We start from the raw sequence: 115,343 nt of genomic DNA on the forward strand, positions 1-115,343 counted from the left end.
CTTGATCCCGAGAGCTATAATGTTCACCCCTACTTGTCATGACCATGATTGAGGCTGGTTGGGACATAAGATCCCGTATAACAAGCGATGCTATGGAGCGACAAGAAGAACCAATAGGGGATGCCGGTGAATCTAAACTTACAGGGAGAGTTGTACTACAAGGAAGCGTTTGAACCTTTTAAGAAAAGAGGAGTGCAACTTCTCAATCTGCGCTATCTTACAAGACAATACGAGTCTCTTTCAAAGATGTGTGTACAGACTAAACTACAATTCCAAGCTGTTTTAGATCAGGTTTTCCCTGCTTACAAAGGTGTCTTTGGAGCTATGTATTCCGGTATTTCACTACGGTTTTTAAGTGAATTTCCAACCTCATATTCCGTGTTGCAGACGGATGAAAACACACTAAAAACTAAGATGAAAGAACTGCTTTCTTCGAAACGGGGGCGCTCAGAGGACTGGATTAACCAACGGATACAACGACTGCTGGATGCGGCGAAACAAAACCCATTTCAGCAAACCATGTATGCAAGCCACTTAATCAATTTGAAAGTCCTTATTACCCTCATTCTCCAGTACCAAGAGCATCTTACTGGATTGGAACAGAACATAGCTGCTCTGGCTGAAGAAATTGAAGAGTATGAATTAATTCAGTCGATTCCCGGTATTGGGCATAAAATTGCAGCAACAATTTTATCTGAAATTGGAGAAATCGACCGATTTGATCATCCTAAAAAGCTAGTCGCCTTTGCAGGCATTGACCCGAGTGTCTTTGCATCCGGTAAGTTTACAGCAACTCGAAACCGAATCACGAAACGTGGTTCCAGGCAGCTGCGTTACGCGCTGGTCATGGCTGTTCAGTGTGGACTTATTCGTTCTCGTAACACTCGAATCAAAGAATTTTACGAACGTAAAAGAACCGAGGGTAAGCCGCATAAAGTAGCATTAGTCGCATGTGCAAATAAGCTAGTTCATTGGCTCCATGCCATCTTAAAAAGTAAAAAGGCATTCCGTCTGACTTAACAATTATTATTGGTTTTACCTTCCAAAAATTTCTGCGAATTGGAGGGTTATTTGGTTTATGTTTTTTAACTATAACACAAGATTCAGGGTAATTTTACTGGTAATCTTGACATGCTATTAGCTGGTATAGTTAAGCGGATTTCCAGTAATGCAAACAAGCGATGGATCGGATCCACCGCTGTGCTATCGTTACTCGTTTATTCTTAACTTATTGCTCTTAAGCTGTGTTTAAAAATGGATAAGATATACCTATAAAAATCTAGATAATTCAATTTGCGCATAACTGTTTTCTGAATACTCTTTATCCCCGTATATTCCATTAATGTTTTCGAAACCCATCCTAATCCAGAATCTCAAGGCAGACCAATTCTTTAAAGCCACATTTATTCGAATTTGTTCAAATTCCCTTACTTCTATTATCAATTGATTAATGATCTCTTGTCCATATCCTTGTTTCTTAAATTGGTCTCCAATACAAATAGAGGAAATATATATAACGTTATCACTTGGATATCCATGGTATGTCCCTAATACCCCAATCAATTCTTGCCCACTATTCGCTTTAACGGTTTGTATTCTATAATTTTCTTTTTTGCCTCCTGGTGGCAAGTCCCCATTAGAATAGCAATGATTAATAAAATCTGTTTCAGGGTCACGCCCTTCCCAAGCGATTGAATGCAAACTGGTTTCATAAAGTTCTTGGACTACATCAATTTCTTCATACATTAAATCCTCTATGATCAATCTTGGCGATTTCCATTGCGAGTTTAAAGTTTTCAAAACCCAACACTCCTATTGCTGTTTTTGGAATCGATCTTCGTAGTAAATTCTATAAGAACACTAATTTATCCTGCCCGTCACTTCAACAAACGTTCCCCGTTAGCGCAATCTCGATTTTTAATTTAAGTTGTTTTCATCGGGAATAATTCAGAAAAAATCGTATACCAATCAGTTCGTTTGGATTTAATTAGTGCCAATGCTTCATTCAAAGCAATCTCTGTCAGGCTTCCTAACTGTATATAATCGACGATACTTCGTCTTATCCAAATATCCGCTAAAGATTCACCTGCACTGGCTCTTATCATGTCATCGAATGAAGAGTCATTTGCTACTTTCATAAGAATTTTTATCACATCGTCGTCATCAAATTTGGATAAATCCATAACGGCATCGTCAATTTCGTCATCTCTTGAAGTATCGTTATATATAACCGATATCAATTTCTGTTTATCCCTCTTCAACACAGTCACCCCTGACAAAATTATATCGCATTAAACTGCCCTTTAGCTTAACGAAAACAAGGAGTAGCTGCTGTGGCACACTACTCCTTGTTTGATTGAACTAACGTTCTCCGTTAGTTTAGTCAACTACCGTATTTCTTTTCCCAGGTTTCAGACCACTCTTGATACGACAATCCCGTTGCTTCCTCTAATGTTTTACCGTCCAGTGAATAAGGCGCTCCGTATAATATCTCTTCTCCTTGAACTGGGAATGAGGTTCCGCCAATTACCTTACCTTCGCAAACTATGACAGAGACGATGGTTTCAGTGTTATATATTTTTTCTAGCGGATGTTGTTTCACTATGAATCCGTATACGGTTATTTCTTTCCCGAAATACTTGTCGGGCTCTTCCTTTTGAACACCCCATATCTGTTGATACTGCGTAGATTCCGCGCTTCCGAAAAGTTTACTTTTATCTAGGACGTACTTTTGAACTTCGCCATTTCGAGAAGTAACTTTATAACCGTGTTGTTCAACGTATTGCTCCGCTGTTTTTTCGTCGCCTATAACATCTTTACTGCATCCAGTAAAAATTATGAGAACTAACCCAATCATTATTGCGAAATTTATATATCCCCTCATTTATACCTCCGTCGACGTTTATTTTTTAGACGTTCCATTCATTGAAAACGTTGCACTATCCTGTCCTTTAGTTTAATAAAAAGAGCAGTATACCGAAGCACCTGCTCAACAATGTGCTTGATTCAACTATCGTTCTTCGTTAGCTTAATCTGAAAATCATACATCCAATCCTAATTGTTCAATTAGAAAATCACCTTGTCCGATTTTCAACGTTTGCTTTTCTAGACTATATCTCCACCCATTTGCAATAGCATATTCAATTAAACGTTCGCAATTCTTTGGTCTATGCGGGTTGAAGTGCCAACTGGCTTTCCTTGTAAACAACACTTCATAATATGAGGTTTTGGATGAATACACCTTAAAATTGACAAATTCATTACTAGGTATTTCATTAATAACGATGTGAAATCGGTAACCATTAATCATAATCTGTTTTTCTCTTTTATTAAACGTTTTCAAAAAAATCACCTTTCACCTTATAGAAGGTATCTATTGATCAATAGTTCGGCAGATTTACTGGACTCTCCTGCCCGTTAGTTTAATCTGGAAAGTATTATTATTTCTGTCTTCCCGTTGTATTTTATCGTCAGTGTAAAAACTCCATCTTTGTTAGGCTTAATGGAAAAAATATCTGAATTATATTCAGATGAAGTTTGAAAACTTCTTACTCCTTGTAGATCTTGAGGGTACGAACTTTCAGACCTTAAACCTTCATCCCCGACTAATATATATTCAATCGGTCCTTTTTTAGATTCTCTATCTTCTCCTATATTCTGAATATAAATAGAATCAAATAATGAATTTTTCACTTTAAATATTGAATAGGTGGCGAGCCATTCTTCAGTCTTTCCAAAGTAAATAACCTCATTAGGGCTTTCCTTTTTAATTATTTGATCTTCTTTGTTTGCACACCCTGACAGAAATAATAGCGATGATAAAACAAGAAATAAAAGTATTCTTATTTTCATATTATTTGTTAGACCTCCATATTTTCAATGTATATACAATACCATGTTAAATTTATAAGTGTTAAGCTAAACTGCCCGATAGTTGAACAAAGGGCTACCACTCGGCAGCCCTTTCATTATTAACCTATTGTTCCACGTTAGTTGAACGATCCACGTACTAAACGGATCTAAGCTTTATGAAAACACCCTTATTTTTTAGTGCATTTTATAATAAATGCAGCAGGTATTAATGATGCCTTTTGATGTGTATACCACACTGCAGAATCTCCTGATTTTATTTCCTCTGTGATGACAACATCTTCAATCACTTTTTCAATTTGAAATCCAGACTGAATTAGCTCATTTATATATGTACTGAGTTTTAGTTGATTCATCATAGCTGGCAAATCCCATGGTTCACACTGTTGAGGACCTTCCTCATGATAAGATTTTTTAATTACAAACTGCTCGCCTTCCTGTTTAATTCGATTATGTAACGGGTGCTCCCAGCTAAAAATAAAGGTCCCACCAGGTTTCAGGTAGCTGAATACTTGCTGTAATGTCATTGGCAAATCAACGGTCCAACCAATGGCGTAGATGGAATAAACGATATCAAAATAATCACTCGGAATACCAGGGTTCTTTTCCATTGGTCCTTGGAAAAGATTCAATTTTGATTTATGAGCCGAAAGCAAATCCCACGCAGTCTCGATCTGAGTATCGGATAAGTCAATTCCCCAAAGCTCTGAGGCTCCACGTGAGGCCATGAAATTTAAAGAGTGGCCACTTCCGCAACCAATTTCTAAGACTATTTTATCCTCTACATCACCAAATAAGTTTAATTCGTTTTCTGTGGGCAAGAATGGGCCGTAAACTGGAAGTGCAGTCCTTCCAAAAAATCGGGGAGCTACTTCATCCCAACTTTTCTTATTCGATAAAATATAGTCTTCCTTTATGGATTCCAACATGTAAATTCATCCTCCCAAGTTTAAATCTTACAACCGTCTTTTATTCGATGTGTTTATTGGATTATCCTGCCAGTTAGCCATATATGTAGCACAAACGTCGCGCCACAGATGATAGAAGTTGATAAATTCTTACATGGGAACGGAATGTACGTTATTGGTATATGAGCACCGTACTATTCAAGTTTTTTAAATGCGACGTCGAATAAGCTACGAAGCCATTCATCGTTATCACGAGCGATAAATCAAAACCCAGCAACGTGTACGGTACGAGAACACCAGCGGGCAAATGCTCGAAACTTTCAATGAAGGTTCAAAAGCGGGTTTTCGCAAACCGAGCAGGTGAAGCGTTACTTGAGAAAGGCGGAAGCGCAAGTGTACATGATTACGAACACGCGGCCCTACAATGTTTCTGCAAGAAACATACATCGGAAGCTTATGCTATTCTTTCCAAGTTCGCTTCAGATGCGATGTCGAATAAGCTACGTCAGTCAAACTTCGTTATCAAATTCCGCTTTTTAACCCACCTCTAAAGGTCGGCAAGCACTTGGTACCATATACCACGCTTAGAGTACAACAACTCACGCACATGATCCCAGCCACCCAAATAATCAATATCAAATAGATCAGTAGGTTGCTCAAATTGATCTTCACTAGCAGCGGCGACTTGCTCATTCACCGCTCTGAAGCCATGCTTCACAAAAATCGTCTGTGCTTCTGCCGACAAAATATAATTGTAAAAGCCTTCCGCTACTTCACGATTTTGATGTTCATTAACATGTTTGTCTACGATTGCTATCGGATTCTCAATTAATAATGTATGCTCTGGAATAATAATTTCGTATGGAATCCCTTTACTTATCCGCGCACGCAACTCATTCTCATAGGTAACGATAACATCTCCGACACCGTACTCAAAGGCTGCCATAGAAGCGCGTCCGCTCTTATCTAGAGACTCGACGTTTGCATGTACTTGCTTCAAAAAGTTTTTGGCATATTGCTCATCCGCATATCCTAACTCCTGCTCAGATCGCTTCAAGCCCGCTCCAAAGATCGCATTAATATCCCATTGCGCGCCACCTGATGTTTTCGGGTTCGGATACATTACACGGACATCCGACCTAGTTAGATCGTTCCAGTCTTGAATATGAAGCGGATTACCTGCTCTTGCGCCTAACACAACAATTGAACGAGATACCATCCCTTTGCTATCATTATTGCGCCAATCATGCGTAATAAGTCCTGCCGCCTCAATCGTATCGATATCACCTTCCATCGCAAGTATCGCAATATCTGCATCGAAGCCACCGATAATAGCTCTAGCTTGCGTACCAGATGCCTCGTACGATTGTTGATAGATTACCTTTTGACCCGTTTCAGCTAGCCATTGCTGCCCAAATAACGGTAATAGCTCCTCTAGCGCATCTTTCGCTACGGAATAAGCTCCAATAACTAAAGTAACCTCGTCAGCTTTACCTTGCTCGGTGTTCACTCCACCTGCAACAGGCGTATTACTGCAACCATTTAATAATATTGTCATGACTATCATTCCAATGAATAAGAAGCTATATGACTTTATATTAGAGCGTTGAACACTGTTTTTCACGACCAAACCACGCCTTCTCTGCCGATATTGACCTTACTTAGATATAGACTGGAAGCGGATCAACCTTCAATGGATTTTCCATGATCCAGCTCTTCTCATCGTTAAACAAATATGCACGATGCACAAGAACTTTAACACGATCACCTGGCTGCAAAACTTCCTTTTCCAATGAACGATAAGTAATTAGCTTTTGATCGCCTACTTCAAGCTCTACCATCCATTCATTACCGCGGAAATGAAGATGTCTCACCAATGCATCTATTGTTGCTGAAGCAAGTATAATTTCCCCAGGTCTACCTACCTCAATATATTCTGGACGAATAAGTGTCTTAATTCCTTCATCTACAGCCACATCTTCAAAGCCACGGATAAATTGAATATTTTCAATAACCGAAGATTCTCCGATAAAGCTAGCGACGAATGGCGTTTGCGGATTTTTGTATATGTCCCACGGTGTGCCTTTCTGTTCTAACTGACCTTTGGAGATGATCATAATCTCATCTGCAACCTCAATCGCTTCTTCTTGGTCATGAGTGACGAATATAGATGTTATACCTAGCTCAGAAATCATATCTTTCAGCCACGTACGCAATTCAGTCCGAATCTTCGCATCGATCGCAGCAAACGGTTCATCTAGCAATAGCAATTGCGGCTCAGGAGCTAATGCTCTTGCAAAAGCAACTCGTTGACGCTGACCGCCAGATAATTGATGAGGATAACGATGCTCAAATCCTTTTAATCCCGTTAGCTCTACCAAATATTGAACTCTTTCCTTTATATAAGCTTTCTCTTTCTTCTTCACCTTCAGCCCAAAAGCAATATTATCAAATACCGTCATATGTTTGAATAGTGCGTAGTTTTGAAATACAAAGCCAATCCCACGCTCTTGAGGGGGGAGATCATTTACTCGTTTGCCATGGAAGTAAATATCCCCTGAAGATGGCGACTCAAGACCAGCTAGCATGCGAAGAATCGATGTTTTCCCACCACCACTTGGCCCTAGAAAGCCGATTAGCTTCCCCTTTTCAATCTCAAAGCTAACATTGTTAACCGCTTGAAAATCACCAAATGATTTATTCAAATCTTTTACTTGTATATGCATCGTCTAATACACTCCCTTACTTTTTCTTCGTCCATTCCATTAATAACAAAAGCATAATTGAAAATACAGCAAGTACAAGTGCGATTGCATTAGCAGCTACTACATTGAAATTTTCAACATCCTGATACACTAATGTCGTGGCAGTCTGTGTCTTGTTAATAATATTGCCTGATACAACTAGAACCGCACCAAATTCACCAAGTGATCTAGCTACCGTAAGCACTACACCATAAATCACGCCATACCGAATATTAGGCCAAGTTACCTTCCAAAATGTGTACCATGAGTACGCTCCAAGCGTTGATGCCGCCTGCTCCTGCTGATCGCCGATTTCTTGTAGTACCGGCATTACTTCTCGAATCATAATCGGAAATGTTACGAACAATGTTGCTAAAATCATACCTGGCAGTGCATATACAATTTGCACACCAATATTATTGAAAAAAGTACCCATAATTGTATTCGGACCTAATAGTAATACAATCATTAGACCACCAATAACAGGTGATACCGCAAAGGGCAAATCGACAATGCTATTACTTATGCGTTTCATAGTTTTGGAAAGCCAGGTTGCTCTTACTAAATATAAGGAGAACATTACACCAAAAAAAGTATTAATAGCTGTTACAGTAATAACGATAGTAGCTGTCATCTTAAGAGCATGTAATGATTGCGGCCTCGCTATCGCTGCTATAAATCCATCCAACCCTTGCGCCCATGCGCCCGTAAAAATCTTATACAAAGGAACAACTAATAATAAGGTTATAACGACATAAGTTAAACTTATCCATAGTCTTCTCATAGTGTATTCCCTCCGCGACTCAGCTTGCTAATAAACCATAGTATGATGAAGGAAAACGTCAAAAGTAAGACGGATACTGCTGCTGCACCTTGTGGATTATTACTTTCAATCTCACCGAAAATGTACACTGATGCTACTAAGGTTTTGCCTGGAATATTTCCAGCGATTAATACTACAGCACCAAATTCCGCTAGTCCCCTAGAAAATGCCAGCATCCCGCCACTTAAAATACCAGGCAGCATCGTTGGCATAATAATTTGAAAAAACGTTCTGATTTTAGAGGAGCCTAATGTATATGCCGCTTCCTCTTCCGACTTATCTAGTTCTTCCAATAGTGGTTGCAAGCCTCTGATGACGAATGGGAAGGTTACAAATACCATTGCGACGATGATCGCAGGTTCATGAAAGACAAGACTTAGGCCGAACCATTCAAACATGACACTACTTGGACCCAAAAGCAGCAATATAATAAAACCAGCAACTGCAGTAGGTAGTGCAAATGGTAGATCAATTAAGCTATTAATAATACTTTTTCCGGGAAACTCATAGCGTACGAGTACCCAACCGATCATCGTACCAATCAGTATATTTATAATCGTTGCTATTCCAGCTAGTTTTAATGTTAGAAATACAGCCTTCCACGCGAGTGGATCGGAAATATTATTCCAGAAGTTTATTAGACCAGATGAGAACGATTGTGTATAAATGCTTATGATAGGAATAATAATTAAACCAATAAAATAAATGATAACGATACTACGAAAACTGTAGCTCCATGTACGGCTACGAAAAAGTGAATTCAATGTGCACAGCCCCCATTAACTATATAAATAACAATTCCCACTTGAATACTAGGTATTAATAATGTAGCACCGCCACATTATGGAAGTCAATGTATTTTTTACGAATAACAAAAAAAGCTCATGATATGTAGGAAAATACACATCATGAGCTTTTATTATGGAACCATATTTCAAAACTTTCAGAGTTGTACATTATTCTCCATCGATGAAATAGTGATCTTCACCTGTAGTAATGATAGATTTCCCCTGCGTAAAATCAATCGCCCAAGCAATGAACGCATCTGCTTGATCACTTTCAGGAAGTGTACATACTGTCACTTTATCAGTGAATTCAACTTGACCAATACGAGTACTGCGACTGTGAAGTTCATTTTCAAGCTTACCATACCATGTATAGTCTACTTCAATAAAAACTTCGCGATGAAGAACATACTCAATCTCTTGGGCAGCCTCAATACCAGCTACAGCACCGTCTGTATAGGCTCTCACCAAACCGCCTGCACCTAACATAATACCGCCGAAGTAACGCGTAACGACGACAGCTACATTTTTGAGCCCCTTATTCTTTATGACCTCTAATATCGGCTTACCAGCAGTGCCGCTTGGTTCTCCGTCATCTGACGCCTTCTGGAACTGATCTCTTTCACCAACCATATACGCCGAGCAATTATGAGTAGCTGTGCGATGTAATCGCTTTATCTCCTCAATAAAAGCAACTGCCTCTTCTTCCGAAGAGACAGGTTGCGCATAGCCGATGAAACGTGAGCGTTTGATGACAACCTCTTGGTTCGCAGCTTCGCGAACCGTGTGATATCTTTGCAGCATCTCAAACACTCCCATTATCTTATAGGCGGGCTTCTAGCTCAGCTTTTTCTTTTTCGAAGCCAGGCTTACCCAGTAGCGCGAACATATTTGTTTTGTATGCTTCAACACCTGGTTGGTCAAATGGATTGACACCTAGTAGGTATCCACTGATCGCACAAGCTTTTTCGAAGAAGTACACCATATAACCGAATGTGTAAGGTGTCATATCTTTAATGTTAACAATTAGGTTAGGAACTTGTCCGTCAGTATGTGCAAGCAATGTTCCTTGAGCCGCTTTTTTATTAACGAAGTCCATAGTTTTACCTGCAAGGAAGTTCAAACCATCAAGATCATTTTCATCATGCTCAATTGTAATATGTTCTGCAACTTCGCCAACTTGAATAACCGTTTCAAAAATATTACGGCTACCTTCTTGGACAAATTGACCCATAGAATGTAGATCCGTTGTGAAGTCAACAGATGCTGGATAAATACCTTTGAAATCTTTACCTTCAGACTCTCCGAATAGTTGTTTCCACCATTCAGACACGAAGTGAAGATTAGGCTCGTAGTTAACAAGAATTTCAATTGCTTTACCTTTACGGTATAGAGAGTTACGAACAGCTGCATATTGATATGCTTCGTTATCTGCTAGTTCTGGCTTACTATACTCAGTGACAGCAGCAGCAGCACCTTGCATCATTGCATCGATATCAATTCCAGCAACTGCGATTGGCAATAGACCTACAGCAGTTAGCACAGAATAACGACCACCGATATCATCAGCAATAACGAAAGATTCATATCCTTCTGCAGTAGCTAGTGATTTCAATGCACCTTTTTCTTTATCTGTTGTTGCATAAATACGTTTGCGGGCTTCTTCTTTACCATATTTCTTCTCAAGCTCAGCACGGAAAATACGGAATGCGATAGCTGGCTCAGTAGTTGTTCCTGATTTGGAAATAACGTTAATAGACCAATCGCGACCTTCAATCAATTGTAGTAGGTGAGTCACGTATGTAGAGCTCACATTGTTACCTGCAAATAATACTTGAGGTGTTTTGCGTTGCTCTTTGGATTGAATATTATAGAAAGAGTTAGATAGCATTTCAATTGCTGCACGAGCTCCTAGATAAGAGCCACCGATTCCAATAACGATCAATACTTCAGAATCATTTTGAATTTTTGCAGCAGCTTGCTTAATGCGGGCAAACTCTTCTTTATCGTATTCATTGGGTAGGTCAATCCATCCTAGATAGTCAGATCCTGCACCAGTAGCATTGTGCAACTGGTCATGTGCAAGACGTACCTGAGCTGTCAAATAATCTACCTCATGCTGACCTACAAATGATAATGCTTTGCTATAATCAAACTTTAATGTATTTCCCATGATTTCAATAACCTCCTGATTTGTACGAAGCTAAGCTTCTTCTCTAAAAATTATAAGACATTTGTTTAAGAATATCTAATTTGCATCATAAACACAAGTCCATTAGCTATAATAATGAACTACTTATTCCAATGAAAGTTCAAAAAGCAGGCTTTCGAAAGCCGAGAAGATGGAGCGCTACTTGAGAAAGGCGGAAGCGCAAGTGTACGTTATTGGTACACGCGGCCCTACAATGTTTCTGCAAGAAACATACATCGGAAGCTTATGCTATACTTTCCAAGTTCGCTTCATATTCGACGTCGAGTAATCCACGTAAGCATAATCATCGTTATCAAAGTCTGCTTTTTGAACTACTTATATTCTTAATAATAAGGTGAAATCATAAGATACACAATTACACCTGTCAAACTAACATATAGCCAGATAGGCATTGTCCATTTTGCAATTTTGCGATGCTTCTCAATTTTATTCGTTAGTCCAAATACTACCGAGAACAACGCTAACGGCACGACAACAATCGCTAATAAAATATGAGTAATTAAGATGAAGAAGTAGATCGGTCGTAATATCCCTTCGCCACCATAAGATGTTGACTCCGTCAAATAGTGATATGACACATACGAGACTAAAAATAACGTCGTCGAAACGAATGCTACCCCGATAAATGTTCTATGCATCTTAATATTTTTCTTCTTAATTGCAGTCATTGCAACAATTAATGCTAGAAATGTAAAGCTGTTAAAAATCGCATTTAACATAGGTAAAATCGTTACATCAAATCCAAGCTCACCATCATAAGCTGGTAAGAAAAATAGTACGGCAACAAGTGCTACAATCACAACTGTCAAAGACAATACGAGCGGTGTGTAATTTTTATCCTTCATCCGATTGAAACCTCCAAATCTTATTCTTATCTATACTTTAGCTTATAATGAGCTCCTCATACCACCTCATTCTTGACCGTTTTGTCACAATAATACGATATTAAGTGAAACACGATATAAATAGCAGTGATCGGTACATATAAAGAAGAGACTAATCCCAAAGTCATTTATTTCTCAGACTTCGGGACAGCCCCTTGTTTCAATTTCAGTTAAATCTATTACAAATATGAACAGCAGTAATCTGTTACTTCAGTAACTTGCAGCTTGAATTTCTCGTTAGCTCCAACTTTGAATTCACCTTCGCCTTGAATGTGAATCCATTCCGTTTGACCTGGAAGCTGAACTTTCAAATCACCAGCCAAAATTTCCATAATCTCAATAGTATCTGTTCCAAATTCGTATTCACCTGGAAGCATAATACCTAATGTTTTTTTGGTCCCGTCTGGAAATACTATCGCGCGACTTGTAACTTTACCTTCAAAATAAACATTTGCTTTTTTCACTACTGAGACATTGTCGAATTGCGACATTGGAAACTTCCCCTTTGCTGTATAGATCTATTTGAGTGACTGTTTTGATTTTGAACTTCCTCTTCCAATAAAAGTTCAAAAAGTGGGCTTTCGAAAGCCGAGAAGATGGAGTGCTACTTGAGAAAGGCGGAAGCGCAAGTGTACGTTATTGGTACACGCGAACCGTACTTTCCAAGTTCACTTCATATTCGATGTCGTGTAAACTTCCTGCATCACTTCGTTATCAAAGTCTGCTTTTTGAACTTCCTCTTCCAATAAAAGTTCAAAAAGTGGGCTTTCAGAACCGAGAAGATGGAGTGCTACTTGAGAAAGGCGGAAGCGCAAGTGTACGTTATTGGTACACGCGAACCGCACTTTCCAAGTTCACTTCATATTCGATGTCGTATAAACTTCCTGCATCACTTCGTTATCAAAGTCTGTTTTTTGAACTACCTTCTAAAGTAATGCTTTAACTTTGCTTACTACATTCTCCACTGTAAACCCATACTCTTTAATAACGCGGTCGCCAGGAGCAGAAGCACCGAATGTATCGATAGCAAGGATATCACCTTGATCGCCTACATATTTATGCCAGCCCATTGGATGCGCCATTTCAACTGCAAGACGAGCTTTAACCTCTGGAAGAATAACAGAATCTTTGTATTCTTTAGATTGTTTTTCGAATAGATCCCAGCTCGGCATAGAGATAACACGAACTTGAATACCTTCCTCAGCTAATGCTTTTTGCGCTGCAACTGCAAGTTGTACTTCAGAACCTGTTGCAATAATTTGCGCAACTGGAGTTCCGTTAGCTGCATCAGATACAACATAAGCACCTTTTTTCACGTTTTCACGAACGCCTTCAACAGTACCAGGAAGAATCGGTAAGTTTTGACGAGTAAGAACTAGAGCTACTGGCGCAGATGTGTTCTCAACAGCATAAGCCCATGCAGCAGATGTTTCGTTTGCATCAGCTGGACGAAGTACCGTTAGACCAGGGATGATACGAATGGAAGCAAGTTGCTCGATTGGTTCATGTGTAGGACCATCTTCACCAACTGCGATAGAATCATGCGTAAGTACAAATGTAACCGGTAGTTTCATTAGAGCTGATAGACGTACTGCAGGACGTAGGTAATCAGTGAATACGAAGAATGTACCACCATATACTTTAAGACCAGTATGAAGTGCAATACCATTCATAGCTGCAGCCATACCGAATTCACGAACACCGAAATAGATGTTGCGACCAGAATAGTCAGCAGGTCCATATTGAGCTTCGTTATTAATATGAGTCATAGTAGAGCTTTCAAGGTCAGCAGAACCACCAACTAGGTTAGGTACATTTTTCGCAAGACCATTAATTGCTTTACCAGATGCAATACGAGTTGAAACTGCAGCATCTTCAACTTTGTATGCAGGAAGATCAGCATCCCAACCTTCTGGAAGAGCGCCAGAAATAGCTGTTTCAAATTGTTGAGCTAGTTCAGGATTTGCTGCTTTATAAGCGGCAAACATTTCATTCCAAGCTGCGTTAGCTTTTTCACCAGCAGCTTTTACTTCTGCAAAGTGAGTAGTAACATCTGTTGGAATATAGAATGCTTCTTCAACTTCCCAGCCATAAGCTTCTTTAGTAAGTTTTGCTTCGTCAGCACCAAGTGGAGAACCATGAGTACCGCCACTTCCGCCTTTTCCTGCTTTGTTAGGAGAACCGAAGCCAATTACTGTTTTCACTTCGATTAGCGTTGGCTTAGCAGTATCCGCTTGAGCAGCAGCAATAGCTTGCTCAATAGCAGCTAGATCGTTACCATCTTCAACGCGAAGTACTTGCCAGCCATAGCCTTCAAATCGGCTTTGGACTGTTTCTGAATAAGAAAGACCAAGTACTCCATCAAGTGTAATGTCATTTGAATCGTAAAGTACAACTAATTTACCAAGTTGCAAGTGACCTGCAAGAGAAGCTGCTTCATGGGAGATACCTTCCATCAAGTCGCCATCGCCACAGATTCCAAATGTGAAATGATCTACCACTTTGAAGTTTTCTTTGTTGTAAGTCGCACCAAGCTGAGCTTCAGCCATAGCCATACCAACAGCCATTGCGATACCTTGTCCAAGTGGACCTGTCGTTGCATCAACACCAGCAGTATGTCCGAACTCAGGATGACCTGGAGTTAGCGATCCCCATTGACGGAATTGTTTCAGTTCTTCCAAAGGAAGATCATAACCAGAAAGATGTAACAAGCTATATAAAAGCATTGAACCATGACCTGCTGAAAGTACGAAACGATCACGGTTAATCCATGTTGGATTGGATGGATTGTGGTTCATTGTTTTTGCAAACAATTGATACCCCATTGGTGCTGCACCCATTGGCATACCTGGATGTCCAGATTTTGCTTTTTCGATTGCATCGATTGCTAGTGTACGAACAGTATCAATGGACAACTGCTCGATAGATTTTTGTGAAATAGTCATTTCAGTATCCTCCTAAAAACTTTTTTGTAGCCTCCGCGATTAACTTTTCGTCTGACAAAAAGTTAGTTCGAAAGCATTAGCTTAATTTGTTGGTTTTTCGTGGGACAATATCGTTAATTTCTTTGCATATTGTAACATTCTATACTAATTAAATACAACCGTCTTGTTCTGATGAACGAGCACACGATCTTCCAAATGCCATTTGATTGCTCGCGCTAGTACTACCTTCTCAATCGTGCGTCCGATGCGTTTCAAATCGTCTACATTGTCGCGATGTGTGACACGTTGAACATCTTGTTCAATGATTGGACCGCCATCAAGTTCTTCGGTTACATAGTGTGCTGTCGCACCAATAATTTTCACGCCACGCTTGTACGCCTGAGCATATGGACTACCGCCAATAAATGCAGGTAAGAAGGAATGATGGATATTAATAATACGATTTGGAAATTCTTCGATAAATTTAGCTGGAATAATTTGCATATAACGGGCAAGCACAATTAGATCAGCCTTCCCCGAAACTAATTCAATATGTTTGCGTTCAACTTCAGCCTTTGTATCTGGCGTAACTGGAACATGATAGTATGGAATTCCAAACGATTCCACTTGTTCTTTCATATCAAGATGATTACTAACGACCATAGTAATATCGGCGTCCAGATCACCAGATTTCCATTGCCATAAAATTTCCATTAGACAATGATCTTCCTTAGATACGAAAATGGCAAGGCGCTTTTTACGACTAGCACGGAACGTACTCCACTTCATCTCAAAGCGATCTGCCACACGATTAAAATCTTCTACTATAATAGGTAGCTCTTGTTCAAGATTGTTGAGATCAAACTCAAAGCGAATAAAGAACATGCCACCCTCAGGGTTCATTGTAAATTGATCCGATTGTACAATGTTTGCACCATGCTCATGTAGAAACTGCGATACCGTTGCTACGATTCCGGGGCGGTCTGGACAAGCGATGAGCATTCTTGCGCGATTCTCAAAGTTGCGATTAGTGGTGTTCAATACTTGTGACATGATTACCTTCCTTTTCAACTTGTATTATAGGGTAGTTCAAAAAACGGACTTTATTTTAAGTTAGTTCAAATCTTGACATGATAGTACTGCTGTTAGACGCTGATTCACTTCTGCTTCTGAAAGTTCAGTTGATAATACATTGCCTTCCATAACTAAATCGTACAGACGTTCCTGTGGTTCGCGTGGATCAGCTTTTTTCGCTTTTGCATCGGATTTCAACAGCTCCCATGTTTGCTCAACTAACTGCTGTGGGTTAATGTCCTGCTTTGTGAAAAATTGAGTTAGCTTCTCAACATCTTCAATAAACGACGCTCCAAAACGCTCCTTCACATTACCACGCAGCAATGCAATTTCCACCTCATACATCGGAGCTGTTTTTTTCGCATCTTTTCCAATCCAAGGTGTCTCAAGAATAAATGGTCTACCAGCCAATGCTTCATGATGGACAATATTATGAATCGTCTGGAAGCCGACATAGCCTGAGCCTAATGTAGCATGTCTATCCTTATGTGCTCCAATACTATTTTTACTATCATTAATATGAACAACGGCAATGCGATTAAGCCCGACTATTTTGTCAAACTGCTGCAATACACCATCCAGATCATTCACTATATCATAGCCTGCATCGTGAATATGGCAAGTATCAAGGCATACCGTTAACCGATTGTTCATTTCTACTTTTTCAATAATCGCTGCAAGTTCTTCAAAGGTACGTCCAATTTCCGTTCCTTTGCCTGCCATCGTCTCAAGCGCAATATTGACATTCGTTTCGGCAGTTCCCGCTAACACTTGATTCAATCCCTCCGCAATACGGTTAATGCCAAATGCAGCATCTTTATCCGTGTATGCACCTGGATGCAATACGATATTTTGCACTCCGATATGATGAGTACGGCGAATTTCTTCTTGCAGGAAATTCACACCTAATTCAAATGTATCCTCTTTGTAAGAGCCCAAATTAACGATATAGGGGGCATGTACAACAATTTCGCTAATACCGGTCTGCTCCATTAATGCTCTGCCTTCTTCAATGTATAAAGATTCAATCGGCTTGCGTCGCGTATTTTGCGGTGCACCCGTGTATATCATAAATGTACTTGAATCATATGAATTTGCTTCTTTTGTTGCAGTTAATAATCCCTTATCTGAGAATGAAACATGGGAACCTATTTTCAACATAATTTTTTTCTCTCCTTCTCGAGATTAATCACAGTTTATTGTAGTTCAATTATAGCCGATTTCGCAAGGGAAAACCGTAAAGCTCCTTACTTCTAGCCTATATTTCAACATTATCATTAAAACAGTAAGAAATGTCGCTATAATACTGCTCGAAAACCTTTACAATATAGGCTATAATTTATAGAAGGCTCAAATGATTCACTTGAGCTTGCAACTTAATTTGAGGTGAACTTACAAATGAATGATTGGTTTATGTACTTCATTGTTTTTTGGGCAGTAGTTATGGTTGCCTCTATGTCGGTAGGTGGATTTTTTATGTTCCGCAAATTTCTTAAAATCATGCCTAAAGGTGACGGGAAATCTAAACTTGATTGGCAAAACTATTGGGTTGACCGAAGTCGCCCAATGTGGACAGACGATTCAAAGCTGTTTCTCGCTGAGCTTGTTTCACCAGTTCCTACGCCGTTCCGTGATATAGCATCTCATTCTATTGCAGCAAGTATCGGACAAGTAGCGATAGAAAGCGGAGCTGAGACAGTGACACGTGGACATTGCATTGAAGGTTATATAATAGCAACTCCCAAGCGAGATTATAATAGCTTGATGGCTTTCCTGAAGAAGAAAAATATCGATTATTCGCCGTATCAGCATTTGTTCAATAAATAATAAGTGCAACTTATTAACGGGTAATTGCGTATTATCTTATAGGAGGTGGCTTCAGACTATGAAATGGAAAAACAAAGCAAAGAGAACAGCCACAACTACAAGTGCTATTCTATTAGCGATTATGCTTACTGCTTGTAGTGATCAAAATAACAACATCGTTCCTCCAAATAACACACAAGAGGAACAAACAGATATAGGCTCCATCCCATCTACCACTCTACCTGACGAAACAGGTGAATTAGATCCTGGTTCTATATCTGGCGATAATAATTCTAATGAAGATAATGATACAGATAAGCCAAATGATAGTAATGACTCTAGTTCAAATGATGGACAAACTGCTACAGGTGACTTTACCGAAAGTGATGTCATTAGTGCCAAAGGTATTTATATTGGTGCTGCAGATAACCACACTATCGAAATTGAAGTAGATAGTACTTATATCTCTCTTCAAGTCGAAGAGGACCTACAATACATTATTAATGATTACCCAAGTGATCAACCTGTTACCTTCGAATATGTGGAAAAAACATCTAAGGAATTAGGTATTACACAAAATTGGTTAACAAGCATTACATTAGAATAGTCGCTAACTAGTAAACGGAGCAGTAACAATCATCGTGATGATTGTTACTGCTCCGTTTCATTTTAATCTAAAGGCCTCGTTATGTTTTTCTATCATTATATAAATTGTCTACTCTATCTCTGCTCGACATTAGTTATGCCGCTCATCTACATCGCCAATTGATACTTAGGACCTTCATTATTAACTAACTGAATAATATCCCCCTCATACAATGGGTATGTCTTATAGGCGATCATCAATTGTCCATTCAAATAACTACCATTGCGAGAGCCTACATCCTTAATATGAATCGATCCATTATCGACCTCTACTTCAAGATGAACACGTGAAACGCCTGATGCAGCATCTTGATAATGAACACCTTCCTCAGCACGCCCTATTAGAAATCTATGATCATTAACAATAATTCGTTGCTCATCATCATAAAGCTTTCTAACTAATGAAGGTGTTCCGCTATTGCCTTTTGCCCCAAGAGATGTCGTTAACTGCTGTACATCGAGCATAACTGTTGCCTGTGGCGCTGCCACGCGTGCTTGTCCATTATTATGTAATGGCTTAAAATCGGCATTAGTCTTCACCGGATGTTCCGCCAATGAAGTTTGGGATGATTGATTAGATGGATTCATATCTGAAGGGAGCGATTGATCATAATGATTCGCTTGATCATTGCGTTTTCGAAAGCTTAGTATTTTCCAATGTTGTTTCATTACAATAATAATTCCAGTCAACAATATCAGAGTAACTCCAGAGCTAAGCAGCAAATTAGTTATTGTAGTCTCTTCGATGTAAAGCATTTTCCACGATAACCCGATAACAGCAGCTATTAGCAAAATCGCTATATAATGCTTCATCCCGATCGTTCTTTTCTCTTCTTCATCTATTCCCCAATCATCATATTCCTGATCATTATCTGCTCTTGAAAATCCAATTGGAGCTTGTTCAGGTGACGATTCCAGCTCATTCTGAACGTAATATACAACAGAGGCAGGCTTTGATTGTTCGCGATCTACTGGTTGTAACTCTTCCTGTGAAGGAGACGATTGCTGATGAATAAGATCTAATAATAGCTGACGAAGTGGATTAATCGGTAAGTATTCACTTCCAATTAATTGTAGTATCTTTTGATAGTCTTCATAATGCAAACTATCTACAAGTTGCGACCATCTAACGGCTAATAATAACAATTGATGTTCTTCCTTATAGAATAGTTCCTGAACAGGTATATATACTAATCTGATATTATTAGTCATCGGGTCAATATAAATAAGCTTCTCATCTAAAAGACAACATTGCGGTCTTAGCATATAGTCATAACAAGTAGCTAGTGCATCAAGTAATGATAGCAATAAGCTATAGTAATCGATCATCTTAATACTTCGTGGTTGGTAATAATGAGTGAGTAGCTTATAATGTTGTATTCGATATACGAATACAATATCATTATCAATTTCATTCCAATCAAATGGCAGTAGCGTACGTACTGTATTGGCACTTAGCATATTCATCTCTAACGAATTCATGTCACGTGAAGTGAATGGAACTGTTCGTTCTATCGTCATCTGATGACCATTACTCATCGTATAATCGATTTTCAATTGCTTCATCTTAAACCTCCTAAAACTTTTTGTTAACTTCCTCGTACAACTTTTCCACAAACAAAAAGTAGCTTCGAATGCATTATCTCAGCATAAAGACTACTAGCATTGCTGGAGTAACTGCGAGCATAAATGGAAACTGATGAACCTTTTTAATTCCTAAAGCGATTAATGTCGGAGTGCTATCTGCCTCAATAACATAATTGCTATATTGATATCGAAATCTATGCTTCAACTTAAGTATGGTCCGATAACCGATAAATAAAATAGATATAACACCGCCAAATAAAAAGGATAACATCATTAACTCAATAATTAATCGTATGCCAATAAGAGCCGCCATTGATGCAAATAGCTTTACATCGCCAGCACCTATACCTTTGAACAGATAGATTAACCACATTGGAATAAATCCAACTATTACTGCCACTGTTGCCCACCATAATCCCATCCATCCTTCCTGAACTAGACAATAACTGTAACCACAAAGAAGCGAACCTAAGCATATCCAGTTCGGTATTTTAAATGATGTCACATCAAAATACAATGCGATGATAACGATTAATAGCGCCAGCCAGTAGTTCACCACCTTGCTCCCTCCTTCACCTATTTACTCTTTGCAACATTAAATATCTGTTCAATTTGATAGGATCGCTCAGGCAGTGAAAGATTCATATTCCACGAGCCAACCGTTGTATTACCCGATACATGCCATGTCCACTCCGCTTCACCTTTATCATTTGAAATAACCTCGCCAAGGTGCTTAGCTACACTACTCCCACTTTTGTAAACAATGCCCAAGTCAATCTTAGTATTAGGTAGCGTAATTATTTTAAGTGTTGCCTTATGGCCCGGCTTTACTGGATTAGGCGTAAGTGATACGACATAGATGTAAGCATCTTCTGCTTCATTGATCTCATAATAAGATGGCCGTACATCTGGTATCCATACGCGTTGCACAGCTTGTTCCCTAATTATAATTGCTTGATTGAATAGCGGAATTTTGATCGGCAACTCGTACTCTAGCGCTAATGTCACATTGAGATCTGTATAATTAATAAGATCGGGTAATTGGAGGTAGGCCAGTTCTACTTTATCCTTTTGCAGTACAGGTGAAGACACTTGACTTTGAATCATCGTATCCAATATGTCTTTTCCTAGTATTGTTCCTGCGAGATTAGCTGCTGGCCACCAATTTCCTTTCAAGCCTTCTTGAACTAATGAATCAATTGGCGCAGGCAACACTTCACTAATGTCGTACACCGTTTTCTTCCAGCCCTCGTCTGCATTATCATATTGAATCGTTGTATGTGAACCTGTCCGATTCTTTAGTTCATTGACCATTAGCGCAATTGGATGCATATGTGCAGATAGTTGTTGTACCGAGGAAGCAGCGGTTGCTTGTAATGCCATCTGAGCTGATATCGTCATAAGTAGCAGATAGAATACGAACAGAAAAAGTATGAAAATAGGCATTACTAGGGCAGCTTCCACAGTAATGGAGCCCGCTTCATTTTTTGTTTGAGCGGAGAGTTTATGTATTCGTTGTTGACTTATTTTAATAAGATACAGCGACAATATCTGTTTTTTCATAGATATTCCCCCGTATTCTATTACTCATTGGCAGGATTGCTCCGATCATTTCAGATATTCCCGGCAAAGACCATAGATTCATCGTCGTAGTCACTTGACCAGTAATCGCAGTCGGTACTGATAATAAAGTAATAGAAAGCTTCTGCTCTATGACAGCAATCATTCTTGATAATCGTTTATCTCTTCCTCCTACGTGCATAATTAGAAACAACCGTAAATATTGAGGGTAATCAATTTGGATAGGTACATATTGGGATAATTCCGTCGATCCTTTATTCAACAGTTGTTGCATATCAACCATTGCCGCACGAATCCCATGAACAACAGCAGCAGAAAACACAAGTAATGGATTACCTAATGCTCGATTAGCAATAAGCCCTTCTATCGTTCTAATTGCAATGCGAAATGCAAATATCTCACCATATGCTAGCAGTACATTCTCAAGCGGCTCATGTATACCGTAAATAATATACTCGACCTCCTGCTGACTATAATCGAGCAAGTCTGCGTCAATACTTTTTGTTTCACTCGTAGCATCTCCTAGTGGGAAGTGCGTGTAGCGATTCATAATATATTCATTCAAATAGACATGATCTCTCGCATTGACCGCCATGTCTCCTATTGATTGCAGCAATGATTTTAATTGCGACGTTGCTGCCTGTGCTTGTTTTCTTCCACTATCCTCATTGTCTTCACTATCGTTGTCTCGCTCTTCTTCCTGCTCCTGATTAATTCGATAATTGAAGGAATAGCGATCTTCTAACTGCTTGTATTGCTCTTTATATTGCTCAAGATTTTCCTTGTTTTTGAATAAATCCGTTATACTTGCCAGTCCTGATAATTGTTCTTCATATTCCTTTTCATTCTGTTTAAGCTGATCCTTTACCCACTTTGTCGAAGTAACCTGCTGCTGCCAAAATGACAATATTGTCGCTGGCGAATAGTAGGCCGTTTCATATTGCTGCCTTTGAGATGAACTTTCCGTCATAAGTTGCTTCAAATAGGTTTGTTTTCCTGAAGTACCTGAGGAGACATTCGGAGAATTTATCGCGGATGAAAGTTCACTAATAAGCAAATTATTGTGATTAATATAGTCGCTAAGTAGTTGTTGTTGTGTCTGGATTTCTTTTTTGTAATCTTGAAAAAATTGTTCCGGACGTACTAATCCTTCATCGTCAAATGTTAGTGAGCTTAGTTGCTGCCCTAAATCATTACTATCTGTTGAAGGAGTACCTTGTTGCTCTGAGTTCATATATAGCTCATACTGTATTTTGATTGTATTATTAAGTGATCCTGCTGTTGCTATATTAGCAATAATTTCTGTAGCCATTTGATCGTTTGTCGTTTGCAGTTCAATCGAATACATTTGCAAATATTTCGACATCTGATTATATGAATTCAAGTATGAACTAATTTGCTTATTATATTTTGCACTATCACTTTCAAGTTCTTCTCTTGCTTCTTCGGTCAATGTTTCATCTGCTAGCTGATTGGCAATATCAGCCGTATACTTAACCCAACTACTATAACTGCTATAACCATTCACTACACTACTCAATTTCGTAGTTGCATACATGTAATAGCTACTATTTGATAATTGTTTTCCTAATAGTTCTTGTAATCCTAATGCTGTTTCTAGTTTTTTTTCTCGTGCAAGAAACATATCTTCAAGACGATTCATCGTATCCATCATACTTTCAGCTTGGGTCACAGAATCGGATAATGTGAGCCATTTATCCATAAATTCCAATGTAAATTCAATCGGTGCTTTATATTTCATCTCTTCTAACACTTGTCTTCTAAATACATCATATTCCCCAAGATAATGATCTGTCGTCACACTTAGCTCACCTACCTTTAACGGAGCAAGATCAAACGTCTGTTTTAATGAAAACAAACTCATCGAGGGTTCATGATTAGCTCGGACTATTTCTTGGAATAAATCGTTATTATCTGTACCCCCTCTACCAAATAAACCATATTGCTTATAAATCTGTTCATCGTATGCAGAAAGTACGGATTGAATCGACAGCATAGCTGCCGATTCTGTCGTCCGATGAAACAGTAAAATACGTGCATAATCTAATAACACCATGAAAAATAGTATTAATACGGTCATCATTAGCGTACAAAAAATGGTTACCGAACCATCCTTACGAAACCATAATTGATTTTCCCTCATATAATCATCCCTATCTAAGAAGAGAAGGACTTGATAGCCTTCCCTCCTTTTTGCTTCCACTCTGATTGTTCGTTATTAGACATTTTTTTCAATCTTTCCGTGTAATATAGAACAAGATCGACACTTCTAATAAAACTGATCGGATTAACTAGACTGCGGTGTGTTGTGTATGCTGGAGAGGCAAATACTTGTTGTTTTTGCCATATAAGCGGAGACAGCTGTTGCTTAATATTAATTTCAATACGAGGAAGTAATGCGGAGGTTGAATACGTCACTTGACCATTCACATTGAGATTCATCTGCCCAATATGCTGCTGTGCTAAAGTTAATTTATCTGGAATAAGTGCAGTAATCGGTATGGAATTTCCATTGCCTGGAGTTGTTTCTGATTGAATATTTGAGGTAATAGCTACGCTTGTAGTGCGCTGAGAATTTTGGAGTGGAATGATCTTACTTACTAAGTGCAGCATCATTTCATTCTCATATAAACCATATTGCTTTTCACTTCTTACTTGCCCAGTCACTATTTGACGGTCTGCATCATCCCATATAAATGCCGCACGCTCCGTAGTAGACAATGAAACGTACTGCAAAAAAACAACCTGAAACACATATATAGCAGCGACCATCATAATGACGATGACTGACATAATTAATGGAAATACTAGAGCTGATTCGAGGCTCATATTTCCGCGCTCATCTCGTATAAACTGTCTCATCGCATCACTTCAATGCATCGTCCATTTTCGAGCCTGAGTTCGTAATAAGTTTGTTGACATAACTCATAATAAAGTCTTTGAATAGAAGAAAAATGACAACGACAACAGCTATAATAAGTAGAACCTCCAATGTACCAATACCATCCTCATTTCGCCAAAATGCTCGAATACGTGGCTTCATATTTCTTGTAAATCGCCTTACACTCATCATCATTCCTCCCACAACTTTTCATTAGCTTCATGACATTACATAAATTGCATAAATAAAACTGCCGGCGTCACAATGAGAATCATCAATAGTAGCAATACTCCCACTAATGGAAATATGAGCTTTGCCGAAGCTTCTTCCCCTCGCACTCTAGCCATGTTTTTTCTAGTTTCCCATAGTGACAAAGATATATCTTGCACCGCTGTAACGAATTGCTCACCTCCTCTCCGGTAATTCAATAATAGAATGGTTGTAAACACCGCTATTTGCTGAACGGCACAATTTCGATTCAATTTCTCAATACTCTGGGAAAATGAAGCTCCATTACGAAGTTCATGAACTGTATTTTTCCATTCGATATGCAGAGGGCTTGTACTATGTTCCTTGCCCACGATTGACTTCATAAATGCTTGCTGTACCGTCTCACCGGCACCAACTAATAACGTTAGCCTTGTCAGCATTAATGGCAGCTCCAACAAAATTGCTTGCTTTCTTTGCTTCACCTTGTTCTTGCTCTCTTGAAACAATCTAACGATAATAATGATTGCCGTAAGCGTACCTATTATAATAACTGCTTGCTCTTCACTTAATACAGCAATCCAGAAGCTAATCATCAGTATCAATAAAGCTTGTCCAATTACAGTAGTAAAGGCATGTACCGTTTGATCAAAGCTCCATTGCTGTCTATTAAGTTGCAATAAATGAGTATGTAGATGATGAAGTAATTGCGATGCTCGTCGTTCAAGTTGGAGTAGTTCATAGCATGCATAACCAGGTCCGAGAATAAGCTTATGATCATTCAAAGAACTGTCCTTCTTTTTCTGTTTCGTAGCCTTATAATGATTAGGTTTTACTAATAGATATAACCACAGAAGAGTATAGACAATAGTGATAACCATTAACACGAGCATCACCTACAACTTAATTTGAGTTAATTTGTTCATGAACCAAAAGCATAGTAAGAGTAAACACAATACAACCGTCAATAGCACATAGCCCAATCCACTATATAAAGCTTGCATATAATCTTGAGCAGTCGTATTTAAAAACTGTAAAAAGATAAAAGGTGCTGCCATCATCATTTTTGATTCAAGTTTCTTTTGCGCAATTAATACACTGATTTCATTATCAATCTCTATTTGATCACTAAGCATGTTCGCAGTTCTACGCATAACAGTGAGCAGATCACCACCCGATCGCTTACATGTTTGTAATGATTCGACGAATTGTGAAAACTCTGCAATATTAGCCCGTTCTGCCAAATCTATTAAGCACTTTTCTAGTATTTCTCCGTTACTTAACTTATGATTAATAATGTTTATTTCGAGCATTAGCTCATCTTGCGCATTCGGGTATAGGAGCAACATATCCGCTTGGGCAACTTGAAAACAATTTTCAAGTGAACGGCCTGCTGCTAATGAGGAGAGAAGTGAAAGAAGTAAATCTTTGAATTGTAGCTTCATACGTACTTTACGTTTGGCAATAAGTCGAACTCGTTCAAATTTCAACATATAGAGGGAACATGGCATGAGCATAATACTTAGTATAAAAGATTGATAGAAGCTGTATGTAACAAAACCTATGAGTATGCTCCACATCATAATGCATGTTATGACTTCATTTCTACTAAGCTCATACTGATCATAATGCTGTAAGTATGTCTTCTTACGAACTGCTTCCATCCTGCAACTCCTCCTCACGATAGCCCGCAAGTAGTAGCTTATCTTTGCGATACAAGTTATTCGGGCTACGCACTAATCGCTCTGAAAGATTATGTTGCGACATATCATGATGAAATAACTTCTCAATTACAATTTCACCTTCATGCATTCCGATAATTTGACTAATCTCAAGCACCCCACGCGTCCGATCATGAAATCTTGTTAGATGAATCATAATATCAATCGCTGAACATATTTGACTTCTAACGACCGTAAGTGGTAGATCATGAGCACTGAGTACCATCGTTTCAAGCCGAGACAGCATGTCCTTCACATTGTTCGCGTGGCCGGTAGACATTGACCCTTCATGCCCCGTATTCATTGCCTGTAGCATATCCAAAGCCTCTTTACCTCGAACCTCGCCTACAATAATCCGATTGGGGCGCATTCGTAATGATGCTTTGATTAGATCACGAATGGCAATTTCACCTTTGCCTTCCGTATTCGCATTTCTTGTCTCCAACGATACGAGATTAGGAATGCTAGTAATTTGCAGCTCGGCCGCATCTTCAATTGTAATAATGCGTTCATCGGATGGGATAAATTGCGTTAGTGCATTGAGAAAGGTTGTTTTCCCTGATCCTGTGCCACCGCCAATGAAAATATTATATTTGGCCTTCACAAGAAAGCGCAACCATTTTACAGCTTCTTTACTTAATGCACCCATATGCATTAATCCATCCATCGTTAACGGTTGCTCCGGAAACTTTCTAATCGTTACACAAGGACCTCGCAGGGCAATCGGTGGAAGTACGATATTAACCCGTGAGCCATTAGCTAATCTTGCATCTACAATAGGCGATGCTTCATTCACGACTCTATTAACTGAGGAAACAATTTGTTGAATGATATCTTCTAGCCGTTCGCGATTTTCAAATTGGATAGCAGCAGGCTGCACATTGCCATGACGTTCTACAAATATTTCATGCTCACTATTAATCATTATCTCAGTAATACTGCGATCATCTAATAAAGGCTGTAAAATATCTAACCCTCTAAACGAATGAAACACCGCTTTAACTAACAATAATTTATCGGTAGTCGATATAACTTGTTGATTACTATACTTTATGACTTCATCTTCAATAAGCTTATATAGCTCTTGATCTGATAACGCTTGTGAAAATGCGTAACTATCTCTTAGCTCATTGCGAATATGATAGATGGCACTATCGTCGATCATGAGGCATACGACCCTTTGTTAAGAAACTTATGAACGCAATGCTCTACTGTAGCACGATAGATCGAGGAGCTTAACAATGATGCGTATTGCTCCTCCCATTGCTCAATATGAGGGAGCTTGAAATGCACCTGTAAATCGCTCATTTGAATGGATCGCATTCCTCTGCTTTCATTCAAAATAACAATCGTATGACTTTCAAGCTTCGTCGTTAGCTCCTTCCATTTCATCTGTGCATACTGGATGGACATATGATGCTTCTTGAGCCATTCTTCACTTGCCATCATCATCATGTAATGAATATCGCATTCAGATAATAGTGTTAAATTCCACTCATCGTAATTAGCTGATAAATCAAGCACAATATAGTCGTAATGACCACTGGTGCGAATAATATCTAGCATTAATAAAGCATCTTCTTTCGTTAGCTGCTGTCGATCTTCAATATGAGCAAATGGCTTCAAACGATCACATTGTAGTCGTTGGTCATACTGTCGATGCTTAGCAAACCAGCTCTGGGCTTCATCAGCATTACTTTTTACGGCATATAGGAAATCAGAATAGGTTACTTGCGAAGCAGTCGGATCTTCTGCAGACATCCAGCCCTCTGATGTGTTCCATAGTTCTAGATTGAAATAAAATACTCGCTCATTACGTGCAGCAATGGCATGAGCTAGATGTAATGCAAATATAGTTTTGCCACACTGTGCAATACTTGATCCAATACCAATAACGATCGTCTCCGACGTTCGAGGAATGACGGGTTTAGCTATCATATGTCGTTGCCCTTCTATAATCGTATATAACATATGAAGTAATGTTGATAGCGGTTGATATTTCACTAGTTTATGATGCTCTCGAAAATCAGATGGCTGCGATACAAGCTGTACAACGATAGGCTGTGTATGGACGTTCTGAACCGCATGTAGTTCATTGTTTAACATTATTAATTGGGGAAATTTCAATGTGAATTCATCATAATTAGCTTCATCAACAAGTATAAGGTCCAGTTGACCATAAGTTTCACGCGGTTGAAATTTGGATAATGAAGTGAACAATTGCAACCGCCAACTATGATAGATTGGACTACTTTTCATATAACTAGCCATTCTTGTTGCATATTCAATATCATCAGTAATACAAGCAACGGTAATCGTCATTAATATTCCTCCCTTTAAAACGAAAAGCACCGCATATGTAATGTCCTAAGACATTACATATGCGGTGCTTCCGCTAATAGTTAAGCACAATATAGCATAACGTTCCATTTACTGTCAATAAGTTTCATACTTATTTATGAAAAATTTATTTTGCTTTGGCAGAAACTAATATACTACCCTCTTTGCTATCGAAGTTAATCTCTCCACCAAGATTTTCATTAACAAAACGAAGCGGTATAAATGTAGTTCCTTGAATATTAATCGGAGCTACGTCTAGTTTAAGCTCCTTACCATTGACCAGCGCCTTCGTGCTACCCTCAGTTAGAACAATGGTTGATGTACCTTTGATTGTAATAGACTTCGCTTTACTATTCCAAGCGACATCAGCGCCAAGTACTCCACTTATAAAACGCAGCGGTACTAGCGTACGATTATCTCGCACGAACGGGGCAACCGTCAGCTCTGTTTTACCTTTGTTTGTATACACGTATTTCTCATTCAAATACATTTTCACTTGACCGTCTGAAATATCTCCAACGGCATTTCCTACCTTAAAGCTTACCGTTTTCTTAGAAGCTTCACGACCCTTGGAATCATACACTGTTACTTGTAGCTTATGACTACCTTTCGTTAAAGTAGCTGTATCAATCGGGAAAGTATATGGATATTGCTTACGCTGGGCAACCTGCTTACCATCAATCGCAAACACGACTTTACCGATATAAGGATCGTAAGTTTTAACCCATGCAATCCCTGTTACAGAACCTCTTAGCGCTTGATCTTCTATTGCTGTTACGCTTTGCTTCAACGGAGTTGTTGTCGCAACAGCATCTAATCCAACCACTGAACTCAAATAATACGGGTCTTTAATCATTTGTTTATATGCACTTAATACAGAGCTATTTTCTGTTAAGCTGAAATTATTCAAGCTACGATCCGCACTATGAGAATCCGTTAGCGTATTAAGACTGAACCAGTTAATCCCCTTCAGACGAGGATATTTCAGCTTCGCTCCGTGATATAACATATTCATTTTCGTAATTGCGAAATTTGTTGTCGTTGTGTTTCCTGCTTTACTGAAATGCGTTGCACCGTATTCACTAATCATAATTGGTTTACGATCAGCATACTGTTGATACACATAATCTAAGGAATCTAGCGGATTCACTTGATCCGCAGGCGTACTTACATTACCGTTAAAATATTTCACACTATAAATGCTTAGTCCAACCCAATCGACATAATCATCGCCAGGATAATAATCATTAATCGTACGTTTGGGATTGGCCGCCGGGGACCATACCATCGCCACATTAGGTGCTTCTTCCTTCATCACCTTGGATACTAGGCGGAATTTCTCAATATAAAGCTCGGGATTTCCACTCCATGTTACCCAGCTTCCATTCATCTCAGAAGCGAACCGTAGAAACACTGGCACTCCTGCCGCCTCGGCAGCACGGGCGAATTTCCGTAATGATTCATCATCTTTAACCGCCGCCAAGCCTGATTCTGGTTGCACAGCTAGATGAATCGCTCCACCAGCCGCTTTCACTTGGCTAGCCCATATGTAGGGGAAATCTGCACCGTAGCGATGATAATTAAAGTATACAGCATGTTGTTTGCCAGATAATTCATTGAACTCTTGGAATTTCAAGCCCTTCTTATCTTCAACACCGCTATCCTTCTCAACAAACGCTCCAATGTACATCCCATTTTCCGGTTCAAACTTTGCAAGCTTCGTGCTCGATTGAACAGCAATATTGTCTTGAATATATATTTCAATTTCCGTATTAAGTGCATCTGCTGTTGCTAATACTGCGAAATAGGTGTTCATATCACCAGATTTTTCGCCTAATTTACGATGAATCTCAGCTTCCTCATAATATGTATTGGCAGCATTTTGAAATTGTCCATCTTTTTCGTAAGCTTCAGCTAATAGACGTAAATATCCCGCTTGCTTAGATTGCTTATTCGCAGCTACTAGATGTACGATTGCTTCCTTATATTTTCCACTTTTAACGAGTTTCTGTGCCTCTACGTAATGTTTCCAATGATGCGTTTCTGTAGCAGCCACCGCTTCACCCGAATAAGTAATTAGAGCCATAAATAAACTAATAACTAACAATACTATAATATTTCTTTTCGATGATATTAACATTGTCCATCCCCCTCTAAATGAGATTATAGTATAGATTTGGCATATATAATAGCATTTATCTTCTGAATACGTTAACCTTCATCTCAAAATTTAGTCATAAAAAAAAACGCCGCAGCTCATTTACCCTTTCGGATATGCGAGGTACGACGCTGTATTTCATAGCTACGCGCAATATATGTGAACCTTGAAAAGTGCTTAATTACCGATAACTAATTCACCCAAAAAATCGTTGGATTTCAATTTCAGCATTTTCAACAGAGTCTGAACCATGAATAACATTGCTGTCTACGATCAATGCGTAGTCACCACGAATCGTACCTGCTTGCGCCTCAACTGGATTCGTGAAACCAATTAAAGTTCTTGCATTTTGTACCGCCTCATGACCTTCCAAAATCATCGCAAACACTGGACCAGAAGTAATATAATCAACTAACTCGCCAAAGAATGGTTTAGATTTCAAATGTGCATAGTGAACTCCTGCTTGCTCTGCAGATAAGTATAGCAACTGAGCTTGTACAATAACGAAACCTTTTTCCTCGAATCTATTAACAATTCGACCAATAAGACCTCGTGCAACTCCATCAGGCTTAATCATAACAAATGTTTTTTCCATAGTAAAAACTCCCTTCTAAAATTTTTTGGCAACATCTTGAGATTCTTCTGCGTAACAAAAAATACTTCGAAAGCATACGCCTTTTTGAAGCGACATATTCTACTTATACGTTAGCACAAAATAGTGAAACTAACTACTTTAACCACATTTTTGTCATACTGTCACTTATTTTTTAACGTCGGTTAGCTGCAAAAATAAGTTAATATCTTCAGCTACAAGCTCTGCTGCCTCTTCCCAAAAATCAGTTTTCGTTAGATCAACTTGTAGATGTTTTTGTGCTAACTGTTCAACAGTTAAACGACCCGTATCTCGCAGCAATGCATCATATTGCTCTGCAAAGCCTTCTCCTTGCTCTAATGCACGCTTATATATGCCTGCACTAAACAAATATCCGAACGTATACGGGAAGTTATAGAACGGCACATCTGTCAAATAAAAGTGCAGCTTGGCTACCCAGAAATGAGGATGATACTGCTCAAGTAATCCATCGAAAGCTTGTTGCTGTGCTTCAACCATCAGCTCATTCATTCTTGTTGTTGGAACTGGTCCTTGTGCACGTTCTTCATAAAATCTCGTTTCAAAAATAAAACGTGCATGAATATTCATATAGAAGGCTATCGCTCGTTGGATCTTATCATCAACTAGCGCCAACTGCTCTTCTACTGATTCCGCTGCCTTCAATGCTCGATCAGATACGATTAGCTCTGCAAATGTAGAGGCAGTTTCTGCAACATTCATGGCATACTCTTGCGCTAATGCTGGCATATCATTCATCACATGCTGATGGTAAGCATGACCTAGCTCATGAGCTAGCGTCGATACATTAGATGCACTACAGGAATATGTCATGAAAATTCTTGTTTCGCCGCTTTTTGGAAGTGAGGTACAAAATCCTCCAGGACGTTTGCCAGGACGATCTTCAGCCTCAATCCACTGATGTTCAAATGCGTATTGTGCAAATTGAGCCATCTCGGGGCTGAACGTAGCGAACTGCTCAATAATGAATGTTGCAGCGTCGTCAAAGCTCATTGTTGCTGTAGCTGACGCTAACGGTGCTTCAACATCATGCCAATCTAGTTTTGCAAGAGACAGCAGCTGTGATTTGCGCTCAAAGTAAGGAATAAGCTGTTTCTTCCCCTTTTCCACAGCAGCCCACATCGCTTGCAGCGTCGCTTCACTCATACGATTCATCTGTAGAGGTTCTTCCAGGTAGGATTTCCAACCACGATTGTTATACATTTTCAAGCGAAAGCCTGCGAGATGATTGATCGTGTCTGCGCATAGATCAGCTTGCTCTCCCCATACCTTTTCCCATTCAGCGAATGCCGTTGTGCGGATGGTACGATCTCCTTCAGATAGACGATTCGCCATTTGCCCAGCGGATAGATAAGTTTCTTCATCAACCTTGAAATTCGTCCGTGACACAATTGTATTATAGAAATCTCCCCAAGCATGATAGCCATCAATCGCTAGATCGGCTGCTAATGCTTCTAGCTCTGGCGCCATTTGCCGCTTGGCTAGTTCCCTGCGTTCATTCAAATTATAAGCGAGTGGCTGCAAATCTGGCTGTGATAAATATCTCTCCCATTGCTCATCATTTATGCTTCGCAAATTATTATCGAATTTCGTGAGCACTGCAGTAAACGCAGCATTTAAATTTTTCACTCGATCTAATAGGATAACCGCCTGCTTATCAAACATATCCTGCGCCATTAAACAAGATACGAAGGAGTCCATCTGACGGACATTTAACAGTATTTGCTGTACAATATCGGTCTGCTTAATAATATGTTCAACTTGATCGGCTTGGCTATGTGCTAAATCTAAATGTAATTGCTTAATTAAATTGTCTGTATTCACTATTTCCTGCTTCAACTGTGCTGATTGTGATCCACCTTCATAGATGGAATCCAATTCCCATTTCAACATATATTTCATTCCGATTGCTCCTATCATTGAAAACTTGTATTTGCCATCTATACAGCTGTAAGTGTATAACATAAGTATAACGAAACTGGAGGTGCAGCACCATGCTCAAACAGCTATCTGCTGAAACGGCGATGAAGCTTGCTCAACAACTTGGTATTCCCATTTCACAACTTGTTCATACGCCGCGTCATATTGTATTACAGAAACTTGCTCAACTCGCGCAAGAAGAACAAAAAGCTGAGCAACAGCAAGAAACTACCAAGGAGTTAGATTAATGATTCCTTTCGAAAATACTTGGCCTTATGAACGTATTATGAAAGATTTCTATGTAGATCATTGTCCTTTTTGCGATGCCACTCAAGTATTGCTTCCGTTAAAGCAGAGGGAAATCGGTGAAATAAAGTCCGGTAAGAAAAAACATCTTGTTTTCCCTTGCTGCTATGCCAAGCTGCAAATCATCGATATTGATGATGATTACTTATTAGCCGACAGCAAAGTAAGAAGCTTCCTCTAGTAGAAGTAGTTTAAAAAGCGGGCTTTGATAACGATGTGTATGCTAATGGTGCATATTCGACGTCGCATCTGAAGCGAACTTGGAAAGTACGGTTCGCGTGTACGTATTAATGTACACTTGCGCTTCCGCCTTTCTCAAGTAACGCTCCACCTGCTCGGTTCTGAAAGCCCACTTTTTAAACCTGCATTTTAAGAACAGGCTTAAATATTTGTCCGCTCGTGTACTCGTACCGTACAGATTGCTGGGTTTTGTTGCATTGTCTGTGATAACGATGAGTATACTGACGTAGCATATTCGACATCGCATCTGAAGTTCAAAAAGCACAGACTAGGGGATAACAATCCTAGTCTGTGCTTTTCGTTAAGATAAATTTTTCTCTCGCTGTTCGGCTAATATTTCTCCGATTTCTTTCCACTGTTCACGACATGCTCTGATCATCCCAGCATCCATAATTGATTTATCGTTTACGACGCGTGAAAACCATTTCACTGCTTCGCTAAAGTTTCCTGTTCGTTTGTTCAACTCACCAATAATATATAATAACTTGGCATTTTTCTCACTGTTTTCTTCGTTCTCATATACAACAATATATTTGTCTAGCGCAAATTTCAGAAACCTTTGCTCTTCTGACTCTTGTTCCATATAACGATATAGCCAAGCAATATGATGCAATAAACCAGCAACTAGCCGATTCTCCGCCTTCATAAGTTGAGCAATCATTAATGCACGCTTATATGCTGTTAACGCCTGCTCAATTGTACGTTCACCGTGGAAATATTCTGAAACCCAGTGTTTACCAATTTCATCATAGTAAATTTGTTTCTCTTTATCAGATAATTTTGCAGCTCCATTTTCTGAAAATGAATATCCGCAGGCTGGGCATATGCGCACAACATAAAAATCTGGATTAATATCATTTCTGTAATATCCACAAAAATCTGAATCTGAACGATTCGGGTTTTTGAAGCTAGGTCTTACCCTAGTAATTTCAAAGTTTGTAGCGCAACATGGACAATCCGCATTAGATAGATACAATGGATCCATTCTTCTACCTCCCAAAACTTTTTGTTTATGTCTAGATGTAATTTCTAAATGCACGAGAAATCATTTCGTTAACTATTCCGGTGTGTTAATAAAATGATATGCAGGTCCAGATAATCGTTCTAATACAAATGCCTGTAATTCCTCAGATAAATCAACCTCAGTCAATGCTTCTCTCATACATTGTAACCAAGCCTGTGCCCTTGTCTCGTTAATTTCGAATGGTAAATGTCTAGCACGCATCATCGGATGCCCAACCTCTGTTGTATACAAGTCAGGTCCGCCAAAAAACTGCGTCAAAAACATATATTGCTTCTCCATTACGGGATTTATATCAGTTGGGAACAATGGACTTAGGTCCGGGTGGGCTAACACCTTTGGATAAAATGCTTGTACAATATTGCGGATGGTATCCGCGCCACCCATCAAATTGTATGTACTTTCATTGGCCATTTCCATCAACTCCATTATTGAATTACATCGATTATAGCATATTATGATAAAACTTCCCCGTGAAGATAAGGCAAAAAACCGCCAATTATATTGGCGGTACGTATATGAATCAACTACTTGTAATCATAGTCCTTCGAATTAGCTGGTGTGGATATTGCTTCTCTGATGACATACACAAAGGAACATACAAGAATTCCTGTAAGAATGCTCATAATTATCACTCCATTATCTCACTATTCTCTTACTATCATTATATCACATTGTATGCAGTATCACCCCAAAAATGTAACCGTTTTCTAAATATTTATATTTCTTTTTTGTTATGCTTGTACACGTCTAGTCATATACATCAACTAATAACAAAATATAAAGGGTTAGGATGACAACTCATGATCAAATCTATGCTTCATCCTCTATCGATTACAGCCTATTTGGCTACCATAATACTTATTTTTATGATTGTTTTTCCGGCAACAACGCTTGATTCCGCACTGAGAGGTGTATCCATTTGGTGGGAAGTACTCTTCCCTGCTTTATTCCCATTTTTTGTTTTTTCCGAATTAATGATCGGCTTTGGACTCGTCCACTTTTTCGGGAAAATTCTTGATCCATTTATGCGTCCACTATTTCGTTTGCCTGGTATCGGTGGATTTGTTATTACATTAGGCTATATCTCTGGTTATCCTGTTGGTGCTCGTATAACCGCTCAATTATGGGATCAGGGCTTATTAAACCGTCGTGAAGGGGAGCGTCTAGTCGCTTTTACAACGTCATCTGACCCGATATTTCTGATTGGTGCTGTATCCATTGGTTTTTTTCATAATAGCGAGCTTGCCCTCATTCTAGCAGCTTCTCATTATAGTGCTGCATTTCTAATAGGGTTGTTAATGAGATTTCACGATGCTAAGGCAGAAAAACAAGAGCAACAACATTTAGAGTCAAAAGCCTCACTATCTAGTATTTCCAATTATAAACAATCTAAACTCTATGCTGCGCTGCAAGCAATGCATCAAGCCCGCCTTTTGGATGGACGCTCCTTCTCAGTCATTTTGCAGCAAGCTATTCAATCTGCTATTAAGCTCATGATTGTCGTTGGAGGACTTGTCGTATTCTTTTCCGTTGTACTTGCCCTACTTACCGAAGGCCGTATTCTGCATCTCCTTATTATTACACTGCAACAATGTTTTCAATGGTTAGGTATTTCTGAAAGTGCGGCAGAAGCCATCGTTCCTGGATTATTTGAAGTTACGCTTGGTGCTCAGCAAGCAAGCCTAATCAGCTTATCGCTTCAGCATCAAGCTGCAATTGCCGTCGCTATTCTTTCATGGGGTGGATTTTCTGTTCATGCTCAAGTTGCCAGTTTACTTAGTCATACCTCTATCCGCTATGCGCCTTTTTTGTTGGCACGATTTATTCATGCTATACTTTCAGTTATAGTTCTCTATATGCTTTGGGGTTGGCTTGGTCCGGCAGTTTGATCCATGCTTGAACAAACTGCATATTTCCGCTATGCTCAATAGAGAATAAGGAACTTGCAAAGGGGTTTATCATTTTGAAATATGCTGTTATTGATCGTGGAGATACACTATCGAAACAACTAACTAATCAATTCATACAACATGCCAACAGTAAAGGCTTTCAGCAAAATCAACAAGAGCCCGATATTGTCATCTCGATCGGTGGAGATGGTACTTTATTGAAAGCCTTCCATAAATATATCTCACAAATTGATCATATTTCTTTTGTAGGTGTTCATACTGGCCATCTTGGTTTTTATGCGGATTGGAAAGCAGATGAATTAGAGCTTTTATTAGAGAAAATGTGTACGATTGAACCTACTATTGTAAAATATCCGATTGCCAATATTGAACTTGTAACAAAGTCCGGCACCTATCATTATTCCGCACTTAATGAATTCACGTTAAAAAGTGTAGATAATACGATGGTTGCACAAGTAAACATTAATGGTGAGCAATTTGAAATGTTTCGTGGTGATGGAATTGTAATTTCTACCCCTTCCGGTAGTACTGCATATAACAAAAGCTTAGGTGGTACCATTGTCCATCCTTCTATTGAAACGTTACAAATTACCGAGCTTGCGTCGATCAATAATCTCGTTTATCGAACATTAGGTTCTTCTGTATTATTACCTAAGCATCATTATTGCGATATTATTAGTATGAAGCAGCAACGCGTCCAAATAAGTGTTGATCATGTCAGTACGATGTTTGATGATGTTGTATCCATCAAATGCGGCGTATCAGATCAAAAAGTTCAATTTGCCCGTTACCGCCCCTTCCCTTTCTGGAATCGAGTTCGTAATGCTTTTATCGGAATTGACTCCATTACATGAGAAACAAATAAGAGCTGTAATAATTAGTAAGATTGACATACAATCCTGACTAATTACTACAGCTCTTTGCGTTATTCGGTTACCGTCGATAACTGCTCCGACTGCGATTTGTTTGCTCTTACTTTTTTGTCTTGAGAACGGTTACCTTTACGGTAGTAATGCTCTTTACGTTTTTGTTTACCGTCAGGACGACCTTCCTTCTTGCTTTCAGTCTTTCCACCTGTAGTATCTTCGACTTGCACTTTTGAAGTTTGTCGGTTATTATTTCGTTGCTTATTTTTGTCACTCGACTTCTCAAAATATTTTTCAACACCATTGTCATTCGATTTCTGGGTTGATTTCTTTCTGTGCTCTTGATTAGAAGGTTTCCCCTCTGTTTCTGTTGTCGATTTCTCTTCTGTACTAATAGGCTCATCTAGTACAATTTCTAATTCATCAATATAAATATCTTCGTCATTTCTTTCAGTTGATACATCTATTTTTTTCTCTAAAACAAAGTATGCACAACCAAAATTACAATATTCATTGATGTAATCTGTAGCGTAGGAGAACGTAGAATCTTTTGTTGCTTTTGGATGGCCGTCTCGGAAAAAGCCTTTAAGTCTAAGCTGATTATAGCCCCAATCTCCAACGATATAATCATATCGTTCTAATACTTCACTATATCGATTACGAAAAGCTTCGACATTCCATCCGTTACGATTTACGATAATTAATTCATATGATTTTCCTGTAATATGAATTAAAGCCATTGCAGCACCTCTCTCTAGCTTTAGATCAGCATACTAGAGCACGCACCTGATGATGGCGTTTGTACCTGATCGGCTAATTCTGTCATAGTCTTTATTTGTGTTTCTGCTTCGATTGCAGCGTGTGCAGAATCAGTTTGCTCATGTGCATGATAAGAGCTACGAACTAGTGGCCCAGACTCAACATGACGGAATCCACGACTTAGTCCTTCTTGCTTCAATTTTGCAAATTCATCGGGGTGAACGTAACGATCAATTTGTAAATGTTTTGGGGTAGGTTGTAAATATTGTCCTAGTGTCAATATATTACAATCTACTGCACGTAAATCGTCCATCGCTTCCAATATTTCATCCCACTCTTCCCCAACACCAAGCATAATGCTCGATTTAGTAGGAATTTTAGGATTCATTTCTTTGGCACGACGCAGTAGTTCAAGTGAACGCTCATATTTCGCCTTCGCGCGCACACGATCAGAAAGACGAGAAACCGTTTCAATATTGTGATTTAATATATCAGGACCTGCATCCATTACAACTTGCAGGGCATCCCAATTCCCCATGAAGTCTGGTATAAGTACCTCAACACGGCAGAATGGTAATCTCTTACGTAGAGCACGAATCGTCTCTGCAAAAATCATAGCACCACCGTCAGCAAGATCGTCACGAGCAACAGATGTAACGACACAATGGCGCAAGTCCATCTGTTCAGCCGCTTCAGCTACACGTTCTGGCTCTTCAAGATCGAGCTCAGTTGGCATCCCTGTATTAACGGCGCAAAAACGACATGCACGGGTGCAAATATCTCCCAAAATCATAAACGTTGCCGTACGATTTGTCCAACATTCATATATATTAGGGCAACGCGCTTCTTCACAAACGGTATGTAGCGTCTTAGTACGCATCATATCTTTAATCTCTGAGTAATTTCCACCCGTAGTTAATTTAATGCGAAGCCAGTCTGGCTTTTCAAGCTTTTCACGTTGTTTCATTGAAGGGTACCTGCTTTCAAATACTTTTCTGTTGACGACATTGACATTATTATATCATATTTTTTGAAATAAATAGACCCAATTCCAATACAACTACTTTGCACTCGGATATTTTTCTGCACTTTCGAGAACAATATGTAGCAACCAATCCTTGAAAGGATGATCACATTGTTCACAATTCGCAGATTAACCTTTATTGTAATCATCTTCCTGCTTAGTTATGCTTCTATTCCGGCATTTCACACTTATGCAATAGAGCCAGAAAAGAAGTCAGCAGCTGAACTATTTGATGAGCGGATGCAGCTATACGAAAGTATGTCCTTGCTCACAAATATGAGATGGCAATGGATTGCAGCCATCGATCAATATGAACGGACAATATCCAAAGCACGTCCAAAAGCCAGGCCAAAACTTGGAGAAGATGTTGGCATATATATTGAGGAACATCAATGGGTCGGTACGCTGAATCCTGATTCGAGCGATCAGCATCCCAACTCCATCCAATGGTTTGATGGGATTGGCAAAGATGGCAATGGTGATCATATCGTCTCCATAAATAATGATTCTGATCTATTGTATTCTGTCCTTTATGCAGTAAGTGCAACTGGAACTTCAGATGAAGCGTTGTCGATTGGCTTGTGGAATTATTACGAAAATAGTAGAGCTGTTCAGCGAATCCAGCAATTCGAACGAATTTACAGTCAATATAATAAGCTTGATCTATTCGAACATGCTTTTCCGTTACCACTGACTTCTGTCTATTCCTACCGCGATACTTGGGGTGCAGGGCGAGGCTGGGGAGGAAAACGTATCCATGAAGGTACTGATTTATTTGCAGGATATGGTGTAAATGTGAAAAGTACATGCTATGGCATCGTAGAGATTAAAGGTTGGAATCGCTATGGTGGATGGCGCATTGGTATTCGCGATCTTAACAATCATTATCATTACTACGCGCATTTACAAGGTTTCTCGAAAGATTTAGCGATTGGTCAAGTCGTCTCGCCAGGTGAAGTTATTGGCTGGGTTGGTAGCTCTGGCTACGGTAAACCGGGTACTTCTGGCAAATTCCCGCCACATTTACATTATGGAATTTATACTGATCGAGGTTACATTGAATGGGCATTTGATCCATACCCGAGCTTAAAGCGCTGGGAAAATGAAGAGCGTAAGAGACTTCGCCCTTAGGCACAAGTTTCTTACGCTTTTTTAGAATACCATACGAGTTGAAGTGTTACGGAACCTCTACAGTACTTTCATCTAATGTGGGCGGTGACTGTTGTTCCATGCTCCCACTTGAAATACCTTCACCTTTTTGTAACGGCACTGAAATATTTGGTGCTTCTGGCGCAGTATCGCCAACTGGCTTGCCAGTACTATCGTAATAATACATAGGTACATCGCCTACAACTAGCAAGTATGAAATAGGAATTTCAGCTTCCACTAATTCTGGATCTGTATCGAATGGAATAATGATTGAAATTTCCGTAATAACCTTTATATATACTTCAACAAGCACCATATTAATGGCGGCATTTTTCTCTCTTGTATTTAATTCCACCTTTACAGCGCCCATTGGTTCAAATGTAACAGGAATTTTAGGTCCATAATTAGAAATAATAGCACTATTTAAAGCATGACCAATAGGAATTTGCTCAGGGAAATGTTGAAGCTCTGACAAAGCATCTTGAACCGTCTCAATCGTAGCAGATGTGATTTTCATATGCTCGGAATAATTGAGCATAAATCCCGATATTTTCCCGTTGCTATCCAGCTTCCAATCAATAAGCTCCTCGGTTTGTGCTTGCTGAGTTACTTGTTCTGTTATCGCATTGTTAATCGCTTGAGTCGCGAGCTGCTTCACTCTTATTTTGGCAACTGTCATAAGTGGGCCTCTGAGATTACGTTCCACAAACACAAAAGAAGGAATCGTAATTAACATAATAATAACGAGACATACAATGGTGATTTTTTTAAATCCCCATTTTTTTCTCGGCTTCGTTGCATGTATTTTGATGGGTTGAGCTCTTAAGCCTGTCATTTTCGCAGATTGCTTTACTGGCTTAAAGCTCATCATTTTCGGTGATTGCCCGGAAGTATTCCACTCACCTATTGAGTTTTTTCTTCTCCAGCCCTTCGGCTGTGAAGTCCCACCTATTTGTAAGGAATTACTAATCGCAGCTAGAAACTCAGTGACATGCCATAGAATTCCTCTTTTCCCCCATTTCGCCACATTGGAACCTCCTTTGTACTAGCCTAATTATTCTTATGCATTAGACTAGTGAAAAAGAAGGTCCACGTTGAGTTTCCTATTCGATGAGGGGCATATTCGATGCCGACTATGCTACGTTAGCATAATCATCGTGATCACAAGCGGATGTTTTGAACTTCCTTAATTAAAGTAAAGACTTTATATATGCTATATTATGCTGCAGCAACTCCTCCGTCGATTGAGAGCCACTGAAATCTTCCATGCTCAACCAACCATCATAGCCAATAGCCTTCAATGCCTTCAGTACACGAGGCCAATGAACAGCTCCAGTATCAATCGCACTCCATTCCACTTGCCACTTGGCTGCTTCAAGGTCCTCTGACGTTAATGACTTATACGTCGCATTTTTCACATGAACATGCGTTAAGTAATCACCAATTATTTCGAGTCCCATCTGATAATTTTCATAGCCTTCATGCACCATATTACCAGGATCGTATATTATTCCGACACAGTTAGGATCAAAGCCTTCAACTAAACGTACGGCAGCAGATGCACTGCAAGCGATATTACCATGATGCGTTTCAATCGAACCCTTCACCTTATATTGTTGAGCTAATTCCTGTACTTGCGCGATATAATTTCTGCTATCAGCAAGACATTGCTTATATGAAATTGTCCCATCATATGACGGTACTCCAATACGAATTGATGGTGCACCTAATAATTGAGCAGCCTTCATTGCCTGCTCCGTAGCCGCTATATCTCCAACTTTAATATAAGAGGCAAGATTAGGCTGCTCTAGTCCATATTGCTTACTTAATTCCCCAATATGTTGCAGTTGTTCAACCGTTGCGCTAGCAGGTACAGTAGAATAGTTATTACCCCAAAATGATGGTGCTTCATCCGATTTGGATTGATCTGGATCAATCAATCTCCACTCTACTCCATCATATTGATTATCGCGAAGTAGCTGTACCGTCTTCTCTATATTACAATCGGGCATCATTACAGTGAATACTGAAAACTTCATCTAATCTCCCCCTATTTTTTTTTAGTAGCTCCTTGATACGATTACTTTGCAACTTTTATTTCACCCACTACTATAGCTCCAATAGTAATAGCATAACATCGTTAAAATACATTTACTTTTCTGTTATTGATCGCTTTCTCATTCCAATTGATTGTGATTGTCTATATAATGGAATAATCAACGAACAAGATGGAGGAAATATGTCCTTACTATACCGCTTAATGTCTGATGTTGATTTTCAAGAGGCATTAGACAAAGAAAAAAAGATTCGTGTTTTTCAAGATAATCAGATCATTGATAACAGAGCGATCATTGTACGCTTTGATGATCAGAAGATCGTAACTCAGGCATCCGTTGGTGATATTACATATCACCCTCGTCAAACATGTGAATTCTTCTTGCTGAAAGGTAACAAATAAGTAGTTAGACGCTACGTAAAATGATACGCAATGATGAAATGGAATTAAATAATGCCGAACTTATCAGGATGATACCCATCCTCTAAGTTCGGCATTTTTACGTTATAGAAAAACTAGATGCACACTAGCAAAAAAAACTCCTTTGAACTCATCTACCATTCCCACATGTCAGACAATTGAGACGGTATTAAGTCATCGCTTATCCGAAACCAATTCATCTCCCGAATCAAGTCACAATTGTTCTTGACTCGTTAATATAATCAATTATTCAGATGTTGTTTTTTGCATCCGTAAGTCAGCTGTTAATACACTTTTATGAAATAACATACTTAATATAATACTCGTTAACGCTGCGGCACCAGTATGCGTGAATAAAATCAATAACTGATACTTAACCGCTTCGATTGGACTTGCCCCCGCAATAATCATCCCGGTCATCATTCCAGGCAATTGAACCAAACCGACTGTCTTCAAACTATCTATTGTAGGAATCATACTATATTTCACAGAACGAACTAGTAAGCTTTGCAGTGCTTGTTTACTATTTGCTCCGAGTGCAAGTAAAGTTTCTATTTCTTCACGCGATGATTCTGTTTCTCGCTTCAATTGAGTAAGAAATAAGCTGGATACTACCATGGCATTACCGATCGTCATACCGCTAAGTGGAATAATATATTGGGCGGTAGGCTCTATAATTTTCATGCCAAGTAAAATGACCATAACAAAGATTTCAATTAGGAAAATACATAAAGCAATTTTCCACATCGCTCCGCGAAGGCCTTTACCTCGCTTTGCGCCATTATGTGCCGCAACTAATATCATAATCGTAATAATCGCAAAAAACAGCCAAATATTTTCGGTTGCAAACACATAGTTAAGAATGTAACCAATCGCAATAAGCTGAATACTTGCCCGGATTGTGCCGATAAATATATCTTTTTCTAGCAGCAACTTCTTTTTCATCGAAATTAATATGGTTACCGCAATAAACAATAAAGTGAAACTAAGACTCAACATGCTCATGTCAATGATTCCCCCTGACAAATCGTAACCTGATGCTGCGCAAAATGCCATTGCTCATTACTAACTCTACTCACTTGATTAGCATCATGAGAAATCCATACGTATGCTCCATTTGTCTCATCGATCCATTGAAGTAATAATGATTCAACCAAATCTCGATTATGAGCGTCTAATGAGCCCGTCACTTCATCAAGCAATAATATTTTCGGTTCCAACAATAGGCCGCGAATTAATGCAAGTCTTTGCTTTTCTCCGCCAGAAAGACTTGCTGCTACAGACTGCCAATCTATATGTTCAAGTCCACATTGATTCATCAATTGTTGCGCTTTACTTTGCTGAAAATCTCTACCATGTAATAGGCTCGGCAACTGCAAATTATCGTCCACTGTCCCTGGCAGCATAACGGCATGCTGTGCAACATAATGAATCTGTTGCCTCCATTGCATAACATCACACTTTGGAGCTTCAAGATTACCCCAGTACAGCTGACCACTACTCGGAACATCTAAGCGCGCTATAATTCGTAGCAAGCTAGTTTTCCCTTGTCCAGACTCTCCAGTGCAACAGATTCGTTGCCCATTTGAAATATTGGCACATACATTTTGAAACAATTGCTTCTCTGAGACGTCTTCTTGAAAGCTTTTACTAATATTTCTTAGTTCAAGCATTACCGTCACCTATCCACCTACTCCATCCTACTTATTCATTTACGGCTGTAATTCCAACAATCCTTGCGTAATACACATCTCAACTTGTAGTGTTTTCAATCCGTGCTCCACAAAATTGATTTTAATTTTGGTGGACTGTACGTCTTCGATAGTACCGTCACCGAATTGTTCATGGGTAATCTTAATACCAACGACTAATGCGTTCGCATCTTTAATTGCGTTCGCATTCGTAGCCTTCACTTTGCTCGCAGTACTAAATTGCGTTATCGTTGACGATTGATGATTGACGATATGATCAAGCTTTTGCTGAATTTGCGCTGACATCGTTTGCTCCAACATCATCGGCAATAAATTTTGAATACTCTTTACTGCTTGTACAAATTCTGATTCCTTCGCTCGCTCATTTTGCCACTGTTGTACCGTTATCAAATGCAAGCTATGCCTTGCCCTGGTCATCCCTACATAGAACAGTCTAGCCGCTTCTTCCATTAACTCCCTACTATCTTGATCCGTACGCGATGGAATGACTTGCTGGACTAGATCCATCATAAAGACAACATTGAATTCTAACCCCTTTGCGCTATGTAGCGTAGACAAGGTTACAACGGCTTCTCGCTTTTTGTTTTTCGCTTGTTGTTGAGCTTGCTCAAGTTGCTTCAATCTCTCTGCAAATTGTGCTAATGTTTGTTGACCTTCAGCAATTCCCTCTAAGCTATTAAGGATACTAAGTAAATATTCCTTGCGGAAACCTAACCGTTCACATAATCCAATAATTGCTTTATCATAGCCTAGATCATTGCGGATGCGCTGAATCGCCTCAACAGGACTCATATCTCGGAGTAATCGAATCGTTTGCTGAGCACGAATAATGAGTTCCGGTTGGTAGTCATTCAACGTCACTTTAGTTAGCAATAATTCGAATATCGACTCCTGTTCATGCAATTGTTTGCATTGCATTATTTGCTGTTTGGATAAATATACATTCATTTTCATCGCGAGCTTCTCAAATATATCCATTCGACGATCGGTATAGCTTAATCTCATAAAATTCAAAATATCTTCAACGACCCAATGAGAGAAAAAACGATCATCTCCATCCTTCATATAGAACGGAATTCCCCTGCGATCTAGCTCATTAACGAGCATAATAGATGAGTAATGATTACGATATAGTACAGCTACTTCTTGTAACTGATCAGATTGCTGTAAGCTACTTGCAATATAATTAATTTCTTCTTGTACAGATGGAAAATCATGAAACTGAATAAGCTCGCGAGCTGCATTTTCGGTAAACATCATCTTCGGATATCGGTTATGATTCTTCCTTATAAATTGATTAGCTATCGTTACAATTTCTTGCGATGAACGATAATTTTGCTCCATATACAAAATTTCAGCGGTCTGATAATGCTGCTTAAACGATAATAAATAAGTAGGTTCTGCACCTCTCCAGCTATATATCGATTGATCATCATCTGCAACGACACAAAGATTTTGATGATCTTCAACGAGTAGTGCAATAATATGATGCTGAATTAACGAAGTATCCTGACTTTCATCCGTTAACATAAAACGATATTTGCGCTTGTATATATTCCGAATTGCCATATCTTCTCGTAATGTTTTCTCGGCATAGACGAGCATATCATCGAAATCTAGCAATAGCTTCTCTTGTGATTGCTTAAACTGTTCATACATACGCAATAATTCGTCCGCTTGCTTCACTTTACAAGGGATCGAACTCCATTGCTCGGGCGGAATCATTTTATTTTTCACATAGCTAATATAGGTCAATAATTCATCCAGCAGTTCATCTTTCAGTTTTTCATGAAATAACTTTTCATACAGTTGTCGTAATATAATATTTTTATGAAGTCTAACTTCTTGCTCGACTACTTCTTCAGCTGGTTTTTTGTCATAACCATCGATTACTTCATACGCGATTCCTTGCTTCCGTAATCCTTGTATGACAATTTCAAATGCAAGACTGTGGATTGTGGAAAATTTCACTTTCGGAAGCTCAGGGAAAAACCGTTCATAGCGTAAACTCATATCACGAGCTGATGCTTTACTGAAACTAACCGCAATAATTTGATCAGCTTGAACTTTGTGATAGCTAACAAGATAGCCTATTCTCATAATAATGGTCGTCGTCTTACCTGACCCTGGTGATGCAAGCAATAATATTGGACCTTGAAAATGCTCCACTGCTTTTTGCTGAACATCATTCAGCTGTACCAAATCTTTATATTGTTGTAAAAATGGTTGTAACATAGGCACCTCGTATTTATACTCTGTAGCTATAATTTGTACATTCATCTAAACTGAAGAATGCCCGAGCAGATCAATGCATTGTGGAATCGCATAGTATGCTCGGGCATTATATTAGGTTTGTTGTGTAATTAGTAATGGTCCATCAGCTGTAATAGCAAGTGTATGCTCGTATTGAGCGGATAAGCTACCATCTGCCGTTCTTGCGGTCCACCCATCAGCATCTAATTGGGCATGATATTTCCCAACGTTGAGCATAGGTTCTATCGTAAGTACCATACCTTCCTTCAAGCGTGTACCTCTACCTGCTGGTCCATAATGAGGAACTTGTGGTTCTTCATGCATCTCAGAGCCGATACCATGACCAATAAAGTCACGTACGACAGAGAAACCTTCAGCCTCAGCATATACTTGAATCGCATTAGATATATCTCCAATACGGTTACCGATAACAGCCTTCTCAATCCCTTTATACATAGATTCCTTGGTGACATCTAGTAATTTTTGTGTTTGAGGAGTAACTTGACCTACACCGTACGACCATGCAGAATCTGCTAACCAACCATTAAGATTGACAACCATATCAATCGTTACAATGTCTCCATCCTTCAAGATCATTTCCTTGCTAGGAAAACCGTGGCAGATCACATCGTTAACAGATGCACATGTTGCGAATGGATAGCCATGATATCCCTTTTGTTCTGGAGTAGCTCCATGATCGAGCATAAATTTCTCAGCAAATTCATCAATTTCCATCGTATTTATACCTGGTTTAATCATTTTTGCTATTTCTTTATGACAAGCAGCTAGAATCTCTCCTGCTTGCTTCATCTTCATAATTTCTTCCGTTGTTTTAATGACAATCATCTGTATCCCACTTTTCTTTCTTATTATGTTCTCTTCCTACTATATCACATTTAGCGTAATTATCGAGCATTTGCCCCTACTTTTGTCATTACAATTACAGCAATAACTTCCGATATTACTCCTAATTATGTTGTACTATTCGGTGCATACTAAAGCTAATATGTGAATTTTATCGCTGATAGTAAAAAATTTCAAGGTGTTATAAATAGCTTTTGCAGTATAATGTATATTTGAGTGTTTTCAACAGTAACTCGAATTCATTTATTCAACAGGAGATAATAGACGTGAAACAAAACAAAATTGGATTACTTATTAGTACGATTAGTATAGTAGCATTTATATCCGCCATAATTGTAACCATAACACTTACTAACAAAGCTATACAAACCGAGCAACAAAAGGCGACTTATTATGCTAAATTGTATGGTCTGGAAGATAAGGCTGATGTGATAGATAATGAGCCTATTAAATTCCCCTCTCAAGAGTATTTAATGGATCAGAACTCTAAAGAATACAATGCTCTCGAGAAGCTAAGGTCGCTGCATGCACAATCTGAGTATTTTCTCATGGGCGGGCGAATTGAAGCTTATACACCGGAAGCAACCGACAGCTGGACAAAAGTTATTGATTCTACATTTCTTCAACAAGCGGAATACGAAACTATTCGAGATGGTTTACCCGCAGAAAAAGATCTTACCGCAGATATGAACAATTTGATTTCTTTACTTCATATCGCTTCTGAGCAACGAAATCTTGAGGCATTACGCTATATGCATCGTATTCTTCACGATCTTGACCTATATGGCTTTCCTGCTCAAGGCTCAGCAGCAACCGGATACTGGGGCGCTACTTATACCGTTCCATCTAGCAACAGCTCACAGATTAACGAGATCAATACATTTATTGAAAAGCATACCGTTTCATCATAGAAAAGAGCCTAAGTACGATTATTTTTACTAATCGGATTTAGGCTCTTTTTCGATGTGTCAGACCACAATTATAGCATTGTTATTGATAGGGTTGGTATGCACGTTTTCCATATTTACGAGCAAAATTCTCGTCGGAAGTACATAAGTAGATAATACCTTCAATAAAACCAACAATGGCTGGGATATATGTCCAGCAGAATATTAAATAGAGTATACCTTGGAATATTTTACCTAGATAAAATTTATGTATTCCTAAACCACCTAATAAAATTCCTAGTAAACCCGCTACTACTTTACTTTTCGTAGACACGATAAGTGTTTGTCCCGGTTGCTGAGGTGGAGGTGGTTGATGATAAATATTTTGAACGAAAGGTTGTTGTTGTTGATACATTGGTTGTTGTTGAGCCTGTGCGGCAGCAGTTTGAGCGGCTGCTTGAACTACAATTGCTTCACCACAATATTTACATTGTGTACTGTTTATGGCATTTGATGCGCCACATGCAGGGCATCTGTTTTCATTCATTGTAATCTCTCCTATTTAATTAATAGTTGCTCTCTATGCTTAACAAGCTTTTGGATATGATCCATAGTAGCTTGAATGGCAACAAAATTATGTACTTGCTCCGGCTTTAATCGTTGATATAACGTATGCAGCTCATCAATAATTTCGCGCTCCATCTCACTTACGATGATCTTCTGATTCACTTTTGTGAAAGGCGTTGATGCACGTAATCTTTCTTTCAAACGATTAAATTGATCATTCAAATGACTATAACTAGTAGTCTCCGCATGATCCCCGACTACATCATCAATTTGCATAAGTAACAACGACAGTCGATCACCTGCAGCTGCCACTTGCTCGGAAGCTTCTCGCTCAGCTTCTTGTTTTTTGCCAAATGGCAAAATGATTGCGACAATCATAATAAACACAAAGGCGACGATAAGTTGAGTTGTAAAATACCAGATCGTATTTACTGGAAGTAGTAATATCGAAGTGATAATCGCAACGAATGGATAAATGGCTAATAGCGATAGTACGAACACTGAATATACAATTCCTAGCTTATTCATAACTTCTCTAGGTGCCAAAATGATCAAATTCCATATTGCAAGGCCGCATAATAACACGATGAGCATCAATGTTGATTTGGCAAGGTCCAGTAACGAGTATAGCGCAAAGAAATAAGTAAAGCTTACAATAAGAGCTGCATCAAGTATGAAGCATGCACATAGCTTCAACATTTTAGATAAACTCATTAAGCATCACCCTCCGTTTTCGTACCACATTCAGCACAAAACTTAGCACCAACTGCTAATTCAGCACTACAATGACTACACTTCGGCTTAGCTAAGGAACAACCGCATTGCGCACAAAATTTCATATTACTAGTTATCGCTGCTTGGCAAGAAGGACATTGTAACTGCTCCTGTGCCATTTTGTTACCACAACCATAACAAAACTTCGAATGGGAATCATTCATCGTATGACAATTAGAACATGCTATATGAGCGGTTTGTACCGTATTCGCTACATTTTGATTCAATGTTTGACCTAGCGTAACACCAGCTCCTGTTCCAATGCCTAGACCCAACCCTGCGGCTGCTAAGCCTCCACTGCCCTCGTTACCAGCTGCCGTCTCCATCACATCAAATGTACGTTTCACGTTATAACGATTATCACCAATAATATCAAATGCCGCTTTATCTCCTAAAATACTATTAATGAGTGCAAAATCCTCGTCCGGGAAATTAATAGAAGTAATATAGAAATTCAAGACACTAATTCCGTAACGATCAAATTCCTCATGTAAATTACTCTTTGTTTCACTTGAAATTTCTTCTAATAACGGTGCGATTTCTAAAACCGAGATTTTTCGATTAATAATAATTGAGGATATTAATGTCTTTATTTTCGTAACAATTAATCCGCGATAAAATTGGATAACATTATCATATTTCACTATGTTTCCATCACCAAGTGATCCGATAAGTTCAGTTATGAAAACTCTATAATCTACAATTTTCAAACCAATTTGACCATGCGCACGAACTCGCATTCGCACGGAATATTTAGGATCTATTAAAGTAATCGGATCTGTCGTACCCCAGTATAAATCTAATTTGGCAGCTCGATTAATGAAATAGATTTCAGTAGTAAATGGCGTTCGATTACCAAACGGCAAATTAATTAGCGAACTTAAAATAGGAATATTATTTGTACTTAATGTATATGTTCCCGCTGAAAATATATCCAACACCTGGCCGCCTCTTATAAAAACTGCGATCTGGCCTTCACCTACAATAAGTTGAGATCCTGTATTGAACTCTTCACCAGGAAAACGATACACTACCCATTCACGATTTCTAAGACCGTCGAATTTAATAACACTTAATATCGCCATCTCACAACACCTTCCAACAATTATAGTAAGGACCCAATATTATGTATCTTCTATATACTAATATATACTACCATAAATTATCACAAAATTTTAGAGATATTATTATTTCGATACACTATTGAGCCTAAATATACGGTATCACGATACCCCCATAAGCAAAAGCAGCAATCATGACAATAGCGGGATGAATTTTCTTCATCTGCATCGCCCAAAATGCAACGGCCGCGATCAATATGGATTGCAGCCAACCAATACTTTCTACTGAGCTTTGTCCCATTTCCCATGTAAGTACTAACATCATAATGGCAATAACAGGCTGAACAAGTAGTCCAATTCCTTTCACGACATTAGATTGACGATGTTTTCGAAGTACTTTCAATAATAAGATAAGAGCAACTGCTGAAGGGATAATGGTAGCCATTAAAGCGACAATAGTTCCTACAACACCCCCTACATCGTACCCTACATAAGCAGCAATTTTTGTAGCAATTGGACCTGGCAGTGCATTACCAAGTGCGAGAATATTAGAAAACTCAGCAGCTGTTGACCATTCATAGTTCGTCACCACTTCACGATACATCAATGGAATCGAGGCAGGTCCACCACCATAGCCCAGTACATTTGCAACAAAGAAACCAATAAATAATTTTAACAATTCCAGCCAGTCCATATTATATATCACCCTCCTGCTGTCGTTTCACCTTCCACCTTGACATTATGCGGAAATGTACCGTTCCATATGCTAGAAATACAATAATAACAATAGCAGGATGAATATCAATTACTTGCAATAATAGAAACGCTAATATAAAACTTACTACACCTATATACTTACCAAGTCCTTTAACTGCTTTTGCCGCAAATTCATACATCATAACGCCAAGCATAACTGCTACAACAGGGATAACCGCACTAATCATTCCTTGCACAATAGGAGAGCCATTCAAGAAATATACTGCTGACATTAATGCAATCATGGCTACACTAGAAGGGATGATATGGGCAAGTACAGCAACGATCGCACCTTTCACGCCCTTTAAGCGATATCCCAAGTACGCCGCAATTTTAGTCGCAATCGGACCTGGCAATGCATTAGCTATAGCTAGTATTTCTCCAAATTCATCGTCATCCATCCATTGATATGTATGTACTGCTTCATGACGGAATAGTGGCATGACCGATGGTCCACCGCCGAAGCCTAGTAAGCCAACCTTCATCATGCTCCACATCAGTCGAACGTAAGAATGATTTTTTTTCTGCTCTTTCATTACCGATAACCTCTTTTCTAGTTGACTTATCACGATAACTTTATCAGTTATATTAAGTTTGTGCACATTCATCTTATCTTACTACCGTATGAAAAAAATGAACATAAAAAATGCCGAGCAAGGGCAGTAATTCCCCCCTAAACTCGGCATTTTTGTATGCAACGTCATCGTCTATCTTCCCTAGTAAGTAGCAACTACTACGTCTTCGGAGAATATCCACTTACCGTTATGCTTACACTTGCACTTGCAGCTTTGCTCTCGCCTCTAGCGTAGCCGTAACCATATTACGAAGCGCATCGATCGTTTCTGCTTCTTTACGTGTCTTAAGTCCACAATCGGGATTAATCCAGAAAATGTTCGGACTCAGCACTTGCAGGGCACGATCAATCATCGTTGTCATTTCTGCTACAGCTGGAACGCGTGGACTATGGATATCATATACACCAAGTCCAATCCCTTGTGGATACGTATTCTGTTCAAAGCTACCGATTAATTCACCATGGCTACGTGAAGTTTCGATCGAGATAACATCAGCATCCATCGACTCGATTGAAGCGATCATATCGTGGAAATCACAATAGCACATATGAGTATGAATTTGCGTTGTTGCCTCCACAGTACAAGTAGTCATACGGAACGCTCGAATCGACCAGTCAAGATACGCTTGTTGTTCATTCGCTTTTAATGGTAGTCCTTCTCTTACGGCAGGCTCATCGACTTGAATAATTGGTATACCTGCTGCTTCTAATGCCTCAACTTCTTGGCGCAATGCATAGGCTAGCTGATAAGCAACCTCTTCTCTAGCAATATCTTGGCGTACAAATGACCAGTTCATAATGGTAATTGGTCCTGTTAGCATTCCTTTGACTGGTTTATCCGTTTGCGCTTGCGCATACACTGTTTCCTTCACCGTCATCGGCTCGATAAAGGTTACATCCCCATAGATAACGGGAGGCTTCACACAACGAGAGCCGTATGACTGCACCCAGCCATTTTTCGTGAAGACGAATCCACCTAATTTTTCACCGAAAAACTCAACCATATCGGTACGTTCAAATTCACCATGAACGAAAACATCTAAACCAAGCTCTTCTTGATAAGCAATCCAACGATCAATTTCCGCCTCGATAAATGTGTTGTAGCGTTCCTCCGACCATTCGCCCTTGCGCCATAACTGTCTAGCTTGACGAACTTCCAATGATTGCGGGAAGCTTCCGATCGTTGTTGTTGGTAAAATTGGCAGTTCCAGCTTCTGTTGCTGCTCGTTATAACGCTGAGCAAATGGAACTGAGCGCTCGAGACCTGTTTCTTTCAATTGCTCAATCGTTGCATACACTTGCTGTTGATTGCGTTGTGCTAAATTGTTAAACGTTGCAAACGCTGCTTTGTCTTGTTCGATTTGGGTCAAGTAGCCAATATCAACACAGTTAATCGCTAACGTTAATTGAACGATTTCTACGATCTTCTCATCTGCATAGGCCATAACGTTACGAATAGCTTCTGGCAATGCAACTTCACGATTCAAGCTTACAGGAACATGCAATAGACTGCATGATGACTGAACCCATAATTGCTGCTCTCCTACTCGCTCCTTCAATGATTGAAGTAGTTGATGCTGCTCTGACAAATTAGCCTTCCAAATGTTTCGCCCATCAATGACGCCTGCACCCAATACTTTATTAGCTGGGAAGCCATACTGTGTAATATTTGCAATGTTTTGCTCTACCCCATGTACAAAATCTAAGCCTATACCCGCTACTGGTAATTGAACAATTTGCTCATAACGTTCAACACTTTCAAAATACGTTTGCAGCATAATTTGTAGCTTTGGTGCCGCTTCGGCTAACACCTGATATATACGCTGTAACGTAGTAAGCTCCTCGTCTGATAGCTGTTGCACGATAGCTGGCTCATCGACTTGAATCCATTGCACACCTGCTTGTTCGAGCTCCTGCACAATCTGTATATATAATGGAAGCAGTTTTTCAATCCAAGCTGTAAATTGATCACGCTGATAACCCTTCGATAGCTTTACAAATGTAAACAAGCCTAGCAAAACGGGTTTACCTTCAATATCTAAATGTTGTTTGGCTTCTTGATAAGCAGTAAGTGGACGGTTTACCGTTAATTGCGGCTCAATATTGCCAAGTTCAGGTACGATGTAATGATAATTCGTATTGAACCATTTCGTCATTTCACTTGCAGTTGCATCCTTCGAGCCACGGGCAATTTCATAGTAAAGCTCTGTTGATACGACTCCGCCATTATACTGAAAACGCTCTGGAATTAAGCCAAGCATTGTTGATGTATCAAGCACTTGGTCATAGAGACTAAAATCATTAACTGGAATGTAATCAATTCCCGCTTCCTTCTGCTTACTAAGATGCTGCAATCTAATTTCCTGCAATTGACTTAGTAATTGTTGCTCGTTGATTTGCTCATTCCAAAAACTTTCTAAAGCCTTTTTCCATTGACGTTGTTCTCCTATACGTGGATAACCAAGCAAACTACTTTTCACCATCATGATCGCTCCCTTAATTCATTTGACTTAAGAGTATCATGTTGTACATATTATAAATAATTCCAAAAATCTATACTTAGGTATAGGTTAAAGCTATAGCAAAGAGATCAAGTCGGGGGACGCTACGGCGTAGGTGAAGAGATTAGTTCTCTCCGCTGAGTAAGAATGAAACAAATTCACGTTAATGACGTATACAAAACTATCGATGTTAATGAGGAGGCTTATATGAAATCGAACTCAAATAAAGCAAAGCTGATACTCGATGTTAATATAACGGAAGCGGGATATGAACCAAATATTGCAACCATATCTATTATACATATCCAAATTCATCAAGGTGAACTAGTAGGGTTAATCGGCCCTAATGGCGCTGGAAAAAGCACTACAATTAAATCTATTATGGACATTACACCCTACCGCCTTGGACATGTTGACATAGGGGGTCAATCAGGTAGTTACGCATACGTCCCAGAACAACCGATCTATTATGAATACTTCACATTATGGGAGCATCTGTGGTTTGTAGCTTCTGTTAATGGAATTGAAGAAAATGACTTCGAACAACGTGCAGAAAAACTTCTTGTGCAATTTAAACTCGTAGACCAGAAGCATCATTATCCAAGTAGCTTTTCCAAAGGGATGAAGCAGAAACTTATGCTCATTCTCGCTTTCATCTTAGAACCAGACTTATTTATTGTGGATGAACCATTTGTCGGACTTGATCCCCAAGCTACAATTGATTTCTTGTCGTTACTTGACGATGCAAGAGCTCAAGGTGCTGGTGTACTGATGAGTACTCATATGCTTGACACTGCCGAACGTATATGCGATTCTTTTGTGCTTATTCATCAAGGGAAAGTTGTAGCTAGCGGAACTTTAGCTGAAATAATAATGGCTGCTGATCTAGATGACCAAGCTACTTTATTTGACTGCTTTAATACGTTAACAACGGATGTGATGTCGTGCTAACAATGGCTCAATTATTCAAAGTTCGACTGAAACAGCATTACTTACGAATTTACAAAGTAGTAGATAGTATTTTTGACTGGTCAGTTTGGCTTTATATCCTTATCCCAGCTGTTGTTATATTCATCGGATTTTATCGTGAGTGGTGGCTGGAAATACCTCAGTGGGCAATTAATATTCCATGGGATATAGTTAGTTTAATCATCATTACGATTATTGTCTCCATTGGTCAAATCACTTTATTGGTAGAAGATGCTGATCAAGTCGTATTGCTTCAGAAGCCCCGATGGCTATTGTCATTAAAGCGTTATGGTTTGATATATTCTTGGTTCATTGTTCAGCTTCTAAGTTTATGTGTACCGCTAGTACTACTTCCATTTCTAGTATTAGTTAGCGAGTGGACTGCTCTACATATATTAATGCTTGTAGCGTATGTTGCGATTAGTAGTATCATTCCGTTGATCGTAAATCATCGTTGGACGATTACAGCAGCTTGGTGGAAGAAATGGCTACTACAACTACTCATTTTCATAATCAACAGCTGTATCATATTCGTACCTATATTCCTTTATCTCGATCATGTTTTCCCATACTGGGTTGGCATTATAATTAATCTTATCGTCGCGCTCATAATGATTAAAAAATATGCAATGACCCCACTTAACTTTCAGCAGCATTTGTCTAATGCCAATGAGAATAAACTTCAATTTACAGGGATGATTCTCAGTCAGTCGATGGAGTTAACTTCAACAAGTAAACGCAAAAAACCTATACTCTTTAGTCAGTCACAACGGTTAATCAATCGAAACAATCTCGGTAGTATAATCGGAGATTTATATATTAAATCATTGCTTCGAGACTTCGGACAATTAAAAGTATGGTTAATATTCCTTTCTGTAAGTTGCTTTGCACTAACACAAGTACCGGGATATGCACCATTCGCTGTCATTATCTTGCTAACCTATATTGCAATCAATCTCTTTAACCTACAATGGGAACTATGGTCGAAACGAGATTTTGTATCCTTATATATGAAGCTTGTAGAGCAGCCATTATTAGCTAAACGTAGAGCACGAAGCATAATTATCGGTACATTCATTATCGTATTATTAATCGTTGCGATCTTTAGCCTCTAATTCAAATGAGTACTATCATATGGGACGCTAACTCTTGGTTTATTTTAGTAACTGTTCTATAATTGAACTGTTCTATAGTTGAACTGTTCTATTAATAATTACAATGTAAGCAATTCATTCATTTTAAGCATACTTTACTATATTGGAGGAGATTCAACAGTGGCTGAGTTAGAAAATCAAAATTTATTCTCTGAACTACTTTACTCAGGTGTAGCACTATTAAAATCTCATCCGAATTATAAAACGAAAAGAAAAAAAAGAGAGCTGCAGCCTAGTGGGGAACATATCTCGGAATCTTATTTAGATAAAATTGCGAGTCAACTTGGTATTTCGCCCAACACCTTGAAAAGCTGGATAGGTCAAATGGGAAAGAAATATGTACCAAGCAGAATTGAAGATGGAAAATTATTTGCGATTCTTTGGATTATATTGAAGCATAGTGACAAGCAACTACCATGGTTTATAGAGATTCTTAAGACGACCTCTATTCCTGTATTAGATCCACCTTCTCCTCCTTGGATTATTGCTTGTCTTTCGAAAGCAAAACTGAAACTTGACAATCAAACTTTCGGTTCACCAGATACCAATGAAATAGATGAACTAATCAATCGTCTATTCAATCAAGAAAGCCTAAATGAGATCCTAGAAGCTACACCTGTAACAATACTTCCCCTTACAATCAATCTACCTAAGAAATTATCAATACATAATTTACCTACTAGATGGACTAAAATATTCATTGGAAGAAAAAGGAAGTTGGAACTACTTAACAAATGGATGCAATCTCCCTCACCTCTTTGTTTAATATCAGGATGGGGTGGAATGGGAAAAAGCACATTTATTCTCGAAGCTGCATACGCTTGTCTGGGTGAAGTTCACGAGGAAGTAAAACTTACGAACGCAGATTGGCCAGGTTTTACAAGTATAATTTGGGTTAGTGCTGACCTAAAAGGTATGAGTTATAATTATTTTTTAGATACGATTGCTTATCAATTAGGTCGTGTAGAACTTCTTGAGCAAGGAATTAATGAGAAGCAGTTTATCGTTAGAAATGCTTTATCTACGTCTTCTCAACTAGGTGATATTTTAATTATTGTCGATAATATCGATGTTAGTGATGTAGATATTCTATCTTTTGTATCTAACCTACCACCTAAGGTGAAAGTTATATTAAGCTCACGTGAACATGAACAAAAATTGTTTCCCAATAGTTCCCGAGATCTCTTTGTTATCCCATTAGAAGGTTTAGAGAAAAAAGATGCATTACATTATCTTTTAGACGAAACACAATATCACTTATTGACTACATATGAGGAATCAAAAAAAGAATATCTATCTCTAATACTTAATAGTGAACCAAGCCTACTATATAAACTTGTAGAGGTAACCGCAGGGAATCCGAAAGCCATAGCATTGAGTATCGCCTATATCGCAGATAACGCCATTCCGTTAGACAGCTTTATTACAGAAATTCGTTCCGCAAGTTATTCGTTAAACTCTATTTTTGATTTTTTATTCGGACATACATGGGATCGTTGTTCAGAAGACGTCCAAAAATTGTGGATGGTACTTTATTTCTTTCAGACACCTCCAGATGAATATAGCTGGGCGGCAGCTGCAGGATTGAAGCGTCGCAATTTTCATCAGGCTCTCGACCAGATGAAAGCTTATACGTTAATTACGACCGAACGTTTTGAGAATTGGAGCTACTATTATGCCCATCAAACGATTATTGCTTATGGTAAACAAAGAATACAGGAGCACGGCGAGTTTTTAGCGCAAGCAAAACATCGCTTGGGAAGCTATTACATCCAATTTGTTGAGGATCAGCTGCATCATAAGCAGATCACTCATCTCTATTGGAAATGTCTCCCTGGAAAAGATCTAACCCTTGTCAAAAGAGAATGGCCTAATTTATTTCATATTCTACAATGGTCGGTAAATGAAGATCAACCAACCATATTAATTGCTTTAATGATTCGCTTGTCTCACTTACTTAGTCGGATCAGTCTTCCATTGCGTATTGAATATGGGATAATGGCAGCAAAAGCAGCAAACAGAGAGAAGCAATGGCTACTCGAGACCATATTCAGAATTGATACCATTGGTTGGGCTTGCTTTGAGCTTGGAGATATAGAACAGGGATTAGAGCAAATCCATCTAAGTCTACAAATTTTAGAATCAAACAAAGGAAATATTCTAGCCGAACAAGAAGATGAATATAACGATTTGCAAGCATTAGCCTACCAATCCCTTGCTCGATATAATGTAGCAAATCAAGATTTGTCGCAAGCAAATGATTATATTGAACGTACACTAGCCATACCAACATCACCGATTATTTTACATCGAACCTTACTTATTCAAGGTAACATCTCTATTCTTGAGAAGAATTATGTAGTAGCTACTCAAATATTAGAAAAAGCACATTCGGTTAGCGCCATATATGACGGTGAAAAGTCGATAGAATCTTTCTATTTTCTTGGATTAGCTCATTTGCATTGTCAGCAATACGAGCAAGCCGAGAAGGCTTTTAGTCAATTACTATTCTATGGACCGAATGCTAATCAACTCGAATTAATATATTATCAATTTGCAATCGCTCAGCTTTACTCCAAAACAGGAAAAATTACAGAAGCGATTTACCAGCTGAAAATGACGTTAGAGCAAATTGATTCATGGGAACAAGGAATTCGTATTCGTCAAGATGTGGAAAATCTTCTTACCGAATTAAGCCAAATAACATAACGAAAAAGGATGGATCACTTTAAGGGCACATAAAATGCTTCCTTGAAAGTGATCCATCCTTTAATTTTACTTAGATTCTATAAATGTTATGATTTCATGTAAAGGTTTCTCGTCCATAGAAGAAATACGAAGATCATGAGGACCAAATATAAGGTTCTCCGTAACTTTATTCGGAACAATAACGACATTCAAACCGGCAGTATAGGCTGCTTTCGCTCCGTTTGGCGAATCTTCAAAAGCTATTGTCTCCTCGGGCTTTAGATCTAGTACCTCCAAGGATTGTAAATATAACGCTGGATCAGGTTTAACTTTCTCAACATAATCAGCAGTTCGAATACTGCTAAAGTAACTATCAATATCAAATTTCTTAGCAAACGGCTCTATCCAAGACAAGTGAGAGCTAGAAGCAATACCAAGCTTCAACCCTAGCTGTTGTGCCGTTTTCAAATAGTTCTCTACACCTGGTCTTAATACTCGAGTTTCCATAATACGAGCATGTTTTTCACCAGCTAATATTTTGATTTCATCAATATTAACTGGACGACTTGCAACCGTAACCAAATACTCATATGGATCGAATACGTCATGACTTGTACCTACACATTTTACCCATGTTTCAAATGGAAGATCTGCATCGTGTTCTTCAAAAATTTCACTTAATGATTCATACCAAGCACTTTCTGTATCAATAATTAAGCCATCAAAATCAAAAATAATTCCTTTTATCAATGAAATCCCCTCGTTTTCTTATTTATTTGGATAGATCATAATTTTCATACTACTGTCTTTTTGTAATATTGCAGTATCAATCGCTTTCTGAATATCATCAAGCGTAAATTTATGAGTAATGCTATCTTCAAGACGCACTTTATTAGTTTGTAATGCCGCAATTGCTGCTGGGTACGTGTTTGCATAACGAAATACCCCAAAAATATCTAGTTCTGAATCAATGATCTCATTAATATTCATTCCTACACTGGGCACGGTAGGTAGACCTACCAATACAATTTTACCACCGCGCTTGACTTGAGAAGTTAGCTCTGAGATAGCCCTCGGATTGCCTGACGTCTCAATAATAATATCTACGCCTTGACCATTGGTCCAAGTATTCACTTTATCATCTAGCGATTCATTCATAGGATCACATATATCACTAATTCCATTAGATACTGCAAGCTCTCTACGATAATTAACAACATCGCTACCATAAACCTCTGATACACCAAACAAACGAGCAGCCATAGCAGCTAATTGTCCGATTGGACCAAGTCCAGTTATTAATACGCGGTCATATGGTTTTACTCCAGCTCGATTCAAAGCATGAAACCCAACAGATAAAGGTTCTAATAACGCCCCCTCTTCGAAGCTCATTTCATCCGGAATAGCAAAAAGAAAGTCTGAGCGAATAGCTACAAATTCTGACCATGCACCATCAACAGGCGGTGTCGCCATGAATACCACATCTGGGCATAGATTATAGCGTCCATTCTTACAATATTCACAGCGTCCACATGTGACACCAGGTTCTACCGCAACTCGTGCTCCTACAGCAATATTGGTCACATGATCACCGATCTCAACAACTACACCAGCAAGTTCATGTCCGAGTATGATTGGCTGTTTCACTTCATAACGACCTATTTTACCATGCTCATAATAATGAACATCTGATCCACAAACTCCAATACACATTACCTTCACTAAGGCCTCATCTGGTTTGATACTTGGAATTGGAACTGATTTAACATTCATTATCCCTTGACTCTCTAATACAGCTGCTTTCATCATCGACATCTTGAATTCACCCGCTTCATATAATTATCTCTTATCTGCCATTCTTCTCACAACTATAGTATAAAGTATATGCTGCTATTTTTACTAAACATTCATAACTATTAAAAGTACGGTATGACTGTACAATTATCTCCCCATTTCGATCACGATACTAATCGAAAATCAAAATAGGTTAGTCTAAAATGCTTACTTTATCAACCTTCATTCATGTAAAGTTATTGTTAACACATACCGTAATTATAAGGAGGTTATTCTGTTGAATACAATGAAAGCACTTGTTATAGATTCTCCCTTGCACGCTAGTGTCCAAGAAGTTCCCTATCCTTCACCAGGTAAAAGTGAAGTTACTATAAAAGTTGAACGTGTAGGTATTTGTGGTACAGATATCCACATCTATAAAGGGGAATTTTTAGCAAGCTACCCTCTAATTCCAGGACATGAATTTTCAGGCTTAATTCATGAAGTAGGTGAAGCAGTTACAGGATATACAATAGGGGATCGCGTAACTGCTGAGCCAAATATCAATTGCGGTCAGTGCACTTATTGCTTAACGGATCGCGGTAATCACTGTGATAACTGGAATGCTACTGGCGTTACACTTAATGGAGCTATGGCTGAATATGTTGTCGTACCTGTCCAAAATGTATTTAAAATTCCTGATACAATGAACTACGGAGTAGCAGCATTCATTGAGCCTATAGCATGTGTAGTACATAGTATGAATCGTCTGAAGCCACAGATAGGTGATCGTACAATGTTATTCGGTGCTGGGGCAATGGGTCAGCAACTCATTCAAGCACTTGCTCATACAGGTGTGTCTGAACTTGTTGTCGTTGATATCTCTCAAGATAAGCTTGATCTGGCCAAGCAATGGGGAGCAACTACGACAATCCTTAGCAAAGATATCGATTTCTATTTAACTAGTGAAAACTATGCTCGTGGATTTGATATTGTTGTTGATGCAACAGGAATTCCAGCTGTTATTGAACAAGCATTAAGTTACCTAGGGCCTACAGGAAAATATTTGCAATTCGGAGTAACTGCTCAAGACTGTAAAATTAGCATTAGCCCCTTTAATCTATATAAAATGGATTGGACATTATTCGGTTCTATGGCTACTAATCATACGTTCTATCCAGCATTGAATTGGGTGAAGGAAAATCGAATTCAATTAGAACATTTAATAACTAAAGTGGTTTCTTTAGAGGATGTACCGGCATTATTTGCAGAAGGCCTAACTTCAAATGATCTTAAAGTACAAATACAACTTGCTTAAATTTCTCACTCTAATCAATAGAGCCCTCATATCATTTAAGATAATGAAGGCTCTATTGATTATGTCTTGCTATAACTACGCAATGAGTACTTGTATGCCCATCTCTCGCAGTTTGTTTACAACATCGGTTGGTGCTTTTTCATCTGTGATCACGATATCGATTTGATCGAGTTGACTGATACGATAAAAAGCAACATTATTAAATTTACTATGATCTGCTAATAACACAACTTGCTTAGCACTTGAGATTAATTTACGAACAATGCCTGCTTCATCCATACTAGGAGTTGTTAATCCTTGCTCTATACTAAGGCCATTGGTTCCAATAAAAGCATATTCACAGTATAGACCATCCAAGGATCTCTCAGCAGCCTCACCTATAAGTGCAAACGTATTAGGTCTAATATTTCCACCTGTTAAGAAAATTTTATTCTCTGATGAGGTCATAAAACTTGTAGCAACATTTATAGCATTGGTAACAATAGTCATTCCAGTGCGATCTCTTATTTCTCGTACTAAATGACCTACTGTAGTTCCTGTTGATAAGACAATCGTCGTGTTATTTTGAATAAGTTTTGCGGCTTCTGATGCAATTCGAGATTTTTCTTCATTTAATTTATCTTCTTTCTCCATAAAAGAAGGTTCATTAAAAAGATGATCATTCAAAACAGCACCACCATGACTGCGCAATAACATACCGTCACGTTCAAGCTTTTCCAAATCTTTTCGTATAGTCACTTCAGATACAAATAATTCATCACTTAAAAAGGAGACATCTACATGTTTATGCATTTTTAAGTAATCGACGATATATTGATGTCTCTCAATATTTCTCAATCTTCTACTTCCGTCACTATTCATTTAATAACCTCACCACAGTATATTTACAATTCCATTTGTTTTGATTACTTTCATTAATTATAATTCAGAAATTATAAAAAGCAATTCAAAACATGACGAATATAGTTAAATACAGTGAATCTCTACAGAAACTTAAATATTACCTTCCCTTTTACAAATCCTGGAACTCGATACAAATCAAACGCCTCATTTATTTGCTCTATTGTATACTCTTTGAAAATCATATCTTTAAAGTTTAATAGACCTTTATTGAGAAATTGCAATGTTAATTCCCATTCATCACCAGGGAATGGAGCACTATAGGACATCCATGAACCACTAAGCATAAATTCTTTACGATTCAACAACTCAAATTGCTTATGATTAAAAGTGATATCTCTAGATGGAGTACCAATAAAGCAAACTTTCCCTTTATTAGCAACGAGTTCAAAAGACTGCTTCATGGTTACATCCGATCCCGCAGCCTCTAATACGATGCCAAAGCCTTTATCATTCGTAGCAACTTTCAATATATTCTCAAATCCTACTTTTGACGTATTAATAAGATAATCTGCTCCAAATGTTCGAGCAATCTCCAACCGCTCATCATCAATATCAAATATAGTTATATCTCTTGCTCCTAATATTTTTGCCCATTGTAAAGCTAGTAAACCTATCGTTCCAGCACCAAGAATTGCAACATGCTCTCCTCCTTGATACTGAATATGTCGAAGAGCATGTAAAGCTACAGTAGATGGCTCTACAAGAGCAGCTTCTTCAAAGCTAACCTGTTCATCAAAAATAACGGCATTTTGTTCTGGAATGACTACATATTCCGCCCAGCTACCGTTGACCCTAGAACCTACAAATGAATAATGTTTACATTGGGCAAAGTTACCTTTATTACAATCATCGCAATGATGGCATGGTTTTAACGGGGCACCGACTACCCTGTCACCTACCTTCACTCGTGAGACTTCTTCGCCGACTTGCTCAACTATTCCTGAAAATTCATGGCCAAGTACAATTGGATAATGATTGGCAGCATCGCCCATAACTCTTGGAAGGTCCGAACCACAAATACCCGTTACTTTTACCTTTACAAGTATATCTCGTCCCCCTATTAAAGGAGTCTCAATTTCCTCTACCCTAATATCGTTTGGCGCATATAATATTGCAGCTCTCACGTCACTCACCATCCAATCTCAAAAATAAATCCTTTAATCTTTCGTACAATTTGATATAAATACTATAACCATTTGAATACACGGAATAATGGTTAGCATTAGGAATATACTCTCGTTGAATTCGTACCGTTCTCTGTACAGCTTCCTCAAAACTCTTATAAATTCCGGTGCCTACACCGATTCCTTTAATAAGTGATGGATCAATGCCAGTAACGTGGAACATTTCCTGTAAATTAGCAATAACCGCCTGCCACCACTCCTCGGGATTCTGCTCTGCATACACGGATTGAGGATAATAGGTCGGATATCAATACCTATTAAATATTCATGCACCATAACTTAGCTCATTCCTCTCAACAGCAATACTTATGCTTTTCGGATACAGCCAGCCATTCTCATCTTATCTATAGCCATTTGCTTAACAGCTTGTTTGGCAGCAACCATATAAGAACGTGGATCAAGTTCTGATGGATTCGTTAGGAATGATTCTTGAAGAGTAAGAGAGAACGCATTTTTCAATTCTGTAGCAACATTCACCTTTGCCATTCCAAGCGCTACACATCTCTTCACCTGAGCTTCTGGAATACCTGATCCACCATGAAGTACTAATGGAATATCTACTAATTGGGATATCGATTCAATTCTATTAAAATCAATATTTGGCTCTCCTTTATAAATACCATGAGCCGTTCCAATAGCTGGAGCTAATGTAGACACTCCTGTTAATTCAACAAAACGTAAACATTCATTTGGATCAGCTAAAGTAGCTTGATCATCAGCAACATGGATATCGTCCTCTACTCCTCCAACCTTACCAAGCTCAGCTTCCACATTAACACCAAGGACATTGGCTATCTCAACAACCTTCTTAGTCATTGCGACATTTCTCTCAAATGGATGCATAGACTGATCAATCATGATGGAAGTATATCCTGCCTGCATACATTTCAATATAAGATCGTAATCCTGGCAATGATCCAAATGGAGCGCAATTGGAATATTAGCTTGTTTGGCCGCAGTTCTTGCAGCTCCGACAATATATTCAATTCCAAGATGCTTCACCGTACCTACTGTTGTTTGTAGAATAAGTGGTGAACGACTTTCCTCAGCTGCTTCAACGACCGCTTGCAGCATCTCTAATGTATGTATATTAAAAGCTACAATTCCATAACCTTGCTTTCTAGCTTCGACTAATAATGGTGTAGATGAAACCAATGCCATATTAAAGCGCTTCCCTTCACTTTATATTTCGTTTACTTTCGTATAAGTTGCGTTTATCCATTAATTTTATTCGTATAGCTTTGTTTTGTCAATCTTTAACTTTCTAATTATTTCCCCCCAAAAAATAATGAAACAAAAAAAGCGGGAAGGTTTCCCCTTCTCGCTTTTTAGTAAGAGCAATTTGATAGTCTTCTACGCTCGCTTAATTTCAGGATGCTCTCTATAGAAATCAGCCCAAAGCTCCAATTGATTCGTAGTAATCAAAGAGTAAGGAAACTGCTTTGCAATAAACTCCATATCTTCGATCGTATCTACTTGCCAAGGACAAACTTCGATTCCATTCTCGATCATCATATTCGCATATTCTTCAGTTAACATTTTCGTAGGCACACCTAACGCCTCGCAACGATACTCTTTGAGCCATGGGAAGATGCTCGGTAATGCATTGCTAGACGTTGTACCAATTCGAACATCGGCACTTAGATGTCTAACACGTTGTAAGCTGAAAAAGTCGAAACTGATAACAAGCGCTTGATCAAAGGTATCGGTCTTCTTTAACACATCTAGCATTTTTTGCTCTAATCCTGGATACAAGTTTCCAGCCTGCTTTAATTCCACCATCACATTTGTTTTTCCACGTAAAAGTTGCATCGTTTCTTCGAATGTAGGGATCGTTTCGATTTCTTTAATTTTGATTGCCTTCAGTTCAGCTAACGTAAAATCTTTAACTTTACCGACGCGATCACCCATTCTATCTACAGTATAATCATGAATAACAACGGGAACACCATCTTTACTTAACTGAATGTCAAGTTCGACATAGTTATAACCCAAGTTAACAGCAGCTTGAAAAGCTGACAATGTATTTTCCGGATAATTTACGGGATCCCCGCGATGTGCGATACCTCTGATCTGCATAGTGGATGTCTCCTTCATCTATTATAATCTTTATACTGCTAACACTACTCTTGCAGCAGTTTTGTAGCTTCTTTTTTGAATCCTTCAATTGTTGTAGTAACATCTTCATCATCATACATGATTGCTTCGATTGCTTTCATTAATACTTGGTCAACCGCTGCAAAAGCAGCAGAATTGTTTGTGTCAGCAGCATAATTTAATTGGTCAAACGCCACTATGCGGGCAGGAACTGCTTCCAATGCCGCTTTCATTTCTGCTGATTCTATCATTGAATGCATAAATGGAACATAACCTGAACTGATAACAAATTGCAAGCCACCTTGTGGGTCATTAAACACCCAGTTCAAGAAATCCCATGCTGCCTCTTTATTTTTAGAATCTTTGAACATTACTAAGTTTGCACCACCTGTTGGAGCAGCAAAACGTTCTTTTGCAGGTAAGAATGCAGTTACATAGTCAAAGTCAACTACTCCAGCAAATTTCCCGATAACTCCAGTAGATTCCATAATCATACCCAATTGGCCACTAGAGAACATCGATGCAATAATAGTACCCCCATCTGTATTTGGTGGGTAGTAAAGAGCTCCTGTACTTTGCATATCTTTCATAAATTCAAAAGCTACTGTTGCTTCACCATCAAATCCAAGAGCTGTACCTTCTTCATTAAATAATCCTGCGCCTTGTTGTGTGATCATAGCAGTGGGATACCAGCTTGCATATCCCATGGAATAACCATAACGTTTATATTCATTACCCTCTTTAATAACTAGTGCATTAGCAACTTTATCTAGCTCATCCCAAGTTGTTGGAACAGCAAGCCCCATTTCATCTAACATTGTTTTATTAACATGTAGAATTGGTGTAGAACGGTTAAATGGTAGTGCGTTCAGTTCACCATTAAATTTCACATTACCTAGTAATCCTTCAATAAAATTATCTTCACTCATGCCAGTGCTTTCAAGCCATGGATAGAAATCTTCAACAACTTCAGCTTCTGCTAGCAATGGAATAAAACCACGCTCAACCATAGAAATATCTGGTGCTGTACCAGCAGGTACTGCTTGTTGAACTTTAGTTAATGTATCTTGATAATTACCTTGGAACGTTGCAACAACTTCAACATTGTCTTGTGATGCATTGTACGCAGCTACCATAGTATCAATATATTCACCATTATTACCACCCATGGAATGCCAAAATTGCACAACGCTTTTACCTGTAGGTTTTTTCGTACCATCTGTAGCCGTCGATCCACCAGCATTGTTTGTTGGTTTCGATTCGTTCACATTTTTCGTATTACCAGAATTGTTAGAGCATGCCGCCAGTACAACAGTTAATAACAACATCATCAATATTAGTGATTTAGTAACTTTCTTCTTCAAATTAAACTCCTCCATTTTGTTTGTTATATTATAAAGAAATTAATCACTTAATTCCTGAATAAACGAATGCTTTAACGATTTGTTTGGAGCAGAACAGATAGACAATAAGTATAGGTAGTACAAGCACTACGTTACCTGCCATAATGATATGCCAGTTACTTATCCCTTCTGTAGAACGTAACATCGCAATACCTATCGTTAATGGTCTTACTCCAATAGAGTCAGTCATAACTAAAGGCCAGAAGTAGTCATTCCAATGGCTCACAAAGCTGAATAGAGCTATCGTGGCTAATGCTGGAACAGACATCGGCACCATAATTCTCATCATAATCTTAAATTCATTGGCATTATCTAATCTAGCTGACTCTATCGTTTCATTCGGGATTTGCATAAAATATTGACGTAATAAGAAAATACCAAATGCATTAGCTAGAAATGGAATAATTTGAGGTAATAATGTGTTAATGAGTCCCCAATCGGCCATCATCAAGTACACTGGAATAAAAGTAACTTGGCCAGGAATCATAAATGCAAGTAATACTAAGGCAAATAGAAGATTCGATCCCTTAAACCTATATTTAGCGAACGCATATGATGCAGGGATCATAACGATAAATTGCGCAAGAATAATACTTATCGTTACAATTACTGAGTTTTTTGCATAAGTAAGAAAAGGACCGGATTTCATTGCATTTGCAAAATTTCCCCATTCCAAACCAGATGGTAAAAACTTTGGAGGAAAGACCATCGTTTCATTTATCGTCTTAAATGCCGTCATAATCATCCATAAAAACGGGAAGATAAAGATAATTAATACTGCTAATTTAAGTGCGATATCTATGCCTGATTTCACATAATGCCATTTCAAATTCATTGTATTCTTCCTTTCTTCGTTTTTATTGATAATGAACTTTTTTAGATAGCATTTGGAAGTAAACAACGGTCAATAATGCAATAATAGCCATCAGTATAATCCCTGTTGCAGACGCATATCCCAAGTTATTAGATCTATACTCAAAAATATGGAATACTAATGTTGACGTAGAGCCGTTAGGTCCACCATTGGTCATAATCTTAACGGTATCAAATACTTTGAACGAACCAATGGTCATAATGATAAGAATGAAAAATAGCTGCGGAGAAATCATTGGTAACGTAATTTTGAAAAAGGTTTTAATGCGACTTGCATTATCAAGTGCTGCAGCTTCATATATGGTTGGTGAAACACTTTGTAATGCTGCAACAATAATTAATGTGTAGTAGCCCACGTTATGCCACAATGAAACTATAATAATGGACATCATCGATGTTTCAGAGCTTTGTAGCCATGTGGATGGCGGTAAGCCCAATGTTTTTAAGACAAAATTCAGTACACCATAACTTGGATCCATTAATAGCATCCACACTAACGCAATAGAAACGATTGATATAATATGCGGAGTAAATAGACCTGCTTGTAATAACGTACTAATCTTTGACCCTTTTTTGAAGTTAATCCATACCGCGAGTATTAGTGCAAGAACAATGGTTAACACTACAATCGTTACGGTATAAAAAACTGTATTAGATAGAGATTGATAGAATTCAGCCTTAGAAAATAGCTGTTCATAGTTATCTAATCCTATAAATTTACTTTTCGCTGGATTCAACAAATTATATTTGAACAAACTCAACCGAAATAAATAGATAACGGGATAAATGACAAAACATAGGATTGCAAGCATCGCCGGTAGAACCATCACATATGGACGCATGGCTACCCATATTTTTCTTTTATTCATTGCGTTCTCCTTTCAATAGATCCATGTATGATTGAAACTTCGCATCCTTTTTCAGAATACGTTGCTCTTGTTCATCGAATAAGTACATTTTTTCTTCCTGAACCCCTACGTACACCTCTTCATCTACCACATAGAGGTCTTCGTAACATTTAATCATAAAGGAATATTTATCGTTCCTCACAGTGTAGATGGTTTCAGAGCCGAGCATTTCTCTAGTTGTGATCATCCCTTTATATTGGAACCATAGATTAGTAGATTCGCGAGAAATCACTGCTGTTTCTGGTCTAAAACCAAATGAAATTGGTCCTTTTCCTATTGAAGAAGTATTCATTGGTGGAACACCGACAAACTGTGCCGTGAACATATTATTGGGCTCATTATAGATCAATTCTGGTGCAGCTTCTTGTTGGATTTCCCCTTTATTCATAAGTACAATTGTATCCGCCATAGACATCGCTTCTACTTGATCATGCGTCACATATACAAATGTAGTTCCAAGTTTCTTATGTAGTTCGATTAATTCAATACGCATTTGTACTCTAAGCTTAGCATCAAGATTAGACAATGGTTCATCCATTAGAAATACAGACGGTTGTTTCACCATCGCTCTGGCTAAAGCTACGCGCTGTCTTTGTCCACCCGAAAGCGTAGATGGTTTTCGGTCTAGGTATTCACTCAAACCTACTGTTTCACTAATACTTTCAATGAGCTCTTTCCGTTTTTCCGCAGCAACCTTATTATTTTTCAATCCAAATTCTATGTTTTCACGAACGGACATCGTAGGATAAATCGCATAGTTTTGGAATACCATTGCCACTCCACGTTGACCAGGTGAAATTTCTGTAACATCTTTGCCATTTATTAACACAGACCCTGAAGTTTGAGGATCAAGTCCAGCTATCATACGTAGTAACGTTGTTTTCCCACAACCAGATGGACCTACCAAAACTGTAAACTTTCCATCCTCTATCATTAAATCCAAATTTTTAATGACCGTGCTATCACCAAATGATTTTGTAACCTGCTTAAATTCGATAGACGCCAATTTTAGTCCCTCCTAGTATTTATTAATAAAAAGTAAATGTTTTTGACTTGTTTGATATCGCTTTCATTTTCGGACCCAATTGTTGGTTAATCATAACAAGAATATTTTGCTATTCACTGTTCCTTTACATTTCATTAACTTTCGATTAGTTTTGTTTACTTCACAATGTTATTTCACTTTCTTTCCCTTGTCAATATCAACATCTGCCTTTTTAGATGATTTCTAATGAATTTACACAATTTTATTATTCTCACTTTCTCAAACGAAACTAGCTAAATTAGCCTACTATTACTTTACATTCTTAACTAACCATTTAATATACATTGCCAATGGTTTAATATACAGTACCGATAGGTAAGATTGCTAGTTATTGGCATGAAATTAATAACACACTATGCCGCAATGTAATTATTCCTTTTCGCAACAACAAATAAGACAATATCATCAAACGTTCCTCGGGATGCGTTTAATGATATTGTCTTATTAAAGTTTTATAGCTATTGTTCTAATATTTATTGCACATCATCATCAACGATAAACTTCTCATTAAGGCTTGTATTACGTCTTAGGTTGCGAAATGTAGCTATGGCGTGGGCAATTGCATTCGATTGACCGATCACGCAGCTGAAATCTTTTGCTCTTGTGTATCCCGTATAGAAAATACTATTATCTAGCATATTGTAGTTTTCCATCATGACCACCATCAATACAGCTGGCCATTGTGAGCCCTGTGATTTGTGAATCGTCATCGCGTAGCAATGATCCAGCTCATCGAATTGGTTCATATACTTCACATAGCCATCTTCATAGCGAACGACGATAACATACTCTTCTTCATCCTGTTGTTGATTGACCTGATAAATTTCTTCGATTACGCCGCATTCACCATTTGTAATGCCAACTAACTTACTGTTCTCCTCGTAGCTATTGGAGCTCGATTTCGTATACCATTTCATCTGATAGTTGTTAGCGGTATGAATCACCTTATCTCCAGATTTAAAGTATAACGGTATTTCTTCTGCTTCGTCGCTGCCACTTATTTGCTTAACTATCTTTCTATTCTCAACCTTTATGCCTTCTTCGCTAGCATTAAATGCTTGCTGAATCATCCAGTTCATCACATACGTACCGACCTCACCTTTACGCTGAGGACATAATACTTGAATATCTTCGATAGACATATCTCGTGTTGCAAGTAGTCTATCAATCGAACGGATAACGGTATGCTGCACCTTTTCGGATTCATTCTGATAGATAACATAGGCATCTAATGTGTCTGCACTTGTATCGATCATCTCACCTTGAATGATTTTATTCGCATTTACGATAATACCTGAATCCTGCGCTTGCCGTTTCACGACATCCAATGTAATCACAGGAATCACTTCGCTGCTAATCAAGTCATGAAGTACATTGCCCGCTCCAACACTCGGTAATTGCTTCGTATCTCCCATAAATATCACTTTACAATGAGGTGGGATCGCGCTGAATAGATGCTTGGCAAGCACGATATCTAACATTGAGCTTTCATCTAAGACGAGACAGTCAATATCCAAGGGTAGCTTCTCATTATGTTCGAATCCACCATCTGGCTTGAATTTGAGCCCACGATGAATCGTCGTGCATTCCCGCCCCGTTGCTTTTGCAGCTACTTTAGATGCTTTGCCAGTAGGAGCAAACACCTTGACGCGGAATGGCATATTCCGCTGTTCATATTGCATTTCCAATAGTGCGAGAATGACTTTAAGCGTAAACGTCTTCCCGCAGCCAGCACTTCCATTCAAAATATACATTCCGCCTGTTTGTTCCGTAAAACTGTTAACAGCTTCTGCCTGCTTACTTTCCAAATGCAATTGATTAGCCTGCAAATACGACTGTATATCCCCTTCAGTATCGTCAAAGGGAATCGTAGGATGAAGCAGTATCCGTAAAATTTTAGCCGCCACGATAAGCTCAGATTGATACACCTCTGGCAAATAAATTCGTTCATCTGACTCAACAAGCTTCATTCCCTCGATTAATCGTTGAATGTGATTATTAATCGACTCTATCTCAAACGAAAGCACTGTAAAACGATGCTTTTGCTTCAGCTGGTAGTTTCCTTCTGCTCTGTATCGCGCGTACTGTACTGATACCGCATCATAATCAAGCGCATAGCTGTTACCACTTAATTGATACACAATGGTCGCTTGCCCAGCGTATTGACTAAGCAGTTGCTCCATTTCTACTACTGTTAGCTGAACATCTAACGTAGCCTTGACCCGCTGTAGAAGCTCCGCTCGCATTAGGAAACAATGTCCTTCTTGCGATGCCTCTCGTAGTACATAACGAATAGCCGCAAGCATCCGACTTCTCCCCGTAAGATCAAACCCTAACTCTTTTGCAATTTGATCGCATCGGCGAAAGCCAAAACCCTTCACCAAACGGATTAAAGTATACGGATTTTTCTCAATAACATGATCGACCTCTTGCCCTAGCTCCTTAATTAACCGCTTTGCTTGATTAAGCGTCATGCCCCAATTCATTAATCGGGCTAGCAAATCATAGTTACCGTCGAGTACTTTAATTTGCTGACTCCAGCTCTCGACCAGCTTCATGCCTATACCAGATATCTCATTAGCGATCCGCTCGGGATCATTCATTAAAATATCAACAACTTCCAATCCATACGTATCATAAAGTAGCTCTGCTCGCTTCTTTAACCCTTTCAAGCTTTGCAGAAAAACAATAACACCCTCTGGCGTCGTCGGCTTTTCAATTTTGATAAAGTCAATCTTTATTTGCTTACTATTTTTATATAAAGTCACAGCACCTTCAATAAGATAAGACTGTCCCTCTTGCAGGGCAAACGGAATATCTCCTGAAATGGTAAATGTTTTTTTCTTATCTTCGATGCATACATAAGCTCCATAGCTTGCTTCCTCATCAAAAAACACTTCTCCATATACCGTCACCTTGCGCTTAATTTTCTGGTTCACTTCCAGCTCTTCAAGCCAGTCAGGAAGTGTTTGTTTTGTAAGTCTTGATGGCCATGCCATGGGTTCACCTTCTTTAATGGATAGTTCATAGTAAATTATCGGTGAATTACTACTACATGTCTATAGGGAGTTATGTTGCAGGAGACTTTATTCAACGCCAATTCGTTTTCCATATACAATATAAGTCCAACTTATATCTGCCAGCAGTATATCTTCGCATGAAAAAACCTCCCGATTAGGGAGGCTACAGATTATTATTTCTTAATATCTCTATCTAATCAGTCATTACAAATACTTTATCGCCAATTGCAAATTGATGAAGCCAAGAGGGGATTCGAACCCCCGCCCACTGCGCTGCCAGCGAAGTAATCTCCCAGACTAAGCTAAGCTTCATGCTCAATGACTACATTGCCCTTCTTATGTCCTAGCTCCACATACCGATGAGCTTCTACCATGGCCGTCAGTGGATAGCTTCTGTCTATGACTGCCACATAATGGCCCTTCTCGATAAGCTCTTTAATATAGAGAAGATCCTCTTTCTTCTCTTGAGCCAGACCCGACAGTACCTTCACTCGCTTTGTTTTGTCGTTCCATGTTCCTCTCAACATATCTGCTAAGCCTGCCGCACCTAGAATTAATCTTCCTTCGTTCTGAACCAATCTCTTGCATTGCGAAAAAGGGAGTTTATTTACCGTCTCAAACACAACATCATATCGCTTTGTATGGCGGGTGAAATCTTCTTTTGTATAGTCTATAACATGATCCGCTCCAAGGGATTGCACTAAAGATGTATTAGCTGAACTACATACAGCAGTCACTTCAGCGCCGCTAGCCTTAGCAAATTGGACGGCAGCCGAACCTACAGCCCCTGATGCGCCGTAAATTAGAACTGTTTCTCCTTTTTGAAGTTGTGCTTTGTTCAGAAAATGTAGGGCAGTCATTGCTCCGAAAGGAACTGCAGCCGCTTGGGCAAAATCCATATTTTTCGGAATAACAGCAACACAGCCGTTCTCAGGCACGCATATATATTCGCCATATGCTCCCATTGCCATCCCTGTCATCCCAAATACTTTATCGCCAATTGCAAATTGATGAACCTGGGAATCAATCTTTTCAACTGTCCCTGCAAACACACCGCCCAATATCGGTAGTCTCGGCTTTGTCAAACCGAAAGCAAGTCTGACCGCCCAAGGTTCTGCTTTACGCAAACGCAAATCTGCTGAGTTGACTGCAGTTGCTTGAACGCGAATGAGCAGCTGCTTCTCCTTAGGTAAAGGCTGTTCAACCTCTTGGAGTTGGAGTACGTCCGGCGGTCCATACTTAGTGCAAACAATAGCTTTCATCATTTTCAATGGATTCCCTCCCAATCTATACTAGTACTATGCGAATCGTCTAATGATTCATTACTCATTTGTGCAAATGATTTATTTTTCCATTAGCTTTACATCCTACCAAATGATGCTAACGATCTTGGCACTAGATCTGTTCTAAACAATAAATAGCCGTACCAATGTAAAATACCGATAATGATTCCATTTCCCTTGTCTTATGTCATATACATTGTCTCCTTTTGTTAATTCATTTTTCTTGCTCTGATTTCATATTTTCATTAACTATAACCATAAATTGTAATGTAACGATTAAATTTTGTGGTTTTTTTGTAATGGATTTAATTTCTTTGGTCCGGAGAAAAATAAAAACACACGACCTTAGGTGTGTGTTTGAACAGGATTATTCGGATATTGCTGACCTAAAATAAGAAACACTTAGAACGCCGTTCGACATCATATAATGAAGATAACCTTCTCTTGTAGAAGATACCACTAGTCTTTATTCATGAATTTTTCTAAGGTTTCTTCATGAGGGAACTGCTCTGATTGATACACCTCTGGCAAATAAATCCGTTCATCCGACTCAACAAGCTTCATTCGCTCAATCAATCGTTGAATGTGATTATTAATCGACTCTATCTCAAACGAAAGCACTGTAAAACGATACTTTTGCTTCAGTTGGTACATAACGGATCGCATCGACGAAAGCCAAACCCCTTCACTAGTCGGATTAAAGTATACGAATTTTTCTCAATAACATGATCAACCTCTTGCCTAACTCCTTAATTAGCCGCTTTGCTTGATTAAGCGTCATGCCCCAATTCATTAATCGGGCTAGTAAATCATAATTACCGTCTAGCACTTTAATTTGCTGACTCCAGCTCTCGACCAGCTTCATGCCTATACCTGATATTTCGTTAGCGATCCGCTCTGGATCATTCATCAAAATATCAATAACTTCCAATCCATATGTATCATAAAGTAGCTCTGCTCGCTTCTTTAACCCTTTCAAGCTTTGCAGAAAAACAATAACACCCTCTGGCGTCGTCAGCTTTTCAATTTTGATAGAATCAAGCTTTATTTGCTTACTATTTTTATATAAAGTTACTGCACCTTCAATGAGATAAGACTGTCCCTCTTGCAGCGCAAACGGAATATCACCTGAAATGGTAATTGTTTTTTTCTTGTCTTCGATGCACACATAAGCTCCATAGCTTGCTTCTTCATCGAAAAAGACCTCTCCATATACCGTAACCTTACGCTTAATTTTCTGGTTCACTTCTAGCTGTTCAAGCCAGTTAGGGAGTGATTGTTTTGTAAGTCTTGTTGGCCATGGGTTCATCTTCTTTAAGTGATCGTACTGTTTAAAGTATCGGGTAATTATTACTACATGTCTATAGGGATTTGTTTTCGACTTAATTTTGTCCAATAATGTCGTTTCTATTATGCTTCCGCTCATTACCATTGTTGTTTTGTAAGAGGCTTTAATAAAAGCCATTGCATTTTCCACATACAATATAAGACCGACATATATCTGCCAGCAACCTATCATCGCATGAAAAAGCCTCCCATTTAGGGAGGCTACAGTTTATTATTTCTTAATATCTCTATCCAATTAGCCAACGAAAGAAAAAGGCAGTTGCGTACCTCAATCTTTGGATGATGGCTGGCTTTATGAATTTCTGTCAGTTTTCCTGAAAAAAAAATACTCAACATGCCGTCTACAGCATGCAAGAGATGTCGTAAAACCGGCTTTGAAAAATATAATGGTAAGTTCCATTCTTGAAAGCCTTTATGGATTCATTGGTCATGTGCTAAATTATTCATGAGACTGGTACACTCCTTTGGTGGATGGTTGTCTGAGAACTTTCATTCTAACCAAAAGAGCGGACTCTGTCTTTTTTTGTATGGAGATTATTTGAAGAGGAAATTCTCATTATGAGATTAAAGTTAAGTTATATAAACTTGACGATTTACATTTTAGGAATCATTGTAGGGAAATCTGGTGTATTAGTCATCAGATCCCATCTTGCTACCTTCATTTTTTTTATTATCTTACGTTCACCATAATCCAACAAATCTTCACGTTTCAGCACATTTAAAATTTTATTAAGAGTTCCTAAATCTGCCGAAGTAAATAAAAAGGCTTCATCCGGTCCAATTAACTTACAATAGGACCATAATTGTCCTAAATCCCTTAACGTTAAATTTGTTTTCTTCGCTTCAATAAAAAATAATTTGCTATCTTTTTTTTTCTTAGCAATACCAAGTACATCAATCTGAATATCCAAACCAATAGCTTGGTCTTTACTCACTCCATAATTGGAAAGTACTTTATCAAGTCTTTCACTATGAGCATCTACTGTGATAATTTCATATCCCTTATATTTATGTTGAAGATAACTTTCTAGCCAGTTCATCATGGGCTCATATAATTCAAATTCACTACTTACATTACTCCTCATATCCTAAATCCTTAGCAATATGTTTCCATGAATCATAATGGTTACCACGAATCTCAGCAGGAATAAATTCGTCAAATTCACCTGGATGATGAGGGTTGCATTTACTCACCTTCCTGCCTTGCCAATAAAATTTATGAGTAGTACCTTCAATACTCTTACCAGCTGCAGTAATGTATGCTTTCAACTCACTACAAAACTTAGATAATGCCTGATTCTTGTGTATAATCGCAAAGCCTACTGGCACAAATTCATTAGCAAATATTTTTATCTGGTGCTCTTTCTTCCAAAAATTAAATTTTCCTTGATTGTATTTTGTTAGCTTAGGATCTCTTGTATTAGGATGCGCCCAATCAATATTTTGTACTGGAATATTAACGGTTTTCAACAAATTACATATATCAACAACCAAATACCAATTATGTGGTACTTCCAAGTATACCCTATGCATATGTCTTTCAAAAAAATAATTGCTTTTTCGTATATATCCCGTTACATCAGCGAACCCTCTTAAAAAACTAATTCTTTCATCATAACTAAATTGAAATACATCATGATGTATACGAATATTATCATGCGAAGTGGCATCGCCTATGTATCTCATAATCTCCCTAATAAGGTAGTCATCACTGGGTTTTCTGAATGAGAGTACTGTTGCCGATCTATTTTGAATAAACTCAATCCCCGTTCCCATTAATGGTTCAAGAATACTTCTAATATCAGATATACTAGCCTTTACATATACTCTAACGTCGTCAGAAGCCTCTGTTTCTAATTTCTTATGTGGAATATCAATCGAAATTATGGTTTCTGTTGGACCTCGACTAATTTCACCATTTCCAGATATCATACCTAGTAAATATGCCATTTCAGTATTCATTGGTGTCCTCGCTATCTATTTATTATATCCATTGTCGAAATCAGCTAAATAGTTTGGGTACTGTGACTGTATAATATTACGAATAGCCACACTATTTTGTGTCCTGCCAACCTTGAATCCATAATCCCTCAATAATTTTTCGGAAAATAATCCTCTATTTATTCTATTACCATTAACAATACATACGCGAAGTTCTCTAGTTGCTTTATGAGTATTTGGTGAATCTAAGTATAATCTCAGTTGTACCCCAGTTTTCATTTTATCTCCACCACTAGTTGGTTCATCTATTGATATAACGTAACAATCTTGACCAGGCAACTCAATATTAAACCTGTTAAGCTTATCTTCTGGGACCTGAGCCTCAAATTGTAATAAATTACTATTATTCGCTAAATAACCAATGGCTTCAAAAAAACTGTTATTGGAATGAAAATGTATATCCATTGCACTTGTAGAAAAAACACTCATAAGTCTACCCCCAAAAATCACTTTTTTAGAAATATCATTAAATACTCATGAACCTTATTAATTCTAAATCGATACGGATAGCCTAATGGCCTCATATTGTTATATTCATGTTGTCTGTCCCATATAATAAGATCATCATAGATAAACCCTATTTTTTTCATTTTGTCTGCTAAATCGCTGTGTAACGGATAAAATTTATCCTTCTTACGAATATCCATAACATTAACAATACAATATTTGTCTGTTTTCAATGTTCTATGCACTTCCGTAAAAACTTCCTCTAATAAATCCAAAAATTCATAGTAGCTTGTAATATTACCCAAATCTTCATTATCATTAGAATATCCTATACTTTCCTTCTTGTCTACACTTCGTTTCATATTCAATATATCCCAATACGGCGGCGAGGTGATACACAAATCAAATTGATTCTCATCAAATCCTTTTAGTACCTTTATACTATCTCCATTAATTATATTAATCTCATCATGATCACAACGTTTTTTTGCTATTTCACAAAACTCAGCCGAAAGATCAATGCCAATACCTTTAGACTCCGCTTTAATGCAGCCTTCCATTGTAGAACCGACACCGCTAAATGGATCTAGTACTAGACTACCCGTTCTAGAGAACGTTCTAATTAATTTTTCAACTAAATCTGATGGATAGGATGCAGGATGAGCCATTTTTTTTTCATCAGCTGATTTTTTTATATCTCTCCAAATACTGAATGAATTTTGTAACCACTCTTTACCTGTTAAATCATTTCTTCGTTTATCATTATTCATTATTTGACCACCTAATCGACTGCATATTTTTCATATAATTTTCAATAAAGCTTACTTCTGATTGCGTTAAGCCATAAATTTCATTAACTAGTCTATTCATTTGTTCATATTTCCCATGCCATTCACTACTTAAATACTCAATATTCTCAATATCATTTACTAAGTCGACTACCTGATTGTATTTATCCCCTGTTGCTATTTTTATTGGAATACGATTGATATATTTTTTGTCGGTATGCGCAGTTAACTTAGTACCATTGAAACAATATTTGAATAAATAAAAATTAATCAATCTAGAATGTAATAAACTCAACAAATACTTACAGTTTTTCTCACTACTATCCGTTATGATAGTTACTGTTTCTTTTGCTTCCAAATCACCTGCAAAAGAGCCTATAATCCCTGATTCCGCACTATAAATATTTTGAATAAATATTCTATAACCACTTGTCGGAACCTTCGTATGTTTAAATCCGAATTTTTTTATATCTTTTCCACTTATAGCCTCATTACTTTTTGAACGACCTCTTCCAATATAACCTTTACAATACTCTTCTAAACTTTGAAAGGATCCCGTTAGCTTTTCATATATCTGGCTATCATCTTCCGACATATATACTCTAATGACATCAGAAAACGTATTTTGTTTTATTTTTGATTTTTCATTAAATCTAGATTCGATATATCCCTTAAATGCAATTTCTGATGTTAGATTTGGTTCCGCATTTTTTATTGTAATTACAATTTGCTCACCACGTACATTTTTAAAAAACATGCCTAAATCTACAATAGAAATGATTTGGTATTTTTGTAGTAATGTTTTTCTTAATTCGCTATATGTCGACACATGTAAAAAATTTTTAGGAATAATGTATGAAAGAATTCCATTTGTTTTCAGCATATCTAAGCTTCTAATGATTGAACCAATAAACAAGTTTCCAAACACACTACCATGTGGTACATACGGTGGGTTTCCAATAATTAAATCTGGTTTATCAACGCCTAGTTTTAAAAGTGTAGCCTCTGCAGAATGATTAATACTATCATGATGAATAACTCTATCTGAATTGTAAAAAGATGAGATACTTTTAATCGCTTCTACATCATAATCGACACCATACACATTTTTATAGCCATGTTTCAATGCACCCAATATAAAACTTCCCTTACCACAACAAGGATCAATCACTATAGCATCTAAAGGCAACTCTAACTCTAGATACATTAAATTCACCATTTCATATGGAGTATAATAAATTCCATTTGTTTTTTTGAATTCTTTATCTAAATTAAATTCATACTTTTTTTGTTCACTATTAAATACATTCACATCAATATCACAAAATTCCATTATTAATTTTCTTTGATCTATTGGTTTTTTAGCACTTTTGGGAATGAGCCACATTAATCCATTTTTACGTGCACCAATAACACGACCTTCTTTACAAAGAGTATTGACTCTCCTATTCGAAACTCCCCAAATCAATGCGATTTCTTTTGAAGTTACAGATTCCATATTCACTTCTCCTCCACTCTAATTATATTCCAAGCTAGGAACAATAACAACCAATAGCAGTATTTACTAAGGGCAATCGCTTACGGGTTTGAAGAAAGTTGAAGTGATTTCTTAAAATAGGTGGGGGCTAGTCCGCAGATTTTTTTTCGCACGCTACCACACCTAGAATTTTCTTGTTTCACTAGGTTAAGTACCTGATAGCGTAAGAAGTTTAATTTTTCAATATCTTGTCCACTTCGAGAACAGCTTATCGGCGGATCTGGTACTGGCAAGTGTGCTTTAGCAATATATATTAGTTAACAAGAAAACATAAAGTAGATTGATACCGATCAATCTTAATAGGATGATGATTTCTTTATAGAAAATAATCCGATGAATACTCCCGCTATTTATCAATGCTGTAACATCAGTTGAAGTGAGCGTTCTGATGTATTATCCATTTTTGCTTAGCATGGGGTTGACACGAACTTGCATCAGCTGTGCCTGGATACGACCAGTTTACCGATGTTTAACTGCAACTTCGTTTTGGAAAATTTGGGATATTTCCGTTCTTTGATGAGATAGTCTCGATTGGAGAAGTAGACATATTTCACTCTGCTGCGAGCATAACCTGGAATATGGGGCTTGCCCTTGTAATTCTCAGGATGCTTGTGGTAGTTTTTCATGCCCGCAAAAAAATCCATTTTTTTGGAATACCATAGATAAGATACTCTGACTACTCTATCTTGGAAGCGCACGATAATCGATTTGTTTCATCACTTTGAATAATGCGTCCAAGAAGTTGTATTGAAAAAAGGTTTGTCTTACGATGGCAGCTTGAATGGATGGGCAAGATTTTTGCGCTCCTTCTTTCATTCATGAGGTCAAGGTATGAAGCTAGCATGTCCACGACCTGCTGTTTCAAGGGCTAAAGTGGTCCAGCTAGTAACGTTCTGCCTGATAAAGAAGTTGGTCGTATTGTACAGGTTTTTAGCATCCTGACAAGCTTGATCCAGATAAGATAATATGCGATGTCCAGGCTTAATCCACACCTGTAGGGTTCTGTACATTAGCTCTCTATTTTTCAAAATTCCACATCCTTTCGAACAGTAAACAAGAACTCACGTTCTCATTCGATTATACCTCAGCGGAATCCGGATGGGAAGAATAAGTTGTGGGATATTCGGGAAGACACTGATTCACCTCGCTCTTACAAAAGTGGAAGTACTGTCGACGAAAGGGATAGATTTACGTCTTGCCCTCTACCAAAAGGACATTAAAACTAACGATGGCTATATCGTTTTTGGCTCTTTTTTTCCGTTGTGCCCACAAGGATTGGAGATAGTATAAAGTAGTGGACACAAAAAGGAAGACTGATAAAATAATATTGAAAGGTTGTATCCAACTATGGGAACTAAACAAGGAATATATAGTGATGAGTTCAAAGCCATGATCGTTGAACTTCATCGTAACGGAAAAACAGCATCTGAAATTATGAGTGAATATGTTCTAAGCAAAACGGAGTTTTAAAAATGGGTCAATGAAGGTAAAGAGATTAAAGTAGACAATGAACAAGTCGCTGTTGTAGAGGTCAAAAAGTTCAAATCTAGAATTGAAGAGCTTGAAGAGGAATTTGAGATCCTAAAAAAAGCTATGACCATATTCGTCAAAAGATAAGTGTTCGTAAGGTTGTCGATGTTACCGTATCCCAGTCTGACAAACTTAGCAAAAGTAAATTGTGTAAGGTGCTAGGGATTTGACGTAGCAGCTACTATTACTGTACTCAAAAACGCACTGAGGGTCGATTAAAACAAGAAAATAATTGGTTAAGACAAGAGATCATCCGCATCTATCGTGAACAAGATGATGTCTATAGATCGCCTAAAATCAAGGAAGAACTTCTTAAGCTACAACTCCCATTTAAAGTGAATGAGAAACGAGTACAGCGGATCATGAGAAGCCTAGGGCTCTGATCTGTTGTGGTCAAAAAGTATAGACCGTACAAATCAGATGCTGTGTATAATGGTGGCGAAAACCTGCTGAAGAGAAATTTTAAGGCAAGCAAGAGAAATGAAAATGGGTAAGTGATATTCAAGGGTTGGTGCTATTTAGCTTCGATTATGGACTTATCTACAATTAAGATTATTGGTTGGTGTTTCAGTCAAACGATGGATATAGCTTGTGTGTTATCTGCACTCCATCAAGCTGTATCCACTCAGAAGCTTACTAAGGGAGTTTTCCTACATTCAGATCGAGGCAGTCAATATACGAATCATGAGTATCGAGAAGTACTCAAGACACTGGGAATACGGCAGTCCTTCTCAGCAGATGGAAGATTTCCTGTCCCATCCGCCTAATCTAGTCTTTCTTTTTATGTCCACTCTATTGACAGAAGTCCAATTTTGGATTAGGGTTACCACCTGGGTGGAAATGAGGAGACCTCTTTGGGTCACGTCAACCGACTTCCCCCCGAATCCAGTCCCATATCTTACGTAGCGTTGGTGGTATTGGACATTCCCATATTTCGCAAGGTCATCCGGCTACGTCAGCCAACTTGGCTTACCTCCTGTTCCGGGTTTTGCCTTCGCATCATCCACACCTATCCTCATGGACTAAACACTATGCATCAGCTCTGTACTTCCGCCACCCTGCGGTATTACTAGAGACTTTCACTCTTTAGTCGATTGCGCTGCCAAGCGTACAAAAATAAGACGTCTGTGAGACACAGACGCCATTGAATTAATATTTTACAATCCTAGACAGTCCTATTACCACAATTGATACTCAACACTTGTGTGGCACAAGAGCTTATATTGTATATCTTTACGTCTACATCGTGCTGCATAATTTCCTCTTATATCTGAACTTATAATCTCATCCCAATATGGGATATTTCTTTTTAATCTACTTAAACATTGGCGAATCGTCTCGACTGTAACTGGAACTGGAATCTCTAATTCTACAAATTTTTCTCTTATATCTTTTGCTTCAAGATATATCGATGACATCATAATATGGTGTAGCACTGATAATTCCGTTAGTGATATGGCAATGGGTTGCATTCCTTTATAATGTATTTCTCGTTTATGCAGACCATAACTAATTACTAGTTCATTTTCATTTTCCTCATCAATTTCTTGATAATACATTTCCTCTGACATATATTTATCATTCTTCGGATCTACCCGTATGTACATACAGTCTTCTAATCTTTCTTCATTATCACTGATCATTTGATCAAGAGATTGACTTCGTTCTTCATTAGCGCTAATCAATTGCTTAAGATAATGACTTCGTTTTTCATATTCAATAGGATCCATCGTTTGAATCTCTTGCATTTCATACATGTGAACTTTTTTATTTGCCTCTCTAGCTATCAAAACTCCACAATTTGATCTAATAATATTTGCAATCATTCGCTGTGTATCCGTTAAATTTTTCTTTTGGCGACTTTCTAGCGCTAATTTGAAATGATAGAGTGCTGCCTCATACTCTTTATCCCAATACATAAGATGTGCATAACGATAATTAGCAAACGGATGATCCTGTTGCAGTTCTATAGCTTTTAGCAAGCATATTTTGGCTGCCTGTTGGTCAGGTTGCTTTGAACCTTTGTATTGTTCTCCATAACGCACATATAAGTTGACTAATTGCGCTCTTGAATATTCAATTTGTTCCCTGTTTTTATTTTTCCGTGCTGTTTTATAGTCAGATTTTAGTTCATTTTCAGTATCATATGGAAATCCTTCTTCATCTTCCTTTACCACTCTTGATCACTCCTAATTCAACTGTGACTGCGTGTCACACTCGTATATTACACTAACCTTACAAGAAAAAAGGAGATGATTCAATATGAATACAACACAATTACTAGCTCGGTATGGAATCCAGAAAACGGATCAGTTTGCACAATATAAGGGGCAGCCAAGTATAGCAAGTAAACTTCTCAACAGTACATTAATGAAATTAGGTAAAGATATTGGACAGTTATCATCCATTTCAGAGGAAGAGTGGATGAATGAACTTAGATATTCATCTTATGAATTCCGCATTGGCGGCGAAACTTTAATAGACCCAACACAGCAAGAACTCCCACTTGCAGATATTGATATCTATTTGAAGGGAATCTGTCGTTGGATGAATGATCTACAAATGTATACCCTATTTAGTTGTCAACCACATAAATCTCGCTTACCTGTAATTGGGATGCTTTCGCCTCTTACTACGATACAAATTGAATTATTACAAGAAATAGCACCAACCGGATTGTTGCTTTCTATATCACCTAATAGAATTACATTAGATTGCGGTGGCCAGCTAGAATTACTATTGGAACTAGCTGAAAATCTTTATCATTTGACACTTGAATCTGCAGTACCACTACCTCACAACATAGCGAAATTCAAGAATTCTTTAATTCAATTGCTATCTATACCAGGGGAAAGTCGTAATGAAGAACAAATAAGACAACATCTTTATACCAAGCTAGAACATACCGCCAATCACATATATGTCGATTCTGCTGGAAATCTATGCGTTACTTTTTATAAAGGAGAGGGACCTACTATTTTACTTTGTTCACATATGGATATCTATTCAGAACTCGAGCAAGACAGATTAATTATCCAAGATAATAATTACTTACGATCTTCTCACGGTATATTAGGCGCAGATGATCGCGCAGGCATAGCTATCATTTTAGAAGTAATAGATCATATAGACCAAATCGACTTTACAGGAACATTGAAAATAGCATTTACAGTTGAGGAAGAAATCGGATTAATCGGGTCCAGCAAACTAGACCCCTATTTTCTAAAAGATGTAGATGCAGCTATTGTTGTGGATAGAAGATCTACTCGAGATATCGTTACGTCCTATGCAGATATGATCCCATTTTGCACTAGAAAATATGGCCGGTTATTTGAACGAGCAGGAATACTAATTGGAATGTCGGACTGGAAAATGACCGCTGGCGGCTCAAGTGATGCAAGAATACTATCTCAAACATTTGGTATTCCTTCTGTTAATTTATCCGCTGGCTATATGAACGAACATACTGAAGAGGAAACCGTTGATTTTATTGCTAGCTATGAAACCTATCTTCTCATTACATGCGTATTGCATCATCAACTCATTCAAAGAAAATCACCACTAATCAAACGTCACTACTAAGAAGGGAGGTGATACCATCATGGACGAATCGAACCGTATTAAGAAATTATACCGTAGTAGTGTAAGAGCTTATATTCTCAGTATTATTTCAGTAATTGTTTGTACTATTGCAGTAATCCTTTCTATTATTAATTTGTTCTACTAACCGTATGTAACAATACCTCCTTAGACAATTAGGTCAATAAATAGACCCGAGATGTCTAAGGAGGTCCGATATACTAGTGAACGGCAACCAATTGACTCAATAATGATGTTATCTCTTCAGCAACATGAGGTGAAGTATTATTCGTAGAAATATTGTAGAACACATCTCCCATCTCCTCAGATGATCTCCACATCGCATTCGTTCCATGTTCATTCGACGTTAAGAAACCATCGATTCCGCTAATCTTTAATTGCTGTGATCCTTCATTATGAAATTGATCAGTATATACTGTTTCCCAAGTCTGCCCTTCAGACATTGTTACCGTATAATCATAATCCCCGATAATAAACACCAGAGTTACAGATAGAATTTCCTCTAATGCTTTTAGCTTTTCATAGGTCACCTTATCGCCATTCGCACGACTTTCTTCTATTAGACTCTCAGTATTTGGCTTGACTGCAGCATGATTAATATTTGCAAATTGGAAGTCAAATTTATTATTCAACGATGCAGGCATTGGAAAACTATCGCTGACGTCCATTGTTAATCTATCCCACTGCTTGTACTCAACTGGTTTCGAACTTACAGATACAACCCGATCATTATTATTGTTTGGACTATATACTGCGATCGCTTCACCTTCTTCGATGAGAGTTAAGTAGTAATCTGATATCCCTCTCTGCGCTATATGCAGCTTTGTTTCCTCTTCGCTAAAAGGTAGAATCGAAACCCACTGTTCGCCCTTATCATTGTATAGATTAATTATTTTCACAGATGCAAATCCTGTTCCCATAAGAACTACAAGTGATATCGCTACTGCAATTAGTAACTTTGGTTGAAGCATGATGCTTCTATTTTTCCTAGCAGAAATAGCGTGCATTACTTGATCATGAACATCAATCTCAGGAATCTTTATTTCATTTACTTGTTGTTCGAAGCTTTGGACTGCACTCATAATATGCTTCACTCTCCTTATCTATATCTAATCTACAATTCTGTTGTTGCAATCTTTTCTTTGCACGTTCATATTGTTTACGTAGATTGGTTGGACTATCTTGTAAAATTCCACTCATTTCTTCATAGCTGAAGCCTTGAATTACTTTTAGTATGACGATCGCACGATACTTTGGTTTAAGATAATTAAGTAATTTAAAGATTTCTTCATTCATTTGCTCGTCCTGTTGTATAGCCATTATTGGTTGCTCAATTGTCATCTTATGCAGTAAGGCGAACATTCGCTTGTCCTTCTTCAACTTATTAAGACATAATCGGTGGGCTATTGTCATCAACCAACCAATAAAGTTCCCTTCATATTTATAGTGGTGCAAATGCTGATAGGCGTTAATAAATGTGTCCTGCACAATATCCTCGGCATCCTGATAATTAGTCAACATCGGATAACAATATCGAAACACCTTTTGTTGACTTATCTTTACTAGCTCTGAAAAAGCTTGATGATCTCCAAGCTGTGCTTTACTAACATAGTTATTTATCTGTTCAGTAGTCAATTGTATCCCCCTTTCCTTATCTACCTACTTAAGTAACAATTGGAATCTCGCAAATGTGACACTTTGTTTCATTGTGAAAATAAATTTCATTATGTATGTTTGAAATCATACCAATTCATTTGATATAATATAGCATTCGATCTGACAGAAAACACCAACAAGGAGACATCCCCATATGAAGAGCATATGAAAGCTTATAACAGCTATATCGTTTCTGGCTCTATTTTTTCATGGTGTCCTGGAGGGTTTGTAGATCGTGATCTTCTAGTTTTTCTTTCGCTTGACGAGGAGTTATTGTTTAATCGCCATAATTCTTATCCGCTTATAATCCGCATACCAAAAACCATTTTGAAATAGCTCTGCTCTAGCTTTGTTGGCGGATTTTTCAAATATAATGTTTTTCTCCGCTTCCCCGACATCTTTGAAATAGTTGTCTGCAAATGAGGTCAACCAATCTTTTAATCCATTTTCACTGTCTTCTAGTTTCGTTGGTCGATCAAAATGAACCGCATACGTTACTCGAAAACCTTGCTTCTCTAGCAAAGAACTATACTCTCCTATCGTTGGAAAGTACCATGGATTGTATATGGTAGCATCTTTTCCGTAATCTTCAGCAAATACGTCATTGATTGCCTTAATAATAGCAGCAACATTACCGTAGCCTCCGAATTCAGCAACAAACCTTCCGCCAGTAACGAGTGCATCCCATACACATTTCAACACCTTCTCGGGATTTTTCATCCAATGCAGCGCTGCGTTCGAAAAGACAGCATCGAAGGATTGTTCAACGGTAAAATCTTCACCGTTTTCAAGCTCGAAATTAATATGAGGATACTTTTCACGAGCCTTTTCAATCATCTCTTTAGAGAAATCCATACCGATAACGCTCGCTCCATGGCTTGATATTTCATATGCCAAATCACCTGTGCCGCAGCCCAAATCAAGGATGCTTTCCCCTTTTTGTGGATTAAGCAGTTCAACGACATCTTTGCCGAATTCAGAAATAAAGCTTAATCTTTTGTCGTACAACTCAGACTTCCAAACTTGATTTGAATCCATAGTAGTTCAGCTCCTTAGACTTCATGATATATACCTAATACTAGCGCCCCTCACAACGAACATTTATATTTAACGAATCAATCATGTATTAGTTACATTTTGTTACAGTTCCATCTGTAAGGGAAATATATATATCCTATCTCAATTATAGTTTAAAACTATAAACAAACTTAAGTTAATAGGGTGAGCTATTAGTGAACTGAATAATACCGTTTCGTTGTTGAGTAAATAAGAGGATGATATACAAAAATTATTTTAGATGCTTTACATGCAGGAGAAAAGAGCAATTGTACATTATTGGTTTGTGCGTGCCTACATTAACCTAAAAGGACACAGAAACCGTTATTTGTGAATTTCAGGGTCGAATGGCATTCTAGAGGACAGAGAATCCGTTATTTGCCCTTAATGGAGTCCAATTGTATCAAAAAATGTAAAATAAGTGCATCTGTGTCCGGTAAAATGGATAATAGAGACCTACATAGCAAATAAGGTCTCTGGTGTCCGTCAAATTGGTACACGCGGCCCTACAATGTTTCTGTAAGAAACAGACATCAAAAGCTCATGCTTAGCTTTCGATGGGAAGGCATACTTAAGTTATAACGCTGACAATGCATCCCTATTAATAATGCGAATAATACCTTGTCCTACCTGTTCGATCCAGTTCTGTTCTTGAAATTCTGTTAGCTTCCTACTAACGGTTTCCGGTGTTGTACCGAGATAGGAGGCAAGATCCTTCTTTGTCATGGGCAATGTAATCAAGGCTACCTGTTGACCTTCAGCTAACTCAACCAAGTAAGTGGCAATTCGCTTTTCAGCAGCTTCTGAAGTAAGACTGCTTACTTGTTTTTCCGCTTGACCAAGACGTCGACTAAATTCCTCCATAATTTTGAACGAGATCATTGGATATTGAAGTAATAAAGCTTGTAAATCATTACGCTGCATGACGCATAGCTCCGTTTTCTCCAATGCTACAGCGAAGTTTTCATGTACCGACTCTGTAAATAAAGCTTGTTCGCCCACGAAATCACCTGGCTCTAATATGCGAATTAATTGCTCCTTACCTAATTCCGATAGCCGATATACTTTCACCTTACCTCGATGCACAATATATAAGCTATCGGAATTAGTCCCTGCCTCGAATATTTCCTCATTACGCTCATAGTAGTTAGATTTCGTCGTACTAGCAATCTCCTTCATAACATCTAACGGCAAATGATTAAAGATCGGCACTAAAGAGATGCAAAGCTGCTGCATCTCTTCTTTGTCTCGATGATCCGAATGCCCACACGAGCTCACTCCTAACACATCCTCTCGTTATTGGTACATGCTAAAATTTCCAAGTTCGCTCCATATTCGATGTCGAATAACCTACGTTAGCTAATCATCGTTTTCAAAGTCTGCTTTTTGAACTTACCCTTCCAATAAAGGTTCAAAAAGCGGGCTTTCAGAATCGAGAAGATGAAGCGCTACTTGAGAAAGATGGAAGCGCAAGTGTACGTTATTGGTACACGCGAACCGTACTTTCCAAGTTCGCTTCATATTCGATGTCGAATAACCTACGTTAGCCAATCATCGTTATCAAAGCCCGCTTTTTGAACTTACCTTTCCACTATTATACCTTACAAGCCTGATCGCGTTAACTATCACGAGTAGTACACTCAGCTCATGAATAAGCATACCTAGTGAGAGAAATACTTTTTGCAATAATACACCAATGAGAAGTACGACAACGGTGCCAATTGCCAGAAACGTATTTTGCTTCATATTACTGACGGTAGCTTTGGCCAATGAGTAAGCATGTGCGAATTGATCCAACTTATCTGCCATCAATACAACATCTGCAGTTTCCATGGAAACATCCGTTCCAGTCGCTCCCATTGCAATGCCAATATCAGCTGTGGCAAGTGCTGGAGCATCATTAATGCCATCACCAACCATCGCAACGACAAAACCAGATTCCTTCAGCTCTTGAACTTTAGCTACTTTATCCTCTGGTAGCATCTCAGCGAAAACATGATCGATACCTAAGTCGGCTGCAACTAACTCTGCTGTATGGCGATTATCGCCTGTTAGCATATAGAACTGCTTAATTCCCGCTTCACGTAATCGTTTGATCGCCTCGCTAGCCTCTGGTCGGATCTGATCTGCGATCGAAATTATCCCCTCTAGATTACCATCGATAGCAGCAAATATCGCCGTATTACCTTGCTTCTCACGCTTAAGCGCATAAGACTCCGCTTCTGCAGTAATAGCTATCGTATATTTATGCATAAGCTTACGATTGCCGATCACAAGCTCTCTTCCAGCTATATTTGCTCTAATCCCATTTCCTGTAATCACTTCAGCATCATCCAGCTGACCAATTAAAGCGAGCTTTCTTGATTTTGCTTCTTTGACAATTGTTTGTCCTAGATGGTGCTCAGAAATCATTTCTGCCTCAGCCACCATTCGTAAAAGCTCGTTCTCGTGCATCGAAAACGTATGAATATCCGTTACTTCTGGCCGCCCTTTCGTCAATGTTCCTGTTTTATCAAATACAATCGTATTAACTTTAGCCAGTCTCTCTACAATTTCTCCACCTTTAATTAATACGCCATGCTTTGCACCATTACCGATACCCGCAACGATCGATACTGGCGCAGAAATAACTAGTGCTCCTGGACATGCAATAACAAGGAATGTCAATGTAAATTCAATATTTCTCGTTACGATATAGACAATAATGGACAATACGATAATGGCAGGTGTATAAATCGCTGCAAATTTCTCAAGAAATTTCTCGGTCTTCGTCTTCGATTCCTGTGCTTCCTCCACAAGTTCAATAATTTTCGCGAAAGTAGTATCATCACCAACTTTTTCAGCAATAACCTCTATATAGCCATTGTCTACGATCGTCCCACTATAGACATGATCAGATATTTTTTTGCTTGCAGGCGCGGATTCCCCAGTAATCGTTGCCTCGTTAATGAAAGCATGACCAGCGCTCACTTTTCCATCAACAGCAATTTTTTCACCTGATTGAATAACGACACAATCACCTTCTACTACATCATCAATCGCTAGCGTCTGTCGCTCCCCGTCTCGAATAACAGTAGCCTCGAGCGGAGCCATATCCATTAGCTTCTTCAACGAAGATCTCGTCTTTTCTAACGTACGCGCTTCAAGATAAGCCCCAAATAAGAACAAAAAGGATACAACCGCAGATTCAACATATTCGCCGATCACTAAAGCTCCAACGATTGCTATTGATACGAGTAATTCAATGCTGAAAACCTTCATTTTCAATGCCTGTAATGCTTTACTAATGATCGGAATACCAGCAATAACTGTTGAAATGATCAGTAATGTATCCTTTGCTACATGCCAACCCGTTAGATGAAATATCAATGCTACTGCCAGCAGCGATCCTGTGATCGCTGCGATGTAGGCTTTAACTTTTCCAGTCATAACTGTTCACCCTCCTTTCCAATAAAGCTATTAACTACTTTTCTCCTAATACAGGATAGCCAAGCTTCGTAATCGTTTCGGCTAATCGCTCGGTAGATACGATAGATTCATTAAAATCTATTTTCACTTTGCTAGAATGGAATAGCACTTTCGCATTCTCGACGCCCGCTCGCTTATTAAGTGTCGTCTCAATTTTCTTGATGCACGATGGGCAAGTTAACGTATCTAATTGGAATTTAATTGTTGTCATATGAATCAGCTCCCTATAAGTTGTTACATTGATCATAACGCCCTATAGCAGTTCTCGCCTTGATGTAGATCAAGATTACTCAAATTTACTATTTACGGTTGAGTAATCTATCTTTATAATTAAGCTATCTTAACTATTAAGCGAGGTAATGCTTATAATGAAAAATCATTATATTAATCGTATGAACGTTTTACATAACGAGATCAATATTCAAATAGCAAAAAAATTTGAAAGTAAGCTAGATAATGAGTTGACTACAAAACAAGTATTAATACTAGAATTAATACAATCGGGTTTAACCTCAACGAAAGATTTAGCCGATAAGTTAAGTGTTACAACAAGTGCAGTAAGTCAGCTACTCAATAAACTAGAAGATAAATATTATATTGAAAGGTTTATTAATCCGAACAATCGCCGTGAAATCGTCTTAATTCTGGCCGATAAAGCCAATCAATATTTTGACGATATCGCCTTTTTGAAAGACGAAATCAATAGAGACATCTATGGAAAGCTGTCGTTAGAAGAATTGAAGCAGTTAACGGACATATTAGAAAAATTACAAGTCATTACTCTAGCAAAATAGCTGATTTTTTTGCTAGAGCAAATCATTGCTAGGAAGCGAGGATTAATCGAGATGACATTACACTATCAAGAATATGGAAATAAAAACGCTGATCTCATGTTGTTGTTACATGGCGGTGGAGTGAGTGGTTGGATGTGGGATAAGCAAATTCAATATTTCACTAATTTTCACTGTGTTGTTCCAGATTTACCTGAGCAAGGTCAAAGCAATGATACTGAAAACTTTTCAATTAAAAATAGTGCAGAAAATCTGATTGAATTAATCCAAGAAAAAGCAAATGGTAAAAGGGTGATTGTCATTGGGTTTTCTTTAGGTGCTCAAGTAGCGATTCAACTCATTAGTATGAAACCCAATTTAATTGACTTTGCAATTATTAATAGTGCTTTAGTGAGACCAATTACATCTATCAAAAAGTGGATTCGCCCTTCTATTAAATTGACGTCACCATTAATGCGCAATAGGCTGTTTGCCAAACTACAAGCAAGAACATTATATGTGAATAAAGAATATTTCGAAAAGTATTATAACGAAAGCTGTCAAATGAGTTCCGATACGCTAGTTCGAATATTAGAGGAAAATATGTCGTTTGAAATACCTCAAGATTTCACAAAAGCAACTGGTAAAATATTAGTTACGGTCGGAGAGCGAGAAAAATCCGTGATGAAAGATTCTGCAAAGGATATTGTCGCAAGTAATGTAAACTGCGTAGGTGTCATCCTACCTGGAATTGGGCATGGAATATCTATGGCAAAGCCTGATTTTTTCAACGAAATGGTAGAGATGTGGATAGTTAAAGGGAGTTTACCTATTGGTGAAATCATAATAAATTGATAGCACTATTCTCTTCTCCTTCTAAATATAGTTATAGAGCCTAGTGATCTACTTCTGTTTGGACCCGGTGACTTATATGATCTTAAAAGGATATACCTACTTTTCTACTTACGTCACCCACCAAAATCTGTAACATCAATTTTGGCGCTACAGATACACTATTCGAGCTATTCTAACTCTGTAACATCAATTTTGGCGCTACAGATACACTATTCGAGCTATGCTAACTCTGTAACATCAATTTTGGCGTTACGGCAACATTATTCGAGCTATTCTAACTCTGTACAAGTTGTCACAAAACATTAGACCCAAAAAATTAAAAAGGTGGAAGCTTCGGTTCCACCAACAATTTACTCTTTCTAATATGCAGAAAAAAGACTGGAGTCTAATCAGGGATTAACCGATCAGTTTCCAGTCTTTGGTCGACAGCATTTCTTAGGTAGGTAACTAATTACCAAAGAGCAAACGTTCTTCATCTCTGCTGTGGATTTCATTAACAACGATGAGCGCTTGCAACTTAGGAAGAATTTCACCACTCAACCCTTCAGTTTCCCGTAATTTGAAAATATCCGCTACGATAATCTTTAACAAATCATGGTCACGAATTAGTTTAGTGACTGTTTCTTGCAAGGATGGATTATGTTCTGCAAGCTCTTGATAAAATCCGTCCTCTTCTGAGTCTGCGTGGCCAATAATTCTTGTTTCCCAGTAATCAAGTAAATCATCCAATATGATATTGATCTGCTCAGTATCTCCTGTTTTACTAGCATTAATAAAATCCGCTGTTTTACTTATCGCTCCGGAAAGCCCACCGTCATGAATCGCTCGATGTGAATGTAATTGCCGCAATGAAGGCCCTACTGCCATAGTTATCACCCTTTTCATACATTTTCTAACCGCCTATATAGGACATGCCGATTTTTTTACGATTATTCGCTGTATATTCCGTTCGTTCATCCGAGTACCGATCTGTACGACCTGTCCACAGTAGTTTCAATGCTTCGAATAATTCTTCATCAGAAGCTCCCTTGTGCAACATAGCGCGTAAATCGAATCCCTCAGTAGCAAATAAGCAAGTATAAAGCTTACCTTCAGACGATAATCTGATTCTCGTGCAAGACGAACAAAATGATTCTGACACTGAAGTAATGAAACCAATTCTAGCTCTACTATCGTTATAATGATAGTATTGGGCAACTTCGCCAAAATAGGCTGATTCCATTGGATTAAGCTCGTAAACATGACTAAGCTGCTGTAGCATTTCCTGCTTCGTAACAACCTGCTTAATGTTCCATCCGTTGTCATTCCCCACATCCATAAACTCAATAAATCGTAATGTGATGTCACGGCTTTTAAAATACTCCATCATAGGAATGATTTCGCTATCGTTTACTCCTTTTTGTACAACCATATTCACTTTCACTTCAAAACCAAGTCGTTTAACATAATCAATATTTTCTAAAATAAGTGCTGAATCAATTCCTCTGCCGTTCATGTGACCAAATATATTTGAATTTATCGCATCTAAGCTAATATTAAGCCTTTTTAGGCCAGCATCAAATAATTGCTGTCCATATCGATGTAGAAGCAGCCCATTCGTCGTCAAAGCAATATCCTCTACCCCATCAATAGAAGCCAATTGCTTAATCAGTACATCCAGATTTTTACGCAATAGCGGTTCTCCGCCTGTCACTCTAATCTTTTTAACGCCTAAGCTTACGAATAAGGTAACTAATCTTGTCATTTCCTCAAAAGATAAAAGTTCGTTTTTCGGTAAAAAATTGTAGTCATCTCCAAAAATCTCTTTCGGCATACAATATGTACAACGAAAATTACAACGATCTGTTACTGATAATCGTAGATCATGCAATGGTCTATGCAGCCTATCGCGAACTAATGTTGTCATGACTACTCCACTACTTTCATTTGATCTGGTCTATTGATATTGCGAAAAACATGACATGCGTTATCTACAATAATTTCCCCATCTAACCATGTTGCTTTAACTGTATCGATGAGTTTCAACACACTGTACTGATTTTGTACTAGCGCACCATACAGCGGAATAAACATGGTCCGATGCCAGCAGCTCACTAAAGGATGTTTTTGCTCCTTGATTTGCACTGCACAAATCATTGTATCTACCGCTGCCTCAACTATATATGAAAGCACATCTTTATTGATGAAAGGCATATCACAAGGCAATACCACATAGCGATCTGCCTGCAGCTCAAGCATTCCAGAATATATTCCGGCAAGCGGACCCATTCCTTGAAACTCACTTAAATCTGTTATAACGTGTAGGCTTGCAGGGAAACGTGGAAGCAACTCCTTCGATGTGACAATCACTACACTATCGCACACTGCTGCAAGCGCTTGATAGCTTTGTTCATAAAAGTAATGACCTTGCTCATTTACAACGAAGGCTTTTGGTGATCCGAAGCGCACAGATCGCCCACCTGTAAGCAATATGCCTACTGTATTCATTAGCCGCCGCTTACAGGTGGGATAAAAGCAACGATATCACCTGACTGGATCTCCTTATCTCGTTGAACATACTCTTCGTTAATTGCCACAAGAATAGAATGTGCAGCATTTGAAAAGCCATCATATGTATTAGCAGCCCATTCGATCAATTCCTCCACAGTCATCGATGTTATAGGTAAATACTCTTGCTCTATACCCGTAACTTCTTTTAATCCGGCAAAATACCGAACAGTTATCATACGATCACTCCCTTACATTTGGTTTTTTCGCTTGATTTCCAATCCATTCTTCTCCGTCTTCCCAAACTTCCTTTTTCCAAATCGGTACAATTTGCTTGATTCGTTCAATCGCATACTCATTAGCTTCATATGCAGCTTTCCGATGGGGAGAAGCCACAACAATAATGACTGCAATATCTGAAATATGTAGCTCACCTATCCGATGTGCAATCGCAGTACGCGTTAACGGCCATCTTTCCTCAATTTCCCGACCAATCTCCGCTAACTTCTTTTCTGCCATTGGTACATAGGCTTCATACGAGAGATAGAGCGTTCGGACGCCATGTGTCCATTCGCGCACATGACCGGTAAACACTGTAACCGCTCCAATACGGCCATCTAGTAAAAAGTCAATATAAGGTTGAACTTGTATAGGCTCCTTGACCACTTCATATCGTTTCATTCCACTCACCAATCATCCATTTTCCTAGTAGCATATCTGTCAAATCAGCCTTCTCCCGAGGAATGGTTTCTATATTTTCCAATACGACATTTTCATGCGTAATGACACCAACAATGCGAGACAATTTTCCTAATGTTAACCATTCCTTTGCCTCGCGAATAAGTATAACCTTCGGATAGTCCGCTTCTTTAAAGCCCTCTATCAATATCAAGTCTGGAGCCGCCATGCTTGCAAGCTGCAGCATTTGCGATAAGCTAGAATGAGGTTGTCGCATATGAAGTTGAATCAGATCGTTTCCGCAAACCAATGAACTGATTGCACCTGAGGCCATAAAGCGCATACTATCCACGTTAGAATCGGGCTGATTGAGCTGGCTGTCATGACTATGATGTTTAATAACCGCTACACTTTTATTTCTTTTGGCCAAAGTCTCAATCCAAGATGAAATCAACGTCGTTTTCCCACTATTTTTGTAGCCTACGACTTGCAGCACGTTCAGATCAGCCACTTTTCTTCACCTTCCTCCGCACCCAGTAAAAGGACATCGACAACATCTCCTGCTTGGTACCCTCTCGTGCCACCGGGCAGAACCATAAAGGCATTACCTCTTGCTATCGAGCTTACAGCATTGGATTTATTAAAGCCGGCAGGAATAACTTTGGCTCCAGCTCCGTCAAAATCATGAATGGCTCTTACGAACCGCGTGAACGGATTGGCTTTCGTAAAATCCTCCAGTAAAACCGCTTGAGTATAAGGTAAATAAGGCTTTTTACATCCCATCATACTCAGTAGAACTGGTCTAACGAACAATTCAAATCCAATGTAACAAGCAGATGGATTACCTGACAATCCAAACAAATACTTTCCATTCAGTACAGCAACTGTCGTAACACTTCCAGGTCGCATGGCCACCTTATTAAATAATACCTTTGCACCTAATTTTTCATAGATTGCTGGCAGATAGTCATAATCTCCTACTGATACACCACCTGTTGTAATAACGCAATCCGTTGCAGCCAATGCTTGCTGTATTCCCTTTAGGCAGCTTTCCATATCATCTTCTAATCTACTATTTAATTGTAATGAAATCCCCATTCTCGCTAATTGCGCGGCAATCATCGGACCATTGCTATTGCGAATTTTGCCTGGAACTAATTGTTCCTCTACCCCTAATAATTCGGAGCCCGTGGTAATCAGACTGACAACGGGCCTTTTGGCAACCTGCACAGTATCATATCCAAATGTAGCGAGCAATGCGATTATGCCAGGATGAATGTAATTTCCGTCATCCACTAGTATTTCATCTGCTTTAGCATCTTCTCCTTGAAGCGAAACATTTTCCCACGCTTCAAACGGCTTTCGAATCGTAAAGCAATTTTCCTTATAAAAAATTTTAGCCTGCTCCAGCATCACAACCGCATCGGTATGAGGAGGCATAGAGGCCCCTGTCATAATTCGCATAGCTTCCCCTTGCTCGATAGCACGGCTTGCCAATCCACCAGCACCTATCTGTTCAACAACGCGAAAGCAGATTCGATTATGTTCACTAGCAAGCCTTGAATCCTCTGATCGTATCGCAAATCCATCGTAAGGCGCCCGATGAAAAGCGGGAACATCATGTCTTGCAACAATCGATTCCGCCAAAACTCGTCCATAGCTTTCCATTAGCGGAACGACTTCATGCTCCGTCACTTGTATATATGCCATCACCCGAGCAATTGCTTCTGTAATAGAAATAGGTTTCCTTATCTCGACCATTGCATTCTCCCCATCCACCTTAACCAAATAACCGATGATATAGTTTTCTCCCTTGCTGAATATCATGAAGTCCGTGGATAAGAAGACGTCCGTTTTCAAACAAAATTAAGCGATATTCCGAAAGAAGCAGTTCAACAAAATATGGCGTTCGTCTGACAACTGCATTTGCTAATTTTCCAGCCTTTTCTGCATCGTCAAACGTAATCGTCCGTTTACGGTCAGGAACAACCTGCACCGTATTGCGCCCGCACAGCGCCGTTAGCTTCGTTTGACCTTCGGTTGATAAAGATGGAAAGATAGGCGCTTCGCCGCATGTCGGACAATTCGAACGTTTTATCTGCGATATGCCCACATCCATGCGGGAATGATTCCATAGATCAAAATGATGTACTTTTTGCATCATCGCCTCCCGCTTCCCCGTCAACCATTTTAACGCTTCTACACATTGCAATGCAGCCGTAGTCTGAACAGCTGGCCCAATAATCCCTACCGTATCACAGGTTTCATTAATCGAAGGGAGCACTGGCAATAAACAGCTTAAACAAGCAGACTCCCCGGGGATAAAGGGAAACACAACACCAGCGCTACCTACACATGCTCCGTAAATCCATGGACGTCGATGTTTATGTGCCGCATCATTTATCATCAGTCGCGTTTCAAAATTATCTGTGGCATCCAATAACAGATCACTCTTGCTTGCCAAGTCATCCAAAAGTCTTCCATCTGCGTGATCCATCGTTAACGTTAGCTGAACATCCGAGCGAATTTCACGTAATCGTTGCTCTGCAGCTACTACCTTCGGCATCATGTCTTTAGCATGCTGCTCATGAAAAAGCTGCTGACGCTGCAGGTTGGAATATTCGACAATATCGCGATCAACGAGATGGAGATGACCAACTCCCGCACGTACAAGCGTTTCTGCAATGGCAGAACCAAGTGCGCCACAGCCAATCACTGCGACGGTTGCTTTTTCAAGCTTAAGTTGGCCATCCGTTCCAATTTGATTAAATCGAGATTGCCGTGAATAACGATCCTGCACCTGTTCACTCCTCCTCTAAATCTTGTTGTCAATCGCTTTTTTTGCCGGCTATCGTCAAATCTGAAAATGTTCCAACATAACGCAGATCTTCGCCAGTTTCATCCTTGATTGCACTTATATTCAGCCATTGTAAATATTCCTCACCATTTTTTCGCCGATTCCAAATTTCGCCTTGCCACATCCCTTTCTGTTTTATGCACTCCCACATTGCAACATAAAAATCACGGGATTGTCTGTGGCTTCTCAGTATATTAGGCTTTTCGCCAAGTACTTCTTCAGCTGTAAAACCTGTCACCGCTGTAAACGCAGGATTAACCGCTTTAATAATCCCTTTCTGGTCAGTGACTAATATTCCTTGACCTGTGCAATTAAACACCTCAGAAGAAAGACTTAATTTGTCATGATAGAGCATCCAAATAACTAAAATTAAGCTTGCCAGCGCTACTTGAGATAAGAGCATAAAACCAATCGAGTATTGTCCTGTAATGGCATGAATAACTGACAGTAATAGCGGTGGAAAAAAGCCGCCTAATCCCCCCATCATCGACACAATTCCATTAACGATCCCGGCCTGCTTATTAAAATATTGTGGAACTAGTTTGAATATGACACCATTCCCGGTGCCCGAAGCAATGGCAATCACTAGACTTCCAACGGTATATAATGCAATCGTTGGAGAAAAAGCTAGAATAATTGCAGCTGCGGTAAACAGCGAGAATATACCAATGAGTAAGTATAAAGCATTGAAGCGATCCGCGAGCCAGCCACCGACAGGCCTCATAAATGTGGCTATTCCAATAAATCCAGCTGTTCGCATGCCCGCATCTACTTTTGATAGTTCGAAGTTCGAGACAAGAAAATTGGGTAAATATACTGTAAAGGCAACAAACGAGCCAAAGGTAATAAAATATAGCAGAGAGAATAACCAAAGTTTTTCGTTTTTATAAACCCCTTTGATTTGATCCATAATTGGCGTTTTCACTCGAACTTCTTTGCGATCCCCCCATATAAAATTCAATGCAGCAAATACAAGCAATATAATTAAATATAATTTTACAGCTACCGACCAGCCTAACGCAGTCGCTACTAACGGTGCTGAGAACGTTGTCACTGCCGTACCCAAATTGCCTAATCCATAAATACCATTGACTAAACCGTGGCGTTCTTTCGGATAATATTTCGGCAATGAAGTGACACCAACAGAAAAAATAGAGCCGCCGATACCAAGAAAGAGGCCTCCAATAATTAAATCTGTCGTAGTAGAAGCTTCACTAATATAATAAACAGGAAAGAGCAACGCTATAAAACTTATTAGAAAAACGAGTCGAGCCCCGATGATATTCGCATAGTAGCCAAAAGGAATTCGCAATATTGAACCTAAAACAACAGGCAGCGCCGTAATAATTGCAATTTGGCTGACAGGTATATCAATATCCTCACTCATAAATGGCAATAAAGAAGAAATAATAACCCAAACTGCAAAGCCAACGACTAGATTCAAAGTCTGTAATGGCAATTGTACTTTTCTAATCAAACACATCACCTTTTCTTGGTTAGTGAATGAATAAAGCTGGGTTCCCCTTCCCATATCTATACTATATCGCATCTTTTCGACCAATTTTAATAGGGGGACTCCCCTGTTCATGACCGTAAATTCCCTATACTTCTAAATAAGCAGCTTAACATTGTTTTTTTGCAATCAAAAAGTCCCGGACTGCTCAAAATGGAGCCAGCCCGGGACTTTTGTTCAAAACACAAAACTTATCACATATTTGCGCGTACACGTTCAAATAGCACATTATTTTCGAGATGGACATGTTCAAATGTATCTTTTTCAAGTTGTTCCAAACGTGCATATACTGTTCGGTATGTCCCACACGCCTCATCAGGAGGTGTGAAATTATTGGTAATGTCACGAAGTTCATTTAATAATCGCCCTGCATTTTCATGTTCTTCCTCTAGTTCAAAAATATGTGGTCTTACTTGTTCTTTCAACACTGCCGACGGATTCTTCAAAAATTCTAGAATAAGCGGAAACACATTTTCATCCTCATCCGCTGTATGTTCAAGCAGTTCATCGCGTAATTTTTTGAATATTTCTTGGACACGTAGTAAATGCGGATGGCCATCTCCATGAACGCGAGCAACTTTTGTTATATATGGTGTAAGTGCTGGTAATTCTCTTTCTAACTCTTCATGATACTTTTCTTGAATATAAGCAATTAACGTCTTTTCTCCGAATGAAGCAGGCGCCATACTTTCGCGACGTTCACTCTTCTCCTCTACCTCTTTAATTAGATCGAGTACTTCCGCCGGATCAAGATTACGAGCTTCTGCCGCTTTCTGCAAAGATACTTTCCCACCACAGCAAAAGTCAATACGTAAATTTCTAAACAAATCCGTACTTTTAGGTAATGCTGTTGCGATATCTGAAACTTGGGTCTCTAGTGTAATTTGGATCATGCTTTATTCCTCCTTCTGGTCACTAATTACATTGTAACGAAGATATATAGTCCGGGTTGTGATTGTAATCACAAGTGAATGTTTTGAACTTCCTATTCCAATAAGGTTCAAAACATTCGCTTGTCAGCACCGAGAAGATGAAGCGCTACTTGAGGAAGGCGGAAGCGCAAGTGTACGTAGTTGGTACACGCGAACCGTACTTCCCAAGTTCGCTTTATATTCGATGTCGATTACGCTACGTTAGCCTAATCATCGTGATCACAAGTGAATGTTTTGAACTTCCTCTAATCGTCAAATGATCAATGTATGTAATTGCTGTGACAATGCATGCTGATCTGCTTCGTTCATGACTTGCACAGTCATAGGAAATAGTATTGATTCTTCCTTCACAAAGTGAATGGTCAAAATTTCAAATGCTTCCCCGGCATCGCGCGAAATAGTAGACATTTCACTCAAGCTATAACTATGCTCGCCGGCTGAATGATAGAGAAAATGATCCAAATATGCCGTAATTTCTCCATGCTCATGCTCGATTGACACGAGTGGACCTTGCTCATAACCGATAAACTGGCCGAGTAATGGAAAGAAAAAACGTTCTTCCTTTTTAGTATGTTGTTCGAATGTAACCTTGAAAACATCAATGAGCTGTCGCAGCCGTGTAAACTCCTGTCTGGCCTGCTCAATACCATACTTATAATTTTGTAAATTCAACACAATCGTATGCCATTCATGCATCAAATATGATAAATAACGATGCTCATTTTCAAGTATACGCATAGCTGGTACGGTGCTTTGAAACGGATTTCCAGACATTTAACTCCAACCCTTCCTTGAAATGATTTCACTTTCAATGCTACGCGATCTTTTAGTTCGTTCAAAAATCTAGTAGTTTCTTTTTTAATGCATATTCTACTAGCTCAGGTCGCGTTTTTAAATTCAACTTTTCCATCAATTTCGCTTTGTAAGATTCCACAGTTTTTACGGATATAAAGAGCATCTCTGCAATTTCTTTATTTCCATATCCTTTAGCAACAAGTGGCAAAATTTCAATTTCACGCGTTGTCAGTATTTGAAATGGATCACTTTCATCCGTTGTTTGATATTTGTTTACAAATTCACGGACGAGCGAATTTGCCATCTTCGGATGAATATAGATACCGCCTTGATAAACCATCCGCATCGCTGTTACCAATTCTTCATCCGGCGAATTTTTTAATACATAGCCTCTTGCACCCTTTTTAAGCACATGAAACAAATACTCCTCGTCATCAAACATCGTTAAGATCACTATTTTCGTATTAGGGAAATCTTCGTTGATTTTTGCAGTAGCAATCAATCCACTTTCTCCAGGCGGCATACTCAAATCCATCAGCAAAATATCTGGTTGATGCCTTGCTACCATTTTATAGGCCTCAATTCCATCTGCTGCAGTGGCTACAACCTCCATATCATTTTGATAGTTAAGAATCATGGCAAAACCGCTTCTCACGACAGCGTGGTCATCTGCGATTACAATTTTCACTTCGTATTCCCTCCATTTCAATGTCGGTCCAGAAGGTCAACATTCACGATCCGAATGAGGCTGAAGGATTGGGATATGTAAATGTACCGTTGTCCCCTTTCCTAACTCCGAAGCAATCGTAAGCTGTCCGTTTACAAGTTCAGCACGTTCTCTCATACCATAAAAGCCAAGTCCCGTTCCTCGTGAATCTCTCATATTAATATTAAAGCCAATTCCTTGATCGGCAACAATTAATTCTAAATTTTGCTTAGATTCAAAAAGACGAACACTGATTTCATCAACATTTGCATATTTTAATGCATTCAAAATCGTTTCCTGACAAATCCGGTACACGACAGTTTCAATTTCATTGTTGTAGCGTGAACCATGTAATTCTGCAACAAATTGAACGAGCACACCATAATTTTTTGTAATCCACTTAAAATGTGAGCGAAATGCGGCTTCTAATCCTAAATCATCTAATGATGCTGGTCGAAGCTCAACGGAAAGATTACGAATTTGCTCCAGTAGTCGAGCAAGGGAGGCTTCAGTTTGACAAATCTTTTGCAAAACATTATCTTGAATCTCTAAATATTTTAAAAGCCGCAAATCGACAAGCGAGCTTAATAGTTCTTGTGCTACACTATCATGTAATTCACGAGAGATACGTTTCCGTTCATCCTCTTGCGCTTTAATAATACTTTTCATCATCTTATTTCGATAAAGCGACTCTTGCGTTACTAGTTGATTGGTCAAGTCACGAAGCATCAAAACGTGGGTACCTGAATCGGGATCAATGATTTGAAAACTTGCTGAAAATGGAACGTTCTCTTTACTTTTTGTCTCGAGATATATTTGGAATGAAGTACGATCTGCCATCGGATCAGATAAGTAGCATTTCATACAAGTCATAAGTTCCTCTTCACTCGTGTAGCCCCTACATGCAATACAAAATGTATTGTCTTCTCTCGTTTGTATTTTTTCAAGCACATTGGGATCCAATATATACTCAGCGGCAGGGTTCATACCAATCATTATTCCTTGTGCATCGAAAAAAAACATTGCTTCCGAACTGTTGTGAAATAAGCTCTCCATTAGCTTTGTTATATTTTTAATAGGCAACAAGGTCAATTGAATGTCAGCTCCTTAATCCCGAAGTCACCAAATTGGCCGTCCAAAAATCCACATAAATCTTTAATCGTTTGTTTGGTCATGGTCTCTTTCCCACGATAACCTACAAGCAGTACACCAGTGACGCGTTCCATGTGAAATAGCGGAATGGCGACTAAACTATCTAAGCGTTCCGCGACAATAATCGGATAATTAAAAAGATCTTCTTTTTGTAACTCATCTTTCACACGAGAAACCAACATCGGTTTACCCGTTTTGAACACAACTCCAGCAACTCCCTTCCCAGACTGTAATATAATCCGTTTATATCGGTCATTCAAATTGCCCGATGCATACTGCCACGTAATTCCAAAGCTATCCGCTGCGGATTGTGCGAAAGCAAGGGAAACATAATGATAGCCGAACTGTTCTCGTATTTGATCTATTTTTGTTTGAAAATAACGATCTGCTTGCTTCATATCTACATCTCCTATCCTAACCGTAAACACATACGAGTGTATGTAACCCCTAGCTAACGCGATGTCCATAAATATTCATATTTGAACCCACGTTAGCGATTTGGGGGCGATTTTTTCTTATTTCTTAGATATACGTGGTCGATGCCTTCTATAAAGAATATAGCTTCTCCGTGTATAATTCAAGGGAACACTCCATACATGAACTAAGCGAGTAAACGGCCAAAAAGCCAAAATCAAAAAGCCAAACAGGATATGAATTTTAAAGGATATAGGCACATAGGACATGAATGACGGATCCGGGCTAAATACGAGTAAACCACGGAACCACACAGAAATTGTTTCACGATAATCGAAATCTGGCTGCACAACGTTCGTAACGAGGGTCGCATACATCCCCATAAAAACAATGAATAATAGCAATAAATTTACAATTATATCCGAAGCTGAGCTTAGTCTGCGAATTGATCTAGTCGTTAAACGACGTGAAGTTAATATGACCATGCCTGCCAAAGTAACAAATCCGAATGCCCCTCCGCCATACATTGCACCCAAATGATATAAATGATCATTCACTCCCAAAGCGTTCATCCACGACTTCGGGATACCAAGACCTGCAATATGACCCATTATGACTGGAATAATGCCTATATGAAACAATATACTACCAATAACTAATTGTTTTTTTTCGATAAATTCACTGGACTTAGCTGTCCAATTGAATTGATCATAACGAAATCTGAAAATATGTCCAACAATAAATATGACGATACACAAATAAGGAAAAATTACCCAAACGAATTGATCAATCATATTCATAGAGTGCCTACCTCCTCTTCAAGGCACAACTTGAATGTCTCCCTTAATGCTTTAACTACATAAAAATACGGATTTCCCTGTTTTTCCAAAGCTTGTAGAAGCCCGTATGTACCGTCCTCCAATACAGCTACTAATGTCTTCAGGCTGTCCTCGGAATGTTTATGACGGATCCAATCGGCAGCATACAAAAATTCACACATCAGCGGCAAATAATCAGGCAACTCGCCTTCAGTAATTTCAAGACCATACATCTCATACGTTATTTTTAACTTTGCAAGCATTTGTCCGCGCTCTTTGGCATCTTCCAATTTGGCATAGGTCATATATAAGGTTGATTGTTTTTGGAAATCAAAGGTCTGCACGTATAGTTCTTCTATCTCATCCATACTGAGCTGTCGTATCTTACTCCAATAGACTTCTACTTGCTCCATAATGGAAGGAGGCATTCCCATCTCCATCTCCAGATGCCCAAACGTATGTTTATCGGGATAAGACAATTGTTGCGCAAAAAATCCAAATATTTGTTTATGATTAGCAAGCTTGATGAGATCAATCACGCCAAATCCCCCCGTAAAAGTTTTCTTCGTATAGTTTCTTACCACTTTTGGTCGTTTCTGAGGGGGACGATGGACCGCAGCCATCACAATCTAAGCCAAATCCTTCTGACCCTTGCGCGCGATATGGATCCATATACCCTTCCTTACGGGAGGTCGGGATGACGAAACGGTCCTCATACTTAGCGATCGCTAACAAACGGTACATCTCCTCCACCTGATGAGCAGATAAACCTATACGCTCTAATCGGTTAAGTTCAAAATCATGCTTTGAAAACTTCGCGCGCATATAGGAACGCATCATCGCCATACGCTGTAATGCCTCTTTGACTGTTTTCGTATCACCAGCGGTTAACAAATTAGCTAAATATTGAATCGGTGTTCGCATTTCTTCAATCGCTGGAAAGATCATATCTGGGTTTTTAATCGAATCTTTACCTTCAAAATGATTCATAATTGGACTAAGTGGCGGCACATACCATACCATCGGCAATGTACGATATTCCGGATGTAACGGAAAAGCCAACTTGTACTCAATGGCTAATTTGTAGACAGGAGAATTTTGGGCAGATTCAATCCAATCTTCTGAGATCCCATCCTTGCGGGCTTGTTCAATGACTGCCGGATCGTTCGGGTCAAGAAATAGATCACATTGCGCCTGATACAGATCCTGTTCATTCGGTGTTGAAGCAACCTCTGATACGCGATCAGCATCGTATAACAATACACCAAGATAGCGAATCCGCCCTGTACAAGTTTCCGAGCAAACCGTTGGCAAACCTGCCTCAATTCGTGGAAAACAAAACGTACATTTTTCTGCTTTGTTTGTTTTCCAGTTAAAGTAAACCTTTTTATATGGGCAACCCGTCATACAATAGCGCCACCCTCTGCAGGACTCTTGATCTACAAGTACGATCCCATCCTCATCTCGTTTGTAGATCGCACCGGATGGACAAGAAGCAACACAACTGGGATTCAAACAATGCTCACATAACCGTGGCAAGTACATCATGAACGATTGCTCAAAATTAAATTTAATTTCCTCTTCAATTTTTTCAATATTCGGGTCTTTTGGGCCTGTAATATGTGCTCCCGCTAGATCGTCTTCCCAGTTTGGCCCCCAATTCAAGTCCATATATTCACCTGAGATAACCGACTTAGCTCGCGCAACTGGTTGATGCTTCTTCTCCCCCGAGTTAGTAAGCTTTTCATAATCATAAGTCCAAGGCTCATAATAATCTTTCATTTCAGGCATGTCTGGGTTGTAAAAAATTTTCCCTAGCGCAATTTTGGATAACTTGCTTCCAGACTTTAGCTCTAACTTACCTTTCCGCAGCGACCAACCACCCTTGTAGTGCTCTTGATCTTCCCAGCGCTTCGGATAGCCAATACCTGGCTTTGTTTCCACATTATTAAACCACATATATTCTGCGCCTTCACGATTTGTCCAAGTCGTCTTGCATGTGACGCTGCACGTATGACAGCCGATACATTTATCCAGATTCATCACCATTGCGATTTGCGCTTTAATTCTCAAGCCAGTTTACCTCCTTCATTTTACGAACGGCAACGTACACATCGCGTTGATTACCGATCGGACCGTAGTAATTAAATCCATAGCTTAACTGTGCATATCCACCCACCATTTGGGTCGGTTTCATATGAATTCTTGTAGGCGCATTATGGCTACCACCGCGTTCATTCGTAATTTCTGAACCAGGAACCTGAATATGCTTGTCTTGTGCATGATACATGAACAGCGTTCCCTTAGGCATTCTGTGGCTAACAACTGCTCTTGCTGTCACAACACCATTTCGGTTATAGACTTCAACCCACGCATTATCTTCAATTCCGTATGGTTCCGCATCTTCATTACTCATCCATACCGTTGGACCACCGCGAAACAATGTCAGCATATGCAGATTATCCTGATATGTACTATGAATGTTCCACTTCCCATGCGGGGTCAAATACCGAAGTACTAGAGTGTCCTTACCTCCGGTAATTTGTTTGTCCCGAGGACCAAATACCATTGGGGGCAATGTTGGCTTATAGACAGGCAATGCCTCACCATACTGCAAAAAAATCTCATGATCGATATAAAATTGCTGGCGTCCAGTTAATGTTCTAAATGGTACAAGTCGCTCTATATTGGTCGTAAAAGGCGAATATCTGCGTCCTAATTTGTTCGAGCCGCTGAATACAGGCGTCGGTATGACCTCACGCGGCTGCGCTGTTATACTTTCGAATGTGATTCGCTCAGCAGCTCGATCGGCAGATATATCCTTCAGTGTGACACCAGTGTCCTGTTCAGCTGATTCCCAAGCACGCTGCGATACTTTTCCATTCGTTGCTGATGAAAGATGCAGCATTGCATTGGCTGCCTGTCTAGCTGTATACAGCTTCGGCAAATCGTTTTTGATGGACTCATCGAAGTATGTTCCATTAATTTTTTTCAAGTCTTCATATTCTTCTTTTACAGAGAAAGAGACACCATGTGCTCCAACTTTCCCTGACGCCAATGATGGCCCCAAAGTAACATACTTATCATAGATTTGCGTATAATCCCGCTCTACAACAGTAAAGTTCGGCATCGTTTTACCGATTTCCGGCTTGATCTGTCCCTTTTTCCAATCCTTGACTTCACCAAATGGTTGAGCAATTTCACTTGGGGTATCATGAGCAAGCGGTGTTGTCACCACATCCTTATACACGCCCGGTAGATGATCTTTGGCCATTTCAGACAATGACGCCGCTAACGTCCGATAAATATCCCAATCTGATTTCGATTCCCATAACGGATCAATGGCTGGATTGAATGGATGTACAAATGGATGCATATCTGTTGATGATAAGTCCACCTTCTCGTACCAAGTCGCCGCAGGCAACACAATATCCGCATAGATTGGCGTTGATGTCATCCGAAAATCTAACGCAACAAGCAAGTCAAGTTTTCCTTCAACTTCATCTCGCCAAACGATTTCCGTTGGCTTCTCATCTTCATTCGCTGTTGACAGTAAACCATTGCTTGTGCCTAGCAAATGCTTCATGAAATATTCCTGGCCTTTGGCAGAGCTGGAAAGCAAGTTAGAACGCCAAACAAACAACGTACGCGGGAAGTTTTCAGGTGCATCCGGGTCTTCCACAGCAAACTTTGTTTCTCCAGAAACAACTTGTTCATAGGCATGCTCAATAATTTCGGCATTTGTCGTCTTTCCATTGGCTGCTGCTTCGTCAGCAAACGAAAGGCTACTTTTATCAAATTGTGGATACGAAGGCAGCCATCCTAGTCTCGCTGCCAGTACATTGTAATCAGCAGGATGTTGATATTGAATGTCACCGCCTGTAGGTGATTTCAATGAGTCGTTGTTCATCTCCTCATACTTCCATTGATCTGTGGCAAAGTAAAAGAAAGAAGTTGCATTTTGTAATCGCGGCGGTGCTTGCCAATCTCGAGCAAAAGCTATTGTAGACCAGCCTTCAATCGGACGACATTTTTCTTGACCGACATAATGAGCCCATCCTCCGCCATTCACACCCTGTGAAGCTGTTAATATGACCAAGTTGAGAATAGAGCGATAAATCGTATCACTATTAAACCAATGGTTGATACCCGCCCCCATAATAATCATTGATCGCCCGCCAGTATCCAATGCATTTTGTGCAAATTCCCTAGCTATTTGTACGACTAACGAAGCTTTCACACCTGTAATATTTTCCTGCCAAGCAGGTGTATAATGTGAACCTGCATCATCATAGCCCGAAGCTTCATGCTTACCACCTGCTCGCTTAATGCCATATTGACTTAACATTAAGTCGTATACAGTCGTGACAAGATGAGTCGTTCCATCCTGCAGCGTTAGCTGCTTCGCCGGAATGGAGCGAACGAAAGTGCCATTTTCCTTATTATCAAAAAAGGGAAACACGATCTCTTGCCATTCGGCTTCTTGACCTTCAACAGATAGAGCAGGCTCGATTCGAGTTCCATCCTCTCGCTCAAGGATCAGATTCCATTTCTTATCCTTTTCCCAGCGCTGGCCCATCGTTCCATTAGGTACGATGATTTCATCTGTGTTCTGATCAATAATTACTGACTTCCATTCAGCATGCTCCGATGTATGTCCCATATCGCTTGCACGCAAAAACCGTCCCGCCTTATACTTATTCTCGTACGGTTCTAGCAGGATTAGAAACGGCATGTCTGTATATTGTTTGGCATAGTTAAGAAACATTTCTTCTTGTCGTTGCATATAAAACTCTTCCAAAATAACATGTGTCATTGCTTGAGCAAGTGCAGCATCAGTTCCAGGATGAGGCGCTAACCAATTATCTGCGAATTTCACATTTTCCGCGTGGTCAGGAGCTACCGACACGACCTTTGTCCCTTTATAACGTACCTCTGTCATAAAGTGAGCATCTGGTGTCCGCGTCAAAGGAACATTCGAGCCCCACATAATTAAATAACCAGAGTTATACCAATCTGATGATTCTGGTACATCCGTCTGTTCTCCCCAAATTTGCGGAGATGCTGGCGGTAAATCAGCATACCAATCATAAAAACTGAGCATTTGACCGCCTAATAAAGAGATGAATCTAGCACCGGAGGCATAACTGACCATAGACATCGCTGGAATCGGTGTAAACCCAGCAATACGGTCTGGACCATATTTCTTAATTGTATATATTAATTGAGCTGAAATTAATTGAACTGCATCTTGCCACAATACACGAACATGCCCACCTTTACCGCGAGCTTGTTTATAGGATTGCGATTTTTCAGGATTTTCTACAATGCTTGCCCAAGCTTCGATCGGATCTCCATGTTCCTCCAATGCTGCTTTCCATAGCCGCCACAATCGACCGTGCATATACGGATACTTCACACGCAACGGACTATATTCATACCATGAAAATGAAGCACCTCTAGGACAGCCTCGCGGTTCAAACTCCGGCATATCTGGCCCACAAGAGGGATAATCAATTTGTTGATTCTCCCATGTAATAATTCCATTTTTCACAAAAACCTTCCAACTGCAGGATCCTGTGCAATTGACACCATGCGTTGTACGCACAACTTTGTCATGCGACCATCTGCCGCGGTACATATTTTCCCAATCTCTACTTTTTTCCTCCAGAATAGACCAGTTGTTTGAATAGCTTTCTAACGGCTTAAAAAATGAGAGACCAAATTTTCTTTTCATCTGATGCAAGCACTCCTTCATTTTAGAATGAATTACTTGAAGGGGAATCCAACTATTTTCATTCTTATAATCTAAGTATGGAATGCTTTGGAACGACTTCAAATAAGGGAATTCCCTGTACATGAGAAGAAATGCCCTATTCATACAATTTTATATTGGTTTTAAATGTTGTAGCTTATAATGGGTAATTATGCAGGGATTATTGAGGACACAAAGCATGCCGAGGAGGTATAAAAAATTTACGAATTCCTTAAAGTAGAGGCGCAAGCTATTTTCAATAAATATAACTTCTTAGTGTTGGATGGATTCCATCACTACAGAAACAGAAAAAAGACTGGAGGTTGGTTTGGGCAGATCGCCGACCAGTTTCCAGTCTTTGGTGAGTTTGAGGACAGTAATTTCGGGTGAAGACAGTTATTTAGGTTGGTGGATAGGAATTATTAGTTAGTTAAACTTCCGTTGTCTTAACGCTTCATACAACAATACCGTCGTCGCCATCGCTACATTCAACGATTCACTATTACCCTCCATCGGGATAATAACCGTTTTATTCACTAGCGCTTCTACTTCACTAGACAGACCATCTCCCTCACTACCCATAACAAGCCAAGATCCAGCCTGCCAATTGTAGCTATAGCAATTATCCGTTGCCTGCAGGCTTGTCCCTACAATGTGAATACCTTGCTCCTTAGCCTGCTGAATATAAGATATTAGATCACCTTCGATAATCGGCAAATGAAATAGCGAGCCCATCGTTGAACGGACCGTCTTCGGATTGTATAGATCAACGCAGCCTTTACCGAGAATTACTGCATTGGCTCCAACAGCGTCGCTACTGCGAATAATCGTGCCTACATTTCCAGGATCACGTACACCGTCTAAGACAACGACTAGACCTTTTTTATCGAATAACGCTTCCTCGGAAACTTTGAATTTCCCTAGTACAGCAAAAATTGGCGGAGCAGATTCCGTTCCAGTACATTTGGCCATTACTTGCTTCGATGCTTTATACCACTGCGTATAATGTGGTACTTGATCACTTATTGCCGCAATTTCTTCAGGCAAACCGCGTTCAGTATCATAGACAATCGCTTCGATTTCAGCTCCAGATGATACTGCCTCTTTCACAAGATGAATTCCCTCTATAATAAACATATTTTGGCGATCACGATTTTTCTTCTCCAGTAATGATGACCATAGCTTGACACGTTCATTTGCAACGGAGGAAAGAAGTAGATGTTCTCTCGTCATTTTAATTCACAGACCTTCCTCAAATTTGTTCAATAAGTTGAATGATACCCCATTTAACTGGGAACAGTAAAGCTATAACCGTCAAATTTAACAATATGCTTTCTGGGGTCATCTCCTCAAGATTAATGAATACGATTAGGGGGCACTATTTGCATGCAAAATTTTGATCTAAGACAAGCTATTATTCAACGCGTTCAAGAGAGCAGCATAACTGAATTAAATGAGACGATTACAGATTCCGTAGATGCTGATGAACGAGCGTTGCCAGGACTAGGCGTTCTATTCGAGATTATCTGGAAAGATGCGAATGAAACATTACAAACTTCTATGGTCAATACGCTTTTCGAACATTTGCAATCGGATCATAATTCTACAACAGCATCACCATCGTATTAACGTTCCATATATGGTCTAGTTTCGTATACAACGACGCCATTCACAATTGTCGTATGGACGCAGGGAATCTGGTGGAAGTGGTCGACAATAATAATGTCGGCCGCTTTGCCAACTGCAATAGATCCAAGCTGATCCGCTATTCTCATTGCCTCTGCAGGATACAATGTTGCTAGCTTCGTTGCTTCATGAAGTGGTAGCACCTCATCGTTAGCAAGCTTGAAAATCGCTTGTAGTATAGACGAAGGATGATAATCAGAACATATAATATGCGCCGCTCCATGCTGCAATGCCTCGACTGCTTTCAAATTATTATCATGCGATCCCCCACGAACGACATTCGGAGCACCTACGCACACTTTCATCCCACTACTTGTTGCATATTGCGCTACTTCTAATGTGATCGGAAACTCACTTACGCTTACCCCACTTTGCACTGCTTGATCAATTTTCGCAATCGTATCATCATCATGTGAAGCAACGGCAATGTTGCGCTCATTGGCTAATATTGC

At 38.8% G+C, this 115,343-nt stretch carries 112 protein-coding genes and 2 pseudogenes (1 of these 114 cut by a window edge); 21 read left to right on the top strand and 93 right to left on the bottom strand.

All coding sequences use genetic code 11. The annotated features are described in order from the left end of the window. Positions 1–147 precede the first annotated feature (147 nt). Positions 148–1,020, top strand: a pseudogene (locus tag AC1TO5_RS04910) (IS110 family RNA-guided transposase); the annotation flags it as partial. A gap of 249 nt (positions 1,021–1,269) precedes the next feature. Here AC1TO5_RS04910 and AC1TO5_RS04915 read toward each other — a convergent pair. The 17 genes from AC1TO5_RS04915 to AC1TO5_RS04995 form a co-directional block, all read right to left on the bottom strand. Next, the gene (locus AC1TO5_RS04915; protein WP_482061648.1) at positions 1,270–1,800 is read right to left on the bottom strand and encodes a GNAT family N-acetyltransferase; all 531 of its coding nucleotides are present in this window, start codon (positions 1,798–1,800) and stop codon (positions 1,270–1,272) included. 122 nt (positions 1,801–1,922) lie between these two features. Beyond that, the gene (locus tag AC1TO5_RS04920; protein WP_482061649.1) at positions 1,923–2,261 is read right to left on the bottom strand and encodes a hypothetical protein; all 339 of its coding nucleotides are present in this window, start codon (positions 2,259–2,261) and stop codon (positions 1,923–1,925) included. Positions 2,262–2,383: 122 nt separating this feature from the next. After that, complete coding sequence (locus tag AC1TO5_RS04925) at positions 2,384–2,884, bottom strand: hypothetical protein (protein ID WP_482061650.1); 501 nt, start codon at positions 2,882–2,884, stop codon at positions 2,384–2,386. A 156-nt stretch (positions 2,885–3,040) separates the two neighbouring features. Continuing rightward, positions 3,041–3,343 (bottom strand): hypothetical protein, encoded by a 303-nt coding sequence (locus AC1TO5_RS04930; protein ID WP_482061651.1) that lies wholly within the window; start codon positions 3,341–3,343, stop codon positions 3,041–3,043. 74 nt (positions 3,344–3,417) lie between these two features. Then, positions 3,418–3,852: a hypothetical protein gene (locus AC1TO5_RS04935; RefSeq protein WP_482061652.1), complete on the bottom strand. Its 435-nt coding sequence runs from the start codon at positions 3,850–3,852 to the stop codon at positions 3,418–3,420. 188 nt (positions 3,853–4,040) lie between these two features. Then, complete coding sequence (locus AC1TO5_RS04940) at positions 4,041–4,799, bottom strand: class I SAM-dependent methyltransferase (RefSeq protein WP_482061653.1); 759 nt, start codon at positions 4,797–4,799, stop codon at positions 4,041–4,043. 526 nt (positions 4,800–5,325) lie between these two features. Continuing rightward, positions 5,326–6,336, bottom strand: coding sequence for a sulfate ABC transporter substrate-binding protein (locus AC1TO5_RS04945; RefSeq protein ID WP_482061654.1), 1,011 nt, complete (start codon positions 6,334–6,336; stop codon positions 5,326–5,328). 103 nt (positions 6,337–6,439) lie between these two features. After that, positions 6,440–7,504: a sulfate/molybdate ABC transporter ATP-binding protein gene (locus AC1TO5_RS04950; protein WP_482061655.1), complete on the bottom strand. Its 1,065-nt coding sequence runs from the start codon at positions 7,502–7,504 to the stop codon at positions 6,440–6,442. A gap of 16 nt (positions 7,505–7,520) precedes the next feature. After that, positions 7,521–8,306, bottom strand: a complete 786-nt coding sequence (locus AC1TO5_RS04955) for a sulfate ABC transporter permease subunit (protein WP_482061656.1) — start codon at positions 8,304–8,306, stop codon at positions 7,521–7,523. Next, positions 8,303–9,109, bottom strand: coding sequence for a sulfate ABC transporter permease subunit CysT (gene cysT / locus AC1TO5_RS04960; RefSeq protein WP_482061657.1), 807 nt, complete (start codon positions 9,107–9,109; stop codon positions 8,303–8,305). The genes AC1TO5_RS04955 and cysT overlap by 4 nt, the downstream gene beginning before the upstream one ends. A 192-nt stretch (positions 9,110–9,301) precedes the next feature. Beyond that, on the bottom strand, positions 9,302–9,934 hold the full coding sequence (locus AC1TO5_RS04965; protein ID WP_482061658.1) for a YigZ family protein: 633 nt from the start codon (positions 9,932–9,934) through the stop codon (positions 9,302–9,304). A 19-nt stretch (positions 9,935–9,953) separates the two neighbouring features. Then, positions 9,954–11,303 carry a glucose-6-phosphate isomerase gene (locus AC1TO5_RS04970; RefSeq protein ID WP_482061659.1) on the bottom strand — a complete coding sequence of 450 codons (1,350 nt, stop codon included), beginning with the start codon at positions 11,301–11,303 and terminating at the stop codon, positions 9,954–9,956. Positions 11,304–11,665: 362 nt separating this feature from the next. Beyond that, positions 11,666–12,187 (bottom strand): DUF420 domain-containing protein, encoded by a 522-nt coding sequence (locus tag AC1TO5_RS04975; RefSeq protein ID WP_482061660.1) that lies wholly within the window; start codon positions 12,185–12,187, stop codon positions 11,666–11,668. Between the two features lie 218 nt (positions 12,188–12,405). Beyond that, on the bottom strand, positions 12,406–12,717 hold the full coding sequence (gene ppnP, locus AC1TO5_RS04980) for a pyrimidine/purine nucleoside phosphorylase (RefSeq protein ID WP_482061661.1): 312 nt from the start codon (positions 12,715–12,717) through the stop codon (positions 12,406–12,408). 435 nt (positions 12,718–13,152) lie between these two features. Then, positions 13,153–15,171 (bottom strand): transketolase, encoded by a 2,019-nt coding sequence (tkt, locus tag AC1TO5_RS04985; RefSeq protein ID WP_482061662.1) that lies wholly within the window; start codon positions 15,169–15,171, stop codon positions 13,153–13,155. 144 nt (positions 15,172–15,315) lie between these two features. Then, positions 15,316–16,203 carry a formyltetrahydrofolate deformylase gene (gene purU, locus AC1TO5_RS04990; protein WP_482061663.1) on the bottom strand — a complete coding sequence of 296 codons (888 nt, stop codon included), beginning with the start codon at positions 16,201–16,203 and terminating at the stop codon, positions 15,316–15,318. 60 nt (positions 16,204–16,263) lie between these two features. Continuing rightward, positions 16,264–17,385, bottom strand: a complete 1,122-nt coding sequence (locus AC1TO5_RS04995) for a deoxyribonuclease IV (protein ID WP_482061664.1) — start codon at positions 17,383–17,385, stop codon at positions 16,264–16,266. A 237-nt stretch (positions 17,386–17,622) separates the two neighbouring features. Here AC1TO5_RS04995 and AC1TO5_RS05000 point away from each other — a divergent pair, with 237 nt between their 5' ends. Both AC1TO5_RS05000 and AC1TO5_RS05005 read left to right on the top strand, forming a co-directional pair. Further along, positions 17,623–18,051 carry a DUF2621 domain-containing protein gene (locus AC1TO5_RS05000; protein WP_482061665.1) on the top strand — a complete coding sequence of 143 codons (429 nt, stop codon included), beginning with the start codon at positions 17,623–17,625 and terminating at the stop codon, positions 18,049–18,051. A 58-nt stretch (positions 18,052–18,109) separates the two neighbouring features. Continuing rightward, positions 18,110–18,637, top strand: a complete 528-nt coding sequence (locus tag AC1TO5_RS05005) for a hypothetical protein (RefSeq protein ID WP_482061666.1) — start codon at positions 18,110–18,112, stop codon at positions 18,635–18,637. Between the two features lie 146 nt (positions 18,638–18,783). Here AC1TO5_RS05005 and AC1TO5_RS05010 read toward each other — a convergent pair whose 3' ends face one another. The 13 genes from AC1TO5_RS05010 to AC1TO5_RS05070 all read right to left on the bottom strand — a co-directional run bounded on the left by AC1TO5_RS05010 (position 18,784) and on the right by AC1TO5_RS05070 (position 33,704). Next, the gene (locus tag AC1TO5_RS05010) at positions 18,784–20,241 is read right to left on the bottom strand and encodes a DUF6382 domain-containing protein (RefSeq protein ID WP_482061667.1); all 1,458 of its coding nucleotides are present in this window, start codon (positions 20,239–20,241) and stop codon (positions 18,784–18,786) included. Between the two features lie 73 nt (positions 20,242–20,314). Next, positions 20,315–20,821 carry an A24 family peptidase gene (locus tag AC1TO5_RS05015; protein ID WP_482061668.1) on the bottom strand — a complete coding sequence of 169 codons (507 nt, stop codon included), beginning with the start codon at positions 20,819–20,821 and terminating at the stop codon, positions 20,315–20,317. A 17-nt stretch (positions 20,822–20,838) separates the two neighbouring features. Next, a complete protein-coding gene (locus tag AC1TO5_RS05020; RefSeq protein ID WP_482061669.1) occupies positions 20,839–21,825 on the bottom strand; it encodes a hypothetical protein in 987 nt (328 codons plus the stop codon). After that, positions 21,791–24,007, bottom strand: a complete 2,217-nt coding sequence (locus AC1TO5_RS05025) for a hypothetical protein (RefSeq protein ID WP_482061670.1) — start codon at positions 24,005–24,007, stop codon at positions 21,791–21,793. Before AC1TO5_RS05025 ends, AC1TO5_RS05020 begins: the two co-directional genes overlap by 35 nt. Before the next feature lie 14 nt (positions 24,008–24,021). Then, the gene (locus AC1TO5_RS05030; RefSeq protein ID WP_482061671.1) at positions 24,022–24,726 is read right to left on the bottom strand and encodes a TadE/TadG family type IV pilus assembly protein; all 705 of its coding nucleotides are present in this window, start codon (positions 24,724–24,726) and stop codon (positions 24,022–24,024) included. Between the two features lie 4 nt (positions 24,727–24,730). Next, a complete protein-coding gene (locus AC1TO5_RS05035) occupies positions 24,731–24,940 on the bottom strand; it encodes a Flp1 family type IVb pilin (RefSeq protein ID WP_482061672.1) in 210 nt (69 codons plus the stop codon). 32 nt (positions 24,941–24,972) lie between these two features. Then, on the bottom strand, positions 24,973–25,737 hold the full coding sequence (locus tag AC1TO5_RS05040; RefSeq protein ID WP_482061673.1) for a type II secretion system F family protein: 765 nt from the start codon (positions 25,735–25,737) through the stop codon (positions 24,973–24,975). A gap of 111 nt (positions 25,738–25,848) precedes the next feature. Then, a complete protein-coding gene (locus tag AC1TO5_RS05045) occupies positions 25,849–26,616 on the bottom strand; it encodes a type II secretion system F family protein (protein WP_482061674.1) in 768 nt (255 codons plus the stop codon). Next, positions 26,600–27,838, bottom strand: a complete 1,239-nt coding sequence (locus AC1TO5_RS05050) for a TadA family conjugal transfer-associated ATPase (RefSeq protein WP_482061675.1) — start codon at positions 27,836–27,838, stop codon at positions 26,600–26,602. Before AC1TO5_RS05050 ends, AC1TO5_RS05045 begins: the two co-directional genes overlap by 17 nt. Beyond that, complete coding sequence (locus AC1TO5_RS05055) at positions 27,835–28,995, bottom strand: P-loop NTPase family protein (protein ID WP_482061676.1); 1,161 nt, start codon at positions 28,993–28,995, stop codon at positions 27,835–27,837. Before AC1TO5_RS05055 ends, AC1TO5_RS05050 begins: the two co-directional genes overlap by 4 nt. 145 nt (positions 28,996–29,140) lie before the next feature. Continuing rightward, a complete protein-coding gene (locus AC1TO5_RS05060; protein WP_482061677.1) occupies positions 29,141–31,153 on the bottom strand; it encodes a stalk domain-containing protein in 2,013 nt (670 codons plus the stop codon). Positions 31,154–31,367: 214 nt separating this feature from the next. Further along, a complete protein-coding gene (gene ndk, locus AC1TO5_RS05065) occupies positions 31,368–31,766 on the bottom strand; it encodes a nucleoside-diphosphate kinase (protein ID WP_482061678.1) in 399 nt (132 codons plus the stop codon). A gap of 165 nt (positions 31,767–31,931) precedes the next feature. Continuing rightward, on the bottom strand, positions 31,932–33,704 hold the full coding sequence (locus AC1TO5_RS05070) for a M3 family oligoendopeptidase (protein ID WP_482061679.1): 1,773 nt from the start codon (positions 33,702–33,704) through the stop codon (positions 31,932–31,934). A gap of 92 nt (positions 33,705–33,796) precedes the next feature. Here AC1TO5_RS05070 and AC1TO5_RS05075 point away from each other — a divergent pair, with 92 nt between their 5' ends. Together AC1TO5_RS05075 and AC1TO5_RS05080 are read left to right on the top strand one after the other, a co-directional pair. Next, complete coding sequence (locus tag AC1TO5_RS05075) at positions 33,797–33,970, top strand: YycC family protein (RefSeq protein ID WP_482061680.1); 174 nt, start codon at positions 33,797–33,799, stop codon at positions 33,968–33,970. Beyond that, positions 33,970–34,209, top strand: coding sequence for a hypothetical protein (locus AC1TO5_RS05080; RefSeq protein ID WP_482061681.1), 240 nt, complete (start codon positions 33,970–33,972; stop codon positions 34,207–34,209). Before AC1TO5_RS05075 ends, AC1TO5_RS05080 begins: the two co-directional genes overlap by 1 nt. Positions 34,210–34,569: 360 nt before the next feature. Here the strand turns inward: AC1TO5_RS05080 and AC1TO5_RS05085 are convergent, their stop codons facing one another. Together AC1TO5_RS05085 and AC1TO5_RS05090 are read right to left on the bottom strand one after the other, a co-directional pair. Then, positions 34,570–35,253, bottom strand: coding sequence for a DUF2225 domain-containing protein (locus AC1TO5_RS05085; RefSeq protein WP_482061682.1), 684 nt, complete (start codon positions 35,251–35,253; stop codon positions 34,570–34,572). A 72-nt stretch (positions 35,254–35,325) separates the two neighbouring features. Then, complete coding sequence (locus tag AC1TO5_RS05090; protein ID WP_482061683.1) at positions 35,326–35,709, bottom strand: globin domain-containing protein; 384 nt, start codon at positions 35,707–35,709, stop codon at positions 35,326–35,328. Between the two features lie 383 nt (positions 35,710–36,092). On the opposite strand from AC1TO5_RS05090, the gene ylbJ reads away from it, so the two are divergent. Together ylbJ and AC1TO5_RS05100 are read left to right on the top strand one after the other, a co-directional pair. Next, positions 36,093–37,181, top strand: coding sequence for a sporulation integral membrane protein YlbJ (gene ylbJ, locus AC1TO5_RS05095; RefSeq protein WP_482061684.1), 1,089 nt, complete (start codon positions 36,093–36,095; stop codon positions 37,179–37,181). Positions 37,182–37,255: 74 nt separating this feature from the next. Beyond that, on the top strand, positions 37,256–38,056 hold the full coding sequence (locus AC1TO5_RS05100; protein ID WP_482061685.1) for an NAD kinase: 801 nt from the start codon (positions 37,256–37,258) through the stop codon (positions 38,054–38,056). A gap of 71 nt (positions 38,057–38,127) precedes the next feature. Here AC1TO5_RS05100 and AC1TO5_RS05105 read toward each other — a convergent pair whose 3' ends face one another. Continuing rightward, positions 38,128–38,808 (bottom strand): YutD family protein, encoded by a 681-nt coding sequence (locus tag AC1TO5_RS05105; protein WP_482061686.1) that lies wholly within the window; start codon positions 38,806–38,808, stop codon positions 38,128–38,130. 20 nt (positions 38,809–38,828) lie between these two features. Next, on the bottom strand, positions 38,829–39,794 hold the full coding sequence (lipA, locus tag AC1TO5_RS05110) for a lipoyl synthase (protein ID WP_482061687.1): 966 nt from the start codon (positions 39,792–39,794) through the stop codon (positions 38,829–38,831). Between the two features lie 228 nt (positions 39,795–40,022). On the opposite strand from lipA, the gene AC1TO5_RS05115 reads away from it, so the two are divergent. Beyond that, a complete protein-coding gene (locus AC1TO5_RS05115) occupies positions 40,023–40,982 on the top strand; it encodes a M23 family metallopeptidase (protein ID WP_482061826.1) in 960 nt (319 codons plus the stop codon). Between the two features lie 46 nt (positions 40,983–41,028). Here AC1TO5_RS05115 and yunB read toward each other — a convergent pair whose 3' ends face one another. Beyond that, positions 41,029–42,027 carry a sporulation protein YunB gene (gene yunB, locus AC1TO5_RS05120; protein WP_482061688.1) on the bottom strand — a complete coding sequence of 333 codons (999 nt, stop codon included), beginning with the start codon at positions 42,025–42,027 and terminating at the stop codon, positions 41,029–41,031. Between the two features lie 163 nt (positions 42,028–42,190). Next, positions 42,191–43,039, bottom strand: a complete 849-nt coding sequence (locus AC1TO5_RS05125) for a sugar phosphate isomerase/epimerase family protein (RefSeq protein WP_482061689.1) — start codon at positions 43,037–43,039, stop codon at positions 42,191–42,193. Positions 43,040–43,239: 200 nt separating this feature from the next. Here AC1TO5_RS05125 and AC1TO5_RS05130 point away from each other — a divergent pair, with 200 nt between their 5' ends. Next, on the top strand, positions 43,240–43,458 hold the full coding sequence (locus AC1TO5_RS05130; RefSeq protein WP_482061690.1) for a hypothetical protein: 219 nt from the start codon (positions 43,240–43,242) through the stop codon (positions 43,456–43,458). A 264-nt stretch (positions 43,459–43,722) separates the two neighbouring features. On the opposite strand, the gene AC1TO5_RS05135 is transcribed toward AC1TO5_RS05130, so the two are convergent. From AC1TO5_RS05135 to map, 4 genes are all read right to left on the bottom strand, one after another. Next, positions 43,723–44,481, bottom strand: a complete 759-nt coding sequence (locus AC1TO5_RS05135) for an ABC transporter permease (protein ID WP_482061691.1) — start codon at positions 44,479–44,481, stop codon at positions 43,723–43,725. After that, positions 44,478–45,149: an ABC transporter ATP-binding protein gene (locus tag AC1TO5_RS05140; protein ID WP_482061827.1), complete on the bottom strand. Its 672-nt coding sequence runs from the start codon at positions 45,147–45,149 to the stop codon at positions 44,478–44,480. The genes AC1TO5_RS05135 and AC1TO5_RS05140 overlap by 4 nt, the downstream gene beginning before the upstream one ends. A 39-nt stretch (positions 45,150–45,188) precedes the next feature. Further along, a complete protein-coding gene (locus AC1TO5_RS05145; RefSeq protein WP_482061692.1) occupies positions 45,189–47,423 on the bottom strand; it encodes an ATP-dependent helicase in 2,235 nt (744 codons plus the stop codon). A 111-nt stretch (positions 47,424–47,534) separates the two neighbouring features. Then, positions 47,535–48,287 (bottom strand): type I methionyl aminopeptidase, encoded by a 753-nt coding sequence (gene map / locus AC1TO5_RS05150; RefSeq protein WP_482061693.1) that lies wholly within the window; start codon positions 48,285–48,287, stop codon positions 47,535–47,537. 284 nt (positions 48,288–48,571) lie between these two features. Here map and AC1TO5_RS05155 point away from each other — a divergent pair, with 284 nt between their 5' ends. Then, complete coding sequence (locus tag AC1TO5_RS05155) at positions 48,572–49,216, top strand: hypothetical protein (protein WP_482061694.1); 645 nt, start codon at positions 48,572–48,574, stop codon at positions 49,214–49,216. Between the two features lie 79 nt (positions 49,217–49,295). Here the strand turns inward: AC1TO5_RS05155 and AC1TO5_RS05160 are convergent, their stop codons facing one another. The 6 genes from AC1TO5_RS05160 to metE form a co-directional block, all read right to left on the bottom strand. Continuing rightward, positions 49,296–49,529, bottom strand: a complete 234-nt coding sequence (locus tag AC1TO5_RS05160) for a TM2 domain-containing protein (RefSeq protein ID WP_482061828.1) — start codon at positions 49,527–49,529, stop codon at positions 49,296–49,298. 221 nt (positions 49,530–49,750) lie between these two features. After that, on the bottom strand, positions 49,751–50,473 hold the full coding sequence (locus AC1TO5_RS05165; protein WP_482061695.1) for a hypothetical protein: 723 nt from the start codon (positions 50,471–50,473) through the stop codon (positions 49,751–49,753). Beyond that, a complete protein-coding gene (locus AC1TO5_RS05170; RefSeq protein WP_482061696.1) occupies positions 50,473–51,618 on the bottom strand; it encodes an SPFH domain-containing protein in 1,146 nt (381 codons plus the stop codon). Before AC1TO5_RS05170 ends, AC1TO5_RS05165 begins: the two co-directional genes overlap by 1 nt. Positions 51,619–51,742: 124 nt before the next feature. Then, positions 51,743–52,288, bottom strand: a complete 546-nt coding sequence (gene chrA, locus AC1TO5_RS05175) for a chromate efflux transporter ChrA (protein WP_482061697.1) — start codon at positions 52,286–52,288, stop codon at positions 51,743–51,745. Between the two features lies 1 nt (position 52,289). Continuing rightward, a complete protein-coding gene (chrB, locus tag AC1TO5_RS05180; RefSeq protein WP_482061698.1) occupies positions 52,290–52,886 on the bottom strand; it encodes a chromate efflux transporter ChrB in 597 nt (198 codons plus the stop codon). Positions 52,887–53,118: 232 nt separating this feature from the next. After that, positions 53,119–55,407 (bottom strand): 5-methyltetrahydropteroyltriglutamate--homocysteine S-methyltransferase, encoded by a 2,289-nt coding sequence (gene metE, locus AC1TO5_RS05185; protein WP_482061829.1) that lies wholly within the window; start codon positions 55,405–55,407, stop codon positions 53,119–53,121. Between the two features lie 225 nt (positions 55,408–55,632). Between metE and AC1TO5_RS05190 the strand changes: the two genes are divergently transcribed. The 3 genes from AC1TO5_RS05190 to AC1TO5_RS05200 all read left to right on the top strand — a co-directional run bounded on the left by AC1TO5_RS05190 (position 55,633) and on the right by AC1TO5_RS05200 (position 60,257). After that, complete coding sequence (locus AC1TO5_RS05190; protein WP_482061699.1) at positions 55,633–56,376, top strand: ABC transporter ATP-binding protein; 744 nt, start codon at positions 55,633–55,635, stop codon at positions 56,374–56,376. A gap of 2 nt (positions 56,377–56,378) precedes the next feature. Further along, complete coding sequence (locus AC1TO5_RS05195) at positions 56,379–57,509, top strand: ABC transporter permease (RefSeq protein WP_482061830.1); 1,131 nt, start codon at positions 56,379–56,381, stop codon at positions 57,507–57,509. A 159-nt stretch (positions 57,510–57,668) separates the two neighbouring features. After that, positions 57,669–60,257, top strand: a complete 2,589-nt coding sequence (locus AC1TO5_RS05200; RefSeq protein WP_482061700.1) for a transcriptional regulator — start codon at positions 57,669–57,671, stop codon at positions 60,255–60,257. Positions 60,258–60,323: 66 nt separating this feature from the next. Here the strand turns inward: AC1TO5_RS05200 and AC1TO5_RS05205 are convergent, their stop codons facing one another. Both AC1TO5_RS05205 and AC1TO5_RS05210 read right to left on the bottom strand, forming a co-directional pair. Further along, entirely contained in the window at positions 60,324–60,986 is a 663-nt protein-coding gene (locus AC1TO5_RS05205; RefSeq protein WP_482061701.1) for an HAD family hydrolase, read from the bottom strand. 18 nt (positions 60,987–61,004) lie between these two features. Beyond that, complete coding sequence (locus tag AC1TO5_RS05210; RefSeq protein ID WP_482061702.1) at positions 61,005–62,051, bottom strand: NAD(P)-dependent alcohol dehydrogenase; 1,047 nt, start codon at positions 62,049–62,051, stop codon at positions 61,005–61,007. Positions 62,052–62,316: 265 nt separating this feature from the next. Here AC1TO5_RS05210 and AC1TO5_RS05215 point away from each other — a divergent pair, with 265 nt between their 5' ends. Then, positions 62,317–63,327, top strand: a complete 1,011-nt coding sequence (locus AC1TO5_RS05215) for a zinc-dependent alcohol dehydrogenase family protein (RefSeq protein ID WP_482061831.1) — start codon at positions 62,317–62,319, stop codon at positions 63,325–63,327. 75 nt (positions 63,328–63,402) lie between these two features. On the opposite strand, the gene AC1TO5_RS05220 is transcribed toward AC1TO5_RS05215, so the two are convergent. The 18 genes and pseudogenes from AC1TO5_RS05220 to AC1TO5_RS05305 form a co-directional block, all read right to left on the bottom strand. After that, positions 63,403–64,188, bottom strand: coding sequence for a DeoR/GlpR family DNA-binding transcription regulator (locus tag AC1TO5_RS05220; protein ID WP_482061703.1), 786 nt, complete (start codon positions 64,186–64,188; stop codon positions 63,403–63,405). A gap of 122 nt (positions 64,189–64,310) precedes the next feature. Further along, the gene (locus AC1TO5_RS05225; RefSeq protein ID WP_482061704.1) at positions 64,311–65,354 is read right to left on the bottom strand and encodes a galactitol-1-phosphate 5-dehydrogenase; all 1,044 of its coding nucleotides are present in this window, start codon (positions 65,352–65,354) and stop codon (positions 64,311–64,313) included. 1 nt (position 65,355) lies between these two features. Further along, positions 65,356–65,646, bottom strand: a pseudogene (locus AC1TO5_RS05230) (hypothetical protein); the annotation flags it as partial. A gap of 74 nt (positions 65,647–65,720) precedes the next feature. Beyond that, entirely contained in the window at positions 65,721–66,575 is an 855-nt protein-coding gene (locus tag AC1TO5_RS05235; RefSeq protein ID WP_482061705.1) for a class II fructose-bisphosphate aldolase, read from the bottom strand. A 192-nt stretch (positions 66,576–66,767) separates the two neighbouring features. Then, a complete protein-coding gene (locus AC1TO5_RS05240; RefSeq protein ID WP_482061706.1) occupies positions 66,768–67,493 on the bottom strand; it encodes a glycerophosphodiester phosphodiesterase in 726 nt (241 codons plus the stop codon). 44 nt (positions 67,494–67,537) lie between these two features. Further along, on the bottom strand, positions 67,538–68,875 hold the full coding sequence (locus tag AC1TO5_RS05245; RefSeq protein WP_482061707.1) for an ABC transporter substrate-binding protein: 1,338 nt from the start codon (positions 68,873–68,875) through the stop codon (positions 67,538–67,540). A gap of 43 nt (positions 68,876–68,918) precedes the next feature. Next, on the bottom strand, positions 68,919–69,749 hold the full coding sequence (locus tag AC1TO5_RS05250; protein ID WP_482061708.1) for a carbohydrate ABC transporter permease: 831 nt from the start codon (positions 69,747–69,749) through the stop codon (positions 68,919–68,921). A 22-nt stretch (positions 69,750–69,771) separates the two neighbouring features. Then, positions 69,772–70,656: a carbohydrate ABC transporter permease gene (locus tag AC1TO5_RS05255; protein ID WP_482061709.1), complete on the bottom strand. Its 885-nt coding sequence runs from the start codon at positions 70,654–70,656 to the stop codon at positions 69,772–69,774. Continuing rightward, the gene (locus tag AC1TO5_RS05260) at positions 70,649–71,701 is read right to left on the bottom strand and encodes an ABC transporter ATP-binding protein (protein WP_482061710.1); all 1,053 of its coding nucleotides are present in this window, start codon (positions 71,699–71,701) and stop codon (positions 70,649–70,651) included. The genes AC1TO5_RS05255 and AC1TO5_RS05260 overlap by 8 nt, the downstream gene beginning before the upstream one ends. A 512-nt stretch (positions 71,702–72,213) precedes the next feature. Next, entirely contained in the window at positions 72,214–74,739 is a 2,526-nt protein-coding gene (locus AC1TO5_RS05265; RefSeq protein WP_482061711.1) for an AAA family ATPase, read from the bottom strand. Between the two features lie 323 nt (positions 74,740–75,062). Beyond that, positions 75,063–76,025, bottom strand: coding sequence for an NAD(P)-dependent alcohol dehydrogenase (locus AC1TO5_RS05270; protein WP_482061832.1), 963 nt, complete (start codon positions 76,023–76,025; stop codon positions 75,063–75,065). A 477-nt stretch (positions 76,026–76,502) separates the two neighbouring features. Further along, a complete protein-coding gene (locus AC1TO5_RS05275; protein WP_482061712.1) occupies positions 76,503–76,709 on the bottom strand; it encodes a hypothetical protein in 207 nt (68 codons plus the stop codon). A 31-nt stretch (positions 76,710–76,740) separates the two neighbouring features. Next, entirely contained in the window at positions 76,741–77,562 is an 822-nt protein-coding gene (locus AC1TO5_RS05280; protein ID WP_482061713.1) for a hypothetical protein, read from the bottom strand. A 421-nt stretch (positions 77,563–77,983) separates the two neighbouring features. Beyond that, positions 77,984–78,475 carry a hypothetical protein gene (locus tag AC1TO5_RS05285; RefSeq protein ID WP_482061714.1) on the bottom strand — a complete coding sequence of 164 codons (492 nt, stop codon included), beginning with the start codon at positions 78,473–78,475 and terminating at the stop codon, positions 77,984–77,986. Beyond that, on the bottom strand, positions 78,465–79,352 hold the full coding sequence (locus AC1TO5_RS05290) for a hypothetical protein (RefSeq protein ID WP_482061715.1): 888 nt from the start codon (positions 79,350–79,352) through the stop codon (positions 78,465–78,467). The genes AC1TO5_RS05285 and AC1TO5_RS05290 overlap by 11 nt, the downstream gene beginning before the upstream one ends. Before the next feature lie 15 nt (positions 79,353–79,367). Next, on the bottom strand, positions 79,368–79,820 hold the full coding sequence (locus AC1TO5_RS05295) for a hypothetical protein (RefSeq protein WP_482061716.1): 453 nt from the start codon (positions 79,818–79,820) through the stop codon (positions 79,368–79,370). A gap of 17 nt (positions 79,821–79,837) precedes the next feature. After that, positions 79,838–80,608 (bottom strand): DNA methyltransferase, encoded by a 771-nt coding sequence (locus AC1TO5_RS05300; RefSeq protein ID WP_482061717.1) that lies wholly within the window; start codon positions 80,606–80,608, stop codon positions 79,838–79,840. Further along, positions 80,601–82,124, bottom strand: coding sequence for an Eco57I restriction-modification methylase domain-containing protein (locus AC1TO5_RS05305; RefSeq protein WP_482061718.1), 1,524 nt, complete (start codon positions 82,122–82,124; stop codon positions 80,601–80,603). Before AC1TO5_RS05305 ends, AC1TO5_RS05300 begins: the two co-directional genes overlap by 8 nt. Before the next feature lie 1,386 nt (positions 82,125–83,510). On the opposite strand from AC1TO5_RS05305, the gene AC1TO5_RS05310 reads away from it, so the two are divergent. The 3 genes from AC1TO5_RS05310 to AC1TO5_RS05320 all read left to right on the top strand — a co-directional run bounded on the left by AC1TO5_RS05310 (position 83,511) and on the right by AC1TO5_RS05320 (position 84,460). Next, positions 83,511–83,633, top strand: a complete 123-nt coding sequence (locus AC1TO5_RS05310) for a transposase (RefSeq protein ID WP_482061719.1) — start codon at positions 83,511–83,513, stop codon at positions 83,631–83,633. 308 nt (positions 83,634–83,941) lie between these two features. Continuing rightward, positions 83,942–84,076 (top strand): IS3 family transposase, encoded by a 135-nt coding sequence (locus tag AC1TO5_RS05315; RefSeq protein ID WP_482061833.1) that lies wholly within the window; start codon positions 83,942–83,944, stop codon positions 84,074–84,076. Between the two features lie 111 nt (positions 84,077–84,187). Beyond that, positions 84,188–84,460 carry a DDE-type integrase/transposase/recombinase gene (locus tag AC1TO5_RS05320; protein ID WP_482061720.1) on the top strand — a complete coding sequence of 91 codons (273 nt, stop codon included), beginning with the start codon at positions 84,188–84,190 and terminating at the stop codon, positions 84,458–84,460. Positions 84,461–84,871: 411 nt separating this feature from the next. Here the strand turns inward: AC1TO5_RS05320 and AC1TO5_RS05325 are convergent, their stop codons facing one another. After that, on the bottom strand, positions 84,872–85,870 hold the full coding sequence (locus AC1TO5_RS05325; protein WP_482061721.1) for a hypothetical protein: 999 nt from the start codon (positions 85,868–85,870) through the stop codon (positions 84,872–84,874). Positions 85,871–85,955: 85 nt separating this feature from the next. Between AC1TO5_RS05325 and AC1TO5_RS05330 the strand changes: the two genes are divergently transcribed. Beyond that, positions 85,956–87,275: a M28 family peptidase gene (locus AC1TO5_RS05330; protein ID WP_482061722.1), complete on the top strand. Its 1,320-nt coding sequence runs from the start codon at positions 85,956–85,958 to the stop codon at positions 87,273–87,275. A gap of 218 nt (positions 87,276–87,493) precedes the next feature. Here the strand turns inward: AC1TO5_RS05330 and AC1TO5_RS05335 are convergent, their stop codons facing one another. The 6 genes from AC1TO5_RS05335 to AC1TO5_RS05360 all read right to left on the bottom strand — a co-directional run bounded on the left by AC1TO5_RS05335 (position 87,494) and on the right by AC1TO5_RS05360 (position 93,684). After that, positions 87,494–88,375, bottom strand: a complete 882-nt coding sequence (locus tag AC1TO5_RS05335) for a hypothetical protein (RefSeq protein WP_482061723.1) — start codon at positions 88,373–88,375, stop codon at positions 87,494–87,496. Further along, positions 88,338–88,928 (bottom strand): RNA polymerase sigma factor, encoded by a 591-nt coding sequence (locus tag AC1TO5_RS05340; RefSeq protein WP_482061724.1) that lies wholly within the window; start codon positions 88,926–88,928, stop codon positions 88,338–88,340. Before AC1TO5_RS05340 ends, AC1TO5_RS05335 begins: the two co-directional genes overlap by 38 nt. A 291-nt stretch (positions 88,929–89,219) precedes the next feature. After that, positions 89,220–89,987 (bottom strand): class I SAM-dependent methyltransferase, encoded by a 768-nt coding sequence (locus AC1TO5_RS05345; RefSeq protein WP_482061725.1) that lies wholly within the window; start codon positions 89,985–89,987, stop codon positions 89,220–89,222. A 594-nt stretch (positions 89,988–90,581) separates the two neighbouring features. Further along, positions 90,582–91,283, bottom strand: coding sequence for a Crp/Fnr family transcriptional regulator (locus AC1TO5_RS05350; RefSeq protein ID WP_482061726.1), 702 nt, complete (start codon positions 91,281–91,283; stop codon positions 90,582–90,584). Positions 91,284–91,565: 282 nt separating this feature from the next. Next, entirely contained in the window at positions 91,566–93,434 is a 1,869-nt protein-coding gene (locus AC1TO5_RS05355) for a heavy metal translocating P-type ATPase (RefSeq protein WP_482061727.1), read from the bottom strand. A 34-nt stretch (positions 93,435–93,468) separates the two neighbouring features. Beyond that, positions 93,469–93,684, bottom strand: coding sequence for a heavy-metal-associated domain-containing protein (locus AC1TO5_RS05360; protein WP_482061728.1), 216 nt, complete (start codon positions 93,682–93,684; stop codon positions 93,469–93,471). A gap of 157 nt (positions 93,685–93,841) precedes the next feature. Between AC1TO5_RS05360 and AC1TO5_RS05365 the strand changes: the two genes are divergently transcribed. Further along, on the top strand, positions 93,842–94,267 hold the full coding sequence (locus tag AC1TO5_RS05365) for a MarR family winged helix-turn-helix transcriptional regulator (protein WP_482061729.1): 426 nt from the start codon (positions 93,842–93,844) through the stop codon (positions 94,265–94,267). 51 nt (positions 94,268–94,318) lie between these two features. Beyond that, complete coding sequence (locus AC1TO5_RS05370) at positions 94,319–95,098, top strand: alpha/beta fold hydrolase (RefSeq protein ID WP_482061730.1); 780 nt, start codon at positions 94,319–94,321, stop codon at positions 95,096–95,098. Between the two features lie 447 nt (positions 95,099–95,545). Here the strand turns inward: AC1TO5_RS05370 and AC1TO5_RS05375 are convergent, their stop codons facing one another. From AC1TO5_RS05375 to AC1TO5_RS05465, 19 genes are all read right to left on the bottom strand, one after another. Beyond that, the gene (locus AC1TO5_RS05375) at positions 95,546–95,983 is read right to left on the bottom strand and encodes a hemerythrin domain-containing protein (protein WP_482061731.1); all 438 of its coding nucleotides are present in this window, start codon (positions 95,981–95,983) and stop codon (positions 95,546–95,548) included. A 7-nt stretch (positions 95,984–95,990) separates the two neighbouring features. Then, positions 95,991–97,004 carry a GTP 3',8-cyclase MoaA gene (gene moaA / locus AC1TO5_RS05380; protein ID WP_482061732.1) on the bottom strand — a complete coding sequence of 338 codons (1,014 nt, stop codon included), beginning with the start codon at positions 97,002–97,004 and terminating at the stop codon, positions 95,991–95,993. 2 nt (positions 97,005–97,006) lie between these two features. Then, a complete protein-coding gene (locus AC1TO5_RS05385) occupies positions 97,007–97,585 on the bottom strand; it encodes a molybdenum cofactor guanylyltransferase (protein ID WP_482061733.1) in 579 nt (192 codons plus the stop codon). Continuing rightward, on the bottom strand, positions 97,585–97,824 hold the full coding sequence (gene moaD, locus AC1TO5_RS05390) for a molybdopterin converting factor subunit 1 (protein ID WP_482061734.1): 240 nt from the start codon (positions 97,822–97,824) through the stop codon (positions 97,585–97,587). Before moaD ends, AC1TO5_RS05385 begins: the two co-directional genes overlap by 1 nt. Positions 97,825–97,828: 4 nt before the next feature. After that, a complete protein-coding gene (locus AC1TO5_RS05395) occupies positions 97,829–98,266 on the bottom strand; it encodes a molybdenum cofactor biosynthesis protein MoaE (protein ID WP_482061735.1) in 438 nt (145 codons plus the stop codon). Further along, positions 98,253–98,774, bottom strand: coding sequence for a molybdopterin-guanine dinucleotide biosynthesis protein B (gene mobB / locus AC1TO5_RS05400; protein ID WP_482061736.1), 522 nt, complete (start codon positions 98,772–98,774; stop codon positions 98,253–98,255). The genes AC1TO5_RS05395 and mobB overlap by 14 nt, the downstream gene beginning before the upstream one ends. Beyond that, complete coding sequence (locus AC1TO5_RS05405; protein WP_482061737.1) at positions 98,762–100,024, bottom strand: molybdopterin molybdotransferase MoeA; 1,263 nt, start codon at positions 100,022–100,024, stop codon at positions 98,762–98,764. The genes mobB and AC1TO5_RS05405 overlap by 13 nt, the downstream gene beginning before the upstream one ends. 19 nt (positions 100,025–100,043) lie before the next feature. Beyond that, positions 100,044–101,063: a ThiF family adenylyltransferase gene (locus AC1TO5_RS05410; protein WP_482061738.1), complete on the bottom strand. Its 1,020-nt coding sequence runs from the start codon at positions 101,061–101,063 to the stop codon at positions 100,044–100,046. Between the two features lie 28 nt (positions 101,064–101,091). Beyond that, positions 101,092–102,597 (bottom strand): nitrate/nitrite transporter, encoded by a 1,506-nt coding sequence (locus AC1TO5_RS05415; protein WP_482061739.1) that lies wholly within the window; start codon positions 102,595–102,597, stop codon positions 101,092–101,094. A 230-nt stretch (positions 102,598–102,827) separates the two neighbouring features. Then, the gene (gene ric / locus AC1TO5_RS05420) at positions 102,828–103,526 is read right to left on the bottom strand and encodes an iron-sulfur cluster repair di-iron protein (protein WP_482061740.1); all 699 of its coding nucleotides are present in this window, start codon (positions 103,524–103,526) and stop codon (positions 102,828–102,830) included. Positions 103,527–103,817: 291 nt separating this feature from the next. Beyond that, a complete protein-coding gene (locus AC1TO5_RS05425) occupies positions 103,818–104,339 on the bottom strand; it encodes a hemerythrin domain-containing protein (protein ID WP_482061741.1) in 522 nt (173 codons plus the stop codon). A 61-nt stretch (positions 104,340–104,400) separates the two neighbouring features. Continuing rightward, positions 104,401–105,048: a response regulator transcription factor gene (locus AC1TO5_RS05430; RefSeq protein ID WP_482061742.1), complete on the bottom strand. Its 648-nt coding sequence runs from the start codon at positions 105,046–105,048 to the stop codon at positions 104,401–104,403. Positions 105,049–105,084: 36 nt separating this feature from the next. Continuing rightward, positions 105,085–106,122, bottom strand: a complete 1,038-nt coding sequence (locus AC1TO5_RS05435) for a sensor histidine kinase (RefSeq protein ID WP_482061834.1) — start codon at positions 106,120–106,122, stop codon at positions 105,085–105,087. Positions 106,123–106,154: 32 nt separating this feature from the next. After that, entirely contained in the window at positions 106,155–106,616 is a 462-nt protein-coding gene (locus AC1TO5_RS05440; protein WP_482061743.1) for a GAF domain-containing protein, read from the bottom strand. A 117-nt stretch (positions 106,617–106,733) separates the two neighbouring features. After that, on the bottom strand, positions 106,734–107,432 hold the full coding sequence (gene narI, locus AC1TO5_RS05445; protein WP_482061744.1) for a respiratory nitrate reductase subunit gamma: 699 nt from the start codon (positions 107,430–107,432) through the stop codon (positions 106,734–106,736). Further along, the gene (narJ, locus tag AC1TO5_RS05450; RefSeq protein ID WP_482061745.1) at positions 107,429–107,989 is read right to left on the bottom strand and encodes a nitrate reductase molybdenum cofactor assembly chaperone; all 561 of its coding nucleotides are present in this window, start codon (positions 107,987–107,989) and stop codon (positions 107,429–107,431) included. Before narJ ends, narI begins: the two co-directional genes overlap by 4 nt. Then, positions 107,982–109,523, bottom strand: a complete 1,542-nt coding sequence (gene narH / locus AC1TO5_RS05455) for a nitrate reductase subunit beta (RefSeq protein ID WP_482061746.1) — start codon at positions 109,521–109,523, stop codon at positions 107,982–107,984. The genes narJ and narH overlap by 8 nt, the downstream gene beginning before the upstream one ends. Further along, on the bottom strand, positions 109,513–113,187 hold the full coding sequence (locus AC1TO5_RS05460) for a nitrate reductase subunit alpha (RefSeq protein WP_482061747.1): 3,675 nt from the start codon (positions 113,185–113,187) through the stop codon (positions 109,513–109,515). Before AC1TO5_RS05460 ends, narH begins: the two co-directional genes overlap by 11 nt. A gap of 444 nt (positions 113,188–113,631) precedes the next feature. After that, entirely contained in the window at positions 113,632–114,438 is an 807-nt protein-coding gene (locus AC1TO5_RS05465; protein ID WP_482061748.1) for a TrmH family RNA methyltransferase, read from the bottom strand. A gap of 153 nt (positions 114,439–114,591) precedes the next feature. Here AC1TO5_RS05465 and sspI point away from each other — a divergent pair, with 153 nt between their 5' ends. Continuing rightward, a complete protein-coding gene (gene sspI / locus AC1TO5_RS05470) occupies positions 114,592–114,834 on the top strand; it encodes a small acid-soluble spore protein SspI (RefSeq protein ID WP_482061749.1) in 243 nt (80 codons plus the stop codon). On the opposite strand, the gene AC1TO5_RS05475 is transcribed toward sspI, so the two are convergent. Continuing rightward, positions 114,831–115,343, bottom strand: the end of a protein-coding gene (locus tag AC1TO5_RS05475; RefSeq protein ID WP_482061750.1) for an alpha-D-ribose 1-methylphosphonate 5-triphosphate diphosphatase. Its footprint extends 717 nt past the window's final position; only the last 513 of its 1,230 coding nucleotides appear in the window; its start codon lies beyond the right edge, outside the window; the stop codon is at positions 114,831–114,833. The genes sspI and AC1TO5_RS05475 overlap by 4 nt on opposite strands.

The sequence above is a fragment of the Paenibacillus sp. Y930 genome (assembly GCF_056786375.1).

Bases quoted from the DNA above. Each gene is read 5' to 3' on its own strand.
- AC1TO5_RS05270 (WP_482061832.1), bottom strand. From the start codon at position 76,025: ATGATGAAAGCTATTGTTTGCACTAAGTATGGACCGCCGGACGTACTC.
- AC1TO5_RS05055 (WP_482061676.1), bottom strand. From the start codon at position 28,995: ATGACGATTACCGTTGCTTGTATTACTGATGATATTGAATATGCAACA.
- AC1TO5_RS05330 (WP_482061722.1), top strand. From the start codon at position 85,956: ATGAATACAACACAATTACTAGCTCGGTATGGAATCCAGAAAACGGAT.
- AC1TO5_RS04925 (WP_482061650.1), bottom strand. From the start codon at position 2,884: ATGAGGGGATATATAAATTTCGCAATAATGATTGGGTTAGTTCTCATA.
- AC1TO5_RS05045 (WP_482061674.1), bottom strand. From the start codon at position 26,616: ATGGAAGCAGTTCGTAAGAAGACATACTTACAGCATTATGATCAGTAT.
- AC1TO5_RS05345 (WP_482061725.1), bottom strand. From the start codon at position 89,987: ATGGATTCAAATCAAGTTTGGAAGTCTGAGTTGTACGACAAAAGATTA.
- AC1TO5_RS05335 (WP_482061723.1), bottom strand. From the start codon at position 88,375: ATGAGTGCAGTCCAAAGCTTCGAACAACAAGTAAATGAAATAAAGATT.
- AC1TO5_RS05030 (WP_482061671.1), bottom strand. From the start codon at position 24,726: ATGAGACAGTTTATACGAGATGAGCGCGGAAATATGAGCCTCGAATCA.
- AC1TO5_RS05290 (WP_482061715.1), bottom strand. From the start codon at position 79,352: ATGAATACTGAAATGGCATATTTACTAGGTATGATATCTGGAAATGGT.
- map (WP_482061693.1), bottom strand. From the start codon at position 48,287: ATGATTGTCATTAAAACAACGGAAGAAATTATGAAGATGAAGCAAGCA.
- tkt (WP_482061662.1), bottom strand. From the start codon at position 15,171: ATGACTATTTCACAAAAATCTATCGAGCAGTTGTCCATTGATACTGTT.
- AC1TO5_RS05365 (WP_482061729.1), top strand. From the start codon at position 93,842: ATGAAAAATCATTATATTAATCGTATGAACGTTTTACATAACGAGATC.
- AC1TO5_RS04950 (WP_482061655.1), bottom strand. From the start codon at position 7,504: ATGCATATACAAGTAAAAGATTTGAATAAATCATTTGGTGATTTTCAA.
- AC1TO5_RS05090 (WP_482061683.1), bottom strand. From the start codon at position 35,709: ATGGAAATGGCCAATGAAAGTACATACAATTTGATGGGTGGCGCGGAT.
- AC1TO5_RS05140 (WP_482061827.1), bottom strand. From the start codon at position 45,149: ATGCTTGAACTAAGAAATATTAGTAAAAGCTTTCAAGAAGACGTCTCA.
- moaD (WP_482061734.1), bottom strand. From the start codon at position 97,824: ATGATAACTGTTCGGTATTTTGCCGGATTAAAAGAAGTTACGGGTATA.
- AC1TO5_RS04975 (WP_482061660.1), bottom strand. From the start codon at position 12,187: ATGAAGGATAAAAATTACACACCGCTCGTATTGTCTTTGACAGTTGTG.
- AC1TO5_RS05355 (WP_482061727.1), bottom strand. From the start codon at position 93,434: ATGACTGGAAAAGTTAAAGCCTACATCGCAGCGATCACAGGATCGCTG.
- AC1TO5_RS05370 (WP_482061730.1), top strand. From the start codon at position 94,319: ATGACATTACACTATCAAGAATATGGAAATAAAAACGCTGATCTCATG.
- AC1TO5_RS05440 (WP_482061743.1), bottom strand. From the start codon at position 106,616: ATGAAGCAAGCAGATCGTTATTTTCAAACAAAAATAGATCAAATACGA.
- AC1TO5_RS05060 (WP_482061677.1), bottom strand. From the start codon at position 31,153: ATGTTAATATCATCGAAAAGAAATATTATAGTATTGTTAGTTATTAGT.
- moaA (WP_482061732.1), bottom strand. From the start codon at position 97,004: ATGACAACATTAGTTCGCGATAGGCTGCATAGACCATTGCATGATCTA.
- AC1TO5_RS05385 (WP_482061733.1), bottom strand. From the start codon at position 97,585: ATGAATACAGTAGGCATATTGCTTACAGGTGGGCGATCTGTGCGCTTC.
- AC1TO5_RS05300 (WP_482061717.1), bottom strand. From the start codon at position 80,608: ATGAATAATGATAAACGAAGAAATGATTTAACAGGTAAAGAGTGGTTA.
- AC1TO5_RS05010 (WP_482061667.1), bottom strand. From the start codon at position 20,241: ATGAAGCAATTGAAAATCGATTATACGATGAGTAATGGTCATCAGATG.
- AC1TO5_RS05135 (WP_482061691.1), bottom strand. From the start codon at position 44,481: ATGAGCATGTTGAGTCTTAGTTTCACTTTATTGTTTATTGCGGTAACC.
- AC1TO5_RS05425 (WP_482061741.1), bottom strand. From the start codon at position 104,339: ATGTCTGGAAATCCGTTTCAAAGCACCGTACCAGCTATGCGTATACTT.
- AC1TO5_RS04940 (WP_482061653.1), bottom strand. From the start codon at position 4,799: ATGTTGGAATCCATAAAGGAAGACTATATTTTATCGAATAAGAAAAGT.
- AC1TO5_RS05020 (WP_482061669.1), bottom strand. From the start codon at position 21,825: ATGAAAAAACAGATATTGTCGCTGTATCTTATTAAAATAAGTCAACAA.
- AC1TO5_RS04935 (WP_482061652.1), bottom strand. From the start codon at position 3,852: ATGAAAATAAGAATACTTTTATTTCTTGTTTTATCATCGCTATTATTT.
- AC1TO5_RS04995 (WP_482061664.1), bottom strand. From the start codon at position 17,385: ATGTTGAAAATAGGTTCCCATGTTTCATTCTCAGATAAGGGATTATTA.
- AC1TO5_RS05080 (WP_482061681.1), top strand. From the start codon at position 33,970: ATGATTCCTTTCGAAAATACTTGGCCTTATGAACGTATTATGAAAGAT.
- AC1TO5_RS05275 (WP_482061712.1), bottom strand. From the start codon at position 76,709: ATGCGATCCGTTATGTACCAACTGAAGCAAAAGTATCGTTTTACAGTG.
- metE (WP_482061829.1), bottom strand. From the start codon at position 55,407: ATGGTGAAAAGTAGTTTGCTTGGTTATCCACGTATAGGAGAACAACGT.
- ppnP (WP_482061661.1), bottom strand. From the start codon at position 12,717: ATGTCGCAATTCGACAATGTCTCAGTAGTGAAAAAAGCAAATGTTTAT.
- AC1TO5_RS05170 (WP_482061696.1), bottom strand. From the start codon at position 51,618: ATGGCGATATTAAGTGTTATTAAATTCGACGGTCTTAGAAATCGTGAA.
- AC1TO5_RS05465 (WP_482061748.1), bottom strand. From the start codon at position 114,438: ATGACGAGAGAACATCTACTTCTTTCCTCCGTTGCAAATGAACGTGTC.
- AC1TO5_RS05250 (WP_482061708.1), bottom strand. From the start codon at position 69,749: ATGAATTTGAAATGGCATTATGTGAAATCAGGCATAGATATCGCACTT.
- sspI (WP_482061749.1), top strand. From the start codon at position 114,592: ATGCAAAATTTTGATCTAAGACAAGCTATTATTCAACGCGTTCAAGAG.
- AC1TO5_RS05220 (WP_482061703.1), bottom strand. From the start codon at position 64,188: ATGAATAGTGACGGAAGTAGAAGATTGAGAAATATTGAGAGACATCAA.
- AC1TO5_RS04945 (WP_482061654.1), bottom strand. From the start codon at position 6,336: ATGACAATATTATTAAATGGTTGCAGTAATACGCCTGTTGCAGGTGGA.
- AC1TO5_RS04965 (WP_482061658.1), bottom strand. From the start codon at position 9,934: ATGCTGCAAAGATATCACACGGTTCGCGAAGCTGCGAACCAAGAGGTT.
- AC1TO5_RS05070 (WP_482061679.1), bottom strand. From the start codon at position 33,704: ATGAAATATATGTTGAAATGGGAATTGGATTCCATCTATGAAGGTGGA.
- AC1TO5_RS05285 (WP_482061714.1), bottom strand. From the start codon at position 78,475: ATGAGGAGTAATGTAAGTAGTGAATTTGAATTATATGAGCCCATGATG.
- ric (WP_482061740.1), bottom strand. From the start codon at position 103,526: ATGATCCAAATTACACTAGAGACCCAAGTTTCAGATATCGCAACAGCA.
- AC1TO5_RS05280 (WP_482061713.1), bottom strand. From the start codon at position 77,562: ATGATAGGTTGCTGGCAGATATATGTCGGTCTTATATTGTATGTGGAA.
- AC1TO5_RS05210 (WP_482061702.1), bottom strand. From the start codon at position 62,051: ATGTCGATGATGAAAGCAGCTGTATTAGAGAGTCAAGGGATAATGAAT.
- AC1TO5_RS05265 (WP_482061711.1), bottom strand. From the start codon at position 74,739: ATGGCATGGCCATCAAGACTTACAAAACAAACACTTCCTGACTGGCTT.
- AC1TO5_RS05255 (WP_482061709.1), bottom strand. From the start codon at position 70,656: ATGAATAAAAGAAAAATATGGGTAGCCATGCGTCCATATGTGATGGTT.
- AC1TO5_RS05165 (WP_482061695.1), bottom strand. From the start codon at position 50,473: ATGAGTTTATCTAAAATGTTGAAGCTATGTGCATGCTTCATACTTGAT.
- AC1TO5_RS05435 (WP_482061834.1), bottom strand. From the start codon at position 106,122: ATGGAGAGCTTATTTCACAACAGTTCGGAAGCAATGTTTTTTTTCGAT.
- AC1TO5_RS05025 (WP_482061670.1), bottom strand. From the start codon at position 24,007: ATGAGGGAAAATCAATTATGGTTTCGTAAGGATGGTTCGGTAACCATT.
- AC1TO5_RS05405 (WP_482061737.1), bottom strand. From the start codon at position 100,024: ATGGTCGAGATAAGGAAACCTATTTCTATTACAGAAGCAATTGCTCGG.
- AC1TO5_RS05375 (WP_482061731.1), bottom strand. From the start codon at position 95,983: ATGAAAAGGGTGATAACTATGGCAGTAGGGCCTTCATTGCGGCAATTA.
- AC1TO5_RS05005 (WP_482061666.1), top strand. From the start codon at position 18,110: ATGAAATGGAAAAACAAAGCAAAGAGAACAGCCACAACTACAAGTGCT.
- chrA (WP_482061697.1), bottom strand. From the start codon at position 52,288: ATGGACTGGCTGGAATTGTTAAAATTATTTATTGGTTTCTTTGTTGCA.
- purU (WP_482061663.1), bottom strand. From the start codon at position 16,203: ATGTCACAAGTATTGAACACCACTAATCGCAACTTTGAGAATCGCGCA.
- AC1TO5_RS04970 (WP_482061659.1), bottom strand. From the start codon at position 11,303: ATGGGAAATACATTAAAGTTTGATTATAGCAAAGCATTATCATTTGTA.
- chrB (WP_482061698.1), bottom strand. From the start codon at position 52,886: ATGAAAGAGCAGAAAAAAAATCATTCTTACGTTCGACTGATGTGGAGC.
- AC1TO5_RS05105 (WP_482061686.1), bottom strand. From the start codon at position 38,808: ATGGCTTTAATTCATATTACAGGAAAATCATATGAATTAATTATCGTA.
- AC1TO5_RS05075 (WP_482061680.1), top strand. From the start codon at position 33,797: ATGCTCAAACAGCTATCTGCTGAAACGGCGATGAAGCTTGCTCAACAA.
- AC1TO5_RS05145 (WP_482061692.1), bottom strand. From the start codon at position 47,423: ATGTTACAACCATTTTTACAACAATATAAAGATTTGGTACAGCTGAAT.
- AC1TO5_RS05125 (WP_482061689.1), bottom strand. From the start codon at position 43,039: ATGAAGTTTTCAGTATTCACTGTAATGATGCCCGATTGTAATATAGAG.
- AC1TO5_RS05085 (WP_482061682.1), bottom strand. From the start codon at position 35,253: ATGGATCCATTGTATCTATCTAATGCGGATTGTCCATGTTGCGCTACA.
- AC1TO5_RS05235 (WP_482061705.1), bottom strand. From the start codon at position 66,575: ATGGCATTGGTTTCATCTACACCATTATTAGTCGAAGCTAGAAAGCAA.
- AC1TO5_RS05000 (WP_482061665.1), top strand. From the start codon at position 17,623: ATGAATGATTGGTTTATGTACTTCATTGTTTTTTGGGCAGTAGTTATG.
- ylbJ (WP_482061684.1), top strand. From the start codon at position 36,093: ATGATCAAATCTATGCTTCATCCTCTATCGATTACAGCCTATTTGGCT.
- AC1TO5_RS05130 (WP_482061690.1), top strand. From the start codon at position 43,240: ATGTCCTTACTATACCGCTTAATGTCTGATGTTGATTTTCAAGAGGCA.
- AC1TO5_RS05190 (WP_482061699.1), top strand. From the start codon at position 55,633: ATGAAATCGAACTCAAATAAAGCAAAGCTGATACTCGATGTTAATATA.
- AC1TO5_RS05035 (WP_482061672.1), bottom strand. From the start codon at position 24,940: ATGATGATGAGTGTAAGGCGATTTACAAGAAATATGAAGCCACGTATT.
- AC1TO5_RS05240 (WP_482061706.1), bottom strand. From the start codon at position 67,493: ATGCAGATCAGAGGTATCGCACATCGCGGGGATCCCGTAAATTATCCG.
- AC1TO5_RS05195 (WP_482061830.1), top strand. From the start codon at position 56,379: ATGGCTCAATTATTCAAAGTTCGACTGAAACAGCATTACTTACGAATT.
- AC1TO5_RS05460 (WP_482061747.1), bottom strand. From the start codon at position 113,187: ATGAAAAGAAAATTTGGTCTCTCATTTTTTAAGCCGTTAGAAAGCTAT.
- AC1TO5_RS05360 (WP_482061728.1), bottom strand. From the start codon at position 93,684: ATGACAACAATTAAATTCCAATTAGATACGTTAACTTGCCCATCGTGC.
- ndk (WP_482061678.1), bottom strand. From the start codon at position 31,766: ATGGAAAAAACATTTGTTATGATTAAGCCTGATGGAGTTGCACGAGGT.
- narI (WP_482061744.1), bottom strand. From the start codon at position 107,432: ATGAATATGATTGATCAATTCGTTTGGGTAATTTTTCCTTATTTGTGT.
- AC1TO5_RS05295 (WP_482061716.1), bottom strand. From the start codon at position 79,820: ATGAGTGTTTTTTCTACAAGTGCAATGGATATACATTTTCATTCCAAT.
- AC1TO5_RS05050 (WP_482061675.1), bottom strand. From the start codon at position 27,838: ATGATCGACGATAGTGCCATCTATCATATTCGCAATGAGCTAAGAGAT.
- AC1TO5_RS05305 (WP_482061718.1), bottom strand. From the start codon at position 82,124: ATGGAATCTGTAACTTCAAAAGAAATCGCATTGATTTGGGGAGTTTCG.
- AC1TO5_RS05310 (WP_482061719.1), top strand. From the start codon at position 83,511: ATGGGAACTAAACAAGGAATATATAGTGATGAGTTCAAAGCCATGATC.
- lipA (WP_482061687.1), bottom strand. From the start codon at position 39,794: ATGAAACAACGTGAAAAGCTTGAAAAGCCAGACTGGCTTCGCATTAAA.
- AC1TO5_RS05215 (WP_482061831.1), top strand. From the start codon at position 62,317: ATGAAAGCACTTGTTATAGATTCTCCCTTGCACGCTAGTGTCCAAGAA.
- AC1TO5_RS05395 (WP_482061735.1), bottom strand. From the start codon at position 98,266: ATGAAACGATATGAAGTGGTCAAGGAGCCTATACAAGTTCAACCTTAT.
- AC1TO5_RS04955 (WP_482061656.1), bottom strand. From the start codon at position 8,306: ATGAGAAGACTATGGATAAGTTTAACTTATGTCGTTATAACCTTATTA.